Source organism: Polynucleobacter sp. Adler-ghost (genome assembly GCF_018688495.1).
GTDB lineage: Bacteria > Pseudomonadota > Gammaproteobacteria > Burkholderiales > Burkholderiaceae > Polynucleobacter.
On record NZ_CP061320.1, the window covers coordinates 1861455 to 1975206 of the forward strand.

Annotated in this window: 116 protein-coding genes, 1 tRNA gene and 1 other RNA gene (1 of these 118 running past the window's edge); 56 read left to right on the forward strand and 62 right to left on the reverse strand. The window is 46.0% G+C overall.

Going from position 1 to position 113752, the window contains the following annotated elements; translation table 11 throughout:
• On the reverse strand, nt 1-264 hold the 5' portion of the coding sequence (locus ICV89_RS09645) for a hypothetical protein (protein WP_215308436.1). It extends 147 nt beyond the left edge of the window; only the first 264 of its 411 coding nucleotides appear in the window; its start codon is at nt 262-264; its stop codon lies beyond the left edge, outside the window.
• Between the two features lie 41 nt (nt 265-305).
• On the opposite strand from ICV89_RS09645, the gene ICV89_RS09650 reads away from it, so the two are divergent.
• Nucleotides 306-917, forward strand: coding sequence for an MOSC domain-containing protein (locus ICV89_RS09650; RefSeq protein ID WP_215308437.1), 612 nt, complete (start codon nt 306-308; stop codon nt 915-917).
• A gap of 80 nt (nt 918-997) precedes the next feature.
• On the opposite strand, the gene ICV89_RS09655 is transcribed toward ICV89_RS09650, so the two are convergent.
• On the reverse strand, nt 998-2668 hold the full coding sequence (locus ICV89_RS09655) for an MFS transporter (protein WP_215308438.1): 1671 nt from the start codon (nt 2666-2668) through the stop codon (nt 998-1000).
• 304 nt (nt 2669-2972) lie between these two features.
• On the opposite strand from ICV89_RS09655, the gene ICV89_RS09660 reads away from it, so the two are divergent.
• From ICV89_RS09660 to ICV89_RS09675, 4 genes are read left to right on the forward strand one after another with little or no spacing between them, the layout of a single operon-like run.
• Entirely contained in the window at nt 2973-4058 is a 1086-nt protein-coding gene (locus ICV89_RS09660) for a TRAP transporter substrate-binding protein (RefSeq protein ID WP_215308439.1), read from the forward strand.
• Nucleotides 4059-4078: 20 nt separating this feature from the next.
• A complete protein-coding gene (locus ICV89_RS09665) occupies nt 4079-4621 on the forward strand; it encodes a TRAP transporter small permease subunit (protein WP_215308440.1) in 543 nt (180 codons plus the stop codon).
• Nucleotides 4618-6063, forward strand: a complete 1446-nt coding sequence (locus tag ICV89_RS09670; RefSeq protein WP_215308441.1) for a TRAP transporter large permease subunit — start codon at nt 4618-4620, stop codon at nt 6061-6063. The genes ICV89_RS09665 and ICV89_RS09670 overlap by 4 nt, the downstream gene beginning before the upstream one ends.
• Before the next feature lie 37 nt (nt 6064-6100).
• Nucleotides 6101-7699 (forward strand): gamma-glutamyltransferase family protein, encoded by a 1599-nt coding sequence (locus tag ICV89_RS09675; protein ID WP_215308442.1) that lies wholly within the window; start codon nt 6101-6103, stop codon nt 7697-7699.
• Here the strand turns inward: ICV89_RS09675 and ICV89_RS09680 are convergent.
• Complete coding sequence (locus ICV89_RS09680) at nt 7686-8315, reverse strand: trimeric intracellular cation channel family protein (RefSeq protein ID WP_215308443.1); 630 nt, start codon at nt 8313-8315, stop codon at nt 7686-7688. The genes ICV89_RS09675 and ICV89_RS09680 overlap by 14 nt on opposite strands.
• Before the next feature lie 81 nt (nt 8316-8396).
• Here ICV89_RS09680 and maiA point away from each other — a divergent pair, with 81 nt between their 5' ends.
• Nucleotides 8397-9077, forward strand: coding sequence for a maleylacetoacetate isomerase (gene maiA / locus ICV89_RS09685; RefSeq protein ID WP_215308444.1), 681 nt, complete (start codon nt 8397-8399; stop codon nt 9075-9077).
• Here the strand turns inward: maiA and ICV89_RS09690 are convergent.
• Genes ICV89_RS09690 through ICV89_RS09700 form a run of 3 tightly spaced genes read right to left on the reverse strand, consistent with a single transcriptional unit; the run spans nt 9048 to nt 11760 of the window.
• On the reverse strand, nt 9048-9977 hold the full coding sequence (locus ICV89_RS09690) for an AEC family transporter (RefSeq protein WP_215308445.1): 930 nt from the start codon (nt 9975-9977) through the stop codon (nt 9048-9050). The two genes, maiA and ICV89_RS09690, sit on opposite strands and share 30 nt — an antisense overlap.
• Nucleotides 9978-9997: 20 nt before the next feature.
• Nucleotides 9998-10522, reverse strand: coding sequence for a gamma carbonic anhydrase family protein (locus ICV89_RS09695; protein WP_215308446.1), 525 nt, complete (start codon nt 10520-10522; stop codon nt 9998-10000).
• 35 nt (nt 10523-10557) lie between these two features.
• A complete protein-coding gene (locus tag ICV89_RS09700) occupies nt 10558-11760 on the reverse strand; it encodes an ammonium transporter (protein WP_215308447.1) in 1203 nt (400 codons plus the stop codon).
• 138 nt (nt 11761-11898) lie between these two features.
• On the opposite strand from ICV89_RS09700, the gene ICV89_RS09705 reads away from it, so the two are divergent.
• Nucleotides 11899-12261 (forward strand): Rap1a/Tai family immunity protein, encoded by a 363-nt coding sequence (locus ICV89_RS09705; RefSeq protein ID WP_215308448.1) that lies wholly within the window; start codon nt 11899-11901, stop codon nt 12259-12261.
• 47 nt (nt 12262-12308) lie between these two features.
• The gene (locus ICV89_RS09710) at nt 12309-12596 is read left to right on the forward strand and encodes a glycine zipper domain-containing protein (protein WP_215308449.1); all 288 of its coding nucleotides are present in this window, start codon (nt 12309-12311) and stop codon (nt 12594-12596) included.
• Between the two features lie 85 nt (nt 12597-12681).
• On the opposite strand, the gene htpG is transcribed toward ICV89_RS09710, so the two are convergent.
• Nucleotides 12682-14583, reverse strand: coding sequence for a molecular chaperone HtpG (gene htpG / locus ICV89_RS09715; protein ID WP_215308450.1), 1902 nt, complete (start codon nt 14581-14583; stop codon nt 12682-12684).
• A gap of 90 nt (nt 14584-14673) precedes the next feature.
• On the reverse strand, nt 14674-15084 hold the full coding sequence (locus tag ICV89_RS09720) for a rhodanese-like domain-containing protein (protein WP_215308451.1): 411 nt from the start codon (nt 15082-15084) through the stop codon (nt 14674-14676).
• An 81-nt stretch (nt 15085-15165) separates the two neighbouring features.
• Between ICV89_RS09720 and ICV89_RS09725 the strand changes: the two genes are divergently transcribed.
• Genes ICV89_RS09725 through ICV89_RS09765 form a run of 9 tightly spaced genes read left to right on the forward strand, consistent with a single transcriptional unit; the run spans nt 15166 to nt 25161 of the window.
• The gene (locus ICV89_RS09725; protein WP_215308452.1) at nt 15166-16428 is read left to right on the forward strand and encodes a putative Na+/H+ antiporter; all 1263 of its coding nucleotides are present in this window, start codon (nt 15166-15168) and stop codon (nt 16426-16428) included.
• Nucleotides 16429-16485: 57 nt separating this feature from the next.
• Nucleotides 16486-17844, forward strand: coding sequence for a tRNA (N6-isopentenyl adenosine(37)-C2)-methylthiotransferase MiaB (gene miaB / locus ICV89_RS09730; protein WP_215308453.1), 1359 nt, complete (start codon nt 16486-16488; stop codon nt 17842-17844).
• Between the two features lies 1 nt (nt 17845).
• Nucleotides 17846-18322: an rRNA maturation RNase YbeY gene (gene ybeY / locus ICV89_RS09735; protein ID WP_215308454.1), complete on the forward strand. Its 477-nt coding sequence runs from the start codon at nt 17846-17848 to the stop codon at nt 18320-18322.
• Nucleotides 18323-18378: 56 nt separating this feature from the next.
• The gene (locus ICV89_RS09740; protein ID WP_215308455.1) at nt 18379-19218 is read left to right on the forward strand and encodes an HlyC/CorC family transporter; all 840 of its coding nucleotides are present in this window, start codon (nt 18379-18381) and stop codon (nt 19216-19218) included.
• A gap of 8 nt (nt 19219-19226) precedes the next feature.
• Nucleotides 19227-20750, forward strand: coding sequence for an apolipoprotein N-acyltransferase (gene lnt / locus ICV89_RS09745; RefSeq protein ID WP_251370835.1), 1524 nt, complete (start codon nt 19227-19229; stop codon nt 20748-20750).
• 60 nt (nt 20751-20810) lie between these two features.
• The gene (gene glyQ / locus ICV89_RS09750) at nt 20811-21695 is read left to right on the forward strand and encodes a glycine--tRNA ligase subunit alpha (RefSeq protein WP_215308456.1); all 885 of its coding nucleotides are present in this window, start codon (nt 20811-20813) and stop codon (nt 21693-21695) included.
• Between the two features lie 16 nt (nt 21696-21711).
• Nucleotides 21712-23850 (forward strand): glycine--tRNA ligase subunit beta, encoded by a 2139-nt coding sequence (gene glyS, locus ICV89_RS09755; protein WP_215308457.1) that lies wholly within the window; start codon nt 21712-21714, stop codon nt 23848-23850.
• Nucleotides 23847-24419, forward strand: a complete 573-nt coding sequence (gmhB, locus tag ICV89_RS09760) for a D-glycero-beta-D-manno-heptose 1,7-bisphosphate 7-phosphatase (protein WP_215308458.1) — start codon at nt 23847-23849, stop codon at nt 24417-24419. The genes glyS and gmhB overlap by 4 nt, the downstream gene beginning before the upstream one ends.
• A 7-nt stretch (nt 24420-24426) precedes the next feature.
• Complete coding sequence (locus tag ICV89_RS09765) at nt 24427-25161, forward strand: 1-acyl-sn-glycerol-3-phosphate acyltransferase (RefSeq protein ID WP_215308459.1); 735 nt, start codon at nt 24427-24429, stop codon at nt 25159-25161.
• A gap of 10 nt (nt 25162-25171) precedes the next feature.
• Here the strand turns inward: ICV89_RS09765 and rsmA are convergent, their stop codons facing one another.
• From rsmA to ICV89_RS09785, 4 genes are read right to left on the reverse strand one after another with little or no spacing between them, the layout of a single operon-like run.
• Nucleotides 25172-25951: a 16S rRNA (adenine(1518)-N(6)/adenine(1519)-N(6))-dimethyltransferase RsmA gene (gene rsmA / locus ICV89_RS09770; RefSeq protein WP_215308460.1), complete on the reverse strand. Its 780-nt coding sequence runs from the start codon at nt 25949-25951 to the stop codon at nt 25172-25174.
• Entirely contained in the window at nt 25948-26976 is a 1029-nt protein-coding gene (gene pdxA, locus ICV89_RS09775) for a 4-hydroxythreonine-4-phosphate dehydrogenase PdxA (protein ID WP_215310393.1), read from the reverse strand. Before pdxA ends, rsmA begins: the two co-directional genes overlap by 4 nt.
• Nucleotides 26951-28405, reverse strand: coding sequence for a peptidylprolyl isomerase (locus tag ICV89_RS09780; protein ID WP_215308461.1), 1455 nt, complete (start codon nt 28403-28405; stop codon nt 26951-26953). Before ICV89_RS09780 ends, pdxA begins: the two co-directional genes overlap by 26 nt.
• Nucleotides 28402-30936 carry an LPS-assembly protein LptD gene (locus ICV89_RS09785; protein WP_215308462.1) on the reverse strand — a complete coding sequence of 845 codons (2535 nt, stop codon included), beginning with the start codon at nt 30934-30936 and terminating at the stop codon, nt 28402-28404. The genes ICV89_RS09780 and ICV89_RS09785 overlap by 4 nt, the downstream gene beginning before the upstream one ends.
• Before the next feature lie 33 nt (nt 30937-30969).
• Between ICV89_RS09785 and ICV89_RS09790 the strand changes: the two genes are divergently transcribed.
• The 10 genes from ICV89_RS09790 (at nt 30970) to ruvB (ending at nt 40552) form a co-directional block, all read left to right on the forward strand.
• A complete protein-coding gene (locus ICV89_RS09790) occupies nt 30970-31974 on the forward strand; it encodes an aminoglycoside phosphotransferase family protein (protein ID WP_215308463.1) in 1005 nt (334 codons plus the stop codon).
• A gap of 9 nt (nt 31975-31983) precedes the next feature.
• Entirely contained in the window at nt 31984-32700 is a 717-nt protein-coding gene (murU, locus tag ICV89_RS09795; RefSeq protein ID WP_215308464.1) for an N-acetylmuramate alpha-1-phosphate uridylyltransferase MurU, read from the forward strand.
• Nucleotides 32693-34063: an aminopeptidase P N-terminal domain-containing protein gene (locus ICV89_RS09800; protein WP_371817893.1), complete on the forward strand. Its 1371-nt coding sequence runs from the start codon at nt 32693-32695 to the stop codon at nt 34061-34063. The genes murU and ICV89_RS09800 overlap by 8 nt, the downstream gene beginning before the upstream one ends.
• 31 nt (nt 34064-34094) lie before the next feature.
• A complete protein-coding gene (locus ICV89_RS09805) occupies nt 34095-35252 on the forward strand; it encodes an FAD-dependent monooxygenase (protein ID WP_215308466.1) in 1158 nt (385 codons plus the stop codon).
• 151 nt (nt 35253-35403) lie between these two features.
• Nucleotides 35404-36420: a tRNA dihydrouridine synthase DusB gene (gene dusB / locus ICV89_RS09810; protein ID WP_215308467.1), complete on the forward strand. Its 1017-nt coding sequence runs from the start codon at nt 35404-35406 to the stop codon at nt 36418-36420.
• Nucleotides 36421-36445: 25 nt separating this feature from the next.
• Nucleotides 36446-36685: a helix-turn-helix domain-containing protein gene (locus tag ICV89_RS09815; RefSeq protein WP_215308468.1), complete on the forward strand. Its 240-nt coding sequence runs from the start codon at nt 36446-36448 to the stop codon at nt 36683-36685.
• 48 nt (nt 36686-36733) lie between these two features.
• Nucleotides 36734-38314, forward strand: a complete 1581-nt coding sequence (gene purH / locus ICV89_RS09820; RefSeq protein WP_215308469.1) for a bifunctional phosphoribosylaminoimidazolecarboxamide formyltransferase/IMP cyclohydrolase — start codon at nt 36734-36736, stop codon at nt 38312-38314.
• A 6-nt stretch (nt 38315-38320) separates the two neighbouring features.
• Nucleotides 38321-38842 carry a crossover junction endodeoxyribonuclease RuvC gene (gene ruvC / locus ICV89_RS09825; protein ID WP_215308470.1) on the forward strand — a complete coding sequence of 174 codons (522 nt, stop codon included), beginning with the start codon at nt 38321-38323 and terminating at the stop codon, nt 38840-38842.
• A 26-nt stretch (nt 38843-38868) separates the two neighbouring features.
• The gene (ruvA, locus tag ICV89_RS09830) at nt 38869-39453 is read left to right on the forward strand and encodes a Holliday junction branch migration protein RuvA (protein WP_215308471.1); all 585 of its coding nucleotides are present in this window, start codon (nt 38869-38871) and stop codon (nt 39451-39453) included.
• Nucleotides 39454-39484: 31 nt separating this feature from the next.
• Nucleotides 39485-40552, forward strand: a complete 1068-nt coding sequence (ruvB, locus tag ICV89_RS09835) for a Holliday junction branch migration DNA helicase RuvB (protein WP_215308472.1) — start codon at nt 39485-39487, stop codon at nt 40550-40552.
• A 29-nt stretch (nt 40553-40581) separates the two neighbouring features.
• On the opposite strand, the gene ICV89_RS09840 is transcribed toward ruvB, so the two are convergent.
• Nucleotides 40582-41121, reverse strand: a complete 540-nt coding sequence (locus ICV89_RS09840) for an HPP family protein (RefSeq protein ID WP_215308473.1) — start codon at nt 41119-41121, stop codon at nt 40582-40584.
• Between the two features lie 67 nt (nt 41122-41188).
• Entirely contained in the window at nt 41189-42424 is a 1236-nt protein-coding gene (gene tyrS, locus ICV89_RS09845) for a tyrosine--tRNA ligase (protein WP_215308474.1), read from the reverse strand.
• Nucleotides 42425-42513: 89 nt separating this feature from the next.
• Here tyrS and ICV89_RS09850 point away from each other — a divergent pair, with 89 nt between their 5' ends.
• Nucleotides 42514-43644 (forward strand): anhydro-N-acetylmuramic acid kinase, encoded by a 1131-nt coding sequence (locus ICV89_RS09850; RefSeq protein ID WP_215308475.1) that lies wholly within the window; start codon nt 42514-42516, stop codon nt 43642-43644.
• A 16-nt stretch (nt 43645-43660) separates the two neighbouring features.
• Here the strand turns inward: ICV89_RS09850 and erpA are convergent, their stop codons facing one another.
• From erpA to rplM, 4 genes are all read right to left on the reverse strand, one after another.
• Nucleotides 43661-44047, reverse strand: coding sequence for an iron-sulfur cluster insertion protein ErpA (gene erpA / locus ICV89_RS09855; RefSeq protein WP_215308476.1), 387 nt, complete (start codon nt 44045-44047; stop codon nt 43661-43663).
• An 83-nt stretch (nt 44048-44130) separates the two neighbouring features.
• Nucleotides 44131-45189: an N-acetyl-gamma-glutamyl-phosphate reductase gene (gene argC, locus ICV89_RS09860; protein ID WP_215308477.1), complete on the reverse strand. Its 1059-nt coding sequence runs from the start codon at nt 45187-45189 to the stop codon at nt 44131-44133.
• Between the two features lie 112 nt (nt 45190-45301).
• Nucleotides 45302-45703, reverse strand: coding sequence for a 30S ribosomal protein S9 (rpsI, locus tag ICV89_RS09865; protein ID WP_015422033.1), 402 nt, complete (start codon nt 45701-45703; stop codon nt 45302-45304).
• Between the two features lie 9 nt (nt 45704-45712).
• Nucleotides 45713-46141: a 50S ribosomal protein L13 gene (gene rplM, locus ICV89_RS09870; RefSeq protein WP_015422034.1), complete on the reverse strand. Its 429-nt coding sequence runs from the start codon at nt 46139-46141 to the stop codon at nt 45713-45715.
• Nucleotides 46142-46557: 416 nt separating this feature from the next.
• Between rplM and ICV89_RS09875 the strand changes: the two genes are divergently transcribed.
• Nucleotides 46558-46983: an OsmC family protein gene (locus ICV89_RS09875; RefSeq protein ID WP_215308478.1), complete on the forward strand. Its 426-nt coding sequence runs from the start codon at nt 46558-46560 to the stop codon at nt 46981-46983.
• A gap of 11 nt (nt 46984-46994) precedes the next feature.
• Here the strand turns inward: ICV89_RS09875 and rnpB are convergent.
• The 13 genes from rnpB to ICV89_RS09940 form a co-directional block, all read right to left on the reverse strand.
• Nucleotides 46995-47301, reverse strand: an RNA gene (rnpB, locus tag ICV89_RS09880) — RNase P RNA component class A.
• 66 nt (nt 47302-47367) lie between these two features.
• Entirely contained in the window at nt 47368-48426 is a 1059-nt protein-coding gene (pyrC, locus tag ICV89_RS09885; protein WP_215308479.1) for a dihydroorotase, read from the reverse strand.
• Nucleotides 48427-48428: 2 nt separating this feature from the next.
• Nucleotides 48429-49751 carry a glycerate kinase gene (locus ICV89_RS09890; protein WP_215308480.1) on the reverse strand — a complete coding sequence of 441 codons (1323 nt, stop codon included), beginning with the start codon at nt 49749-49751 and terminating at the stop codon, nt 48429-48431.
• 9 nt (nt 49752-49760) lie between these two features.
• Nucleotides 49761-51584 carry an ABC transporter ATP-binding protein/permease gene (locus ICV89_RS09895; RefSeq protein ID WP_215308481.1) on the reverse strand — a complete coding sequence of 608 codons (1824 nt, stop codon included), beginning with the start codon at nt 51582-51584 and terminating at the stop codon, nt 49761-49763.
• Between the two features lie 9 nt (nt 51585-51593).
• The gene (gene nudB / locus ICV89_RS09900; RefSeq protein WP_215310394.1) at nt 51594-52058 is read right to left on the reverse strand and encodes a dihydroneopterin triphosphate diphosphatase; all 465 of its coding nucleotides are present in this window, start codon (nt 52056-52058) and stop codon (nt 51594-51596) included.
• A 16-nt stretch (nt 52059-52074) separates the two neighbouring features.
• A complete protein-coding gene (gene aspS / locus ICV89_RS09905) occupies nt 52075-53874 on the reverse strand; it encodes an aspartate--tRNA ligase (protein ID WP_215308482.1) in 1800 nt (599 codons plus the stop codon).
• Between the two features lie 16 nt (nt 53875-53890).
• Nucleotides 53891-54544, reverse strand: coding sequence for a DUF502 domain-containing protein (locus ICV89_RS09910; RefSeq protein ID WP_215308483.1), 654 nt, complete (start codon nt 54542-54544; stop codon nt 53891-53893).
• 64 nt (nt 54545-54608) lie between these two features.
• Nucleotides 54609-56195, reverse strand: coding sequence for a ubiquinone biosynthesis regulatory protein kinase UbiB (gene ubiB / locus ICV89_RS09915; RefSeq protein WP_215308484.1), 1587 nt, complete (start codon nt 56193-56195; stop codon nt 54609-54611).
• Nucleotides 56196-56201: 6 nt separating this feature from the next.
• Nucleotides 56202-56819 carry an SCP2 domain-containing protein gene (locus ICV89_RS09920; RefSeq protein ID WP_215308485.1) on the reverse strand — a complete coding sequence of 206 codons (618 nt, stop codon included), beginning with the start codon at nt 56817-56819 and terminating at the stop codon, nt 56202-56204.
• A 52-nt stretch (nt 56820-56871) separates the two neighbouring features.
• On the reverse strand, nt 56872-57783 hold the full coding sequence (locus ICV89_RS09925) for a Tim44 domain-containing protein (protein WP_215308486.1): 912 nt from the start codon (nt 57781-57783) through the stop codon (nt 56872-56874).
• Nucleotides 57784-57839: 56 nt separating this feature from the next.
• The gene (ubiE, locus tag ICV89_RS09930; protein ID WP_215308487.1) at nt 57840-58583 is read right to left on the reverse strand and encodes a bifunctional demethylmenaquinone methyltransferase/2-methoxy-6-polyprenyl-1,4-benzoquinol methylase UbiE; all 744 of its coding nucleotides are present in this window, start codon (nt 58581-58583) and stop codon (nt 57840-57842) included.
• A 28-nt stretch (nt 58584-58611) separates the two neighbouring features.
• Entirely contained in the window at nt 58612-59001 is a 390-nt protein-coding gene (locus ICV89_RS09935) for a gamma-butyrobetaine hydroxylase-like domain-containing protein (RefSeq protein WP_215308488.1), read from the reverse strand.
• Nucleotides 59001-62840 (reverse strand): FAD/FMN-binding oxidoreductase, encoded by a 3840-nt coding sequence (locus ICV89_RS09940; RefSeq protein WP_215308489.1) that lies wholly within the window; start codon nt 62838-62840, stop codon nt 59001-59003. The genes ICV89_RS09935 and ICV89_RS09940 overlap by 1 nt, the downstream gene beginning before the upstream one ends.
• 135 nt (nt 62841-62975) lie before the next feature.
• On the opposite strand from ICV89_RS09940, the gene ilvA reads away from it, so the two are divergent.
• The 3 genes from ilvA to queF are packed head-to-tail and all read left to right on the forward strand — an operon-like array spanning nt 62976 to nt 66245.
• Nucleotides 62976-64496, forward strand: a complete 1521-nt coding sequence (ilvA, locus tag ICV89_RS09945; RefSeq protein ID WP_215308490.1) for a threonine ammonia-lyase, biosynthetic — start codon at nt 62976-62978, stop codon at nt 64494-64496.
• A gap of 13 nt (nt 64497-64509) precedes the next feature.
• Nucleotides 64510-65418 carry a 5'-nucleotidase gene (locus ICV89_RS09950; protein WP_215308491.1) on the forward strand — a complete coding sequence of 303 codons (909 nt, stop codon included), beginning with the start codon at nt 64510-64512 and terminating at the stop codon, nt 65416-65418.
• Nucleotides 65418-66245, forward strand: a complete 828-nt coding sequence (gene queF, locus ICV89_RS09955; RefSeq protein ID WP_215308492.1) for an NADPH-dependent 7-cyano-7-deazaguanine reductase QueF — start codon at nt 65418-65420, stop codon at nt 66243-66245. Before ICV89_RS09950 ends, queF begins: the two co-directional genes overlap by 1 nt.
• 67 nt (nt 66246-66312) lie before the next feature.
• On the opposite strand, the gene ssb is transcribed toward queF, so the two are convergent.
• Together ssb and ICV89_RS09965 are read right to left on the reverse strand one after the other, a co-directional pair.
• Nucleotides 66313-66768: a single-stranded DNA-binding protein gene (gene ssb / locus ICV89_RS09960; RefSeq protein ID WP_046330869.1), complete on the reverse strand. Its 456-nt coding sequence runs from the start codon at nt 66766-66768 to the stop codon at nt 66313-66315.
• Nucleotides 66769-66849: 81 nt separating this feature from the next.
• Entirely contained in the window at nt 66850-68034 is a 1185-nt protein-coding gene (locus ICV89_RS09965) for an MFS transporter (RefSeq protein ID WP_215308493.1), read from the reverse strand.
• Between the two features lie 37 nt (nt 68035-68071).
• Between ICV89_RS09965 and uvrA the strand changes: the two genes are divergently transcribed.
• Nucleotides 68072-70960, forward strand: coding sequence for an excinuclease ABC subunit UvrA (gene uvrA / locus ICV89_RS09970; RefSeq protein WP_215308494.1), 2889 nt, complete (start codon nt 68072-68074; stop codon nt 70958-70960).
• Nucleotides 70961-70984: 24 nt separating this feature from the next.
• Here the strand turns inward: uvrA and ICV89_RS09975 are convergent, their stop codons facing one another.
• Nucleotides 70985-72967: a monovalent cation:proton antiporter family protein gene (locus ICV89_RS09975; RefSeq protein ID WP_215308495.1), complete on the reverse strand. Its 1983-nt coding sequence runs from the start codon at nt 72965-72967 to the stop codon at nt 70985-70987.
• A gap of 11 nt (nt 72968-72978) precedes the next feature.
• Between ICV89_RS09975 and ICV89_RS09980 the strand changes: the two genes are divergently transcribed.
• From ICV89_RS09980 to rapZ, 9 genes are all read left to right on the forward strand, one after another.
• Complete coding sequence (locus tag ICV89_RS09980) at nt 72979-73971, forward strand: SIS domain-containing protein (RefSeq protein ID WP_215308496.1); 993 nt, start codon at nt 72979-72981, stop codon at nt 73969-73971.
• 36 nt (nt 73972-74007) lie between these two features.
• The gene (locus ICV89_RS09985; RefSeq protein WP_215308497.1) at nt 74008-74580 is read left to right on the forward strand and encodes an HAD family hydrolase; all 573 of its coding nucleotides are present in this window, start codon (nt 74008-74010) and stop codon (nt 74578-74580) included.
• A gap of 12 nt (nt 74581-74592) precedes the next feature.
• Entirely contained in the window at nt 74593-75237 is a 645-nt protein-coding gene (gene lptC / locus ICV89_RS09990; protein WP_215308498.1) for an LPS export ABC transporter periplasmic protein LptC, read from the forward strand.
• A complete protein-coding gene (gene lptA, locus ICV89_RS09995; RefSeq protein ID WP_215308499.1) occupies nt 75234-75785 on the forward strand; it encodes a lipopolysaccharide transport periplasmic protein LptA in 552 nt (183 codons plus the stop codon). Before lptC ends, lptA begins: the two co-directional genes overlap by 4 nt.
• Nucleotides 75782-76549, forward strand: a complete 768-nt coding sequence (gene lptB, locus ICV89_RS10000; RefSeq protein WP_215308500.1) for an LPS export ABC transporter ATP-binding protein — start codon at nt 75782-75784, stop codon at nt 76547-76549. Before lptA ends, lptB begins: the two co-directional genes overlap by 4 nt.
• A 192-nt stretch (nt 76550-76741) precedes the next feature.
• On the forward strand, nt 76742-77065 hold the full coding sequence (gene hpf, locus ICV89_RS10005; RefSeq protein ID WP_215308501.1) for a ribosome hibernation-promoting factor, HPF/YfiA family: 324 nt from the start codon (nt 76742-76744) through the stop codon (nt 77063-77065).
• Between the two features lie 33 nt (nt 77066-77098).
• Nucleotides 77099-77557 (forward strand): PTS sugar transporter subunit IIA, encoded by a 459-nt coding sequence (locus tag ICV89_RS10010; RefSeq protein ID WP_215308502.1) that lies wholly within the window; start codon nt 77099-77101, stop codon nt 77555-77557.
• Nucleotides 77554-78543, forward strand: a complete 990-nt coding sequence (gene hprK / locus ICV89_RS10015; RefSeq protein ID WP_215308503.1) for an HPr(Ser) kinase/phosphatase — start codon at nt 77554-77556, stop codon at nt 78541-78543. Before ICV89_RS10010 ends, hprK begins: the two co-directional genes overlap by 4 nt.
• A 1-nt stretch (nt 78544) precedes the next feature.
• Nucleotides 78545-79435 (forward strand): RNase adapter RapZ, encoded by an 891-nt coding sequence (rapZ, locus tag ICV89_RS10020; RefSeq protein WP_215308504.1) that lies wholly within the window; start codon nt 78545-78547, stop codon nt 79433-79435.
• Here the strand turns inward: rapZ and mutY are convergent.
• Both mutY and mutM read right to left on the reverse strand, forming a co-directional pair.
• Entirely contained in the window at nt 79380-80537 is a 1158-nt protein-coding gene (mutY, locus tag ICV89_RS10025; protein ID WP_215308505.1) for an A/G-specific adenine glycosylase, read from the reverse strand. The two genes, rapZ and mutY, sit on opposite strands and share 56 nt — an antisense overlap.
• Entirely contained in the window at nt 80522-81358 is an 837-nt protein-coding gene (gene mutM, locus ICV89_RS10030) for a bifunctional DNA-formamidopyrimidine glycosylase/DNA-(apurinic or apyrimidinic site) lyase (protein WP_215308506.1), read from the reverse strand. Before mutM ends, mutY begins: the two co-directional genes overlap by 16 nt.
• 35 nt (nt 81359-81393) lie before the next feature.
• Between mutM and ICV89_RS10035 the strand changes: the two genes are divergently transcribed.
• The 6 genes from ICV89_RS10035 (at nt 81394) to pth (ending at nt 86341) form a co-directional block, all read left to right on the forward strand.
• Entirely contained in the window at nt 81394-82881 is a 1488-nt protein-coding gene (locus tag ICV89_RS10035) for a lipoprotein insertase outer membrane protein LolB (protein ID WP_215308507.1), read from the forward strand.
• 10 nt (nt 82882-82891) lie between these two features.
• The gene (gene ispE, locus ICV89_RS10040) at nt 82892-83764 is read left to right on the forward strand and encodes a 4-(cytidine 5'-diphospho)-2-C-methyl-D-erythritol kinase (protein WP_215308508.1); all 873 of its coding nucleotides are present in this window, start codon (nt 82892-82894) and stop codon (nt 83762-83764) included.
• Between the two features lie 5 nt (nt 83765-83769).
• Nucleotides 83770-83846 (forward strand) — tRNA-Gln (locus tag ICV89_RS10045).
• A 73-nt stretch (nt 83847-83919) separates the two neighbouring features.
• Complete coding sequence (locus ICV89_RS10050) at nt 83920-84876, forward strand: ribose-phosphate pyrophosphokinase (RefSeq protein WP_215308509.1); 957 nt, start codon at nt 83920-83922, stop codon at nt 84874-84876.
• 136 nt (nt 84877-85012) lie between these two features.
• Entirely contained in the window at nt 85013-85654 is a 642-nt protein-coding gene (locus ICV89_RS10055) for a 50S ribosomal protein L25/general stress protein Ctc (RefSeq protein ID WP_215308510.1), read from the forward strand.
• Between the two features lie 90 nt (nt 85655-85744).
• Nucleotides 85745-86341 carry an aminoacyl-tRNA hydrolase gene (gene pth / locus ICV89_RS10060; protein ID WP_215308511.1) on the forward strand — a complete coding sequence of 199 codons (597 nt, stop codon included), beginning with the start codon at nt 85745-85747 and terminating at the stop codon, nt 86339-86341.
• Between the two features lie 14 nt (nt 86342-86355).
• Here pth and ICV89_RS10065 read toward each other — a convergent pair whose 3' ends face one another.
• From ICV89_RS10065 to ICV89_RS10085, 5 genes are read right to left on the reverse strand one after another with little or no spacing between them, the layout of a single operon-like run.
• Nucleotides 86356-86622 (reverse strand): YfhL family 4Fe-4S dicluster ferredoxin, encoded by a 267-nt coding sequence (locus ICV89_RS10065; protein ID WP_215308512.1) that lies wholly within the window; start codon nt 86620-86622, stop codon nt 86356-86358.
• A gap of 17 nt (nt 86623-86639) precedes the next feature.
• Nucleotides 86640-87134 (reverse strand): pantetheine-phosphate adenylyltransferase, encoded by a 495-nt coding sequence (gene coaD / locus ICV89_RS10070; RefSeq protein WP_215308513.1) that lies wholly within the window; start codon nt 87132-87134, stop codon nt 86640-86642.
• Between the two features lie 36 nt (nt 87135-87170).
• Nucleotides 87171-87800 (reverse strand): 16S rRNA (guanine(966)-N(2))-methyltransferase RsmD, encoded by a 630-nt coding sequence (gene rsmD, locus ICV89_RS10075; protein WP_370624508.1) that lies wholly within the window; start codon nt 87798-87800, stop codon nt 87171-87173.
• A complete protein-coding gene (locus tag ICV89_RS10080) occupies nt 87793-89136 on the reverse strand; it encodes a pitrilysin family protein (RefSeq protein WP_215308514.1) in 1344 nt (447 codons plus the stop codon). The genes rsmD and ICV89_RS10080 overlap by 8 nt, the downstream gene beginning before the upstream one ends.
• Nucleotides 89126-90511, reverse strand: coding sequence for a pitrilysin family protein (locus ICV89_RS10085; RefSeq protein WP_215308515.1), 1386 nt, complete (start codon nt 90509-90511; stop codon nt 89126-89128). Before ICV89_RS10085 ends, ICV89_RS10080 begins: the two co-directional genes overlap by 11 nt.
• A 62-nt stretch (nt 90512-90573) precedes the next feature.
• On the opposite strand from ICV89_RS10085, the gene ftsY reads away from it, so the two are divergent.
• Both ftsY and rpoH read left to right on the forward strand, forming a co-directional pair.
• Complete coding sequence (gene ftsY, locus ICV89_RS10090) at nt 90574-91464, forward strand: signal recognition particle-docking protein FtsY (protein ID WP_215308516.1); 891 nt, start codon at nt 90574-90576, stop codon at nt 91462-91464.
• 90 nt (nt 91465-91554) lie between these two features.
• Nucleotides 91555-92505, forward strand: coding sequence for an RNA polymerase sigma factor RpoH (rpoH, locus tag ICV89_RS10095; RefSeq protein ID WP_215308517.1), 951 nt, complete (start codon nt 91555-91557; stop codon nt 92503-92505).
• A gap of 21 nt (nt 92506-92526) precedes the next feature.
• On the opposite strand, the gene ICV89_RS10100 is transcribed toward rpoH, so the two are convergent.
• Genes ICV89_RS10100 through ICV89_RS10120 form a run of 5 tightly spaced genes read right to left on the reverse strand, consistent with a single transcriptional unit; the run spans nt 92527 to nt 96595 of the window.
• Complete coding sequence (locus ICV89_RS10100) at nt 92527-93090, reverse strand: SCO family protein (protein ID WP_371817894.1); 564 nt, start codon at nt 93088-93090, stop codon at nt 92527-92529.
• 49 nt (nt 93091-93139) lie between these two features.
• Nucleotides 93140-94033: a heme o synthase gene (gene cyoE / locus ICV89_RS10105; RefSeq protein WP_215308519.1), complete on the reverse strand. Its 894-nt coding sequence runs from the start codon at nt 94031-94033 to the stop codon at nt 93140-93142.
• Nucleotides 94030-95160, reverse strand: a complete 1131-nt coding sequence (locus ICV89_RS10110) for a heme A synthase (protein WP_215308520.1) — start codon at nt 95158-95160, stop codon at nt 94030-94032. The genes cyoE and ICV89_RS10110 overlap by 4 nt, the downstream gene beginning before the upstream one ends.
• On the reverse strand, nt 95157-95816 hold the full coding sequence (locus tag ICV89_RS10115) for a hypothetical protein (RefSeq protein ID WP_215308521.1): 660 nt from the start codon (nt 95814-95816) through the stop codon (nt 95157-95159). Before ICV89_RS10115 ends, ICV89_RS10110 begins: the two co-directional genes overlap by 4 nt.
• Entirely contained in the window at nt 95813-96595 is a 783-nt protein-coding gene (locus ICV89_RS10120) for an SURF1 family protein (protein WP_251370836.1), read from the reverse strand. The genes ICV89_RS10115 and ICV89_RS10120 overlap by 4 nt, the downstream gene beginning before the upstream one ends.
• 14 nt (nt 96596-96609) lie before the next feature.
• Between ICV89_RS10120 and ICV89_RS10125 the strand changes: the two genes are divergently transcribed.
• Nucleotides 96610-96822 carry a twin transmembrane helix small protein gene (locus ICV89_RS10125; protein WP_215308522.1) on the forward strand — a complete coding sequence of 71 codons (213 nt, stop codon included), beginning with the start codon at nt 96610-96612 and terminating at the stop codon, nt 96820-96822.
• 63 nt (nt 96823-96885) lie between these two features.
• Here ICV89_RS10125 and ICV89_RS10130 read toward each other — a convergent pair whose 3' ends face one another.
• The 7 genes from ICV89_RS10130 to ICV89_RS10160 all read right to left on the reverse strand — a co-directional run bounded on the left by ICV89_RS10130 (nt 96886) and on the right by ICV89_RS10160 (nt 102490).
• Nucleotides 96886-97740 (reverse strand): cytochrome c oxidase subunit 3, encoded by an 855-nt coding sequence (locus ICV89_RS10130; protein ID WP_215308523.1) that lies wholly within the window; start codon nt 97738-97740, stop codon nt 96886-96888.
• A gap of 29 nt (nt 97741-97769) precedes the next feature.
• Nucleotides 97770-97964, reverse strand: a complete 195-nt coding sequence (locus tag ICV89_RS10135; protein WP_215308524.1) for a DUF2970 domain-containing protein — start codon at nt 97962-97964, stop codon at nt 97770-97772.
• A complete protein-coding gene (locus ICV89_RS10140) occupies nt 97961-98554 on the reverse strand; it encodes a cytochrome c oxidase assembly protein (RefSeq protein WP_215308525.1) in 594 nt (197 codons plus the stop codon). The genes ICV89_RS10135 and ICV89_RS10140 overlap by 4 nt, the downstream gene beginning before the upstream one ends.
• 16 nt (nt 98555-98570) lie before the next feature.
• Entirely contained in the window at nt 98571-98702 is a 132-nt protein-coding gene (locus ICV89_RS10145) for a cytochrome oxidase small assembly protein (protein ID WP_215308526.1), read from the reverse strand.
• The gene (ctaD, locus tag ICV89_RS10150; protein ID WP_215308527.1) at nt 98686-100305 is read right to left on the reverse strand and encodes a cytochrome c oxidase subunit I; all 1620 of its coding nucleotides are present in this window, start codon (nt 100303-100305) and stop codon (nt 98686-98688) included. The genes ICV89_RS10145 and ctaD overlap by 17 nt, the downstream gene beginning before the upstream one ends.
• A 44-nt stretch (nt 100306-100349) precedes the next feature.
• Nucleotides 100350-101507, reverse strand: coding sequence for a cytochrome c oxidase subunit II (gene coxB, locus ICV89_RS10155; RefSeq protein ID WP_215308528.1), 1158 nt, complete (start codon nt 101505-101507; stop codon nt 100350-100352).
• Nucleotides 101508-101686: 179 nt separating this feature from the next.
• On the reverse strand, nt 101687-102490 hold the full coding sequence (locus ICV89_RS10160; RefSeq protein WP_251370837.1) for a class I SAM-dependent methyltransferase: 804 nt from the start codon (nt 102488-102490) through the stop codon (nt 101687-101689).
• Between ICV89_RS10160 and ICV89_RS10165 the strand changes: the two genes are divergently transcribed.
• Both ICV89_RS10165 and trmL read left to right on the forward strand, forming a co-directional pair.
• Nucleotides 102490-103266, forward strand: a complete 777-nt coding sequence (locus ICV89_RS10165) for a ComF family protein (RefSeq protein ID WP_251370838.1) — start codon at nt 102490-102492, stop codon at nt 103264-103266. The two genes, ICV89_RS10160 and ICV89_RS10165, sit on opposite strands and share 1 nt — an antisense overlap.
• A gap of 15 nt (nt 103267-103281) precedes the next feature.
• A complete protein-coding gene (trmL, locus tag ICV89_RS10170) occupies nt 103282-103752 on the forward strand; it encodes a tRNA (uridine(34)/cytosine(34)/5-carboxymethylaminomethyluridine(34)-2'-O)-methyltransferase TrmL (RefSeq protein ID WP_215308529.1) in 471 nt (156 codons plus the stop codon).
• A gap of 4 nt (nt 103753-103756) precedes the next feature.
• On the opposite strand, the gene ICV89_RS10175 is transcribed toward trmL, so the two are convergent.
• Genes ICV89_RS10175 through ICV89_RS10190 form a run of 4 tightly spaced genes read right to left on the reverse strand, consistent with a single transcriptional unit; the run spans nt 103757 to nt 106032 of the window.
• Entirely contained in the window at nt 103757-104779 is a 1023-nt protein-coding gene (locus tag ICV89_RS10175; RefSeq protein WP_215308530.1) for an NAD(P)H-dependent glycerol-3-phosphate dehydrogenase, read from the reverse strand.
• Nucleotides 104780-104803: 24 nt separating this feature from the next.
• A complete protein-coding gene (gene secB / locus ICV89_RS10180) occupies nt 104804-105325 on the reverse strand; it encodes a protein-export chaperone SecB (protein WP_215308531.1) in 522 nt (173 codons plus the stop codon).
• A 21-nt stretch (nt 105326-105346) separates the two neighbouring features.
• Nucleotides 105347-105601, reverse strand: coding sequence for a glutaredoxin 3 (gene grxC / locus ICV89_RS10185; protein ID WP_215308532.1), 255 nt, complete (start codon nt 105599-105601; stop codon nt 105347-105349).
• Nucleotides 105602-105618: 17 nt separating this feature from the next.
• Entirely contained in the window at nt 105619-106032 is a 414-nt protein-coding gene (locus ICV89_RS10190) for a rhodanese-like domain-containing protein (RefSeq protein ID WP_215308533.1), read from the reverse strand.
• Nucleotides 106033-106054: 22 nt separating this feature from the next.
• Here ICV89_RS10190 and gpmA point away from each other — a divergent pair, with 22 nt between their 5' ends.
• From gpmA to ICV89_RS10205, 3 genes are read left to right on the forward strand one after another with little or no spacing between them, the layout of a single operon-like run.
• Nucleotides 106055-106744: a 2,3-diphosphoglycerate-dependent phosphoglycerate mutase gene (gene gpmA / locus ICV89_RS10195; protein ID WP_215308534.1), complete on the forward strand. Its 690-nt coding sequence runs from the start codon at nt 106055-106057 to the stop codon at nt 106742-106744.
• Between the two features lie 14 nt (nt 106745-106758).
• On the forward strand, nt 106759-108192 hold the full coding sequence (locus ICV89_RS10200; RefSeq protein WP_215308535.1) for a S41 family peptidase: 1434 nt from the start codon (nt 106759-106761) through the stop codon (nt 108190-108192).
• 21 nt (nt 108193-108213) lie between these two features.
• The gene (locus ICV89_RS10205; protein WP_215308536.1) at nt 108214-108966 is read left to right on the forward strand and encodes a molybdopterin-synthase adenylyltransferase MoeB; all 753 of its coding nucleotides are present in this window, start codon (nt 108214-108216) and stop codon (nt 108964-108966) included.
• Between the two features lie 4 nt (nt 108967-108970).
• Here ICV89_RS10205 and ptsP read toward each other — a convergent pair whose 3' ends face one another.
• Genes ptsP through gshA form a run of 5 tightly spaced genes read right to left on the reverse strand, consistent with a single transcriptional unit; the run spans nt 108971 to nt 113697 of the window.
• Nucleotides 108971-110722, reverse strand: a complete 1752-nt coding sequence (gene ptsP / locus ICV89_RS10210; RefSeq protein ID WP_215308537.1) for a phosphoenolpyruvate--protein phosphotransferase — start codon at nt 110720-110722, stop codon at nt 108971-108973.
• Nucleotides 110723-110724: 2 nt separating this feature from the next.
• A complete protein-coding gene (locus ICV89_RS10215) occupies nt 110725-110994 on the reverse strand; it encodes an HPr family phosphocarrier protein (RefSeq protein WP_015422104.1) in 270 nt (89 codons plus the stop codon).
• Between the two features lie 8 nt (nt 110995-111002).
• Nucleotides 111003-111437 carry a PTS sugar transporter subunit IIA gene (locus ICV89_RS10220; protein ID WP_215308538.1) on the reverse strand — a complete coding sequence of 145 codons (435 nt, stop codon included), beginning with the start codon at nt 111435-111437 and terminating at the stop codon, nt 111003-111005.
• Nucleotides 111438-111439: 2 nt separating this feature from the next.
• Nucleotides 111440-112381 (reverse strand): glutathione synthase, encoded by a 942-nt coding sequence (gshB, locus tag ICV89_RS10225; RefSeq protein ID WP_215308539.1) that lies wholly within the window; start codon nt 112379-112381, stop codon nt 111440-111442.
• A 17-nt stretch (nt 112382-112398) separates the two neighbouring features.
• Nucleotides 112399-113697, reverse strand: a complete 1299-nt coding sequence (gshA, locus tag ICV89_RS10230; protein WP_215308540.1) for a glutamate--cysteine ligase — start codon at nt 113695-113697, stop codon at nt 112399-112401.
• Nucleotides 113698-113752: the final 55 nt, after the last annotated feature.

Consider the following 113752-nt stretch of genomic DNA (forward strand, 5'->3'; position numbering starts at 1 on the left):
GCTCATTACCTCAATGGATTGCCCATCCACTTTGATCAGTCGAATAGTGCGCTTATATAGGCGGTCAGGCTGAATAAAAATCAGGCGCTTGACATACTTATCTAAGACCAGCTTTTGCCCCAGGTCATTTATCTTGTAATAGTAGACCAATTCATCTTTGCCATTAGTGGTGACATCCCACTCCTCATCCCACTTAGCGAGTGCTATCTGGCTGGTAAGCACCCAAAGAATTGCTACTATGAATAATCTATACAAAGGCATCATTTACTTTCTGAGTTCATTTCATCTTATCAGCCAAAACACTTATGCGACTTCTCTCTATATCCACCGGCAAAGTGCTGCCGCTCTTTGCGTCTCATCACCCAAATTACTCCACCGTAGCCTCGGCTATCGAAAAAAAATCGATCAGTAATATCGTCTCCCCTGCCCCTATAGAAATTACTCGACTTGGTGTTGTGGGCGATGAGCAAGCCGATCCATCAGTGCACGGCGGCATTGAAAAAGCAATTTACGTTTATCCAATGGAGCACTATGCCTTTTGGAACGAACTACTTTCCCACGAAACTAAAAAATCAGTCAATCTCCCCCTGGGTGCTTTGGGTGAAAACTTCACGATTGAAGGCTTGCTAGAAAACGAGATATTTGTTGGGGATCAAATGTACATTGGCACCCTTCAATTTACTGTAGTCAAGCTACGCGAACCCTGCTTTAAGTTCAACGCGAAGATGAAATATAAGGGCGCTGCCAAAGCCATGTTGCAATCGGGCTTTAGTGGATGGTATCTACGCGTCAATCAAACTGGCGTACTGGCAGCTGGTGCCGAGATTACGGTCCTGCCAGGTCAAAGACTGACATCCATTGCGGATCAAAATCAAGCCCTCTTTAATCGGGGCAATCAAAAAAATCTTTGGGATTAATCGCCGTGATTGATTTTTGGCAATAAAAAAACCCGACCACAGCGTGGTCGGGTTTAGTTTTTGAGACGGACTAATAAAACTTAGTCTTTGGCGTAAATATCTACGTCTTTAGTTTCTTTAACAAACAGAACACCAATTACCAATGTCATCGCGGCGATGATGATTGGGTACCAGAGACCGTAGTAAATATTACCGTTTTGCGCAACCAAGGCAAAGGAGATCGTTGGCAATAAGCCGCCGAACCAACCGTTACCAATATGGTATGGCAAAGACATTGAGGTGTAACGAATGCGGGTTGGGAACATCTCAACCAACATCGCTGCGATTGGACCATATACCATGGTTACCAAAATCACCAAGATCACCAAGAGTCCAAGAATTGCAGGAAGATTCATGGCAGCAGGATCAGCTTTTGCAGGGTAACCAGCCGCGTTCAATGCCTCACGAATGGCTTTCTTGAACTCAGCATCTTTTGCTTTCGCATCGGCTGGAGCCATACCTTTGGCAGAATAGCCTTGAATCTCTACCTCGCCAATCTTCACAACAGCGATACCACCGGCTGGACCAGGGATAGTTGTGTAGCTTGCAGAGTTAGAAGCCATCACCTGCTTTGCAATGTCGCAAGAACTCGTGAACTTCGCAGTACCTGTTGGGTTGAACTGGAAAGTACATTCGTTCACATCAGCAGTAATGCTTGCTGGTGCAGTCACCATTGCCTTTTCTAATGCTGGGTTAGCAAAGTGGGTTAAGCCGTTAAACAAGGAAACCGGTGTGTTCGGGATGTACAGAATGATGGCGAGTAACAAACCACCCATGATGATGACCTTACGGCCAATCTTGTCTGACAAGCTACCGAAAACCACAAAGAATGGTGTACCGATTACCAATGAAGCAGCAATCAATAAGTTTGCAGTCTTAGGATCTACCTTCAATACTTGAGTGAGGTAGAACAAAGCATAGAACTGACCTGTGTACCAAACTACCGCTTGACCTGCAACCAGACCAAACAATGCCAAGATCACAATCTTTAAGTTCTTCCATTGACCGAATGATTCTGTCAAAGGTGCTTTAGACAACTTGCCTTCATCTTTCATCTTCTTGAAAGCTGGTGATTCGTTCATCGACAAACGAATGTAAACAGAAACAGCCAACAATGCGATAGAAGCGATGAAAGGAATACGCCAACCCCAGACATCAAAGTCTGCGCCAGTAAATTCACGTGTGAACAAAATCACTAACAAGGACAGGAACAAGCCAAGAGTAGCTGTTGTTTGGATCCAAGATGTGTATGCGCCACGTTTACCGTGAGGAGCATGCTCCGCCACATAAGTGGCAGCACCGCCGTACTCACCACCCAAAGCCAAACCTTGCAGCATGCGCAATGCGATCAAGATCACAGGAGCAGCAACGCCGATAGATGCGTAGTTAGGCAAAATACCCACGATGAAGGTTGCACCACCCATCAATAGAATCGTTACTAAGAAGGTGTACTTACGACCAATCAAATCGCCTAAACGACCGAATACCAGCGCGCCGAATGGGCGAACGATAAAGCCGGCAGCAAAAGCTAACAAAGCAAAAATGAAGGCCGAGCCAGCATCTAAGCCAGAGAAGAATTGCTTGGCAATAACAGCAGCCAATGAACCGTAAAGATAAAAGTCGTACCACTCAAAAACCGTACCTAAAGAGGAAGCAAAAATAACTTTGCGTTCTTCAGCGGTCATTGGGGCTGCTTTAGTTGATGTTGACATCAGTAGCTCCTAACTATTTTTATTAAATAAAAAACAACTAGGCGATTATGCTTTGAAAAAAATCAAAGAAATCCACTACTTAGGGTAATTCCCCATCAAATTGGATCGGGGTTTTCCCCATAAATGTGGATTTGTTGCAACGCATTCGATGCATTCTCTAAGCAGGTGTTTGCACCAAGATATTGCAAGCCGCCCAATTTAGGTGCAAATGTAAATGAGCACCTAAGGGTATCCCGATTTAATGGCATTAGCGGTCAGTATCTGGCAGCGCACTAAAAAGATAACTAATTAAGGAGCTATACAAATGAAAAGACGTGACTTTTTAAGCAAAACTGCAATGGGCGCAGCTGCTGGTGTACTAGCAGCTCCTGCAATTGCGCAGTCCATGCCTGAAGTGAAATGGCGCTGCGCCTCTAGCTTTCCAAAAAGCTTAGATACGATTTACGGTGGTGGCGAATATATTTCCAAGCGCGTTGCCGCACTGACTGATGGTAAGTTTCAAATCCGTATTTTTGGTGCCGGCGAGATTGTTCCCGCATTTGGTACGGTAGATGCGGTTCAGCAAGGTACTGTTGAGTGCACTCATACGGCTGGCTATTACTTCGTTGGAAAAAATAAAACCTTTGCGTTTGATACCACCGTACCTTTCGGCATGAACCAACGTCAGCAAAATGCCTGGATGTATTGGGGTGGAGGCTTAAAGCTCCAACGTGAATTCTTGCGTGATTACAACATCGTCTCCTTCCCTGCAGGAAATACCGGGACACAAATGGGTGGCTGGTTCAAGAAACCCGTCAAAACAGTTGCTGACCTCAAAGGTCTAAAAATGCGTATTGCAGGCTTAGGTGGTGAAGTCATGTCACGTCTAGGCGCAATCCCTCAGCAAATCGCTGGCGGCGATATTTACCCCGCCCTAGAAAAAGGTGTTATCGATGCGGCTGAGTGGGTTGGTCCGTATGACGATGAGAAATTAGGCTTTTACAAAATTGCGCCTTACTACTACTACCCAGGATGGTGGGAAGCTTGCTCAATGTATTCCATGTACGTCAATATTAAGGAATGGGAAAAATTGCCTAAGCAATATCAAGAGGCATTTACCTCCGCATGTGCAGAATGCAATATCGACATGATGGCTGAATACGATTACAAAAATCCGATCGCCTTGCAAAGCCTCATCAAGAATGGAGTCAAGCTCCAGTCTTACTCAACTGAGATCATGAAAGCAGCCTCTACTGCTGCGTTCGAGATGTATGAAGAAGAGGCTGCCAAAAATCCATCGTTCAAGAAAATTTATGAGCCATGGAAGAAGTTCCGTAACGACCAAATGCTGTGGAATAAGGTTGCAGAGCAAACGCTCATGAGCTTCATGCTAAGCAACCCAGTCAAATAAGAACCTACCGATAAGTTGATATGCCAAAACAATTATTAGTTTTTTCAAGTTTCGTTGATCGCCTAAATGACCGTTTTGGTGTCTTTGCGAGTTGGTTGGTATTAATTGCCGTACTGGTCAGCACCGCAAATGCGCTGATCCGGTACGGCTTTAATGTCAGTTCGAATGGCTGGCTAGAAGCGCAGTGGTATTTGTTTGCTGGAATGGTGATGTTTGGTGCCGCCACTACGTTTCGATTAAATGAACATGTTCGGGTAGATGTGCTCTATGCGCTCTATCCCAACAGAGTTCGTCTTTGGTTAGATTTCTGGGGCGGCATTATTTTCTTCCTACCAGTGACCATCATCATTGGCTACTACTCCTGGGAATTTTTCATCACATCCATTATTCAGAATGAAACCTCAAGCAATCCTGGCGGCCTGATTCGCTGGCCAGTCCGAGGTGCCATTACTCTGGGCTTCTTCTTGCTGACCCTTCAGGGTCTCTCTGAAATTATCAAACGATACGCAGCCATTATTGGCGTGATCAAAATCGATCCTAAGTACGAAAGACCTTTGCAATGATTAGTCATGATCTGATGGCCCCCATTATGTTTGGGGGCTTAATTATATTTTTATTGATTGGGTATCCAGCAGCCTTTTCACTTGGCGCAGTTGGCTTATTCTTTTCTTTTATCGGCATTGAGATGGGCATGTTCCAGCCCACCTTTTTGCAAGCACTGCCAGACAGGGTCTTTGGAATTCTTTCAAATGATCTATTGCTCTCGATCCCCTTCTTCACCTTTATGGGAGCCATTCTTGAAAAGTGTGGTTTAGCAGAAGATATGCTTGAGGGCTTGGGGCAATTATTTGGTCCGATCCGTGGCGGTCTTGCATATGCAGTGATTATTGTTGGCGCAATTTTGGGTGCTATTACTGGCACAGTGGCAGCGTCCGTCATTGCCATGGGATTAATCTCATTACCAGTAATGTTGCGTTACGGCTATAACCCACGAGTAGCAACTGGTGTGATCGCAGCCTCTGGCACGATCACCCAATTGATTCCTCCATCATTGGTATTGATCGTGCTGGCAGACCAATTGGGTAAGTCTGTTGGTGATATGTATGCCGGTGCTATCGGCCCATCTATCATCCAAGTAACGCTCTTTTGCTTGTTCATTTTCTTTTTATCGATCTTTAGACCGCAAGATGTACCAGCACTACCACTAGAAGCTCGTCCGAAAATTGATTGGAAGTTACTCAAGAAAATTCTCTGGGGAATTGTCCCGTCGATTGCCCTGATCTTTTTAGTGCTTGGAACTATTTTGATGGGTCTAGCTACACCGACTGAAGGTGGCGCAATGGGCTCAGTTGGCGCCTTAATTCTGGCAGCGATGAATAAGCGTCTGCAAAAAGCACTGGTTTGGGAAGCAATGACTTCCACTATGCGCATCAATGCCATGGTGATCTTTATCTTGATTGGCTCAACCGTATTTGGACTTGCATTTAGAGGAGTGGATGGTGATCTATGGATTGAGAACCTGCTATCTGGCCTACCAGGTGGTCAAGTTGGCTTCCTAATTGCGGTGAACTTATTTGTATTCTTCTTAGCCTTCTTCCTAGATTACTTTGAGATTGCCTTCATCATCATCCCTTTATTGGCACCAGTTGCCGAAAAGCTTGGCATTGATCTGATTTGGTTCGGCGTTCTACTGGGCGCTAATATGCAAACTTCGTTCATGCATCCGCCATTTGGTTTTGCATTGTTCTATTTGCGTGGGGTTGCACCCAAATCTCTCAAAAGTTCGGATATCTACTATGGGGCGCTACCTTGGGTTGGCTTACAACTCATATTGGTTGCCATCATTATCTTTATCCCAGAAACTGTGACCTATTTTGTTGATAAACCTGCTGCTGTCTTTGATGCTAGCGGTCCATCGGTTGATCCATTAGCTGGTGTAGAGCAAAATGAGATTACGGTAGACTCCAGCTCTGACATTGAACGTCAGCTACGAGAGAATAAATAACAATACTTATTGAGACAGCAGTCAAAGGGATTTGGTAATGCAACAAAAATGGGGAATTCGAGGGATGGCGGTAGCGCCACACTCACTAGCATCTGAATCGGCATTAGCGGTACTACGTGAAGGTGGTAATGCATTAGAGGCAATGATTGCAGCAGCAGCGACCATTGCCGTTGTTTACCCCCACATGAACTCCATTGGTGGTGACTCTTTCTGGGTAGTTCACTCTCCCGGTAAAGCGATGGGTGGCATTGATGCTTGTGGTGCAGCCGCTGGTCTAGCGACTAAACAGTGGTATGCGGAGCGTGGAATCACCAAGGCCATTCCTTTTAGAGGTGCCATTGCAGCCAATACAGTTGCAGGCACCATCTCTGGTTGGGGCGCCGCTCAGAAACTATCACAACAAGGTTTAGGTGGAAGACTTCCACTCTCCCGCTTGCTGGCAGATGCTATTCACTATGCTGAAGCTGGAGTCCCGGTCACTCACAGTCAGTCAAGTTTGACCGAGAAAAAGAGGGTGGAGTTAAGTCCCATTCCCGGATTTGCAGAGACATTTTTAGTGAATGGCAAAGCCCCTGAAGTGGGCAGCATCTTTAAACAAGAACGTCTTGCAAGAACCCTGCGGCAAATCTCTCGCAAGGGAACAGAAGATTACTATCGTGGCGATTTAGCTGAATTACTCGCAAAAGAGCTTACAGAGATTGGTAGCCCTCTCAGACTATCTGACCTTCATCGCCATCAAGCGAAACTGATTGACCCGCTTGAGCTCAAGCACAGCACAGGCAATGTATACAACATGACGCCGCCAACCCAAGGCGTTGTATCTTTGATGATCATTGGCATCTTGGATCAACTCAATCTCAAACGATTCAAAGTCGATAGTCCTGAGTATGTTCATCACTGTGTTGAGGCTACCAAACAGGCGTTTAAGGTACGCGATCAATTTGTCACCGATCCAGCGTATATGATAAAAAATGCGCAGTCATTCTTAGCTCCTGCATTCTTGAAGAAATTGGCAAAAAATATTGATCCTGAACAGGCATTGCCTTGGGGTCAGGGTAAAGGACCAGCCGATACAATTTGGATGGGCGTGGTTGATGGCAATGGAAATTGCGTTTCCTTTATTCAAAGTATTTATCACGAGTTTGGTGCTGGCATCGTATTGCCCAAGTCTGGTGTGAACTGGCAGAACCGCGGATGCAGCTTTTCTCTGGATCCAAAAACACTCAATCACCTTGAACCCTATCGCAAACCATTCCATACATTGAACCCGGCGATGGCTTTATTCAAGGATGGTCGATCGATGGTCTACGGCACTATGGGTGGCGATGGTCAACCACAGACTCAGTGTGCCGTTTTCACTCGCACCGCAACTTATGGACTTGATCCTCAGGACGCTATCAGTCGCCCACGCTGGTTACTCGGTAGAACCTGGGGACAAACTAGTGATAGCTTGAAATTAGAATCGCGCTTTAGTCCATGGGTTGCTAAAGAACTGCATGCCCTGGGACACGAGATTGAAATGCTCGATGCCTTTGATGAAACCGTTGGCCACGCTGGTTGTATCATTCGCGATCCTTCTGGTACCTTGCATGGCGGTTGGGATCCCCGCAGTGATGGCGCCGTTAGCGCGTTTTAGTAATAAATAATTTGGGTACGCGCAGATCCCAGTAGATGGCAGCTGCGCGTAATCCAAAAATAGCGAGCATGCAAAGCACCGATCCTTCGAGTGTGTATTCGGGGGAAAAATTCAGAATCAGAACATAAATGAAGCAACCTAAAGTGACGGGGATTGCATATAGCTCATGCGACATGAGTAAAGTTTTTCTACCGGCCAAAATATCCCGCAACAAGCCACCACCGATAGCCGTCACTACACCTAAGATCACCGGGGCAACTGGTAAACCAAACCCTAAGTTCCAAGCCTTATCAGCACCCTGAATACCAAACAAAGCAGCACCCAGGCCGTCGATATAGAGCATCCAGCGATAAATCTGCGGCTGCGTAAAAAAAGATTCCGCTATAAAAGTCACGACGCACGCTCCCAAGGCTACCCAGATGTAAATTTGCGCAATCGACCAAAATGAAGGGACATCCAAAATGATGTCGCGGAGAGTTCCGCCACCAATGGCAGTAATCACACCCAATACCATGACGCCAAAAAGATCAACGCCCCGATCAGCAATGACGAGTACACCAGTGACTGCAAAAGCCACCGTAGCAATGATGCCAATCCAGAAATTAATTTGATCCATAGCATCTAGTCTAAATCACCGATAGCACCCAATCAATGAAGTCCTCAATATACTCAGGGGAATGTCATTAAGGAAACTGTTATGAAAACTCAGCTTTATAGTTTTTGGCGTAGCTCGGCAGCCTTTCGGGTGCGCATTGCACTCAATTTAAAGGGTCTAGATTATGAGGTGATTCCAATTCATATTGTTCAAAGTGGAGGCGCCCAAACTGCTGGTGAGTATGCAAAAAAAAATCCCAATCGCTTAGTGCCCCTTTATACCAATGGTTCTCACACCATTCACCAATCACTTGCCATCATTGAATATCTAGAAGAGGTTCGATCAAATCCTCCGCTACTACCTCAAACTGCAATCGATCGAGCGTGGGTGCGTTCAGTAGCCATGGATATCGCCATGGAAATTCATCCACTAAATAATGTCAGGGTATTGCGCTATCTTATGAAAACCATGGGCGTGAGTACAGAGGCAAAAGATACCTGGAGTCATCATTGGATGATTTTGGGGTTAGAAAGCCTGGAAAAGCAATTAAGCGTAGATACGAGAGTGGGTCGTTTTGCTTGTGGAGATCAGCCTGGCTTGATTGATATTTGCCTAGTGCCGCAAATTTTTAATGCACTCAGTGCAAAGATCGATATGACGAGTTACCCAACACTCATGAAAATATTTCATCAATGTATGACACTACCTGCATTTATTGATGCATCTTGGGAAAAGCAAATCGATGCTGAGGGATTAAACCCCTTTACTCCACCACAGGAATAAAGACAGTGTTAACAAAGATCCCACTGTAGTTAAAAGCACTACTCGAGAAATAATTCGACCATCTGCGTTGTAATATTGAGCCAACATAAATGGGCCGGTACCAGTAGGAAGTGCGGCTAGTATCACTACAGCACTCACCCATAAGTCCGATAAACCTAAGATTGGCCCGGCAATCAACCAAGCGACTAGCGGCTGAATAATGAGTTTTGCGACGCTAATACCCCACACCTGCTGTGACGCTGACTTTTCTTTTTGTATCAAAAACAGCCCAATAGAAACTAATGCGCAAGGCGTTGCAGCCGCAGCTAAGAAAGCGATGACTTGCGCTAATGGGTCATATAGAACCAAATCTGTAGATGACCATAGTAAACCTGCCACTGGGGCAATCAATAGTGGATTAGTGCAAAGCGACTGCAGTACATTCCAAATAATTTCATGGGATTTTTTATGGGACTGTATGCCAACCTCAATGAGTACTGTGGCTATAGCAAACATCACAAAGACAATAAAGGTCGCAATAATTGCTGGCGCCAAACCATCTTGACCAAGCGCCAAAACACAGAGCGGAATACCCATGTATCCCGTGTTGGAGTAAGACGCACTTAAACCTGAAAAACTAGCTGCTGCCAAATCTCGCTTGCGAACCCAGCTAACTAACATTACCAAAGTAAATACTAGCAAGCAACTTAGAAAGAAAGCTGTAATAAAGCCAGGCTGCCATAGTGTTTGCCAACCACTACTCGATGCGAAATTAAATAACTGCGCAGGCAACGCAAGCCAAACGACAAAGCGATTTAACTCGATGGATGCACTCTCACCTAATTTGCCTGAACGTCCACAAGCATAGCCAATCAAAATAAGGGCAAATACCGGAAAGACAACATTAAAAACGTAGAACAATTTTGATGGACTTTTTTAGATCAGGAAATTTTCTTCAGAGTCTGCTGATATCGCTGCGCATTTTTGACATAACGACCAGCAATATCTTCAATACCCGCAATCTGCTCTGGGGTTAGTGACTTCACTGCCTTAGCGGGTGAGCCCAAAATCATCGAGCCATCAGGAAATTCTTTGCCTTCAGTGACTAATGCGCCGGCACCCACCAAACAGTTCTTGCCAATTTTGGCTCCGTTCAAAATGACTGCGCCAATGCCCACCAAGCTACCATCGCCTATTTGGCAACCATGGAGCATTACTTGATGTCCAACAGTAACGTACTTTCCGAGGATGAGGGGATAGCCAGGATCAGTATGCAAGATAGAAGCATCTTGAACATTACTGCCCTCACCTATTTGGATCAGATCGTTATCGCCACGGATCACGACCTTGGGCCACACACTCGCATTTTTGTGAAGCTCGACTCTACCAATCACTTCTGCGCTCTCGGCAACCCAAGCTCCGTCGTCTAAGCGAGGAGCATTTCCATCTAGTTCAAATATAGCCATGACCCATTATAGGTAATGGCTATATTTATGACAGCCTACCAGTTAGGCTCACGATCAGGAGTAGAAGAAATCCGGTGAATACTTAAATCGGCACCTTCGTACTCTTCCTCCTGTGACATGCGGATACCTAAAGCAACTTTTAGCAATCCATAAACTACAAAACCACTAATAAGGGCAATTGCAACCCCCAAGCCAGTTCCAATCAACTGCCCTAAGAAAGTCACTCCGCCAAGACCGCCCAGTGCTTTTGTCCCAAAAATACCCGCAGCCAAGCCACCCCATAAACCGCATAAACCATGAAGTGGCCAGACGCCCAACACATCGTCGATCTTCCAGCGATTTTGCACCAAAGTAAACATATATACAAAGAGAGCACCAGCAATTAAACCAACTACTAAGGCGCCCATTGGATGCATTAGATCTGAGCCAGCACAAACCGCTACCAAGCCAGCTAGCGGCCCGTTATAAGTAAAGCCTGGGTCATTGCGACCGATTACCCATGCAGCCAAAGTACCGCCAACCATCGCCATGAGGGAATTCATGGCCACCAAGCCACTGACTTTATCTATAGTCTGCGCACTCATGACGTTAAATCCAAACCAACCTACCGCCAAAATCCAGGCACCTAATGCCAAGAATGGAATACTAGATGGTGGATGCGCTGCAACGTTGCCATCCTTGGTGTAGCGACCGCGACGAGCACCCAAGAGAATGACTGCTGGCAATGCGATCCAACCACCGACCGCATGCACCACAACCGATCCCGCAAAGTCATGAAACTCCTCACCGGTCAGCGTCTTAATCCACGCTTGAATACCGTAATGCTGATTCCAGGCAATACCTTCAAAGAAGGGGTAGATGAAACCCACCAGAATAAAAGTAGCTATCAGCTGGGGATTGAACTTTGCACGCTCCGCAATACCGCCAGAGATAATTGCCGGAATAGCAGCAGCAAAAGTCAGTAAGAAAAAGAATTTAACTAGTTCATAGCCATTTTTATCGGCCAAGATTTCAGCGCCTGAGAAAAAATCAACGCCGTAAGCAATGCTATACCCAATAAAGAAATAGGCAATGGTTGATACTGCAAAGTCCACTAGGATTTTGACCAAAGCATTAACTTGGTTTTTTTTGCGCACAGTGCCGAGCTCAAGAAATGCAAATCCTGCATGCATAGCCAAAACCATGATGGCGCCGAGCAAAATAAATAAGACATCAATGCCTGATTTCAAAGTTTCCACCGAAATAACTCCCCATATTTTTTGCATCATTATGGGGAATATCAAGACCGAATTTCGATATTAATGCACTTATTTAGTGCAATTTAAGGCCTTGAATATGGTTTATTATCAAATTCACATACACCCAAGGGAGAACCCATGAAAAAAGTTTTAGTTCTATTAGCTGCCTTAGGGGCATTTTCTGGCTCAGCCCAGGCTCAAGAAAAAATTCAGGTCCTGAGCACACAAGAGCTTGTTAACGTCTGTAAATTGCCAGCAAGTCCTGAATCCCGCAGCTTTTGCGTAGGCTATACAACCGCCATTTACGATACCTATTTGGCTACACGCCATCCACAGCGCGCAAAACCCTATATTTGTGTAAAGCAACCAGCGCCGTCACGTGATGAAGTAATTGGTGAATTTGTAAAATTTGGGCAAGCCAACCAACAAACTGCTGACAAACCAGCAGCAGGTGTTTTCTTGGGCTTCTTGGCATCACGCTTCCCTTGTGCCAAAAAATAATCCAAATTATTTAGCCAATTCAATCTATAGACTAAGGAACAGTTGATATGAAAAAAATGATCGCTATTACTGCCGCAACTCTAGCAATCGCAGGTTGCTCCAATATGAGCAATACAGAACAACGTACTTTATCTGGCGCCAGTATCGGTGCAGCTGCTGGTGCAGTTGGTACAGCTATTTTCCACGGCAACCCAATCTGGGGTGCAGTCGGTGGCGCAGCAGTTGGTGCAGCTTCTGGTTACGTATACGATGCCTACAAAAAAGAGCAGGCTTCTGAGTACAACTCTGGATATAACGCTGGAAAAAATAATCAACCAGCTAAAGCTCCTCAGTAATACTGAATATTTCTAGTAGCAAGAAAATCAAAAAAAACCCGACCTGCGTAATGCAAGTCGGGTTTTTCTTTAAGACTTCAGTCATTTAAGACAGTAGCAACTGATTAATACGCTTTACATAAGCGGCCGGATCATTCAATTGGCCACCTTCTGCCAAAAGAGCTTGATCAAACAAAACCTGAGTCCATTCATCAAAGTGCTGATCATCTGACTTCAACTTGAGGAGCAAAGGATGCTCTGGATTGATCTCTAAAATAGGTTTAGTGTCTGGCGCTTGCTGGCCCGCCGCTTTAAGCATGCGCAATAAATTTCCAGAAAGCTCGTTCTCATCAGAGACTAAACAAGCTGGAGAATCAGTCAAGCGGAAGGTCACACGCACATCTTTCGCCTTGTCTTCTAATACGGCTTTCATGCGATCGAGTAAGTCCTTGAAATTCTTCTCAGTTTCCTCATGCTCCTTCTTTTCTTTCTCGTCACTTAAGTTACCGAGATCAAGACCACCCTTGGCTACTGAGGTCATCTGCTTGCCATCAAACTCAGCAAAGAAAGAAAGCATCCATTCGTCCACTCGATCAGTAAGCAGCAACACTTCGACGCCCTTCTTGCGGAAGATTTCTAAATGCGGACTATTTTTAGCAGCATTAAAAGTATCGCCAGTCACGTAATAAATCTTGTCCTGACCTTCCTTCATACGTGAAATATATTCAGCCAAGGAAACAGTTTGATCCGCAGAATCCATCTGTGTACTTGCAAAACGCAAGAGCTTTAGGATGCGCTCTTGATTTGGCTGATCTTCACCAACACCTTCTTTGAGCACTTGTCCAAACTGAGTCCAGAAGGTGCGGTACTTTTCTTTCTTAGCTTCATCATCGCTATTGGCCAGATCCTCTAACATGCTGAGTACACGCTTGGTAGAGCTTTCGCGAATGATTTTGACATCACGTGATTCCTGGAGAATCTCACGGGAAACGTTTAAAGGCAGATCAGTTGAATCAATCACACCAGTGACAAAGCGCAGATACATCGGCATTAATTGCTCGGCATCATCCATGATGAATACCCGCTTCACATACAACTTAATACCACCACGCTTATTACGATCCCATAAATCAAATGGTGCGCGTGCAGGGACATATAGTAGTTGTGTAAATTCACTACGGCCTTCAACCCGATTTAGGGAATAGCACAATGGATTTTCGTAGTCGTGAGACAAGTGCTTATAAAATTCGTCATACTGCTCTTGAGTAATCTCCGCCTTAGAGCGCGCCCATAGAGCACTTGACTGGTTAATACTTTCAAGCTCATCTTTAATCACTTGCTCTTTTTTATCCGCATCCCACTCTTCTTTATTCATCTGAATCGGCAAAGAGATGTGATCAGAGTATTTACGTATGATCGACTTGAGCTTATGGGTAGAAAGGAAATCGTCCTCACCTTCACGTAAATGCATCGTGATCGATGTTCCACGTTGAGGGCGATCAATACTTTCAACCGTAAATTCGCCAGAACCATCAGACTCCCAACGAACCCCATCGGTCGCCGGCAGACCAGCACGACGCGTCTCTACAGTAATGCGGTCGGCCACAATAAATGCTGAATAAAAACCTACGCCAAACTGGCCAATTAATGCGGCATCTTTTTGTTGATCGCCGGATAGCTTGGAGAAAAATTCTTTCGTACCCGAGCGGGCAATGGTGCCCAAGTTTGCAATGGCTTCATCGCGGCTCATACCGATGCCATTATCAGCAATAGTCACGGTTCTGGCAGCCTGATCAAAACTGACTTTGATCTTCAAATCAGGATCATCGCCATACCACTCGGGATGCTCAATCCCTTCAAAGCGCAGCTTATCTGAAGCATCAGATGCATTCGAGATCAACTCACGTAGGAAAATTTCCTTATTGGAATATAAGGAATGGATCATCAGTTGTAAAAGTTGTTTTACCTCGGCCTGAAAGCCTAAAGTTTCTTTGCTAGCTACAGTCATGCGTATTCCCTCTTCCCTCTTAATCAATGAACATCACCTCACATAAGTGGGGCTTATTTAATCTATTTCAAGATCCCTAGCTCTAGAAATTTAGACGGAGGGTGGCTTTGAATGTTTCTCAGCTACAGGCAAGTCAGCCTTTTTCCAGGCGCTAAAACCGCCTTCGAGATGACAAACACCGGGCACTCCCATTTTTTGAAGGGTTTCTGTTGCCAGGGCAGAGCGCCATGCGGATGCGCAATAGAGCACTAAACGCTTGCCCTCACCAAAAACCGGCTTGAAATAAGGACTGTCTGGGTCAACCCAAAATTCCAACATGCCGCGCGGCGCATGAATTGCATTCGGAATCATCCCATCACGTTCTAACTCCCTCACGTCCCGAATATCTACAAATACCGTGCTCTGATCATCCAGCAATTGCTGGGCTTGCTCCAATGGAACGGTCTCAATTTGTGACATCGCATTGGCAATTAATTCTTGATAGCCTAATTTCAATTTCATGAAAATCTCCTAAATTACTAATACTTTTATTTGGTCGTTATGAAGAGCGTGATATCGACTCTGCCCTGATAATATGTACTTATGAACTTTACCCCTACCGAGCTTGGTGCCAGCCTTATTTTTGCCATTGCAGTACTCCATACCTTTTGTACTTCGTATTTTGAAGCGCTTGCAAAAAAATCCCCAAAGCACGCTGGCTTATGGCATCTCCTTGGCGAAGTAGAAATCGTTTTTGGATTTTGGGCGGCCATCCTCATTATTTTTATGTGGCTTGCTAATGATCTAGCCATAGCAAAAGAGTACGCCAACAAACGCAACTTCACCGAGCCGCTATTTGTTTTTGCCATCATGGTGGTCGCTGGTAGCAAGCCAATTCTGCATTTTGCCACTCAGCTGCTACACAAACTCGGCAAGCTAATTCAACTCCTCTTGCGCACTAAGCAAGCTCCTACACTATATTTCTTGACCCTCAGCATCACACCGTTGTTAGGCTCGCTAATCACTGAACCTGCAGCAATGACACTGGCAGCATTCTTATTACGTGACCTAGTCTATCGCCATAAATGCTCAACCCCACTACTGTTCGGCACTCTAGGTGTGCTGTTCGTCAATATTTCAATCGGTGGCACGCTAACTAATTTTGCAGCACCACCGGTGCTTATGGTGGCATCCACTTGGGGCTGGAGTAGCGCTTTTATGTTTGCCAACTTTGGCCTTGAAGCGATGATCGCCATTTTTATTAATGCAACAATCGTAACGCTGCTCTTTCACAAGCAATTAATTGAGCCCATCAGCAAAGCAGATCAGACTCGTATTCCACTCACCATTACAGTCATTCATCTATTTTTTTTACTGGGTATCGTCGCTTTTGCACATGACCCAGTAATTTTCATGTGGTTACTACTCTTTTTCATTGGCTACACCACGGCTTATCCAAAACATCAAAACCCACTGATTTTGCGCGAGGCTTTATTGGTTGGCTTTTTCTTGGCCGGACTCGTAGTGCTCGGCGGACTGCAAGGTTGGTGGCTACAGCCAATTCTGGAAAACATGAGCCCAACGGCCGTTTTCTATGGCAGCCTGGCATTAACTGCGATTACCGATAATGCAGCACTCACGTACTTAGGCTCACTAGTGCAGGGTACTTCCCCAGAATTCAAGTTAGCTTTAGTTGGCGGCGCAGTAGCAGGCGGCGGCCTCACAGTCATCGCCAATGCTCCTAACCCTGCTGGACTGGCTATTTTGCGTAGTTACTTCCCAAATGCAGCTGTTTCGGCAGGCTTACTACTCATAGCCGCTATTCCACCAACCATTGTTGCGATTCTGGCTCTACGCCTGCTCTAGGCGATTTATCCCGTAAAATCTCAGCTTCGCCCCCAGCTATAAACCTGAGAACGGCATATGAAAAAGCTCTATATCAAAACCTTTGGCTGCCAAATGAACGAGTACGACTCGGGCAAGATGGCTGACCTCCTACATGCCAATGAAGGCATGGTCATGACTAATACCCCCGAAGATGCAGACGTGGTTCTATTGAACACTTGCTCGATTCGTGAAAAAGCGGAAGACAAGGTATTTTCTGACTTAGGACGCCTGCGTGAGCTCAAGAAAAGCAAACCCGATTTATTGATTGGTGTTGGCGGTTGTGTTGCCAGTCAAGAAGGTCAACAAATTATTAATAGAGCTCCTTATGTAGATGTGGTTTTCGGTCCACAAACACTGCATCGCTTATCTGATCTCATTACACAACGTCGCGAAACCGGCAGACCTCAAGTTGACATCTCTTTTCCAGAAATAGAAAAGTTTGATCATCTACCCGCCTCTCGTCAAACTCGCGGCTCAGCCTACGTCTCTATTATGGAAGGCTGCTCAAAGTACTGTAGCTACTGCGTGGTTCCTTACACTCGTGGCGAAGAAGTTTCGCGTCCCTTTGATGACGTATTAACAGAAGTGGCCGGCCTTGCATCACAAGGCGTGAAAGAAATTGTTTTACTCGGTCAAAACGTCAATGCTTATCTTGGCAAAATGGGTAATACGGAAGAGATTGCAGATTTTGCACTACTGATTGAATACATCGCAGAAATACCAGGCGTTGAAAGAATTCGCTTTACCACTAGCCACCCAAAGGAATTTACTCAGCGCTTGATTGATGTCTACGCAAAAGTTCCTAAGCTGGTGAGTCACCTACATCTTCCAGTGCAACATGCATCAGACTCCGTTTTATCTGCAATGAAACGTGGCTATACCGCCCTTGAGTACAAAAGTATTATTCGCAAGATGCGCGCTGTGAGGCCCGACCTGACGCTCTCTAGTGACTTCATTGTGGGCTTTCCTGGCGAAACCGATGAAGACTTTGCAAAACTGCTCAAAATGGTTGAAGAACTCAATTTTGATAATAGCTTTTGCTTTATCTTCAGCGCACGTCCAGGCACACCGGCAGCTAATCTCAGTGATGAGACCCCTTATGAGGTCAAACTCAAGCGACTGCAAACCTTACTGGCACTAGTTGAATCTCAAGCAAATCAAATTAGCAAAAACATGTTGGGTAGCGCTGAACGGGTTCTTGTTGAAGGCTTAGCAAAGGATGGTGTAAATCTGCAAGGTCGTGCTGCAAATAACCGGGTAATTCACTTTACTGCGCCAGATACAGATATTGAATTACTCATCGGTCAGATGGTGGACATCCGCATCACTGAAGTACTCAATTACACGCTGCGAGGTGATCTCATCAGTGAGTTCACTGCTCCGCCAGTCTATTAAGATGTCTACCAAGCAATCATCCCCCTCTAAATTAGAGATAGATATTCAGTTTGCCAGTGCAGCAATTGAAGAAAAAGTTTTTGCGTTAGCCTCTTCAGCAGCAATCAAAAAATGGGTAAAAGCAACGGTTCATTTAAATGGTCTGATCACCTTACGATTTGTTAATTTAGCTGAAGGGAAAAAACTGAATTTTGCCTTTCGTAGTAAAGACTACGCAACTAATGTCCTCACTTTTTCCTACGAGCTCAGCAAGAAGACTGTGACTGCCGACATTATTTTTTGCCTCCCCGTGATTCAAAAAGAGGCATTAGAGCAAAGTAAGCCTATGAGGGCGCACTTAGCCCATCTAGTGATACATGGCTGCTTACACGCCCAAGGTCTTGACCATGAGCGCGACAAAGAAGCAAAGAAAATGGAAGACAAAGAAATCGTCCTCCTAACATCCTTGGGCTTTACTAATCCCTACGCACCCATTTAAGGCGTCCCTAATGCCTCCTTCATTGAATTTACTTATTTCTGCGATATTCTTGCTATATGCCTGACCCCAATAAATCCCTTTTAGAACGCTTGGCTGATTTTTTAACGCCACAGCCAAGCAGCCCAGCTGAACGTCGTCAAGAACTGATTGATACCCTCAGAGAAGCCCAGACAGAGGGCTTAATTGATGCAGATGCCCTCTCCATGATTGAGGGTGTATTCCAAGTAGGGCAATTATGTGCTCGCGATATTTTGATTCCCAGAGCGCAGATTGACTGGATTGACATTAGCCAGCCTTTGTCGGAAATCATCAAAAGTGTGATTACTGCCGCTCATTCACGCTTCCCTGTATTTGAAGGTACTCGTGACAATGTGGTTGGCATACTGCTGGCAAAAGATTTATTGCGTCACTCCACTGAAAAAGATTTTCAGGTGCGTGATTGGCTCCGTCCTGCCGTATTTATTCCTGAATCTAAGCGCTTAAGCGTGTTGCTACGAGACTTTAAAGATAACCGTAATCACTTAGCCATTGTCGTCGATGAATACAGCAGCGTCGCTGGCGTTATTACAATTGAAGACGTCCTTGAGCAAATTGTTGGCGACATTGAAGATGAGCACGATATTGATGAAGAGGCAGATAACCTGATCTCTTTAGACAATGGTGATATTCGCGTGAAAGGAATTACTGAGCTCGAGCAATTTAACGAGACCCTCGGTACGCAATTTGAAGTTGAAGGTATTGAAACGGTTGCCGGTTTAGTCATTCAGCATCTTGGTCGAGTGCCGAAGATGGGTGAACTGATTGAAATTGACGGGGTTGAATTTGAGGTTCAGCGTGCTGATCCGAGACAGATTCATATTCTGCTTGCGCGACAACTCCCGAAACAACCCTCCTGAGAATCATCTTGATTGATTTGCAATCAACAAGGCTTCGTAATAGTTCCAATGCATTGCTGTTATTTTTTCTTGGAGTCTTACTAGCCGCTGTAGCAGAACTACCTCTTGGAGGCTGGATACAGATCCCCATCTTGAGTTTAATTTGGTGGCGAATGGATCAGCAGTTAAGCCCTTCGATTAAAAATCAATTTTTTTTAGGTATGTTATTTGGACTAGGCTACTTTGTTCTGGGTCTGTGGTGGATCTACATTAGCCTGCATGACATAGGCAGAATGCATGCTGTTCTTTCTTGCACAGCGGTATTTTTATTGGCTGCTGGAATGGCTTTATTTTTCTCCGGCGCCTCTTTCTCCCTCTGCCTAACAAGACATCGGCGCCTGACGGGTTTGGTACTAGCGGCCTCTTGGGCAATGATTGAATATCTGCGCAGCATAGTGTTAACTGGCTTTCCTTGGATGGGATTTGCTGAGGCGCAATTCAATGGCCCCTTCGCACCAATAGCGCCATTCTTCGGCGGTCTGGCATGCACATTTTTAGTGGTGTGGGTCTCCTGGGAAATCAGCCAACTAAAGAAAAATATCTTATTTAGTAGTGCCTGCATTATTGCTGCCATTACCCTTGCGCAACTTGCTAGCCTCTGGACTTTCACAAAACCAATTGGCGAACCACTCAGTGTTCGTTTAATTCAAGGTAATTTTGAGCAGAGCCTCAAATTCAACCCCAAAGCCATTGAAGAGCAATTTAGTTTTTATACCAATGCCATTGAGAGTCAATCAGCCGATCTCATCATCACTCCAGAGACTGCTTATCCTTGGCCCCAAAGCAATTTGCCTGCTGGCTTATTGGGATCACTCCAACAGTTTTCTTCTAATACCTCTAGCAATGTCTTACTTGGCCTAATTGGAGAGGCGGGTAATTCTGCTGGAGTGCAGTACACCAACCGTGCGCTTGGACTCTCTCCCAAGGTAGCAAGCTATCAATATGACAAATCACACTTAGTGCCTTTTGGAGAATTTATTCCGCCCGGCTTTCATTGGTTTGTAAATGCTTTTAACGTACCTATGAGCGACTTCGCACGAGGCAAGCTAGACCAAGCTCCTTTCAGCATTATTCGCTCTGGAAAAGATGTGATTCATGCAGCCATTACGATTTGCTATGAGGATGTCTTTGGCGGTGAATTAGCCTCCCGCATTCATCACAGCAGTCAACCCGTCAACCTATTAATCAACATGACCAATCTAGCCTGGTTTGGGGATTCTCAAGCACCAGCTCAGCAGTTGCGGTTATCCCAGTTACGATCCTTAGAGACTGGCCTTCCAGCCTTACGTGCCACTAATACAGGCATCACGGCAGCGCTCGGGCCAGATGGCAAAGTACTGTCACAACTCGATGAATTTACACAAGGAGTGCTCAGCCTGAAGATCCAAGCCTACTCAGGCACAACTCCTTACGTATTTTGGGGAAATCTACCTATTCTGAGTCTTTCATGCCTCTTGCTTCTCTTGGGCCTCATTCGCCAAAAACGCATCTAATCGCAATTTCCTAGTTGGCTTGCTTAGCCATGTAAAATCAAAGACTTAGCCAGGTAAATCATGCTTACTTTTCAGCAAATTATTCTCAAACTCCAAGATTACTGGGACCAACAAGGTTGCGCCCTATTGCAACCTATTGACCTTGAGGTCGGTGCCGGTACATCTCATACAGCTACTTTCTTGAGAGCCATTGGCCCTGAGCCATGGAAAGCAGCTTACGTCCAACCCTCACGTAGACCCAAGGATGGTCGCTACGGAGAAAATCCGAATCGCCTGCAGCACTACTACCAGTACCAGGTAGTACTGAAACCCGCACCAGAAAATATCCTTGAGCTCTACTTAGGTTCGCTTGCTGCCTTGGGTCTTGATCTTCAACAAAACGATGTGCGTTTTGTTGAAGATGATTGGGAAAATCCAACTTTAGGTGCTTGGGGCTTAGGCTGGGAAGTCTGGCTCAACGGCATGGAAGTGACGCAGTTCACCTATTTCCAGCAAGTGGGCGGCATTGACTGCAAACCTGTTTTAGGCGAAATCACCTACGGTATTGAACGCTTGGCAATGTATATCCAAAATTGCTCTAACGTTTACGACCTCGTTTGGGCAGATGGCATCTCTTATGGTGATGTGTACCACCAGAATGAAGTGGAGCAGTCTTGCTATAACTTTGAACACTCCAACACCGATCTCTTGTTTGCAAACTTCACTAACTATGAAAGTGAAGCCAAACGTTTGATGGAAGTGCCATTAGCCTTACCCGCTTATGAAATGGTACTGAAGGCTGGACATACTTTTAACTTACTGGATGCCCGTGGCGCTATTTCGGTTACCGAGCGTGCAGCCTATATCGGACGCATTCGCAATCTCTCGCGCGCAGTAGCGCAGGCTTACTTTGAGTCTCGTGAGAAATTGGGATTCCCGATGTGCCAACGTCAATCTAAAGCCTAAGCAACTCGATCTAATTATGAGTACACCGAATTCCCTCTCTCAAGCAAACAACCTTCTGCTTGAATTGTTTACTGAAGAGCTTCCACCAAAATCATTACGCCGCTTAGGAGATGCTTTTAGTGAAGGTATTTATTCACATCTAAAGGCCGCAGGTCTTTTGGGCGATCACTCTGTTACTACTAGCTACGCTACACCGCGTCGCCTTGCTGTTCAAATTACCAATGTCTTAAGCCAAGCTCCAGACTATCCAGTACGTGAAAAATTACTGCCAACCAGCATTGCTTTTGATGTTGATGGGAAGCCAACTGCACCACTACAAAAGAAATTAGCTTCCCTGGGTTACCCTGATATCGACCTCTCCACCTTAGAAAAATCCGGTGAAGGAAAAAATGAAGCGCTCTATCTCAATGTCATTGCCAAAGGTGCCGCATTAGAAAAAACTGCGCAGCAAGCCCTCGAGCTAACACTGGGTAAGTTACCCATTGCCAAAATGATGCACTACCAAGTACTACAGAAAAATGGTGAATTAGCTGACGTTGAGTTTGCACGTCCGGCGCACCGCATCATTGCTCTTCACGGCAAACAAACATTGCACATCAGTGCATTAGGCATTGACGCAGGCAACCAAACAGAAGGCCACCGCTTCCTAGCTCCAGGCGTCATTACTATTGCCTCTGCAGATCAGTATGAATCAGATCTCACCACTAAAGCAAAAGTGTTACCCAGCTTTGAAAAACGTCGTGAATTTATCGAATCTGCATTATTAAAAGCTGCTGGGACTGATTTAGCGCTGATGCCAGATAGTCTGTTAGACGAAGTGACGGCCTTAGTAGAGTGGCCAGCAATTTACGAGTGTCACTTTGATCAAGAGTTCTTAGAGGTTCCACAAGAATGTTTGATTTTGACAATGCAGACCAATCAAAAATACTTTGCTCTGACTGATCAGCAAGGTAAGTTACGGAATCGCTTCTTAATCGTTTCTAATATTCAGACCGATAAACCCGAAGCAATTATTTCTGGCAATGAACGTGTAGTACGTCCACGACTTTCCGATGCACGCTTCTTTTTCCAGCAAGATCAAAAGCGCCCACTGGCATCTCGCGTAGCTGATCTAGGAAAAGTGGTTTATCACAATCAGCTTGGTAATCAATTAGATCGCACCAAGCGTGTTCAAGGTATTGCTTCTGGTATTGCAAAAACTTTATCGGCTGATGAGACACTTGCTAGCCGTGCTGCTGAGATTGCTAAAACGGATTTATTAACCGATATGGTTGGCGAGTTCCCAGAGCTCCAAGGTATTATGGGCCGTTACTACGCCACGCATGATGGTGAAAATTCTGAAGTAGCCTCTGCTTGTAGCGAGCATTACATGCCTCGCTTTGCTGGTGACGCATTACCCCAAACTCAAACTGGGACCATCTTAGCGATTGCCGACAAGCTAGAAACTCTTGTTGGTATCTGGGGTGTTGGCCTTGCGCCAACTGGTGATAAAGACCCCTACGCCCTGCGTCGACATGCTCTTGGAATCTGCCGGCTCTTGCTAGAGAAGAATCTCAGCCTTAGCCTACCTAAGCTCATTGAACTGGCACGCAAACAATTTCCCCAGAAAGACGTTCAAGAGAAAGCGAAGGCTGAAGATATTTACGCCTTCATTATCGATCGTCTACGTGCTTACTTGCGTGATCAGGCCGTTGCTGGCAAGTCATTCACTACCGAAGAGATTGATGCGGTGTTAAGTCAATCACCTGCCCAATTAAATGACTTAATTGATCGCTTAACTGCATTGCGTGAATTTAACGCCTTGGCAGAAGCTGCTCAGTTAGCCGCTGCAAACAAGCGTATCAGTAATATTCTGAAGAAGAATGCCGCTACTATTCCGGGAGCCTGCTCAAGCAAGCTCTTACAAGTTCCTGCTGAAATCGCCCTATACGAAGCGCTTAAGAAGCTCACCCCAACACTGACCACTGCTTATGAGCAACGTCAGTTTGTGGATCTATTAAAAGCTCTCGTAGCTTTAAGCGCTCCAATCGATCAATTCTTTGCCGATGTCATGGTGATGGACCCCAATCCAGAGCTGCGCGATAACCGCCTAGCTCTCCTGCAACAACTTCACCAGAAAATGAATCTTATTGCCGACCTCGGCAAATTAGCATGAGCAACAACTCTTCCAAACTAATCATTCTTGATCGCGATGGCGTGATCAATGAAGACCGAGATGATTATGTCAAGTCGAGTGATGAGTGGGTTCCCTTGCCAGGCAGTCTTGAAGCCATTGCACTACTGAATCAAGCTGGCTATCAAATCGCTGTAGCAACCAATCAATCTGGTTTGGCGCGAGGCTATTTCAATATCAATGACCTGCATGCAATGCATAGCAAGATGGATAAACTCCTCAAACCCTTGGGCGGTCATATCGATAGTATTTTCTTTTGCCCCCATACTGATGCCAATGCATGCGATTGCCGCAAGCCCCTACCGGGGATGATGAAAGAGATAGCACTGCGCTACAAGAAAAATCAGAGTGTCACGCCTTTATTGGGAGTGCCGATTGTGGGCGACTCCTTGCGTGACTTGCAGGCAGGAATTGCATTGGGCGCTAGTCCGCATTTAGTATTAACCGGCAAGGGTAGTAAAACCCTAGATAAAGGTGGTCTACCAGAGGGAACGCAGATTCATATAGATTTGATGGCATTTGCTACTGCACTGCTACAAGATCAGGTTTAATGCCAATATGACTTTTATCCGCTCAGCCCTATTCACCCTTTTTTTGCTGATATTCACGCCGATTTGGTCGGTGCTGTGTATCCTAGTTTTTCCCTTCCTCAATCCTGAGAATCGTTATCGCTTTATTGGGCTTTGGAATAAAGCCGTCATCTGGATTTTGCAGCCTCTTTGTGGAATTCGTTACGAAATTCGTGGGATGGAAAACATGATGGCGGTTTTGGATAAGCCTGTTGTCGTTCTAAGTAAGCATCAATCTGCTTACGAAACTATTTTTTATATCGCCCTGCTTCCTAAGCAGGTTTGCTTTGTTTTCAAAAGGGAATTGCTTTGGATCCCTTTCTTTGGTTGGGCTTTGGCTTTACTCAAGATGATTCATATCAATCGCAATAGTAAAGAAACGGCTGCCATCTCGGTTGTTGGCCAAGGGAAAAAACGCTTGGCTGAAGGTAAATGGATTTTGTTATTTCCAGAGGGAACTAGAACGCCCACTGGATCTCACAAGCCGTACAGCAAAGGTGGAGCAAGACTAGCGAGCGCTACTGAAGCTTTAGTGATTCCGATTGCCCATAATGCCGGCCGTTGCTGGCCTAAAAATAGTTTTCTAAAGCAAGCAGGTACAGTGATCTTCTCAATAGGCCCTGCCATTAGCTCTACTGGAAAAACAGGAGGCCAACTTCATCAAGAAGTAGAGAAGTGGATTGAAGCTGAAATGCGAGTGATTGATCCTGCTGCTTACCAGTAAAACCAGATGCTTAATGGGCTAAAGTTTTAGCCCATTCAATGTAGCGTTCTACGGGAATATCCTGAGCACGCGCTTTTAATTCAGATTCAGATAGAGACAGTCGATCAGCAAAGGCCGATAAGTTCGTACGAAGCATTTTTCTTCTTTGAGAGAATGCTGCGGCCACTAATTTTTCTAAAGCATGCCACTGCGCATCACTCAAGTTGAAATCTCTGCGCGGAATCATACGCACTACAGCAGAATTGACTTTAGGCTGAGGATCAAATGCTTCAGGGGGAACCTCTAAGACTTGCTCCATATCGTAGCGCGCTTGCAACATAACGGAAAGCCGACTAAATTCAGATCCACCAGCTTTAGAGACCATACGCTCAACCACTTCAGCTTGCAGCATGAATACCTGCTCATCAATTGCGTGGGCGGCAGAAACAAGATGAAAGAGTAATGGGGAGGAGATGTTGTAAGGCAAGTTACCAACCACCTTACACAGACCACTATTAGCCGGCCGGGCATTTGCCCATTCCAGGAAATCAAACTTGAGGGCATCTCCCTCAATTACATTCAGACCCTTGAGATTCTCTTGATTCCAGTAGGCCACTAAATCTCGGTCAATCTCTAAAAGATCTAGGTGCTCTAGATTACTTAATAAAGGTCTTGTTAATGCACCAAGGCCGGGGCCAATCTCAATCACATGCATATTTTCACTAGGATTAATTGCCGCAACTATGGAATAGATTACTCCGGAGTCCTGCAAAAAGTTCTGACCAAATCGTTTACGAGCTTGATGGGTCATATTGATAGATTCTTTGTGTTCTTTACATTTACCGCTAATTGATAGGCGAGTCGCAAAGCCTCTAACATGCTGCCTGGATCTGCGATACCTTGTCCAGCAATATCTAGTGCAGTACCATGATCCACTGAAGTACGAATAATCGGTAGGCCTAGGGTAACATTCACGCCACCACCAAAGCTGACAAATTTGAATGGCGCTAGACCTTGATCGTGATACGTCGCAATAAATGTATCCACGCCATCTAAAGCCTTGGCATCAAACATCGTATCTCCTGGATAAGGTCCACTGACTTGAATACCCAAATCTTTCGCAGCCTCGATAGCAGGAAGAATGACATCAATCTCTTCGCGCCCTAGATAACCAGCTTCACCCGCATGTGGATTGAGCCCCGCCATCCGAATAATAGGTTTAGCAATACCAAATTTTGCCCGCAGATCTCGATCGACAATTTGAATGGTTTCCAGAACATACTGTTGGTTGAGCGCACCAGAAACCTCCTTCAAAGGTAGGTGAGTTGTGACCAAAGCCACCCGAAGGTCACAGCTTTTATGCAAGCCCAAGAAGCCGGCTGGTAATGTCGCGCACAACATCATGACAACATGATCTTGATGGCAAAGCTTTGCTAGATATTCCGTATGTCCGGTAAATACATCATCATTTAAAGTATGGCCTTGGTTGATCACGCTCTTTTGTATTGGCGCAGTCACCATGGCATCAAAACGACCATCAAGGCAGCCCTTAACCGCAGCGTCCAGAAGACTCAGAACATATTGCGCGTTAGCAGGATTTAATTGACCCGCAGTAACTGGAGAAGCTAGCGCAATAGATTCAAGCTTCAAACGATTAGAAAGTTCTTTAGGGATATCAGTGGCTGAAAATAAGCTGTAATCGCCAAGCAAAGTAATCGAGCTTGAAGGCTGCTCTTCCAAGAAGGCCAATGCAGCCGCAATAGAGACCTCTGGACCAACCCCTGCAGGCTCTCCAGAGCTAATGACGAGATTAACGGGGACTGGCTGCTGGATCATCTGCATTAATGATCTTTACCGTAGCGGTGTCGCGTAATTCACGTAGCCAATCTTGATAAGCCTGCTCAAACTTGCGTTCACGAATGGCTGCGCGGGCGAATTGGCGCTGCTTCTCTAAAGTCAACTGCGCTTCACGGCGCTCGAGAACCTGAATTAAATGCCAACCAAATTCAGTCTTCACTGGATTACTAACTTCACCTATTTGCAAGCGATTCATTGCCTGATCAAATTCGGGAACTAAATCACCGGGTCCCATCCAACCTAAGTTGCCTCCATTAGCAGCAGATCCATCTTCAGAATATTTTTTAGCTAAATCACCAAAATCAGCAGTTTTTGCACGAACCTGATCACGGTAACCTGCGAGGCGTCTTTCAGCATCTTGGTCTGTCAAGCCTGCACGACTACGCAACAAAATATGACGAGACAAAGTCTGCGTCACCATAATATTTTGTGGAGTGGTAGAAGTTTCTTGAGGGGCAGCTTGCTGAGGCTCGGGAGCACCAGCAACTAGCGCACGACGGTCTAAAACTTTCAAAACATGATAACCAGCTGGGCTCCTCACTACGGCGTTAGCAACTTGCCCACTGCCTGTATTTCTGACGGCCTCATAAAACAATTGTGGCAGGCGATCTGGGGTACGGTAACCCAAATCTTGAAACTTAATTTTTGGATTGTCTTTCGCAGCCATTGCACCTAACTGCAAGAAATCGACATCACCACGCGCTTCACGTAAAAGGACTTCTGCCTTCTTCTTTGCCTCAGCCTGAGCACCAGCACCGGCATTAGCATTAGCATCTGCAGGAATAAAAATCTGCGCAACGTCAATCTCTTCTGGCTCACCTTTTACAGCAGGGCTTGAGCGTACGGGCTTTCCTCCACCAGCTGCCTCACGATTACGATCAGAAATAAAGTTATCCACCTCCGCATCAGAAATCTTGATCTTGCCCTCAACCTCCCGCTCACGGTAACGACTAATAATCACATCATCGCGTAGCATTTGACTATAGCGCTCATAAGTACTACCAGTAGCGGCAATTTTTACTTTTAACTCTGCAAGTGTTAATTTATTCTTGGCAGCAATATCACCAATAATCTTATCTAACTCTTTGTTACTAACCGCAATACCCTCTTGCTCTGCATTTTGTAATTGAATTTTTTCAAGGATGAGGCGCTCCATCACCGTCTTGCGCAACGCAGCAGCATCAGGAAGCTTACCTCCCTGCTTTTGTAGGGCAACAATTCGATCATCAATTTCTTTACGCGTCACATAGCCTGTATTCACCACTGCCGCAACACCATCAATATTGCGAATTTTGCTATCAGCTGAAATCTTTGAGCTATCTTGCGCAAACGCGAACTGAGGCAGCAAAGCAAGGCCAGCCAAAATGATGGCCGCAAGTGCTTGGTTAAATTGATTCCTACGCATCATTGATAGTTCTCATAAATTGAAGGTGGTATAGGCTTGGAAGTAGGCATATATCCAGGAACATTTAGCTTCATGATATCAACTGGATTACTACCAGCGCTACCAAAGCCCCTAAATTCTATTTGGAATAAAACCTGAGTAGTGGTGATTTGTGAGGTGTTGAGCATCTGAGAGTAGGCACCACGTAAGGTCCAACAATCACGCATCCACTCTAAAGCTACTAGCGTATTGAGCGTTTTGGTCGTTAAAGCATCGTAACCCCAGCGACCCAAGACAGATACTTCACGCGTAATAGGCCATTGGCCTGAAATATTGTATTGATCAGTAGTGGTTGCTGAAGGGACAAAAGCCTGGTTATTCTGAACGGATGCTTGCGTTGGTGGAGTCCAAACATTTCGATAGCCAAAATTCAAGCTTCTTCCAGGTGTAGGTCGCCAACTACCGCCTACTGTTGTTTGGACTAAGCGATTCAATTGCGTGTTGTACTGCCCAAACACATCTGTACTGAAGTTACCAAGCAGGCGAACTGAAGCGGAGCCCAATGTGTCCGAATAAGTTGTAGGATTTGCAATGGTGCCATTGAGACCCACTTTCTGCCCCGTAAAGGCTTGACGTTGCGCCAAGGTTACATTGGCTCGTTCTGCGCCTGTATTGGCCTCAATCATGCGACTGGTAATACCGCCGGTTAACTTATTGTTATCTGCAATACGGTCATTACCAACAAAAGTATTTTCACTAAAAATTTGACTTACGCCAAAACCGGCATCCGCCGTATCAAACAAAGGAGTTTGAGCCTGGCTCTCAAATGGCGTGTAAACATAAAAAGCTCTTGGCTCCATTGTGAGCAACATATCGCGTCCAAAGAAGCCTTTTAACTCAGCGGCATCTCTTTCAAACGCCAGCCCTGAATCCAGACTAAAGGTCGGAATAGTGAAGCCTTGAGCGGCTGGCGCACCCACAGGGTTGTACGGTGTTACGTTATAGGTATTAGACTGAAAACTCACTTTCGGAGTGATGTAGTAACCAGGCGTAATTTGGGGAAGAGCCATGGCACCCTTGATCACTGTTCGATCAGCTTGGCTATAAGCACCCGGAGCAGTTGCTGCTAAGTTACCACCAATATTGTAGGCAAAGCGCGTGAAATCGGTTGAAAAAGTGGTTGCAGGGCCCGAGGGTAAGGTGATGTATTTCCCACTGGTATCAGCAACTGCAGGTGTTAAACGATTATTGTAAGCAGCTGTGACATTCGGCAAAATATTGTATGGAGACTGAACGGTTACCGTTGGATCCGGCTGCAAGGTCTGGAACGTCATCGCCCTGGCTCCCACAGTCCAATTACTTAAGCTACCAGTCAAGTTCTTGGAGGTGCCAACCTCTTGTCGGAACTGGCTAGTAATTGCACCAGCCATGCTTTGCGAAAAGTCAGTTGGATATAAGTTATCCGAAACCCGCGCCACATTGGCATAACCAGTCCAAGCACCAGCAATGGGGAGCCCACCCATACCCAACAAGTCGCCACTAAAGTTTTGCCTCTGCTGCCAGTCATAGCGCCAACGATCCGTACCAGTCTTGCGATCGTAAGGAAGATAATCGCCCATCAAATTACCAGAGTACTGCTTATCCAGAAACTGGTACTTAGCACCCAATTGAACTCCACGTTGGCCCATAACGCGAGGCAGTAAAAGTAAATCACGATTAGGTGCAATATTAAGGTAGTAAGGTTGCGTTACATCAATACCATTATTAGAGTTGTAGCCAGCTACCGGTGCCAAGATTCCAGAACGACGTTGATTAGAGGTGGGTGCAGTGAAGTAGGGCGTGTAAGCAATAGGCACATCAAAGAATCGCATCACGCCGTGCCTACCAACCATTTCTTTTTGCTCGTTATCAATCTCCAGCGTAGTTGCTGTGAAATACCAATCTAAATTTTCGGGGGTACAGGTAGTGTAGGTGGCATTATCAAACACAAATACATCAGCAGTTTCGATCGTCAGTTTTTTTGCATTACCACTCGCTCGGTTATCTCGCAGTTCGTAATTAGGGGTTTCCATTTCCCCTTCACGTGCATCAACTCTAAAGCGTGCTTTAGGTCCCTTGAAGGATGCGTTACCTTTTGAAAATTCGGTATTACCAGATAAATTAGCTATATCAGAATCGGGGTCGTATTTAATTTCATCCGCTTTGATGACTGCGCCATTGCGACGAATTTGTGCGCGCCCTTTCAAGCGCATTTCTCGATCAACGATTCCATCAATCGAGTCACTAGAGGTAAATGTTAAAGCTTGCCCATCATTGATTGGTTTACCAACCCGTAATTGATCATCCAACTTCAAGACAGTGACATCGCCACGATCAGGAATTAAAACGGAGTTGGCAGAGCTCCCTAAAGACTGTGCAGAAGGAGGTAAAGGTGCGGGTGCCTGGGCCTGACTTGCAAGTGCAAATTGCGACAATACAACCCCCATCATTAAGCGCAGGGTAACAGCTACAAAAAGAGGGGCGCAAAGGCCGGCACGACGGCGATAATGACTCATAGATCCAGACCCGCCTTATTATACGAATCGACCATGACTGACTCTCGCTTAGACACCCTCCATAACTGGCTAAAAGGCCTTGAACCTAGCTGGCAATTAGATCTCCCCACTTTGGCCCCCGCCTCGGCAGATGCCAGCTTTAGGCGGTATTTCAGGATTGCGTCCAAAAACCCGGATTTTCCGACTTTGATCGTGATGGATGCCCCACCCCAACACGAGCCCTTAGATAGCTTTATTCAAGTTGATTTATTACTCGAAAGTGCCGGTTTAAATGTTCCGAAAATCCTAGAAAAGAATGTGGCTGAGGGCTTTCTTTTACTCAACGATTTAGGCACTAAAACCTACCTTGCGGAACTCAATTCAGAGAGTGCTGACTATCTCTATAAAGATGCGACACACGCCCTGGTACAAATGCAATTAGCAAGTAAACCAAATGTGCTACCAAACTATGATGAGGCATTACTAAAACGTGAGCTAGACTTATTTCCTGAATGGTATTTAGGGAAACATCTGCACATCGAATTAAGCAAACTTCAGAATTTACAGATTAAGCAAGCATTTGAACTGATTATTCAAAACAATCTTACGCAGGCAAAAGTCTATGTTCATCGTGACTACCATTCACGTAATCTGATGGTCACTGAAAAAAATAATCCTGGCGTAATTGATTTTCAAGACGCAGTCTATGGCCCCATCACTTACGACGCATCTTCACTCTGGCGTGATGCGTACATTTCATGGCCTGAAGAACGTGTGATTGATTGGGTGATTAAATTTTGGGAAGAAGGTCGTCAAGTAGGCTTGCCAATGCCAAACGATTTTGGTCAGTTCTATCGTGACTTTGAATGGATGGGTTTACAAAGACATCTGAAGATCTTGGGTATTTTTGCAAGGCTATTTCATCGCGATGGCAAAGATGGCTATCTCAAAGATATTCCTTTGGTACTCGAGTATGCGATTGCCACTGCGAATCGTTATATCGAATTAAAGCCCTTGGCACGCATTTTAGAATCAACGCGTGCTACTCAGGATGAATAGTCACTCATCATGAATAAGCCCAATCTCATTCCATGCTTTTTACTAGCAGCAGGTCGAGGCGAGCGCATGCGCCCCCTGACAGATGAACTACCTAAACCACTCCTGACTATCAACAATAAATCCTTACTTGCCTGGCATTTGGAGGCATTGAGTGCGGCAGGTATTCAAGATGTGGTGATTAATCATGCCTGGCTTGGCAAGAAGATTGAGGAAGCGCTAGGAAACGGCAGCCAATTTGGACTCAACATTAGCTACTCCCCAGAAACCAGCGCACTAGAAACTGCTGGCGGTATTCGCAAAGCCTTGCCTTTACTAAACCCAAGCGATTATTTCCTAGTCATCAATGGAGATATTTTTAGCCCAAATCTGCCAATCCAGCAGCTCTTAAACCGAGTTTCTGACTTACGCAGCATGCCAAGCAGACCTCTGGCACACCTTTTGATGGTTCCCAACCCAGTTCAGCATCCTGAGGGTGACTTTTATATCAGGGACTCGCAAGTTGCCAATGAACCACTAGATGGCGCTGAAAAACTCACCTTTTCTGGTATTGGGCTCTACCACCGAGATCTTTTTAAGGACTTGGAATTCAGTGTGCCCAATAAGCTAGCTCCAATTTTGAGGGAGGCAATGACTCAAAATAGAGTGTCCGGTGAAAAATATACCGGACCGTGGCACGATGTAGGTACACCCCAACGATTACAAGAACTCAATGCAGCAAATGAATAAATCCATCATTTACCAACAACGCCGAGTTGAACTCGCCAAACGGATCTGCGCCAAAACTGGTGGTGGCGTTGCCATCATCACTACAGCGCCTGAGACAGCGCGTAATCGAGATAGTGAGTTTCCCTATCGTCACGACAGTGATTTTTTCTACCTCACTGGCTTTGAAGAGCCAGGTGCAACCCTCGTACTGAAGATTGCTGGATCAACATCACAGCCCCAACTAGAGTCACACCTTTTTTGCAGACCTAAAGATCCAGAACGTGAAATTTGGGATGGCATTCGTTTAGGGCCAGACGCTGCACCTGCCGCCTTGGGAGTGGAATATGCCCATAGCAATCATGAGTTAGATAAAAAACTAGGTGAGTTATTAGCAGATCAGGATGCTGTCTATATTCGTCTTTCAGAAAGTGCCGAAATAGATCGTCGCTTACGCCATTGGATGAAACAAGTGCGAGCTCAGGCGCGTGCTGGCGTCAATCCTCCTTCAGAATTTCATGATGTAGAAAGTTTGATTCATGAAATGCGTCTTTTTAAAGATGTCCATGAGATTGAGATCATGCGTCGTGCGGCCGCGATTTCTGCGCGCGCTCATATTCGTGCTATGCAAGCCTGCAAACCTGGAATACGTGAATATCACCTTGAAGCAGAGCTACTTCACGAGTTCCGCTACAGTGGCGCACAAAGCGTTGCATATAACAGCATTGTTGCGGGCGGCGCTAACTCCTGCATCCTACATTACCGTGCTGGTGATACCGAACTACGTGGCGGAGATCTGTGCCTCATTGATGCAGGTTGCGAGCTAGATAGTTATGCTTCAGATATCACTCGTACATTCCCGGTGAATGGGAAGTTCACAGGTCCACAACGCGCACTGTATGACATTACGCTTGCATCGCAGGAAGCCGCTATCGTAATGACTAAGCCTGGTAATACATTCATGCAGCCCCATGAGGCAGCCCTAAAAGTACTCACACAAGGATTACTTGATGAGAATCTGCTTAAGCTGGCGGAATTAGGCTCTTTGGATAATGCACTGGAGACAGCAGCCTATCGTCGCTTTTATATGCACCGTACCTCACATTGGCTGGGCATGGATGTGCATGACGTTGGCTCCTATCGCGAACCACTTGACACTTCACCAAGTTCCTCCGAAAAGCCATGGCGCGTTCTTAAGCCAGGTATGGCACTCACTATCGAGCCAGGTTTATACATCCGCCCTGCTGATGATGTAGATGAGCGCTTTTGGAATATCGGTATCCGTATTGAGGATGATGCTGTAGTGAACGATTCTGGATGTGAATTGATTTCTCGCGGTGTGCCAGTTAAAGCCGATGAAATCGAAGCACTTATGAAAAATAATTAGAGCACTGCCAATAAAAGATATATTGCCAAGCATGTCAGTTAAGAACTTCGATATCGTGATTCAAGGTGGTGGTCCGGTGGGCTTAGCCTGTGCAGCATGGTGCTTGCAAAAATTTCCTGAAGCAAAGCTTGCTCTACTAGATCGCAATCCTGTAAATGATGCTGATTTAACTGCTGCAGATACCCGGGGAGTCGCCCTATCTCACGGCAGCAAGCTATTGTTAGATACTATCAATGCATGGCCTACTGAGTGCGCCGATATTCATCGGGTACATGTCTCTCAAGCGGGTCGCTTTGGTCGTGCTCTGATGACTCGCGAAGAACTAGGTCAAAAAGCCTTAGGCCACATCATTCGTTATCGCGATATTCACCTCACGCTGCGCAAAGCCTTAAAAGTCATTCAAGCCAATAGCCCCCATTTTGTTTGGAAACATATCGATACCAACACCGATATTGAAAACATTCAAGCCAAGTGCGTAGTTCATGCTGAAGGTGGTTTATTTAAAACCCAAGACTGGGTGGAGTCTGGCAGAGACTATGAACAATCAGCTTTAGTTGGTTTAGTGGAGGTTGAGAATGCGCCACCCTTCCAAGCGTGGGAGCGCTTTACTTCTGAAGGACCTTTGGCTGTGCTACCTAGTCACTATGGTCCCAATATTCTGAATCTGATTTGGTGTGGAACCCCAAGCTCATCAAAAGCACGACTAGCTTTAAGTGACGCCGATTTTCTGAAAAGCTTGCAAGTGGAGTTTGGCTCACGCATTGGACAATTTTTTAAAATCCAGGACCGCCGACTTTACGAGCTTGGACTCAATTACCGTAAAGAAATTACTCAGGCTAACGAAGTTTGGATTGGCAATGCCGCTCAGACCTTGCATCCCGTTGCGGGACAAGGTCTAAACCTCGGATTACGGGATGCCTATCTCTTGGCAGAAAAACTTAGCATCCTCTTCTCCAAGTCAGAGGATCAAAAAACTCCTCTAGCCATCGAAACTACCTTGCAGGAATATGCCCAAAGTCGCAAGCTCGATCGGTCGGCCACGATAGGCCTTACAGACTTCATGGCCAGAATCTTCACCTCCAATCTATTTCCTGTTGTAATTGGCCGTGGATTGGCTTTATCAGCCCTCCAATGGCTTCCTCCCATCAAAACAGCCTTAGCCCGCCAGATGATGTTTGGTAGGCGCTAAGAGGCTGAAATACCCTCCAAAATAAAAGTATTCCCTGTTTGACCTAAGTCATGGAGTGTGCCTATTTTTTAGGCAAATATAAGCTAATTTGTGCTAAAGTGTCACCCTTTCCCCCAGCCCTAAAAGCACCCTAGAACCCAGCCTGAAACACATGAAGATTGGCCCGCACCTCCTTGCAAATAGATTATTTGTTGCCCCAATGGCCGGGGTAACGGATCGTCCGTTTCGCCAGCTCTGCAAAAAGCTCGGCGCTGGTTATGCCGTATCTGAAATGATCGCCTCCAATGCCTTGCTATGGAAGAGTGAGAAAACCCAACGTCGCGCTAACCACCAAGGTGAATTCAAGCCTATTGCCGTCCAAATTGCTGGCGCTGATCCGCAGATGATGGCTGCTGCTGCCAAACTTAATGTCGATCATGGCGCCCAGATCATTGATATCAATATGGGTTGCCCAGCCAAAAAGGTTTGTAATGTTGCAGCTGGCTCTGCACTATTAAGAGACGAGCCTTTAGTGCAACAAATTTTAGAAGCCGTAGTTCAAGCTGTCGGCGTAGGACCTGATGCAGTGCCTGTAACTTTAAAGATTCGGACAGGCTGGGATCGCGAGCATAAAAACGCAATGGATATTGCACGCCTCGCCGAAAAATCTGGCATCTCTATGTTGACAGTTCATGGCCGCACGAGAGCCGACCTCTATCATGGCGAAGCTGAGTACGAAACAATTAGTGCAGTAAAAAATAGCGTTGCCATCCCTGTGGTTGCCAATGGTGATATCACCACTCCAGAAAAAGCAGAATTTGTTTTGAAAGAAACTGGTGCCGATGCCATCATGATTGGTCGCACCGCTCAGGGACGCCCTTGGATCTTTCGTGAAATTAATCACTTTCTAGAAACTGGCGGTAAGTTACCGACACCACAGATTAATGAGATTCAAGAGATCATGAATGCTCATCTCATTGATCATTATGATTTCTATGGCGAATATGTTGGTTTACGCACAGCGCGTAAGCATATCGGCTGGTACTGCAAGGGCTTGCGTGACTCCCATGCCTTTCGCCAAAGAATGAACACTGCCGATGATTGCAAAACCCAATTGCAAATGGTGAATGATTTTTTCAATGAAATGAAATCCCATTCAGATCGTTTGTTATTTTTAGAAGCAGCCTAAGTTTAGTTTTTTATTTAATTTATCCATGACTAATAAGCACCCCATTTCCGAATGTATTGAGACCCAACTCCAAGCTTATTTGGACGATCTCAAAGGAACGCCTCCATCTGACTTGTACCAAATGGTTCTCGCAGTAGTTGAAAAGCCGATGCTCGAATTGGTAATGCAGCACGCAAAACAGAATCAATCTTTGGCGGCGCAATACCTTGGCATCAACCGAAATACACTTCACAAAAAGTTAGTTGAGCACCAGCTCCTGAAATAAGACAGACCCCATTCGCAAATTCTCAATTAATACAACTTTCTGAACAATATGATCCGCACAGCCTTACTCTCTGTTTCCGATAAAAATGGCATTGTGCCGTTCGCTAGAGCCCTCCATGAGCAAGGCGTCAAGCTGATTTCAACTGGTGGCACTGCAAAACTTTTAGCTGAAAATAATCTACCCGTAGTGGAAGTATCTTCGCTGACTAAGTTCCCAGAGATGCTCGATGGTCGCGTGAAAACCTTGCATCCGATGGTGCATGGTGGCTTGTTAGCCCGTCGAGATTTTCCTGAACATATGGCTGCATTGAAAGAGCATGGTATCGATACGATCGACATGCTAGTGATTAACCTCTATCCATTTAACGAAACAGTCGCTAAAGCGGATTGTTCATTTGAAGATGCAGTTGAGAATATTGATATTGGCGGTCCAGCAATGTTGCGTGCTGCCGCCAAGAACCATCAAGATGTGACTGTATTGATTTCTCCAAAAGATTACGCTCCTGTTCTTGCAGAGATGAAAACTAATCAGAACCTAGTTTCTTATAAGACCAATTTGAGTCTGGCTAAAAAAGTATTTGCTCACACCGCTCAATATGACGGTGCCATTGCTAACTATCTCTCAGCACTAGGTGATGACTTAGATCACAAGACACGTTCTGCCTATCCAGAAACCCTACACCTTGCCTTTGAAAAGGTGCAAGAAATGCGCTACGGTGAGAACCCACATCAATCAGCCGCTTTCTATAAGGATATTGATCCCGTCGATGGTGCGCTTGCTAATTACAAACAATTACAAGGTAAGGAGCTTTCCTACAACAACATCGCTGATGCCGACTCTGCTTGGGAATGCGTTAAGAGCTTTACTGGGAATGCTGGCGGTGCCGCTGCCTGTGTCATCATCAAACATGCCAACCCCTGTGGCGTAGCTGTTGCTGCCAATGCTTTTGAGGCATATCAAAAGGCATTCAAGACTGATCCAAGCTCAGCCTTTGGTGGAATTATTGCCTTCAACGTGCCATGTGATGGTGTAGCAGCTGAAGCGATTTCTAAGCAGTTTGTGGAAGTATTGATTGCCCCAAGCTTTAGCGCTGAAGCTAAGGCCATCTTTGCTGCTAAACAAAATGTTCGCTTATTAGAGATTCCTCTTGGTACTGCATTTAATACTTTTGACTTTAAACGCGTGGGCGGTGGCTTACTAGTGCAATCCCCCGATGCGAAAAATGTTCTTGAGAACGAAATGCGCGTTGTCAGCAAACGCCTGCCAACTCCAAGTGAAATGCACGACATGATGTTTGCTTGGCGCGTTGCAAAGTTTGTGAAGTCTAATGCGATTGTGTATTGCGCTAACGGCATGACTCTCGGTATTGGTGCTGGACAAATGAGCCGCGTCGACTCTGCTCGTATGGCCAGTATTAAGGCTGAGAATGCAGGCTTAAGTCTTAAAGGCTCTGCAGTAGCAAGTGATGCCTTCTTCCCATTTCGCGATGGCCTAGATGTGGTTGTGAATGGTGGTGCCAGCTGTGCCATTCAACCTGGTGGCAGTATGCGTGATGATGAAATCATCGCAGCAGCTGATGAGCATGGCATTGCCATGATCTTTACTGGCACACGTCACTTCCGTCACTAATCGCTTATGCGCTGGATAGGAATCGACCCAGGTTTACGTACTACCGGTTTTGGTGTCATTGATGTTGATGGCCAAAAGCTTAGCTATGTAGCCTCAGGGACGATTGAAAGTGGTGATCCAGCACAAGGGCTTCCTGAGCGCCTGGGAATCTTGTACGCGGGCATTAAGGAGGTTTTAGAGACCTACCACCCAGAACAAGCCGCTATTGAAGAAGTATTTCTGAACGTCAATCCTCGCTCCACCCTCATGCTTGGTCAAGCACGAGGTGCAGTAATTGCCGCCTTGGTATCCGACAAACTCCCTGTTGCTGAGTACAGCGCGCTGAGAGTGAAGCAGTCCATTGTGGGAACCGGGAGAGCTACTAAGCCACAAGTTCAAGAAATGGTGAAACGTTTACTGCGCCTCAGTCGCGCTCCAGGAACGGATGCAGCAGATGCTTTAGGGGTGGCGATTTGTGCCGCTCACCATGCCCAAATCCCAAAAGCAATTACTACTGCCCTTGTACCCAAAAAGAGTAGCAAGAAATAACAACCTAAACAGGTTAAGATCTTGACATGATTGGTCGCATTCAAGGAATTCTCGTTTCAGTTCATCCACCTCGCCTCTTGGTCGATTGCCAAGGTGTTGGTTATGAGATTGATGTACCTATGAGTACCCTGTACCAATTGCCAGAGACCAATCAAAAAATTACATTACTTACCCACTTCCAAGTCCGAGAAGATGCGCAGCAGTTGTTTGGATTTGCCACTGAAACTGAGCGTGAAGCATTTAGACAACTGATCAAGATCAGCGGCGTTGGTTCACGCACAGCACTTGCGGTACTTTCTGGCATGAGCGTCAATGAATTGGCGCAAGCGATTGCGATGCAAGAGGCAGGGCGCCTAACTCAAGTGCCTGGTATTGGTAAAAAGACTGCTGAGCGTCTTTGCCTAGAGCTTAAAGGGAAGCTGGCTCCGGATTTAGGAATTATTGGCGGTCAGCCTCAGACAGTTGAAGCAAGTAGCGAGATATTGCAAGCCCTCTTGGCGCTGGGTTATTCAGAAAAAGAGGCTCAGCTCGCCCTCAAACAAATCCCTTCGGATACCACCGTATCAGATGGTATCCGCATGGGTCTTAAATACCTCTCGAAGTCTTCATAACCAGTCGCCCAAACACCACTACACTTGCAGTATGGCAATCCACACAGAAGACCTCAGCTCAATCCCCGAAGATTTACCAGAAGGCAATGACCGCATCGTTAGCGGTGCAGCAGGTAATTCTGAAGCTGTTTTTGAAAGGGCCTTGCGCCCAAAGCAGCTTGATGAGTATGTAGGTCAAACTAAAGCACGCGCCCAATTAGAGATTTTTATTACTGCGACTAGAGCAAGGCAAGAAGCCCTAGATCACGTCCTCTTGTTTGGCCCTCCTGGATTAGGCAAAACTACCTTAGCCCACATCATCGCCAGAGAGCTTGGCGTGAACTTACGCCAAACCAGTGGCCCGGTTCTAGACAGGCCCGGTGACCTTGCAGCATTGCTAACCAACTTAGAAGCAAATGATGTGCTCTTTATTGATGAGATTCATCGTCTCTCTCCGGTAGTTGAAGAAATTCTCTATCCCGCTCTTGAGGATTACAGCTTAGACATCATGATTGGTGAAGGTCCTGCAGCGCGCAGCGTCAAGATTGATCTCAAGCCCTTTACTCTGATCGGCGCTACAACCCGTGCCGGAATGCTCACCAACCCACTGCGCGATCGCTTTGGCATTGTGGCAAGACTCGAGTTCTACACTACTGATGAGCTCACCAAAATTATTACGCGCTCCGCTAGCTTACTCAAAGCCAATATTGATCCCGAGGGGTCAATTGAGATTGCACGGCGCGCTAGAGGCACTCCACGTATTGCGAATCGCCTATTACGTCGGGTACGGGATTATGCCGAAGTCAAAGGTACAGGTACCATCACTAAAGACATGGCTGATGCCGCATTAAAGATGCTTGACGTAGACCCAAGCGGCTTTGATGTGATGGATCGTAAATTGCTTGAAGCTATCTTGCATAAGTTTGATGGTGGCCCCGTTGGTATTGATAACTTAGCGGCGGCTATTGGTGAAGAGCGTGACACTATTGAGGATGTCTTAGAGCCTTACCTGATTCAACAAGGCTACCTGCAAAGAACATCCCGTGGAAGAGTGGCTACGCGTCAGGCGTATGAGCATTTTGGCTTAACGCCACCTAGCGATCAAGATCTCTTGAAATAATTCAGATCAGCTGAGGAAAATTGCCCATTTTAGTTTGGTCTATTGGGATAAGTTTTACCAGTTAAATTGCTGTAGGCCGCCCCAACCAAAACCAGCAATATAGAATCTATCATTATCGGAAAAATTGCATACCGAACATGCATGACGTTACCAAGCACCACAATTAAAGCAATTGCAGCGGCCGGGGGGTGCAAGCAGCGCAAAATAAACATCCCCAAAATAGATAAGCTAGCTGCAAATGACATTGCCATCAGTGGATCGCTCACAAAATGAATTACCGAAATACCGACTAAAGCAGATAAGGTATTGCCTGCAATGACTGCCCAGGGTTGGGCCATAGGGCTCTGTGGAAGCACGAAAACTAATAAAGCACTTGCACCCAAAGAAGCCATAAGCCATTCATTAACGCCACTTAGATCTCCAAGATACTTTGAGATAGTGAGCACCAGTAAAAGGCCCGTAAATACTCCAAACACCGATCGAAAGCGCTCTAACCAAGAGACGTATGGCTGATCTCCGCCAAAATAAAAAGTATATTTCTTTAAAAGATGGTTAAGCGAATGTCTCATCGTGATTCATATTTTTTCTCTCAAATAGCAAAGTGATGCATTAAGTGGTACGTCTATTTCTTGGCTACTATTTAATTAGCGTCACCTTAGCAAACTTGCGCTTACCTACCTGTACAACATAGATACCAGTCTCAACCTTTAATTGCTTATCAGCAACTGTTACACCATCAATCTTCACACCGTTTTGCTCGATATTGCGTATAGCTTCTGATGTCGATGGGGCAAGACCTGCAGCCTTGAGAAGGCTAGCAATCCCCAGCGGGGCACCTGAAATATTGACTTCAGGAATATCATCTGGCACACCGCCTTTGGCTCGATGATGAAAATCTTCTAAAGCTTTTTCAGCAGCAGCTTGCGAATGGAAACGAGCGACGATTTCCTGTGCGAGCAATACTTTGCAATCTTTAGGATTTCTTCCGCTAGCGACTTCTTGCTTCATTAAATCAATTTCAGCCATAGGGCGGAATGATAGTAATGTGTAGTAATCCCACATCAATTCATCGGAGATGCTCAAGAGCTTGCCAAACATCTCGCCAGCAGGCTCACTGATGCCAATGTAATTACCTTTGGACTTACTCATCTTATCCACGCCATCCAAACCAACGAGGAGCGGCATTGTCAAAATACATTGTGGTTCTTGTCCATATTCACGTTGGAGTTCACGCCCGACTAAGAGATTAAATTTCTGATCAGTACCGCCAAGCTCTAAGTCACTCTTCAAAGCAACAGAGTCATAGCCCTGCATCAATGGATACAAAAACTCATGCACAGAAATGGGAACACCACTGCGGTAGCGCTTAGTAAAGTCATCGCGCTCCAACATTTGCGCCACGGTATATCTGGCAGCCAACTGAATCATACCGCGTGCGCCTAGTGGATCACACCACTCGCTGTTATAGCGAACTTCAGTTTTAGCGGGGTCCAGCACCATGCTCGCTTGACGATAGTAAGTCTGGGCATTGACAGCAATTTCTTCAGCAGTCAGCGGCGGGCGTGTTGCATTCCGTCCAGAGGGATCACCAATCATGCTCGTGAAATCACCAATCAAGAAAATCACGGTATGACCCAAATCTTGGAGCTGACGTAATTTATTCAGTACAACGGTATGACCCAAATGAATATCAGGCGCAGTAGGATCTAAACCCAACTTAATCCGCAAGGGAATGCCTGTTGCCTGGCTCTTAGCTAGCTTTTGAATCCAATCCGCCTCAACTAATAACTCATCACAACCCCTTTTGCTTACTTCAAGGGCTGCAAAAACTTCGGGGGTAAGTGGGTATTTTTGTTCTGGTTTAGCCGTCATGCTGTATTGGTGAACTGATTCGGTTAAATTAGTATTTAGATTGCTAAAGCATAATTGTCGCATTCCTGAGAATAAAGCCCTGATACCGCATGAATAAGCCCCACACCCTCTACATTGGCCTGATGTCTGGTACCAGCCTAGATGGGATAGATGCTGTACTGGCAAAGATTGGGGCGGCTGGTGATACCAGCCTTTTAGGGTCCATGAGCACTGCATTTACCCCCGAATTGCGTAAAGCCCTTCTGGACTTACAGAGTCCCGGACCAAACGAGATTCACCGAGAAAATCAGGCTGCCAACGCCCTCGCGATAGCCTATGCAGATGCCGTTAAGCATTTGCTTGCCGAGAATGATCTTTCTCCTGCAGATATTAATGCGATTGGCGCCCATGGCCAGACCATTCGCCACCAAGCCGATCTTACTCATCATCTGGCTTATACGCACCAGACTCTCAACCCAGCACTTCTTGCAGAGTTGACTAGAATTGATGTCATCGCAGACTTTAGAAGTCGAGATCTTGCCGCTGGTGGTCATGGTGCCCCCTTAGTGCCAGCCTTTCATGCGCAACAGTTTGCTACAGATAAAAATATCGCCGTATTAAACCTCGGCGGTATTGCCAATCTCACTCTCCTGCCAAGTAAGGGGGAGGTAAAAGGATTTGATTGTGGTCCTGGCAATATGTTGATGGACGGCTGGATTGCGGAACAGCAAGGTCATACATTTGATGAGAATGGCACTTGGGCAGCCCAAGGCACAGTCAATCAAGCACTACTTTCAAGAATGATGGCCGATGCATTTTTTGCAAAAGCTCCGCCAAAAAGTACAGGCCGTGACGACTTTCATTTGGAGTGGCTACAAAAGCACATTGGTTCAGAAAATATCCACTCGGAAGATGTGCAAGCCACCTTATTACAACTGACTGTGGATTCGTCACTCCAAGCAGTGCTGCGTTATGCGCCGCAAACCCAGATTCTTATTGTCTGTGGTGGTGGTGCCCGCAATACCGCATTACTAGATGCATTTAAAACCAAAGCTAAAGAAGTATTTAATAACCCACTCGATATTATGACCAGCGATGCACTTGGCATTGATCCTCAACTAGTAGAAGGTCTTGCATTCGCATGGTTAGCGTGGGCTCATAAAGAAAAACGGCCAGCAAATTTGCCAGCCGTTACGGGAGCGAAAGGTCCTAGAATTCTAGGCGCCTACTATCCAGCCTAAGTTATTAAGCCTGTTCTTATGCAGAGAAAGAAGATCCGCAGCCACAAGTAGTTTGGGCGTTCGGATTTTTAATCACAAACTGTGATCCATTGATATCTTCTTTGTAATCAATCTCAGCACCAACTAAATATTGGAAGCTCATTGAATCAACCAGTAAGGTCACGCCATTCTTCTCAAATAGGGTGTCATCTTCGTTCACGGCATCATCAAATGTGAAGCCATATTGAAATCCTGAGCAACCGCCACCTTGAACAAACACGCGCAACTTCAATTCTGGATTACCTTCTTCAGCAATCAAGTCAGCCACTTTTGCAGCGGCGCTATCCGTAAACACCAATGGAGTTGGTGGCTCGGCGAAGTCTTGTGCTGGTTGCGTAGTTTCTTGCGTAGCTAATTGGGTCATGATTTACTCCTAATTCAAAAGGCGATGGTTTATTTTAGGCTTTTAATTCCAAGTGTGCTGAAGGGTCTTTCCAATTGATCCTATTATGGTGAAACCGCAATCTGTGTCAATCCAGTGGTCTCAGGCAAGCCAAACATCAGGTTCATACACTGAACCCCTTGGCCTGAAGCACCCTTCACTAGGTTATCCTCAACCACCAAAATCACTAAAGTATCGCCATCACCAGGGCGGTGAATAGCAATCCGCAAACCATTACTACCCCTCACTGAGCGTGTTTCTGGATGACTACCCGCCGGCATCACATCGACAAAAGGCTCGCTTTTATAGAAATCTTCATAGAGCTTTTGGAAATCCACCTTCATTCCAGCCTCAGTCAAACGCACATACAAGGTTGAATGAATGCCCCTAATCATAGGCGTTAAGTGCGGTACAAAGATCAGACCTATCTGATCATGGCCAGCGATGGCCTTCAAGCCTTGGACAATTTCTGGAAGATGGCGATGACCTTTAACAGCATAAGCTTTGAAGTTATCACCAGATTCTGATAATAAAGTCCCAATTTCTGCCTTGCGTCCAGCACCTGAAGTGCCTGACTTAGAGTCAGAAATAATATGCGTGCCATCAATGAGCTGTTTGCCACCAGTAGACTTTGGTGAAAGTAATGGGGCAAGCCCAAGCTGAACAGAAGTGGGATAGCAACCAGCCAATCCGACGACGCGGGCTTTTTTAATTTCTTCACGATTAATTTCTGCCAAGCCATAAACTGCCTCAGCCAAAATTTCTGGGCAGCCATGTTCCATGCCATACCACTTAGCAAATTCTTTGACATCTTTTAAACGGAAGTCGGCAGCCAAATCCAAAATCTTCACATTGTTAGCAAGCAATTCTTTTGCCTGTGCCATTGCTACGCCATGTGGCGTTGCAAAGAACACAACATCGCACTCAGTTAATTTGGCTTCATCCGGTGTGGTGAACTTGAGATCAATGCGACCACGTAAAGATGGAAACATCTCGGCTACTGGCGTGCCAGCTTCAGTGCGAGAGGTAATGGCCTGAATCCTCACTTCGGGGTGCTGCGCCAATAAGCGCAGTAATTCCACTCCTGTATATCCAGTGCCACCTACAATGCCAACTTTAATCATGCCATTCTCCAAAATACCGACAGATGAATTTTATCTCTCTAATGCCTAGATTGTAGAAACAAAAAGGGCCGCTTGCGCGACCCTTTCGATAAAACTGAAGCGACTGAAAGAATTAGCGCTTGCTGAACTGCTTACGACGACGCGCGCCATGCAGACCAACTTTTTTACGCTCAACTTCACGAGCATCACGAGTCACCAAGCCTGCTTTAGACAGAGTTGGCTTCAAAGCGTTGTCGTAGTCGATCAATGCACGAGTAACGCCATGACGAACTGCACCAGCTTGGCCAGTTTCACCACCACCGCTAACGTTTACTTTGATATCAAAGGTTGTTAGGTGAGCTGTGAGAGCCAAAGGCTGACGAGCGATCATGCGTGATGTTTCGCGCGCAAAGTAAGCATCGATAGGTTTACCGTTAACAGTAATCTCACCTTTGCCAGATTTAATGAATACACGTGCTACAGAGCTCTTGCGACGACCTGTACCGTAATTCCAATTTCCGTAATTAATAGCCATTTGGTTTCCTTAAATCTCTAACGCTTTTGGCTGTTGAGCCGCATGCGGATGACTGGCGTCGCCATAGACTTTTAATTTCTTAATCATGGCATAACCTAGTGGGCCTTTTGGCAACATACCCTTCACAGCCTTCTCTAATGCGCGACCTGGGAAACGATCTTGCATCTTGTCGAAGTTAGTAGAGCTAATACCACCTGGGTATCCGCTGTGACGGTAATAAATTTTGTTCAAGCCTTTTGTGCCTGTAACACGTAGCTTAGAAGAGTTGATGACAACAATGAAGTCGCCAGTATCAACGTGTGGGGTGTATTCAGGCTTGTGCTTGCCGCGTAGACGGAGTGCCACTTCACTGGCGACACGACCGAGGACTTTGTCCGTAGCGTCAATCACGAACCATTCATGCACTACCTCATGGGATTTTGCAGAAAAAGTTTTCATGATTTCTCAAATTGTTATAGTCAAAAAATTACTCCAATCAAACTACGTCCACCTTGGCCCTGCTTATGTTTGCAAGCTCGCAGATTCTGTAATTCACTTGGTAAAACAATTACCGCTGACTGGTTCGGTAATTCAGTAAAGCCTTGAATTGTAACCCAAAAAAAACCCAGGAACGAGTCCTGGGCTGGAATCCACCTATGTTTAAGTGGAGGAGACACTGGGAGGTAAATCAATCTCTTATATAAGACTGGCTACCAATGTGGTTATTGTATCGAGAAATATGGTGCAACGCAAGAATATTGACCAAAATCAATTTTCTGCTGCTTTTTGGCAAAAAACAGCTAGCCACTACAAGCGGTAATTATTGGTAAACTATTGATAATATTGATTAATTTTTTAAATTAGGGGTCGCTAACATGGAATGTCAAGTAAGTTGGTTGGGTAATGGCGGCATGGCGTTTTCGGCAAAAACAGGTAGTGGCCACCAACTCACCATGGATGGACCACCTGAAGCTGGCGGCAAAAATAGTGCCCCAAGGCCTATGGAGCTGATTTTGGTAGGAACTGGCGGCTGCGCTGCCTTTGATGTGGTTTTAATCCTACAAAAGGCGCGCCAAGAGATTAGTACTTGCGATGTCCAGCTGGCAGCCGAGCGGGCAGAGACTGAGCCCAAAGTATTTACCAAAATTAATCTGCATTTCACAGTTAAGGGTAAAAACCTCGATTCATCTAAGGTTGAGCGGGCAGTAAAGCTTTCTCATGACAAGTATTGCTCCGCGACAACCATGCTCGCTAAAACGGCAGAAATTACTTATTCCATCGACGTCCTGAATGACGAATAAGTGTTGAGAAAGTGCAGAGTCAATCGATAAGCCGGATTCTGTCGCCCAGATTTACATCTAGGGGCAATCATTCCTCTAGGCCGGCAGTTACCTGACGGCTCAAGCTCCCTACCCGCAGACTCAGCGGGACGCCTCATCGCCTGCTTACTTGGGATTGCTCCAGGTGGAGGTTACCGCGTTTCACCGTAACCAAATACGCTCGTCTCTGTGGCCCTATTCCTCACGTCACCGTGGATGGCCGTTAGCCATCACCCTTCCCTATGGAGTCCGGACTTTCCTCCCCCTCAATAAAGAGGCGGCGATTGCCCAATTGACTCTGCGCCTGCAGTCTAACGCAGTCGCAGAAATTTATCCTAAAAATGAATAGAAAAAGTCTTAACTGGCTTAAGCCAAGGTCCAAGCAATAGTTTCACCTGCACGAAGCGGCACAATCGTGTCACCACCCAAAGGAAGCTCTGCAGGAATATTTTGCGCCTGCTTCACTAAAGTTACTTTCTGAGTATTGCGTGGCAATAAATAAAAATCTGGGCCAAAGAAACTAGCGAAGCCCTCAAGTTTGTCCAACCTGCCAACACTCTCAAATGCCTCAGCATACAAACCTAAGGCATTGAAAGCGCTGTAACAGCCAGCACAACCGCAAGCAGCCTCTTTAGCGCCCTTGGCGTGGGGCGCACTATCTGTACCCAAGAAAAATCTAGGGCTGCCACTTGTTGCTGCCTCTAGCAAGGCAATACGGTGCTCTTCACGTTTAAGTACTGGCAAGCAGTAGTTATGTGGACGAATACCACCAGCAAAAATCGCATTGCGATTCATTAATAAATGTTGCGGAGTAATCGTGGCAGCGATATTGTTTTTTCCAGCAGTTTGCGCATCACGCACGTAGTGCGCAGCTTGTTTAGTAGTAATGTGTTCAAACACAATCTTGAGCTCAGGAAAATCTTTACGCAAAGGTTCGAGTACTTGATCAATGAACACCGCCTCACGATCAAAGATGTCAATATGCGCACTAGTCACTTCACCATGCACTAACAAGGGCATACCGACAGCCTGCATTGCTTCAAGTGCAGCATAACATCGCTTGATATCACTCACACCTGCATCACTGTTAGTTGTCGCTCCTGCAGGGTAAAGCTTAAATCCAGCAATTCCAGCATCCTTTGCTTTACGCACTTCATCAGCAGTAGTGTTGTCCGTGAGATACAAGGTCATTAATGGTGTGAAGCTAGTCACGCCTAAGGATTGAAGGTTAGCTTCAATGCGACCACGATACGCATTTGCCAACTCAACCGTAGTCACTGGAGGTTTCAAATTTGGCATGATGATGGCACGGGCAAATTGGCGTGCGGTATCCGCCAATACATCTCGCATCACTTCACCATCACGAATATGCAAATGCCAGTCATCTGGCTGAATCAGTTGAATTTGTATTGGGCTATTGGACATAATTATTTATCTAGCAAGATGATGCGGAAATCATTCACGTTTGTCAGTGTGGGGCCAGTTTCCACCAAAGCATCTAATTGCGCAAAAAAACCATAGCAATCGTGCTGATCTAGATACTGTGCAGGGATCAAGCCTTGTTTATTAGCGGTCTGGCGGATCTCAGGGGTAAACCATGCACCGGCATTCTTTTCACTACCATCGATACCATCGGTATCTGCAGCCAAAGCAGAGACATTCGCAAGATCGCTTGTTGCGGCGAAGAATGAAAGTAGGTATTCACTACAGCGACCACCGCGGCCTTTAATTCCATTGGGGATAGTTACTGTGCACTCACCACCCGAAATGAGCGCGATTGGCTTATCAGCCTTCATCATTAAGTGTTGATGCACCAAAGAGGCTTGCTCTATCCCTACAGTTTGCGCCTCGCCCGTAATGGTGTCGCCCAAAATCACTGGCTCATAACCTTGTGTGCGAACGTAGTCTGCTGCAGCCTCAAGACTCTTATAGGCCGTAGCAATTACATGATTACTTACCGTCGCATTTTGTAGATCTGCTTCTTTTAGGGTCTCTGGAACTTCCCCAGCAACACCACGCTGCAAATGGGATGAAACAGACTCTGGAATAGAGTTAGAACTTAAGTGATATTTAGCCAAAATATCCAATGCATCTTGGTAGGTCGAATAATCTGGCGCGCAAGGGCCACTGGCAATGTCTGCAGGAGAATCTCCAGTCACATCGGAAATCAGCAACGCTTCCACTCGAGCACCACGTGCAATAGCCAGTCTTGCCAAATTACCACCCTGAATCGCTGACAAATGTTTACGAACGACATTCATCTCTTCAATTGGCGCACCAGAGCGTAATAGCGCTTCGGTAGTCTTGCGCATATCTTCGATACTGATGCCAGCTTGAGGCAAAGTGAGCAAGCTTGAACCGCCGCCGGAAATTAAGGCAATTAAAACATCGCCAGCTTGTAATTCACCAACCAAGCGATAGATTTCTTTAGCGCCGTCCATACCCGCTTGATCGGGTACGGGATGACCTGCTTCAATAATTTGGATATGACTAGTAGGGGAGTTGTGTCCATAGCGGGTCAATACCACCCCCTCAATAGTGGCATTAGGCCAACAGCTCTGAGCATGTAATTCTAGTGCGCTTGCCATTGACGCACTGGCTTTGCCTGCGCCCACCACTAAACATCTTCCCTTGGGCTCAAAGCCTTGAGGAAAGATCTTGCCGAGGTATTCAGGAACGATTTTGTTTGGGTCAGCAACTGCTAAAGCTGCGGCAAAGGCATTTTTGAGAATAGTTTCTTGCTGGCTCATGTAGGCATTCTAATCAAGAACAATGCGCTCTTGCATTTGCCACATTTCAGCATATCGGCCATCAGCAGACAATAGCTCTACGTGCGTTCCACGCTCCACTATCTGGCCATGTTCCATTACCAAAATTTGGTCAGCATGAATAATGGTAGAAAGCCTATGGGCAATAATTAAAGTCGTACGGTTTTTAGCCAAGCCAAGGAGCTCCTCCTGAAACGCCCGCTCAGTTTTAGAGTCCAGCGCCGATGTTGCCTCATCAAAAATTAACATGGCTGGCTTTTTGAGTAAGGTGCGCGCAATCGCAACACGCTGCTTCTCGCCGCCAGATAATTTCAAACCACGCTCGCCTACTTGGGTATCGTAGCCATCTGGGAGATGCTTAATGAAACGATCAATCTGCGCTGCCCTGGCAGCCTCATGAACCTCTTCAATCGAAGCGCTGGGATTGCCATAAGCAATGTTGTATCCAATGGTGTCATTAAACAAAACGGTGTCTTGAGGAACGATGCCAATCGCTTTGCGTAAGCTCGATTGAGTGACATCCACAATGTTTTGCTCATCAATGAGAATTTTGCCGGACTGAACATCATAAAAACGAAATAGTAAGCGGGCTAAGGTACTCTTACCAGCACCGCTTTGGCCTACGACAGCAGTAATAGTTCCCGCTGGAATATTAAAGCTAACATCCTTCAGAATCTCACGTTTAGCCTCGTAATGAAAAGAGACATTCTCAAAACGAACATCCGGGCCGCGACCTTGATTACTGATGTGTAAAGGCTGAGCATTAGGCACATCCGCAATCTCCTTCTCTGTATTGAGAAGTGAAAACATACGATCCATGTCTGTCAGCGCCTGCTTAATCTCACGATAGATCACGCCTAAGAAATTTAGTGGGATATACAACTGAATCATCAAGGTATTAACCAATACCAAATCCCCCAAGGTCATAGATCCATCAATCACACCCTGAGTTGCTCGCCACAAAATTAAGACTAATCCAACGGCAATAATTGCTTGCTGCCCAAGATTGAGTACGGCTAAAGATTTTTGAGACTTCACTGCAGCTGTTTGGTAGCGGATCAGATTTTGATCGTAACGACTAGCCTCAAAGGCTTCATTACCAAAGTACTTCACCGTCTCAAAATTCAATAATGAATCAATTGCCTTCTGATTCGCCTTGGAATCCATGTCATTCATAGTGCGGCGGAAATGCGTTCGCCATTCTGTCACCACTACCGTAAAGACAATATAGAGTACCAAAGCAACTAAGGTAATAATGGCAAACCACATATCGTATGCGTAAGCCAGGTAGCCAAGCACCAAGCAGAACTCAATCAGGGTTGGTAGGATGCTATATAAGGAATAAGAAATCAGCGACTGAATACCGCGAGTACCACGCTCAATATCTCGACTGACTCCCCCAGTTTGACGAGCCAGATGAAAGCTGAGGGCCAAAGAGTGTAAATGCTCGAAAACCTGCAAAGCCACTTTACGCACTGCATTTTGAGTAACGCGAGCAAAGAGGGATTCGCGTAACTCAGTAAATAATGAGGCAGATATTCTTAATAGGCCATAGGCCAATATCAATCCGGCTGGTACTACTAATAAAACTTGAGGAGAGTCCGCTTTGATATTGAGCTCATCAATCAATTGCTTCATCAAAATCGGAATGCCAAGATTGGTAACCTTAGCAGCAACCAAGCATGTCAGAGCGATCGCTACCCTAAACTTGTATTCCAATAGATAGGGAAGTAAGTCACGAATAACCTTCCAGTCACTACCCTGTGATGGCTTCGAACCTGTTGCTGAATGATGATGCCCTGATGAATGTCTCATCACTCTATCTTAGTCAGTTACGCTCTGACGTGCAGAAAATAACTTGAGAATTGCCGCACCATTGCTGGGAGAAAAACATAGATTCACTGCTTCAGCGTGAGGCAGCCATTGATAAGCAACGTGCTCTCTTGGCGCCAATTTGACTGAGACCTCATCTGGAACCAGTAAGGAGAACCAATGCTCGGTATTTCTGGTCACTCCAGGGGCGTAGCGGTGACGCCATTGAGGATAAATCTCATACTCAATCTGATGATGCATATCCTGCAAGGAGTTCGCTGGCAGAGATTGCACATCAATTCCGGTCTCTTCAAAGACTTCGCGTGCGGCGGCAACACTAAGATCCTCATCAAGGAAATCAACGCTACCGGTGACGGATTGCCAAAAATTGACTTTATCGGCCCGCTCGATTAGCAAGACCTCCCCATTTGATTTGTAAATAACAACTAAAACCGAAATGGGGATTTTCAAGGTGATTTAAATACTGTCTTACTTAAGCGACAGGGGTAGCTTGGCGCAAACGAATATGAAGCTCTTTTAGCTGACGCTCATCTACTGGGCTAGGAGCCTGAGTAAGTAAGCACTGTGCACGCTGTGTTTTCGGGAAGGCGATCACATCACGAATAGATTCAGCACCTGTCATCATCGTCACAATACGGTCCAAACCAAATGCGATACCGCCGTGTGGAGGCGCACCATACTGCAAGGCATCTAATAAGAATCCAAACTTCGCTTGAGCCTCTTCAGCACCAATCTTCAAGGCACGGAATACCTGGCTTTGCACTGCCTCTTGATGAATACGGACAGATCCACCACCAATCTCGCTACCGTTCAGAACCATGTCGTAGGCTTTAGCTAAGCACTTTCCTGGGCTGGACTCGAGATACTGCATATGCTCATCCTTAGGGCTAGTAAATGGATGGTGACATGCAACCCAACGGGCATTGTCTTCATCATATTCAAACATGGGGAAATCAACCACCCACAATGGTTTCCAACCTTCGGTAGATAGGCCATGCTCTTTACCCCAAGCAGAGTGACCAATCTTCAGACGCAAACCACCGATAGCATCATTCACTACTTTTTCTTTATCAGCACCGAAGAAAATAATATCGCCATCTTTGGCGCCAGTGCGCTTCAAGATGCCATCGATAGCAGCATCATGCAAGTTCTTAACAATTGGAGATTGCAAGCCATTACGACCTTCTGCAACGGAGTTTACTTTGATCCATGCCAAACCTTTGGCGCCATAGATCGCTACAAATTGCGTGTAGTCGTCAATCTCACTACGACTAATCTCAGCACCGCCAGGTACGCACAAACCAACTACGCGTCCGCCCTCTTGATTTGCTGCACCAGAAAATACTTTGAAATCGACATCCTTCATTAAGTCAGTCAATTCAGTAAATTCAAAATTCACACGTAGATCTGGCTTATCTGAACCAAAGCGCGCCATACCTTCTGAGTAAGGCATGGTTGGGAATGGATTAGGCAACTCTACGTTCATGGTGATTTTGAAAATATGGCGAATCATGTTTTCAAATAACTCACGGATTTCTAGCTCATCCAAGAAAGCGGTTTCACAATCGATCTGAGTAAATTCAGGCTGACGATCAGCACGCAAATCTTCGTCACGGAAGCACTTAGTAATTTGGTAGTAACGATCAAAACCAGCCACCATCAACAACTGCTTAAATAACTGGGGAGACTGTGGCAAAGCAAAGAACTGACCATCATGCACCCTTGAAGGTACCAAATAGTCACGTGCACCTTCAGGAGTGCTCTTCGTTAACATCGGTGTTTCGATATCGATAAAACCTGCAGCATCGAGATAACGACGGCATTCCATAGCGACGTTATAACGTAAACGTAAATTCTTTTGCATTTGTGGACGACGCAAATCCAAAACACGGTGAGTTAAGCGAGTAGTCTCAGATAAGTTCTCGTCTTCCAATTGGAATGGAGGAGTAATGGACGCATTCAAAATAACTAGCTTGTGACAAAGCACTTCAATTTTGCCGCTAACTAAATCATTATTCTCAGTTCCGGCAGGACGCGCACGCACTAAACCTTTAATCTGAACACAAAATTCATTGCGAACCTGCTCAGCCAATGCAAACATCTCAGGGCGATCTGGATCGCAAACAACTTGCACAAAACCTTGATGATCACGCAGGTCAATAAAGATCACGCCACCATGGTCGCGGCGACGATTAACCCAACCAGAAAGGGTAATCTCTTGACCAATGAGTGATTCAGTTACCTGACCGCAGGTATGGCTTCGCATCGACATAACAATTTCCTATAAATCAAAGATGGGGGTTTGACTGGCTAGCAGTCAAACCAGTTGAACTGGTGGGGGGAACTGAGCCCATTGAAACAATATGTTTGAGCGCCTCTTCGACACTCATCTCTAATGCAATGGTGTGAGCACGTGGGACGATCATAAAAAATCCAGAGGTTGGATTTGGAGTCGTCGGTAGGAAAACATTCACGTAATCCTCGCCCAACTTAGCAGCAACTTCTTTTGCTGGCATACCAGTCTGAAACGCAATCGCCCAAGAATCTGCATGGGGATAGCGAATTAATAATGCCTTGCTAAACGCCTGGCCACTGCCAGAAAACAAAGTGGAAGATACTTGCTGAACACTGGAATAAATCGATCGCACAATCGGAATGCGATTCATCAAGCGATTCCATACCTTCATCCACCACTGCCCCGCAAAACTAATTGCAAGCAACCCAGTGATCATGATGACTGAAATCACAATCAGGATGCCCACACCTGGTAATTCACGGAAATGTTGTAAATCACCGGCAAACTGATTGGGGAACACGGCAATAATGGCATGCATTACAGAACCAAAAACACCATCGAGCAGACCCAATCCCCATGCAATCACCCAAATGGTGATTGACATCGGTGCCCACACCAGAATGCCTGCGATAAAGTATTTTTTCATTTGCCCACGCTTACGCTTTGCCTAACCTGGCATTTTAGCGGTTTAAGCGGCAGCCGGCGACAGTCTAGTAAAGACCAAGGCCGATTATCAGAATCCCAGCCAAAAAGCCGCCCGCAAACAGCAATGCCCCCACTAAAAGGCGATGGGTCCGTCTTTCCTGCAGTAAAAGGCCTTTTAAGACCTCTAATTCAGCATTTTGGTCTCTTTGCGGGCCGCGCCCTTGTGCCAAACTCTCCGCAATCAGGCGGGGCAAGGTTGGCAGTATTTTTGCCCAAGAAGGGGCTTCACTTTTCAGCCCCTCAAGCAATCCACGCCAACCCAACTGCCTGCTGATCCATTTTTCCAGAATCGGCTTTGCAGTCTGCCAAAGATCGAGATCGGGGTCTAATTCACGTGCCAGACCTTCCACATTTAACAATGTCTTTGATAGCAGGGACAGTTGCGGCTGTACTTCGACCTTAAAACGACGAGATGTTTGGAACAAGCGCACTAGAACAATGCCTAAAGAAATATCTTTTAGAGGTCGATCAAAGTAAGGTTCGCAAACGGAGCGTACCGCACCTTCTAATTCTTCCACACGGGTATCTGCAGGTACCCAACCGGATTCCACGTGTAATTCTGCTACACGCCGATAATCTCGATTAAAGAAGGCTAAAAAGTTGAGTGCCAAGTAGTTTTTATCGGTTTCACTTAATGCACCAACAATTCCAAAATCCAGAGAAATGAATCGCCCAAAGCTACCTGGCTCTAGGCTAATCATGATATTTCCAGGGTGCATATCTGCATGGAAAAAACCATGTTCGAATACTTGAGTAAAAAATATCTCTACACCTTCTGCTGCTAATTTTTTGAAATCTACTCCAGCGGCCCGCAATTCATCAAAACGACCGATAGATATACCGTTCATTTTTTCCATGACAATCACATTGGTGTGACATAAATCCCAGTACATTTCTGGAATCATGAGCTTGTCGGAATCAACAAAATACCTTCTCAACTGACTGGCATTAGCAGCCTCACGCATGAGATCGAGCTCATCATGCAGATGCCTATCAAACTCAGCAACGTTTTCAGTTGGCTTTAAACGACGACCGTCAGAAGATAATTTTTCAATAATTTTTGCCAGGTCGTACATTAAAGCAATATCGCTCTCAATGACGGGGAGGATGCCTGGACGTAGGACCTTGATCGCAACCTCTCGACCATCCCACTCTGGATGCCTCTCAGTGGCACGTAAAGTTCCAAAATGTACTTGAGCAACAGACGCACTAGCTACCGGTGTTGCATCAAAACTAATAAAGATTTCTTCAATCGGTAAACCAAGCGCCTTCTCAATTAAGAGTCGTGATTCTGCATTGGAAAATGGTGGTACTTGATCTTGCAACTTTGCCAATTCGTTGGCAATATCTTCTGACAATAAATCACGTCTAGTAGAAAGCACTTGTCCAAATTTAACGAAGATCGGACCGAGTGCTTCTAAGGTTAGGCGGATGCGCTCACCCCTTGGTAGAGATTGTCCTGGTGATATCCAGCAAAGAATACTTAATAGACCACGGGAAATCCCAGGCTTCAGAATATCGCGCAGTAGTGGCAATAAGCCATAACGCCATGCGGTAAAGAAAATGAAATAGAGACGGGCTAAACGACGCACAATGAATTAACCTTTTCGGTCTAAAAGTTGGATGCGCTTTTCTAAACGATCAACCGCATCACGCAACACATTTAATTCATTCTTACGAATTAAAAAATCTCGTTTATTCAAGAGGACTTTTCTTTCTTCACTGACATATTCAATTACATTTTCTATTAGATCGGTCGCTGCAGATTTCCCAGCAGCAATGAATTTTTTACCTTGACGTACAGCAAAGTTTGCAGGCGCATCGCCAATGAAACGCGCTAGGTCTTCCTCATACTCCCACCGAATTTGGCCTGCTAAGCGGCCCAATAGCTGTGCCAAGTCAGCATCGCCAGTAATCTTCACTGACTTCATGGCTTGCTCCCGCAAGTTGCCAGGTCCGCCAGCTAAAGCGCTCAATGCTTCAGAGGAAACCTCTAACTCTAATGACGGGGTATCCGCATGAGTCAATGCAACGAGGGAGCCCTCGGCCGCTATCTCAAAAAAGAGCTGCCCAATCGGCAAGCCCAGCAAAATGACTTTGCCAGCATGGCGAGCCAACTCCGCCATAGCCCATGGCTCTGCCTTGAGGACATGGTTTATGCCTCGGCAAGCGGCAGACGCTGCAATATGGTGGGTAGTGGGAGATACGGTGTTCATCAGTGTAAAAAACCCGCACAAGTGCGGGCTTTCAGTGGAAAGTACTACAAGCTTAAACTAACTGAGAGATACCCGCTAGTACCCAGCCTCCAGGACCGCTTACTGGCTTGCTGAGGTTCCAAATTTCAGAGAAGCTATTTGCCTGTGCACCCACTTGCTCACGAATCATGCCAGTGAACTGCACGCTACAGTAGTACGTATTGTCAGCTGTTTCAATTCCGAGTAACTGCGCATTGAGTGTCACTACATCGGTTTGATTAGCGCTGTCAGCACGTCCAGCTAGATCTTGCTCAATTGTGGCAAACATCTCTGGGGTGGTGTACTCACGTAATGCAGCCAAATCGCCCTGATCCCACGCCTTTTGTAAGCCCGAGAAAAACTGTTTAGCATTATCCAAAAATGCGTATTCATCAAACCCTGGCGGAAGCGTTGATTGGAAAGGCGCAGGCTCAGCAGCAACGCCACTAAATGCACTAGCAGCCGGTGTGAAAGCCGGCTCTTGTCTTGGCGCCTGGTCTAGATTGCTACGCTGCATACCTTGTGAAGTCATTTGAGGACTTTTATTGGCGCCGGATAAAGCGGGCATCATTTTTCTCATAATGAACATGATGGCAAAGCCTGCTAGAGCTGCAATCAGTAATCCAGTAATCAAAGAAGATGCACCCTCACCTAAGCCAAAATGGGATAAGAGGAAGCCAATACCAAGACCTGCGGCTAAGCCACCCAAGATGCCACCCATACCACCAAAGCGACTTGGTGCTGGCGCTTGAGGAGCCGCAGCTGGTGCAGCCGGTTGTGCTTGTTGAGTTGGCTTTTGTGCGGGAGTGGCTTGTTTTTGCATTGGCGCACTTGGTGCCTTACCAATACTTTTACCGCTGCCTAAACGGGCAGCATTGGCATGACCAACAGTAGCAAATATTAAGCTGACACTTAACAAAACTGCTTTGAAAAAATGCTTATTCATATTTTGATCCCCTATAGAACTACTTTAATTCTTGACTAGCAAAAACTACAAATTCACTAGTATTTAATACCAATATGCAGTGCAACGATACCCCCAGTCATTCTATGGGTATCTACCTCGTCAAAACCCACTCCCAGCATGATGTCTTTAAGGGCCTCAGCATCTGGGTGCATCCGAATAGATTCGGCCAAGTAGCGATAGCTCTCAGAATCTTGAGCAATCTTTTCTCCCAGCCAAGGCAACACCTTAAATGAATAGGTGTCGTAAATCGGCCCTAAAAAAGCGTCCGGTTTCGAGAACTCCAGCACCAATACTCGACCACCAGGCTTAATTACTCTGAGCATTTCTGCCAAAGCAACATCTTTATGAGTCATGTTTCGCAAGCCAAACGCTACTGTCACCACATCAAAGTGATTCGCCGGGAAAGGAATTTTTTCCGCATCGAACTGAACGCAGGGTAAAGCCATTCCCTGATCGAGAAGACGATCCCGGCCAACTCCCAGCATGGATGCATTGATGTCACTTAACCACACTTGCGCTTCAGGGTTATGACCCCAGCCTGCTGCACGCGCAAAGGCAGCAGCTAGGTCACCCGTACCACCAGCAATATCCAATACTTTTTGACCGGGGCGCACTTGAGCACGAGCAATCGTGACTTTTTTCCATAAGCGATGTAGTCCGAATGACATTAAATCATTCATCACATCATATTTACTCGCTACAGAATGAAATACCTCGGCGACTTTACCCGCTTTTTCAGCTTCATCAACGCTTTGGTATCCAAAATGGGTCTTGCTCATATTCTTCTTTGCTTAATTGAAATGACGGTTAATGACTGCCACAGGATTTACCACCGGCAACACTCATCGGCGCATCACGATCTAGACCAGCAGCGGCGAGTTTATCCAAGTGCTCTTTCCATAATGCATCTTGGTTCTCGCATAAAAATTGTAGGTAATCCCAAGAATACAAACCAGAATCATGTCCATCCGAAAACGAAGGCTTCAGAGCGTAGTGGCCTACTGGCTCAATATTCGCTATCAGCACTTCACGCTTACCAGTTTGCAGAGTCTCCTGCCCAGGACCATGGCCTTGGACTTCAGCCGAAGGAGACACCACCCTTAAAAATTCAAAAGGTAGGCGAAAGGTATTGCCATTCTCATAAGTGAGCTCAAGTACTTTTGACTGCTGATGTACTACAACATTAGTTGGAATCATTAAACCAATACCCTCTCAATACCACCTTGATTTGCCTTAGCAACGTAATCTTGCATCCAATCAGGGCCTAATAATTTTTGCGCCATTTCAACTACGATGTAATCGGCGGTGGTCTCACTATCCGCATCAAAGCGAGTGAGGCCTTGTAAACAAGATGGGCAGCTAGTGAGGACTTTGACATCACCAGTAAAGTCATCTTTGCGTAATTCGTTGGCAGCCTTCTCCATTTCAATCTGCTTACGAAAACGCACCTGAGTTGAAATATCTGGACGTGTTACCGCAAGAGTTCCAGATTCACCGCAGCATCGATCATTCTTCTGAATAGCTTTGCCATCCTCTGACTGAATTAACTCATTCACAGTCTTGAGGGGATCTTGCAATTTCATTGGTGAGTGACATGGATCGTGATACATATACTTCACACCGGTCACATTCGACAGCTTGACACCCTTCTCCAGTAAATACTCATGAATATCAATAATGCGGCAACCAGGGAAGATCTGTTCAAACTGATAACCCGCTAACTGGTCATAACAAGTGCCACATGACACCACAACAGTCTTGATATCTAAGTAATTTAGGGTATTGGCTACACGATGAAAGAGAACGCGGTTGTCCGTAATCATCTTTTCCGCTTTATCAAAATCGCCATTGCCACGCTGTGGATAGCCGCAGCAGAGGTAGCCCGGAGGTAATACTGTTTGCACGCCCACATTCCAAAGCATTGCTTGCGTCGCTAAACCTACCTGCGAGAACAATCGTTCAGAACCACAACCCGGAAAATAGAACACTGCCTCAGTATCCGCGGACGTTGTTTTTGGATCTCGAATAATCGGAACGTAATTCGCATCTTCAATATCTAAGAGTGCACGAGCAGTTTTCTTCGGCAGATTGCCAGGCATTTTCTTATTTACAAAGAAAATGACCTGCTCTTTAATATTCGGCTTCGTAACCGTGGCGGGTGGGTGAGCAGTTTGTTTACGCGCGAACTTACGGAACACATCATTACCCAAACGCTGGAGCTTATAACCCCATCCAATCATAGTCTTACGAACTAGATTAATAGTATCTGGATCGGTAGCATTTAAGAACAGCATCGATGCCGCCGTTCCCGGATTAAAGCGTTGCTGCCCCATCTTGCGCAACAAGTTACGCATGTTCATCGAGACCTCACCAAAATCAATATTGACAGGGCAAGGCGTTAAACACTTATGGCATACAGTGCAATGTGCTGCAACGTCATCAAACATTTCCCAATGACGAATCGATACGCCACGACGCGTTTGCTCTTCATACAAGAAGGCTTCGATTAAAGAGGAGGTTGCCAAAATTTTGTCACGTGGGCTATACAGTAAATTAGCACGTGGTACATGTGTGGAGCAGACTGGCTTGCACTTACCACAACGAAGACAATCTTTGACGCTATCAGCAATTGCGCCAATATCGCTTTGCTGCATGATGATGGATTCATGACCCATCAAACCAAAGCTTGGAGTATAGGCAATGCTAAGATCCGCATGCGGCATTAACTTGCCCTTGTTAAAGCGACCCTCAGGATCCACACGCTTTTTGTAGGCGCGGAAATCCTTAAGCTCAGCCTCAGTCAGATACTCAAGCTTAGTGATACCAATACCATGCTCACCAGAAATCACACCGTCTAATGAGCGAGCTAATTTCATAATCCGATCGACAGCGCGATGAGCATCTTGCAACATCTCATAGTCATCCGAATTCACCGGTATGTTGGTATGCACATTACCATCACCAGCGTGCATGTGTAGCGCTACAAATACACGCTTACGTAAAATATTTTTATGAATAGATTCCAGTTCATTGAGGATAGGCTCAAATGCTAGGCCGCCAAAAATGATTCTGAGTTCAGCGCGCACTTCTGTTTTCCATGAAGCCCGCAAACTGTAATTCTGTAGGTCTGGGAAATAAACATCCATCTGCGTCAGCCAATCTGACCAACGCGCCCGTACCTTCTCAATCAGTTCAAGAGCTTGCTGTACGCGGTCACCCAAAATTTCAGCGCTGGGAATTTCATAGTCTTCATCATTTTTGCCAAGTGGCAGGGCACTCTTTTTAAGGAAAGCTTTGAGGCCATCTAAAACTTGTAGCTTATTTTTGAGGGAGAGCTCAATGTTGATACGCTCAATACCGTTGGTGTACTCCCCCATGCGTGGCAATGGAATCACGACATCTTCATTAATCTTAAAAGCATTGGTGTGGCGAGCAATCGCTGCAGTACGCGCACGATCTAACCAAAACTTTTTACGCGACTCAGCGCTAACCGCCACAAAACCTTCACCCACACGATTATTAGCCATACGCACAACTTCGCTAGTCGCAGCTGCTACAGCCTCTTCATCGTCACCAGCAATATCACCAATCAATACCATCTTAGGCATTGCATTGCGCTTGGATTTAGTGGAATAACCGACCGCTCTCAGATACCGATCATCCAAGTGCTCTAAACCGGCCAAAATTGGACCACCATTCTTACTCAAGCCATCGAGATAGGCTTTGATTTCTACAATACTTGGAATAGCTTCTTGCGCCTGACCAAAAAACTCCAAGCAAACAGTCCGCATGAATTTAGGCATGCGATGCAAAATCCAAGTAGCACTCGTAATTAATCCATCGCAACCTTCTTTTTGAACACCGGGCAGACCTGATAAAAACTTATCAGTGACATCCTTACCTAAGCCCTCTTTACGAAAGCGCTTACCCTCTACCTCTAGCGTTTCTGTTTTGAGAACATGTTTACCTGGCTCACCCGCACCATCAGACCAAGTCAGCTTAAAGCGTACTTTTTCTGCTACGTGAATTTTTCCTAAATTGTGATCAAGGCGCTCAATGTCCAGCCAATTACCTTCTGGATCCACCATGCGCCAGCTGGCCAAGTTATCTAATGCAGTACCCCATAAGACCGCCTTCTTACCACCGGCATTCATGGCAATGTTGCCACCAATACAACTTGCATCGGCAGAGGTAGGATCAACCGCAAACACTAGACCAGAGCGCTCTGCAGCATCTGCAACTCTTCGTGTAACTACACCGGCACCAGTAAAGATAGTTGAAACTTCATGATCTACACCTGGCAAACGCTTTGCCTTGACGCCATCAATTTGCTCAAGCTTTTCAGTATTAATCACTGCCGACATAGCGTAGAGAGGAATAGCGCCACCGGTATAACCAGTACCACCTCCACGCGGAATAATGGTTAAACCCAAGGCAATACAAGCTTTCACAAGGCCAGGGATCTCAGACTCGTAATCAGGTTTAAGAACAACCAATGGAAACTCAACGCGCCAATCAGTCGCATCAGTCACATGCGCTGCACGTGAGACACCATCAAAACAAATATTATCTGTAGCAGTGATACGACCAAGCTCTTTCCGAGCACGCTTGCGAATCTCCGCCACCTCTTTAAAGCCCTGCTCAAAACTCTCAACTGCGCGATGTGCAGCATTCAGTAAAACCTGAACTTGCTCCACCGATTCACCACTAGATCTTTTTTTGACTTCGCCAAGGCGATGCCATAAAGCGTCAATTAATAACTGACGGCGATTGGCGTTATCCAATAAATCATCTTGCAAGAAAGGGTTACGTTGAACTACCCAGATATCACCCAACACCTCGAACAACATGCGAGCTGAGCGACCAGTGCGGCGAATCCCACGCAAATCATTCAGAACGCGCCATGACTCCTCGCCCAGTAAGCGAATAACGATTTCACGATCGGAAAAGGAGGTGTAGTTATAGGGAATTTCGCGGAGGCGGGGTGAGCCCGCTTCGGCATCCAACAACTGGTTCAAAGCTAATGGGGCGTTCATAGCGTCATATTTGGTAAATATGCATTTTAATTGAGGGACATTGATATTGGCAGGAAACCAATAAAGATGTTGGCTTGGGGCGATAAACCCCTTCAAATCTAAGGGCTTAGAGCCCGTTCATGGTACGCTCATCGCATGGCAACGAACTATTTAAAGAAAATTTTATCGGCTCGAGTCTACGATGTAGCTAGGGAAACAGAGCTCCAAGTAGCGCCCGAACTCACAAAGCGCTTAGGCAATCAAGTATTGCTCAAAAGGGAGGATAACCAGCCGGTTTTCTCATTTAAATTACGTGGCGCCTATAACAAAATGGCCCACTTACCCTCAGAAGCCCTAAAAAGGGGAGTAATTGCCGCTTCAGCAGGCAATCATGCCCAAGGCGTTGCTCTAGCGGCAGCCAAAATGAAGTGCAAAGCAGTCATCGTGATGCCACTCACCACACCCAGCCTCAAAATTGATGCCGTCAAAGCTCGCGGGGGCTCTTGGGTAGAAGTGATTTTGCATGGTGAATCCTATAGTGATGCCTTTAAATACTCTGAGCTTTTAGAGAAAAAACGAGGGCTAACCTTTGTTCACCCTTTTGATGACCCTGATGTGATTGCAGGGCAAGGTACGATTGCCTTGGAAATCTTTCAGCAACATCAAGAGCCAATTGATGCCATTTTTGTAGCTATTGGTGGTGGCGGTTTAATCGCTGGCATTGGGGAATATGTCAAAGCGGTCAGCCCCAAGACTAAAGTGATCGGCGTTCAATCCGTTGACTCGGATGCGATGAGAAGGTCACTTGAAGCCAACAAACGCGTCGAGATGAAAGATGTAGGTCTTTTCTCAGACGGTACGGCAGTAAAGTTGGTTGGCAAAGAAACTTTCCGTATTTGTAAACGCGTAGTTGATGACATCGTCACCGTAAATACCGATGAAATCTGCGCTGCGATCAATGATGTCTTTACAGATACCCGCAGCATTCTAGAGCCTGCTGGCGCTTTAGCTATTGCAGGTATGAAAAAGTATGTAGACAAGCATCGCCTAAAGAAGAAAACATTGGTAGCGATTGCTTGCGGTGCCAATATGAATTTCAGTCGCCTGCGCTTTGTCGCAGAGCGTGCCGATGTTGGTGAATTCCGCGAAGCTGTTTTTGCTGTAACTATTCCTGAGGAGCGAGGCTCATTTCGGCGCTTCTGTGAATTACTCGGCAATCGCAATGTCACTGAATTTAACTATCGCATTGCTGATCAAAGTGAAGCTCATATTTTTGTCGGCATCGGAACACAAAAGGCGAGTGATAGCGGCACGATTGCAAAGCATTTCCGTAAAGCAAAGTTTGCAACAATTGATCTGACTCATGATGAGCTAGCAAAGTCTCACTTACGCCACATGGTGGGTGGTCGCTCAACCCTCGCCCAAGATGAGTTGCTTTACCGCTTTGAATTTCCGGAGCGCCCAGGTGCACTCATGAAGTTCCTCACGAGTATGGCGCCAAACTGGAATATCAGCCTGTTCCATTACCGCAATCATGGTGCAGACTATGGCCGCATCCTTGTTGGTTTACAAGTGCCTAAAAATGAGCAAAAGAAATTTCAAAGTTTTTTAGCATCGCTTGGCTATCCGCATTGGAATGAAACCGATAACCCGGCTTATCGCCTGTTTCTCAAATAAGATGTAATTCGCAATGTCATACACACTTACCGGAAAACTCGTTGTGGCGATTTCATCGCGAGCACTATTTGATTTTGAGGAAGAGAATCGCATCTTCGAATCCACCGATGACAGCGCCTATATGAAGCTGCAATTAGAGCGCCTATCTAAAGCTGCTCAAACAGGCGTTGCTTTTCCATTGGTAAAAAAGTTGCTAGCCTTTAATGAGGAGGGTGAGCAACGTGTCGAGGTGGTGATTCTCTCTCGCAATGACCCGGTTAGTGGCTTACGCGTATTCCGCTCAGCCGAACATCATGGTCTTCATTTAGAGCGCGGTGTATTTACCAGAGGGCGTCCACCTTATCACTACTTGCGCTCTTTACATGCCAACCTATTTCTCTCTGCAAATGAAGATGATGTACGTGCCACAATTGATGCAGGCTTTCCTGCAGCTCGCGTCTATCCAGAATCTAGCAAAACTGCAGAATCACACCCCAATGAAATCCGTATTGCATTTGACGGAGATGCCGTTCTCTTTTCTGATGAAGCTGAACAAGTCTTTCAGAGTGAAGGCTTGGTAGCCTTTGTAGATCATGAAAGCAAAAAAGCTGCGATCCCTCTGCCGCCGGGCCCATTTAAACCTTTGTTAGAGGCACTCCATCGATTGCAGCGCACCACTAGCGAGAAAGGGATGCGCATTCGTACTGCTTTAGTAACCGCTCGCTCTGCACCTGCACATGAGCGCGCTATTCGCACACTGATGGCCTGGGGTGTTGATGTTGATGAAGCCATGTTCCTTGGCGGACTTTCCAAAAGCGAATTCCTCCGTGAGTTCGAGCCAGACTTTTTCTTCGATGATCAAACGGGTCACTGCCAATCTGCTGCTTCAGTAGCGCCGACTGGTCATGTGGTATCTGGCGTATCCAATAAGCCTAAAAACTAATGTCCACACTTTCGCTTGGTCAAGCAACACCCTACCCTGATCAATATGATCCAAGCTTACTATTCCCGATTGCCCGTTCCGAGAATCGCCTTAAGCTCGATATCAAACCAAATCAAGCCTTGCCTTTTGTAGGCGTCGATATTTGGAACGCCTTTGAACTGAGCTGGCTAAATAAAAAAGGCAAGCCTCAGATTGCCTTAGCAGAATTTCAGGTTCCAGCCGATTCGCCGAACATGATTGAATCTAAATCATTTAAGCTCTACCTCAATAGCTTTAATAGCGCTCGCTTTGAAGATGAAGCGGAAGTTCGAGAACGATTGATCACTGATTTATCCGCAGTGGCGGGCAGCAAGATTGCTACCCGAATTAATCCAACTGAAGCAGTTGCCAAAAAAGGAATGCAGGAGATGAGTGGCGTTCTGATGGACCGCCTGGATATCGAGATAGATCCAAACTTATCTGCAGACCCCACCTTGCTTGAAGTTAATGAATCTTTTGGACCAATCGAGCAATGCCTGGTTTCCCATTTGCTCAAATCCAATTGCCCGGTAACCGGTCAACCAGATTGGGCTAGTGTGCAAATTCGTTATCAAGGCCGTCCGATTTTGGAAGAAGGCTTACTGCGCTATCTCATCGGCTTTCGGCAATTGGGTGAGTTTCACGAACATTGTGTTGAAACTATCTTCACCGATATCAAACGCCAGTGCAAACCAGAAAAGCTCTCTGTCTACGCGCGCTACACCCGACGTGGTGGGCTCGATATCAATCCCTTCCGCACTGATCATAATTCGCCTTGGCCGGAAAATATTCGCCATGCAAGGCAGTAACAAAAACAGCAGTAAAACAAAAAGCCCTTCTTGAAGGGCTTTTTATCTTAGGCAAAAAACGCAATCCTTAAAACGGAATATCGTCATCCATTGCGCCAAGGGATGCCGCATTAGACGATGCTGGCGCAGAATTCTCAACCGGCTTTGAGCGACTGTAACTTTCACCACCATCACCGCTGCCACCGACTGGCTTGCCACCCAGCATTTGCATTGTTTCTGCAACGATCTCAGTGGAGTATTTTTCTTGGCCACTAGCATCAGTCCACTTACGTGTACGTAAACGACCTTCTACATAAACCTGTGAACCTTTTTTGAGATATTGACCAGCGATCTCTGCAAGTTTTCCAAAGAATGCAACACGGTGCCATTCTGTGGTTTCTTTCATTTCGCCAGACTGCTTATCTTTATAACGATCTGATGTCGCTACTGAAATATTAGTTACTGCGTCGCCACTTGGCATATAACGCGTTTCTGGATCACGTCCTACATTACCTACGATGATGACCTTATTTACCGAAGCCATGCTGTCTCCCGAAGAAAAATAATACGATTAATTAAATCTGAAATGTAGCTAAAAAAATAAATGGAATCAGTAAAGCTACAACTATGCCTTTGCAGTTAAATCCTTTGAATCCACTACTTTTGCAGGTAATTCGCGCATCGACCAAGCAATTATAAGCCAGCACAAAAGCAATGCTGCACCCATGACAAAGACCGATAAATTACCATGGGCATCCATTAACCAACCCCCAATAGCGGCACCTGTAAAGAGGCCTATCGACTGGGTAGTGTTGTAAACGCCCAGAGCAGTTCCCTTGGATTCTTTTGCATAACGAGTTACTAATGAGGGTTGCAGCGCCTCCAGGAGGTTAAAGCCTACAAAGTAAACCAGCAGTGCCACTGCAATCAGCATCACGGATGAGGCTTGTGTAAAGATGATTTCAGCAATAATCAGAAGAACGATCGCTATTAATAAAACAATTCGTATACGTTGTTTTTTCTCACCGTATATCAAGAGTGGAACCATAAACACAAAAGAGAGTAAGACGACTGAAAGATAAACTTGCCAGTGTGCACTCAGCGGAAATCCCGCTTGCTCTAATAGGCGCGGCACTACTAAAAACATAGCCACTTGGGTGGCGTTTAAAACAAACACGCCCAGATTGAGGCGCATGAGCTCTGGGCGCAGAAATACCTGCTTCAGTGAATCTTGTTGTGCATACACTTCAGGCTTGTTATTTGGCAATACAAAATAAGCTACTAACATCGCTATGGCGCCTAAGATTGCCAATACTAAAAACATCCCGCTTAAGCTAATCATGCGATAAAGCGGGGCAGCAACAACCAGCGAAACAGCAAACGATAATGAAATACTTACGCCGACCAAGGCCATGGCTTGACTGCGCACTTGCTCCCGAGTGAGGTCAGCAACCCAAGCAGAGACTGCTGCAGAAATTGCTCCAGCGCCCATGATGCCCCTCCCAATGGCGATCCAAAGCAAATCGTCCTTTGCTGCGCAAATCAATGCTCCGGCAACAAATAAGGACAGACCCCATAAAACGACTTTTTTTCGACCGATTCGATCAGAAAGCCTACCTAAAGGAATATGGAAGCAGGCCTGAACAATATTGAAAATGCCCAGTGTTAACCCTATTAGGAACGCTTGGTCGCCTCCAGGCAAGTCTTTGGCATGGATGCTAAAGACAGGCAAAAGCAGAAAAAGGCCTAGCATTCGGAGGCCAAAGATGCCTGCCAAGGCTAAAGCGGAGCGAAGTTCAGAAGGATTCATGGGAAAGAGCTATATTAACAAGTTACGCTAAAAAATCATGAATAACGAAATCAAGATCCGCGGTGCCCGCACCCATAACCTCAAAAACATCAATCTAGATATCCCTAGAGAGAAATTGGTCGTTTTGACCGGCCTATCTGGCTCAGGCAAAAGCTCGTTGGCTTTTGACACTCTGTATGCCGAGGGTCAGCGTCGCTATGTAGAGTCCTTATCTGCTTATGCCCGCCAATTTTTACAGCTGATGGAAAAGCCTGATGTTGATACGATTGAAGGGCTATCCCCAGCGATCTCAATTGAGCAAAAAGCGACTAGCCATAATCCGCGTTCGACCGTGGGTACGGTCACAGAAATTCATGATTACTTGCGTTTGTTATTCGCACGCGCCGGAACCCCGCATTGCCCAGATCACGATCTTCCATTAGAAGCGCAAAGCGTCTCTCAGATGGTCGATACCGTTTTAGCTATGCCAGAAGACACTAAGCTCATGATCTTAGCTCCCGTGGTTAGCGAGCGTAAAGGTGAGTTCGTGGACTTATTCCAAGACCTTCAGGCGCAAGGTTTTGTCCGCTTTCGTGTGCGCTCTGGTGGAGGAACAACCAATACAGCCAAGGCAGAGATCTTTGAAGTAGATCAATTGCCGGCATTAAAGAAGAATGACAAGCACTCAATTGAAGTGGTCGTAGATCGCATTAAAGTGCGTCCAGATATTCAGCAGCGTGTAGCAGAATCTTTTGAAACTGCTCTACGTCTTGCTGACGGCAAAGCCATGATCGTCAATATGGATACCGGCAAGGAGATGATTTTCTCTAGTAAGTTTGCTTGCCCAATTTGCTCCTATTCATTACAAGAGCTTGAGCCGCGCCTCTTCTCTTTTAATAATCCGATGGGCGCATGTCCTACTTGTGATGGCTTAGGTCATCAATCCTTCTTTGATCCGAAGCGCATTGTTGCTCACCCTGATCTATCGCTAGCCTCTGGCGCAATTAAAGGTTGGGATCGTCGTAATCAGTTTTACTTCAAGCTCTTACAAACACTCGCCAAGCATGGCGGGTTTGATGTCGAGAAACCCTTCGAGACCCTCAGCAAGAAACAACAAGATTTGATTTTGTTTGGTTCTGGTGATGTCACCATTCCATTCGAATACATCAATGAACGTGGCAAAAATAGCGTTCGTCAACATGCCTTTGAAGGCATTGTTGCTAATTTTGAGCGCCGCTATCGCGAGACGGACTCGGCAACCGTTCGAGAAGAATTATCACGTTATCAAAATGTACAGACCTGCCCATCATGCAGTGGCAGTCGTTTGCGTAAAGAAGCGCGTTTTGTCAAAGTGGGTGATGGTAAGCAATCACGCGCAATTTATGAAATCAGCGCACTCCCCTTGAAAGAAGCCAAAGAATATTTTGAATCCTTAGAACTCAAAGGTGCTAAACGAGAAATCGCCGATAAGATTGTGAAAGAAATTGGTTCACGTCTACGATTCCTAAACGATGTCGGCTTAGACTACCTCTCACTAGAGCGCAGTGCAGATACCCTCTCTGGTGGTGAAGCTCAGCGTATTCGCCTGGCATCACAGATTGGCTCTGGCCTGACTGGTGTCATGTATGTATTGGATGAACCCTCCATTGGATTGCATCAGCGTGATAACGATAGACTCATCGGTACTCTGAAGCATTTACGTGACTTGGGTAATAGCGTTCTGGTGGTTGAGCATGATGAAGATATGATCCGCGCCTCTGACTATGTGATTGATATTGGTCCTGGTGCTGGAGTGCACGGCGGTGAAGTGGTAGCTGAAGGCACTCCTGCAGAAGTCGAAGCTAATCCAAAGTCTTTAACAGGCGCCTATTTATCAGGTCGGGAGTGGATCGCCGTTCCTGAAAAACGCATTCCAGTAAATGACAAGTTTTTAGAAATTATTGGCGCACGGGGCAACAACTTACAATCCGTTCACGCCAAGATTCCTGTCGGTTTATTAACCTGTGTCACTGGCGTATCTGGCTCTGGAAAATCGACACTGATTAACGACACATTGCACCATGCGGTTGCGCAACACATCTATGGTTCAAATGCCGAACCAGCAGCGCATGATGCGATTAAGGGCCTGGAAAATTTTGACAAGGTCATTAGCGTAGATCAATCTCCGATTGGTAGAACCCCACGCTCAAACCCAGCTACTTACACTGGATTATTCACACCGATCAGAGAACTCTTTTGTGGTGTGCCTGCTGCACGCGAGCGTGGCTATGAAGCAGGACGCTTTTCTTTCAATGTGAAAGGTGGTCGTTGTGATGCCTGCGAAGGTGATGGCGTTATTAAAGTAGAAATGCATTTCTTACCGGACGTATACGTTCCTTGCGATGTCTGTCACGGCAAACGCTACAACCGCGAAACTTTAGACATTCGTTACAAAGGCAAGAATATCCATGAGGTGCTGTCGATGACCATCGAACAAGCCCATGAATTCTTTGAAGCCGTTCCAATCGTCAAGCGAAAACTTAAAACCTTGCTCGATGTTGGATTAGGATATGTGAAGTTAGGCCAAAGTGCCACGACTTTGTCTGGTGGCGAGGCGCAACGCGTCAAACTTTCTTTAGAGCTTTCCAAACGCGATACCGGCAGGACACTCTACATCTTAGATGAGCCAACTACGGGCTTACATTTTCATGACATTCAGTTGTTACTGACTGTTCTTCAAACCCTCAAGAAACAAGGCAATACGATTGTCATTATTGAGCACAACTTAGATGTGATCAAGACGGCAGATTGGATTATTGACTTAGGCCCTAAGGGCGGTGCAGGTGGTGGGCAGATTATTGCTACTGGTACACCCGAAGAGGTTGCGAAGAATGAGGCTAGCTTTACCGGCCACTACTTGGCACCACTGCTAATTCGCAAACCAGCGCCTACTAAAAAGAAAAAGTAATTCTACTGAGTCAGCTGAATGACGTCATCCGAGCAATTTAGATTCGGCTAAATCAGTCGCCTCTGAATTGCCTGACAGCACCAAAATATCGTTGGCTTGCAAACGCAAGTCTGGGGTGAGTGCCAATTTGACGTAGTCAGAGCCATCCACTTTTCGTCTGACTGCCTGGACGCTTACACCTTCATTGTCAAGATGCAACTCTTCAAGCGTTTGTCCAATACTGGCTGACTCAGGCAATAAAGTAACTGAGTGCAAGCGCCATGATTCCTTGGTGTCCACCTCATCATTAACGCCGCGGAAGTAGCCGCGCAAAAGGCTGTAACGAGCTTCACGCGCGCCAGTAATGCGACGCACCACCTTACGCATAGGCACACCCATGATCAGTAAGACGTGGGATGCCATCATCAAGCTACCTTCAATCAACTCTGGCACCACCTCGGTCGCCCCAGCTGCTTGTAACTTGGCCAAATCTGCATCATCTTTAGTGCGCACCAATACCGTCATACCAGGACGTAAGTGCTCGACTTGATGCAGTACTTTGAAGCTAGCTGGTGTATCTGCATAAGTAATTACTACTGCCTTGGCTCTCGCCAACCCTGCTGCAACTAAATAATTTTCTCGACTAGCATCACCATAGACCACGTTATCTCCAGCAGCGGCAGCTTCCTTTACGCGATCAGGATCCATATCTAATGCAATGTAAGGAATTTTTTCTTGATCGAGCATGCGGGCTAAGCTTTGGCCTGAACGACCAAAGCCACAAATGACCACATGATTTTCTGTGCGGACACTTTTTGCCGCAACACGTGTCAGTGCCAGCGATTGTAATAACCACTCATTGCTAGAAAAACGCATCGCGATACGATCGCTATATTGAATTAAGAAAGGCGCACCAAACATCGACAGCAACATTGCCGCCAATACTGCCTGACTCAAAGCGGGATCAATTAAATCCAAACCATCAATTTGATTTAAGAGTACGAAACCGAATTCACCAGCCTGCGCCAAACATAGACCCGTCCGAATAGAAATGCCAGGACTTGAACCGAAAGCACGGGACAATAAAGCAATTAAGCCAAACTTAAAAATCAATGGGCCAATTAATAAGAGTGAAACCAGCATCCATTGTTGATAAATCACTTCAAAATCTAATAGCATGCCAACGGTAATAAAGAAAAGACCCAAGAGCACATCTTTGAATGGCTTAACGTCCTCCTCCACTTGATGGCGGTAGGGTGTTTCGGCAATTAACATCCCGGCCAAGAAAGCCCCTAAGGCTAGCGATAAGCCAAAGTGTTCAGTCAGTCCCGCCATCCCCAAAACAATCAATAGGAGGTTGAGCATGAACAATTCTTGAGACCGCAATTTGGCAACCAAACCGAACCAACGACTCATCAAGGTTTGGCCAATAACAAAAATAAGTACCAGAGCTACCGTGATCTTGATTGATGCTGCAGTCAGGGCTAAAAATAGGTCTCCAGGATTCTTGCCAAGCGAGGGCAACAAAATCAACAGGAAAACTACCGCCAAGTCCTGAAAGAGCAAAATGCCGATGATGTTGCGCCCATGTTCTGTTTCAATTTCAGAGCGATCAGAAATGAGCTTGGTAACGATAGCTGTAGAGGACATCGCTAAGGCACCCCCCAGTGCAATAGCAGCCTGCCAAGAAATAGGGTAAATCCAGTTCATCAGCAAACTGGCTGGGACCGCTAGGAGCATGGTCAAAATGACCTGGCTGCCGCCTAAGCCAAATACGATAGTCCGCATGGCTCGAAGCTTATGGAGGTTGAATTCCAGGCCAATTGAGAACATCAAGAAAACCACGCCAAATTCAGCTAAATACTTGACTGTGGCGGAATCATTGGCCAAACCAAGGGCATGTGGCCCAATAAGGACGCCAATGGCTAGATAGCCCAAAATAGGGGGTAGCCCAAAATAGCGGAAAATAACCACTCCGGCCACTGCGGAGGCCAGCAAGATGAGAGTTAACTGAAGGACTGACGGCATATACTCACCCCATGATAGCTAAGACTCGTGACCGAACCCTAAAGCTTGCACGCGACACCCTCACAATCGAGGCTGCAGCACTGCACACAATGCGCGATCGCCTTGAAGGTGCAGACGCTGATGCCCTTGTATTGGCAGTTGATCTGCTCCATTCTTGCAAAGGCCGCATCGTTGTCTCTGGAATTGGTAAATCAGGGCATATCGCTCGCAAGATTGCCGCCACATTTGCCTCTACAGGTTCCCCCGCTTTTTTTGTTCACCCCGCGGAAGCTAGTCATGGTGATCTAGGGATGGTGACTCGTGATGACGTCTTTGTTGCCCTCTCTAATTCCGGTGAGACTGATGAGCTACTGACTATCGTGCCGATAGTCAAGCGCACTGGAGCAAAACTCATTGCGCTAACTGGCGCACCAAACTCCTCTCTGGCAAAGCTAGCGGATGCCCATTTAGATACCAGTGTTGAGAAGGAAGCTTGCCCGCTTAATCTTGCCCCAACCACCAGCACAACTGCAGCCCTCGCTATGGGTGATGCCCTTGCTGTTGCCCTTCTGGATGCTCGTGGCTTTCAGGCTGAAGATTTTCAGCGCTCACACCCAGGCGGCCGCTTGGGTCGCAAACAGCTCATGCATGTCAGCGAAGTCATGCGTAGCTTTGATGAGACTCCTAAGATTGCAATCTCCGCTTCCTTACAAGATGCCTTACTCGAGATGACTGCCAAGCGTATGGGTATGGTGGTTACTCTAGATAAAGCAAATAAAGTTGCCGGCATCTTTACAGATGGTGACTTACGTCGCTTGCTTGAGAAAAGCACCAATTTAGATGGTCTCACTTTAGAAAAAGCAATTACTTCGGCGCCGCGCACAATTCCGCCCGAGTTATTAGCAGAAGAGGCTATCGAGATGATGGAAAAGCATCGCATCAATCATTTAGTTGTAACTGATACTGCAGGAGCATTACTTGGGGCACTCAACCTCCATGATTTATTTGCTGCCAAAGTCATTTAAGCCTTCCACTTTTTTATTCATGATTGACCCACTCACATGCCAACCGCCTTTCACGCTCACAACACCAATCCTTTGAGTCAATATCCACAGGCCTGGGATCGTGCTGGGACGGTCAAGCTTCTCGTCCTAGATGTTGATGGTGTTTTGACCAATGGCCAAGTTTTTATTGGTGAAAATGGCAAAGAGTCCCTGAAGGCTTTTGATATTCAGGATGGCTTGGGAATCAAGTTATTAGAAAAAATAGCTATCCCGACAGCGATCATTACGGGACGTAGCTCCAAAATGGTTTTGGCTCGTTGCGATGAGCTCGGCATCAAGCACGTACACATGGGCGTTGAAAATAAAGCTGCAGCCCTAGAAAAGATTTTGCAATCACTTGGACTGAAGTCATCCGACTGCGCTGTTATGGGTGATGACTGGCCTGATTTTCAAATGATGAAGGCTGCAGGCTTCAAGATATGCCCAGCACAAGGGCATGACGCTGTGAAAGAAATAGCTCACTTTGTCACCACTCGATCTGGTGGTAGTGGCGCGGTACGTGAAGTCTGTGATCTGATCTTGAAGGCGCAAAATCGTTATGAGGAATTACTCGCTCAGGCGCGCGCTTAAGGTCAACTTGCAATGGAACTGAATACCCAAAAAATCAAACTGAGCATCTGGCGTACATCCTTACGTCTTATGCCTTTACTTCTGATGGGCACGCTCACTCTCGTCACGTTCTGGTTAGTTAAGAAAAATGCACCGGCAGAAAAATCGGCAATTGAACGTGTGCGCCTTCATGAGCCTGACTACACTATTAGCAATGGCGCCTTATCTGCCCTCAATGAATCCGGTGATACTAAATATCGTGTGCTAGGCAAGAAAGTGATTCACTACGATGATGATGCTTCAATCGATATTGAGACACCGCGTATACGCCTGTTCCCGCCTGAAAAGTCACCGGTGACCGTCAAAGCAGACAAGGGCCATTTAGATGGCGACCTAACAATTTTGGACCTGATTGATAACGCCGAAATATTTCGACCGCAACAAGCTGCTTCGGCAAGTGAGCCTGCAAGACCGCGGATGCTGGCGCGCTCTTCTTATTTCAAAGTACTCATTAATGATGACATTATCAAAACGGATAAACCCATTACGCTGGAACAAGGGGTTTCTGTGATGCACTCAACCGATGGCGGCGTATTTAATAACATCGAACAAAGTATGGTTTTATCTGGGCAGGTAAGAGGTCGTATCGAACGTGTGCAACCTGGGGCGCAGCAATGAAACTATTGCAAAAATTGCTCATGGCGTTTGCGCTAGTGGGAACTTGTCTTACTACTCATGCTGAAAAAGCAGATCAAGACAAACCCATCGTCTTGGAGGCGGAAAAAGTTTCTGTGAACGACGTACAACAGTTTTATGAGCTTGATGGTGAAGTACTCTTAATCAAAGGCAGTATTTTAATTACTGGCGCTAAGGGTAATATCAAAGTCGACCCCGAGGGTTATGAATACGTTGATGTTCAGGGTAACTCGGAATCTACCGCCAGCTTTAGACAAAGACGCGAAGGACCAGCTAATGAATTTATGCAAGGTCGGGGCAAAACGGTTACCTACAATGCAAAAACTGAGCTACTCACATTGACTGGTGATGCCAGCTTGAAGCGTCTTCATAATATGCAAATGCTAGATCAATTACATGGCTGGAAAATTGACTACGATGATGTTCAGCAGCGCTATCAAGTCTCGCCGCCTGCTAATGCCAAAGCAGAAGACTTGCCACTAGCTAGAGCCATCCTTTCACCAAGAAGAAAAGCTACACTAGAGAAATGACCACGAATTCCAGTAGCACTGAAAAACCAGCAACCTTAAGCGCCCAACACCTTCAAAAGCGCTATGGATCTCGCACAGTAGTTCGAGATGTATCGGTAGAGGTGAAATGCGGAGAAGTAGTAGGACTCTTAGGACCAAACGGGGCTGGCAAAACAACCTCTTTCTACATGATTGTTGGCCTGGTTCCTTTGGATGGTGGAGGCATTGTTTTAGACGGCACTGATATTACGCGCCTACCCATTCATGAACGAGCTCGTATGGGCCTATCCTACCTCCCACAAGAGGCTTCTGTTTTTAGAAAGCTGAATGTGGCTGAAAATATTCAAGCCGTATTAGAGTTGCAAGTGCAAGGTGGAAAACCGTTAAGTAAGGCCGATATAGCGCATCGCTTAGATGAGCTCTTGGGTGAGCTCCAAATCAGCCATCTGCGCGATAACCCCGCTCTCTCCCTATCTGGTGGGGAGCGTCGTCGCGTTGAGATTGCTAGAGCACTAGCCTCCCAGCCTAAGTTTATTTTGCTAGATGAGCCATTTGCTGGCGTTGACCCAATTGCGGTTGGAGAGATCCAGCGGATTGTGCGCTTCTTAAGAGACCGCCAAATTGGCGTACTCATCACTGACCATAACGTTCGAGAAACTTTGGGGATTTGTGACCACGCCTACATCATCAGCGAAGGTAGCGTTCTGGCGGAAGGCAAGCCAGACCAAATTATCGAGAATGATGCCGTCAGAAGAGTCTATCTAGGCGAAAACTTCCGCATGTAAATATTCTGAGATTTTTGAGTATTTATTAAATAAACATGATCTGCCCCCTTGGTTTTCAGCAAAATCGCTGATACGCTGGAGGTTCATGAAGTTCATTTCCGTATAAACAAGTACAACATTACAGGGGTCTACTGCGCGCCCCGAGTAATTATTTGCGCACGCATTTTGTTTTACTATGAATAGGAGCAGCTGATGAATTTGAAAATTAATAGCCGACATGTTGAAGTTACTCCAGCCATGCGTTCCCACCTTGAGGCTGGTTTAGAAAAAATTCGCAAGCACTTTGACCACGTTTTAGATGCCACTGCATTTTTGATTGTCGATAACGCTAAAGAAAAAGATCTTCGTCAAGCAGCCGAGATCACCATTCATCTCAAAGGTAAGGAACTCTTCGCCGAGGCTCATAACGCTGACCTCTACCACGCTATGGATGCAGTAGTAGATAAACTTGAGCGTCAAGTTGTAAAGCACAAAGAAAAAATTCAAGATCATCACCACGAAAAACATTTTGAGTAATCTCTAGCATCAGGACACCTATAATCAAGTGATATGAATGCCCTGACCGATCTTTTCGCTTTAGACCGTATTGCCTTAAATAGTCCTTCTAAAAATAGGACTGAGGCATTTGCGGCCGTAGGGCAGTTATTCTCCAAACAAGCAGGTCTTGAAGCGGAGGCTATTGTTGGTTTTTTAAATGCACGCGAGGACTTGGGCTCTACCGCACTAGGCGCCGGTGTTGCCATCCCGCACGGTCGCGTAAGGGGCCTAAAACAACCGATCGCCGCATTCGTCAAACTACAAGAGCCGATTGAATTTGCCGCACCTGATGGAGAGGCTGTATCTATCCTCATTTTTTTACTTGTTCCTGAAAAAGCAACTCAGCAACATTTAGAAATTTTGTCCTCGATTGCACAGCTCCTATCGGATCAGGATACCCGTAAGCTACTTGCGTCGGAGGGCAGTCCAGAGAAGGTGTGTGAAATCCTACAAACGTGGGGCTCAACTTGACCACTCAGCCTCTACTCCTAGAAGGGGTTACCGCTCAGCAGATCTTTGATGACAATGTCTCAGAACTAAAGCTATCTTGGATTGGTGGACTAGAAGGTGCAGACAGACGATTTCCGCCAGAGGCTGTTAAAGCTGCAGCAGCCAGCTCAGACCTAGTGGGCCACTTAAATCTCATTCATCCAAGTCGTATTCAGATTTTTGGTGAGCAGGAGATTAACTACCATGCTCAACTTGAAACGCAGCAGCGAGAAGGGCAAATCTTCGACCTCATTTCTAAAATGCCGCCTTGCGTTATTGTGGCCGACGGTAAAGCAGCTGATGCCGCTCTACAACTGTTCTGCCAACGATCCTCTACTCCACTCTTTACAACAGCCATATCAGCTGCTGAGGTGATTGATCACCTTCGTACCTACCTCACTAAGATTGGCGCACCCCAGATTACGATGCACGGCGTCTTTATGGATATTCTGGGCTTAGGAGTGTTGATCATGGGTGAGTCCGGCTTAGGCAAAAGCGAATTAGGCTTAGAGCTGATTTCTCGTGGCCATGGTTTGGTAGCTGATGATGCGGTAGACTTTGCTCGACTCGGACCAGACTATATCGAGGGTCGCTGCCCTGTGATCCTGCGCAATCTCTTGGAAGTTCGTGGACTGGGCTTATTGGATATCCGCACAATCTTTGGTGAAACGGCCGTACGTCGGAAATTAAAATTGCGCCTAATAGTCCAATTGGTTCGCCGCAATGATGGTGAGTTTGAACGCCTGCCTTTAGAAACCCAACATATTGATGTATTAGGTGTCGCCATTAGAACTGTCAAAATTCAGGTGGCCGCAGGTCGCAACTTGGCCGTTCTCGTAGAAGCTGCTGTGCGCAACACCATTTTGCAGCTACGAGGTATCGATACTCTAAAAGAGTTTATGGAACGTCAGCGTTCGCAAATGAATGCTGAAGCAGAGTCTTCAAAATCTCAAGGTCGCCTCATTTAATATGCAGATTAATCTGATTACCGGCATCTCTGGCTCAGGTAAATCAGTTGCGCTGAGAGCCTTTGAGGATGCAGGTTATGACTGCGTTGATAACCTTCCAGTCACCCTTCTAGAAAACCTCATCACTACATTAGAGGGTGAAAAAAGTGAACGTGTTGCAGTAGCTATTGATGCACGTCGCGGTCAGTCGATTGCAGAGCTTCCTCAGATTTTAGAAAATCTGAGGCGCAACCATCAGGTGCGAATTGTTTTCCTCAATGCTGATACCAATACGCTGATCCAGCGTTTCTCCGAAACTCGCAGACGCCATCCACTCTCTGGAAAAACTCAACAAACCCAAGCTGCCACCCTGATCGAGGCTATTGATAAAGAGCGTAATCTCTTAGAACCTCTGCGCAATCAAGCACACAGTATTGATACCAGCAATCTACCTGCTCATGCCCTACGCTCCTGGATTCAGGATCTTCTGAAAGACAAGCCTCAAGGACTCACCGTTATTTTTGAATCTTTTGGATTTAAAAAAGGCTTACCCAGTGAAGCTGATCTCGTGTTTGATGTTCGCTGCTTGCCTAATCCGCACTATGACAAAGTCTTACGCCCGATGTCTGGCAAAGATCAGCCAGTTCGCGAATTCTTGGAAAAAATTCCTGAAGTAGTCAGTATGGAAAATGACATTATTCAATTTATTGAAAAATGGTTGCCTCACTACATTGCAGATGGTCGCAGCTATCTTACTGTCGCTATCGGCTGTACTGGTGGACAGCATCGCTCGGTTTATCTTGTAAGCCGCATCATTGCGCATTTTCTGCCACAAAAAGATTTGGCAGCACTCCAAATTAATTTCTTAAGTCGTCACCGCGAGCTAGACTCAATCCCTGCAACAGTAATTTGATCGGTTGAGGTAAGCCATATTTTCCTAGCTGACGCAAAGGCACCCACTTCAAGTTATCGCTAGCGAATTTCACAGTAAAGTCTGAAGTCACATGCCAGATCTGCATCCATAAACGACGATGCGTGAAGACATGTTTAATTTCAAGTCCCCGCTCAATTGAATGACAACCCTTTAAGGCGCCAGAGATCTTTTCATCTGGCAGCACAAGCGTGAATAATTCCTTCGCAGTCAAATGGACTGCATTATCCAAAGATTGAGAGTTTTTTTCTTTGGCCCTCCAAATAGATTCAGGTAAGGACCAAAGTCCGCCCCAGATAGCTTTTTCAGGGCGCCTTTGTAGCAATACTGAATCACCTTGGCGGAGTAACAGCATATCGCAATTAAATTCAGGGGATTTTGCTTTGATGACTTTGCGAGGCAAGAGTAAAACCTGATCACTAAGATTGGCCTGGCATTCTTTTTCAAACGGGCATTTTCTTGCCTCACTCAAACATACAGGCTTACGAGAGGTGCACCAGGTAGCCCCAAAATCCATCAAAGCCTGTGTATATACCGGCATATCTAAAGTATTTTTAGGGAGTAATGTTTTAGACAGCTGCCATAAATCGTTGTTTACTGCTTTTTCTTGGATGGCGCCATCTACACCAAACAATCGTGCCAATATTCGCTTAACGTTTGCATCCAAAATTGGTGCCCGCTCATGAAATGCAAATGCAGCTATAGCGCCTGCTGTAGATCTACCAATACCCTTAAGCTGCTCGAGTAAGACTGGGTCATTGGGAAACTTGCCCCCAAACTCTTCCATCACTTGCTTGGCACAAGCGTGGAGATTACGAGCACGCGTGTAATAGCCGAGCCCCGCCCATTCTGCCAAGACATTATCTAGTGGTGCAGCAGCCAATTCCCTTACTGTCGGAAAACGTTTCATAAAGCGTGGGTAGCGCTCTAGAACCGTAGCTACCTGAGTTTGTTGCAACATGATTTCAGAAACCCATACCGCATAGGGATCTCGAATACTTTGCCATGGCAAGCCTTGGCGTCCGTCCTTGCCATGCCAAGCTATTAGCTTAGTAGCAAAGTGCTTGATCAGCGCTTCTGACATTGGGGGCAAAAGTATGTCGAGCGCTGGCCTTGCACTATTTGTTTAATCGGCGTCTTGCACACCTTGCATGGCTGATCTTTACGATCATAGACTTTGGTTTGCACCATGAAATGCCCTGGGTCACCTTCGCTGTTCACAAAGTCTTTTAAAGAACTACCGCCTGCAGCAATCGCTTTTTTCAAAATCAATCTCACCGCAGTCGCCAACCTAGAGCATTGTGGACGCGTGAGTTTTCCAGCAGCTTTTGCCGGATGAATACCTGCCTCAAATAAACTTTCAGAACAATAGATATTGCCCACACCCACTACTGCTTGCCCTGCCAGTAAAAATTGCTTCACGGCAACACTACGTTTACGTGAACACTGATAAAGAACCTCAGTACCAAGCTCACCCGCAAACTCGGATGAAAAAGGCTCAACTCCCAATTTTTGTAAAAGTGCATTACCTTCAATCGGTCCCTTGGATTTGGGGTGCCATAAAACAGCACCAAACTTTCGGGGGTCATGCAAACGCAAACTCAGCCTGCCAAACTCGAAAGTCACCCGATCATGCAATTTGAGGGGATCGCTACCAGGCAGGGCCCGCAACGTTCCAGTCATGCCCAGGTGAAGCAATAGGTAACCCGCATTAAACTCTATTAATAGATATTTACCGCGGCGCTCTATTCCCAAAACTTTCTGACCAGAAAGCAAGGTATTCAAATTACTCGGTACCGGCCAACGCAAGCGGCCATCAATAATGTTGACTGCGCTAACCCTCAGCCCCTCTATGTGGGGCTGGATACCCAATCGGGTAACTTCGACTTCTGGGAGTTCTGGCATAAATGAATTGTAGATTCGCGGATTAGAATGTGCTTATGACCAAATTTTCATTAAAGCTCTCCTTAAGAGCCCTACTGCTTGCGGCTGGACTTGGCTTTAGCCTGTCTTCTAGCTATGCCATCGCTAAATCTAGCAGTCTAGATAACGGTCAAGCTGTATTTGAGGTCCTAGCCTCTGAAATCGCCCTTCAGCGTGGTGAAGCTGGTCTGGCATATACAACTTATTTGGAGCTAGCTCGCCAGCTTAATGACCCACGTTTGGCCCAAAGGGCCATGGAGATCGCGATTACAGCAGGCGCACCCGACCTTGCACTCCAAGCGGCGCAAACTTGGGATGGTTTGGCTGGACCGAAACAAACTAGACCTAAGGAAGTATTAGTCACCCTCTTAATTTTGAATCAACGCTGGTCGGATGCAGTCAAACCCGCCATCTCTCTCTTGAGCCAACAAACACCGGCGCAACGAGAAAATACTTTGCTACAGATTCAGGCGCTACTGGCTAAAGCGACTGATGAATCAGAGGCCCTAAGGTCTTTCTATGAAATCGCCTCAACATTGAAGCCAGAGCCAAAAGATCCGGGACTGCTATACACCTACGCCATGTCTGCTGAAAAATCGGGGCACATCGATGTGATGGAGAAAACTCTGCGCGAAATCTTGCGAAAGAATCCGAATGATGTGAATAGCCTGAATGCGCTTGGTTACTCACTAGCTGATCGCAATCAGAAGCTACCAGAAGCATTTAAGCTGATTAGTAAAGCACATCAACTCTCGCCTAAAGATGGTTTTATATTAGATAGTCTAGGCTGGGTGAACTTTCGAATGGGTAAAAATGATCTCGCCTTAGAGCAACTGCAACAAGCATTTAGCATGAAACCTGAAGCAGATATTGCTGCACATATTGGCGAAGTCCTGTGGGTAATGAATCGCCCAGCGCAAGCAGAAGATATGTGGCGCAAAGGGCAGCAATTAGATGCCAATAACCCGACTCTCAAAGAAACTTTGAAGCGCTTGAAACCTGATTGGTCGCTAGCAGATACCGCCCTCAAAGGCATATGGGATGGTCGTTTTGCGGTAAAGATTACTGGACTCACTGAAAGTAAAAATCAAGGTGGCTCAGGTGGATTTACATTGACTCAAGATGCCTTGATCGACGTATTAGAAATTCGTAATCCGGTAGGTGGATCCATTGCAAAAATTACGATTAAGCCTGGTGAGGCTATCCTTGAGCGCGATGGCCAATTAACCACGGCTATCGATGCTGATACTCTGATACAAAATACATTAGGACTCCCACTACCTGCTCGCGGTCTCTCAGACTGGTTGCGTGGGAAAACTCGTCCTGGTGGTAATGCCAGTGTTGAGCGAAATGCAAAAGGGCAAGTCAGAAAAATCACGCAAGATGGTTGGACCTTAAATTACCACTGGAACAATGCGCAGCGTTTAGAAAAACTCATGATGACTCGCAGCTCTAACATTGGATCGATAGATATCCGCTTGGTGTTTGATAATCCAAATGAGTGAAGTGTGAATAATGAGTAAGGCTTTAGAAATTCACTGCCCCGCAAAGCTCAATCTATTTCTACATATTGTTGGGCGTCGCGAAGATGGCTACCACCTACTCCAATCTGTTTTCCAGTTGATTGATTGGTGTGATGTCCTCACCTTAAAGTCTATTTCTGAAAATGAGATTCGTCGTATTGACCCTATTCCAGGTGTTCCTCCAGAACAGGATTTAGTGGTCCGCGCCGCCCAAGTATTAAAAGATTTTTGCAAGACCAATCAGGGCGTTGAGATTGCCCTAAAAAAAATGATTCCGATGGGTGCAGGTCTAGGTGGAGGGTCGTCCGATGCTGCATCTACCCTCATTGGTCTAAACACCCTTTGGGATCTCCATCTTGATACAGCTACGCTTTGTCAGTTGGGCCTCAAACTAGGGGCAGATGTGCCATTTTTCATCTTTGGTCAGAATGCATTTGTTGAGGGTATTGGGGAGAAATTACAGGCCATTTCCTTGGAAACCCAAGACTTTGTGGTGATCTTCCCTAACCAGGGAATTGCCACAGCTCAGATTTTTCAAGACCCTCAATTGACCCGCGATCATGCTCCGATTACAATAGATCGCTTTCTTGCATCGCCAAGCTCATATCAATCGAATGATTGCCAAACAGTAGCGGTGCAGAAATGTCCTGAAGTGAAGCAAGCTTTAGATTGGATTTACAAGGCAGTGCCAAACTCGGCGCCTTGCATGTCCGGCTCTGGAAGTAGCGTTTTTGCCGCCTTAGACCCTAAGACGGACACCGCAAATCTGGAAAATCTTCTGCAAAATCTTCCAAAAGGATGGATAGGTCGAATTGTTCGGGGGCTAAATAAAAATCCCGCTTACAATTTGATTTCTTCAGATTGACCTGTAGGGGAATCGCCAAGCTGGTTAAGGCACTGGATTTTGATTCCAGCATGCGAAGGTTCGAATCCTTCTTCCCCTGCCAAACTCTGTAGATACGACCTTAAGACATCCATTCGACCCCTACCAAAACTCCAAAATCACCTATGTCCGCCCCAATGAACGCAGATTTACTGACTCTTTTCACAGGCAACGCAAATCCGGTTTTGGCTCATGCGGTAGCAAAAGAGCTCAACCTTCCCATGGGAAAAGCATTTGTGGGTCGATTCTCTGATGGTGAAATCCAGGTAGAAATTCAAGAAAACGTCCGCGGCAAGAACGTGGTTGTTATCCAATCGACTTGCGCTCCAACGAACGACAGTTTGATGGAACTCATGATCATGATTGATGCCCTTAAACGAGCTTCAGCAAGCCGCATAACCGCAGTGATCCCTTACTTCGGTTACGCCAGACAAGATCGTCGTCCACGCTCTGCGCGGGTTGCCATCTCCGCCAGAATCGTAGCAAACATGCTTCAATCTGTTGCCGGCATCGAGCGTGTTTTGACCATGGATCTTCATGCCGACCAAATTCAAGGCTTCTTTGATATCCCAGTAGATAACATTTACGCCTCTCCTGTTCTCTTGGCAGATTTAGAGGCTCAGAAAACTAAAAAAGATCTCATCATTGTTTCGCCAGATATTGGCGGCGTTGTTCGCGCCCGTGCAATGGCTAAACAATTAGGTACAGATTTGGCGATTATTGATAAACGCCGCCCTAAGGCTAACGTATCAGAAGTGATGCACTTAATCGGCGAAGTAGAAGGTCGCCACTGCGTCATCATGGATGACATTATTGATACCGGTGGAACCCTTTGCAAAGCTGCTGAGGCACTCAAAGAGCGTGGCGCCAAGGGTGTGACTGCCTACTGTACTCATGCAGTACTCTCAGGTGGCGCTGTAGCGCGTATTGCCGCCTCTGAGTTAGACGAATTGGTGGTTACTGACACCATTCCATTAACTAGTGAAGCCCTGAAAGTGGGCAAAATCCGTCAATTGAGCGTTGCCCCCATCTTGGCTGAAACCCTTTCCCGTATTAGCAAGGGTGACTCAGTGATGTCGATGTTCGCTGAATAAGCCAAAAATAGCGTTTACGCCCCCGTTTTTGGCAATTTTGAGCCTTTTCTAGGCAAAAAGTACGATTCCCAAGATATAATCAAAGGCTTTTCTGTTTGGTCGCGAACGGAAATTAACCTTAAATTAGGAAATGAACATGAAAGTAGTAGCCTTTGAAAGAAGCGTACAGGGAACGGGTGCGAGCCGCCGTCTGCGCAACTCCGGTAAAACTCCGGGCATCATCTATGGCGGTAAAGACGCCGCAACTGTCATTGAGTTGGATCACAACGCACTGTTCCATGCTCTCCGCAAGGAAGCATTCCACTCATCCATCCTTGATCTCGAAATCGGCGGCAAAGCACAAAAAGTGTTGTTACGCGATTATCAGATGCATCCATTTAAGCCTTTGGTTCTGCATATCGACTTCCAGCGCGTTTCTGCGACTGAGAAAGTTCACATGCGCGTTCCATTGCATTTCATTAATGCTGACACTTCAGCCGCAGTGAAGTTACAAGGCGCTGTCATCAGCCATATCTCTACTGAATTGGAAATCTCTTGCTTGCCAGCAGACTTGCCAGAGTTCATTGAAGTGGACTTAAGCAAGATTGAAGTTGGTCATGGCATTCATGCTAAAGATATCGCATTGCCAAAAGGCGTTACCTTGGTATTGCATATTGAGCAAGAAAACCCAGTGCTTGCTAACGCACGTATTCCAGCAGTGAAATCTGCCGATACAGAAGCGGCGGCTCCTGCAGCAACTGCGGCTCCTGCTGCTGAAGCCCCAAAGGATAAAGCTTAATCATTTAAGCACTATCTTTGCGACAGAGGAAGCCCGCTTACAAGCGGGTTTTCTTTTTTGCAGAAAAGCTTTTATCCTTAAGTACTCATCATGACTAAATTAATTATTGGCCTAGGCAATCCAGGTGAAGAACATACTGAAGATCGGCACAATGCTGGCTTCTGGTTTGTAGACGCACTCGCTCAACAATTAAACATCCGCTTTGAAACTGAAAAGCGTTTTCTTGGAAAAGTAGCTAAGGCTAAGTGGGAAGATGAAGACCTCTTCTTACTCAAGCCAAATACTTATATGAATCTGAGCGGTCAGGCTGTCGGAGCTTTATGCCGCTTTCATAAAATTACCCCCAAAGATGTGTTGGTGGTGCAGGACGAGTTAGATCTCAAGCCTGGCACGGCACGTATTAAGCTTGGTGGTGGCACTGGTGGACACAACGGCTTAAAAGATATCCAGGCTCACTTAGGAACTCCCGATTACTGGCGCTTGCGCCTAGGTATTGGACACCCACGCGATCTTGCCCCAGAGGGTGCACGAGTAATGGACGTCGCTGACTTCGTGTTGAGAAGGCCATTACAACTAGAACAAAAGCAGATTGATGCAAGTATTGAAAATGGCTTACAAATTCTGCCTTTATTCCTACGGGGTGACACTCAAGCAGCCATGCTCGAATTGCACTCTAAAACCAATTAAATAGTACTAATTGCTTATTTAGCGAGTGCCTTTTTGGCAGCAGTTAAGGCCTGATACTTTGCCATTAACTGCGTTTGATTTTCAGAAAAAGAAGGGTTCATCGGTATGCAATCTACTGGGCAGACTTGCTGACACTGAGGCGCATCGTAATGACCTACACATTCAGTACATTTATTGGGATCAATCTCGTAGATCTCTAGACCCATGTAGATTGCATCGTTTGGGCATTCAGGCTCACACACATCGCAATTGATGCATTCGTCTGTAATCATTAAAGCCATATTTGCGCCTAGAAGTCTTACCCTTTACTCTTATTAGCTTCAATCTTTTTGATCAACCACTTTTCTACCGATGGGAATACAAACTTACTCACATCGCCACCCATAGAAGCAATCTCACGCACAAAGGTGCCAGAAATAAATTGATACTGGTCTGATGGGGTCAGAAATAGTGTTTCAACATCAGGTAATAAATAGCGGTTCATACCAGCCATCTGAAACTCGTATTCAAAATCAGATACTGCGCGCAAGCCACGCACAATGACACGCGCATTATGTTCGCGAGCAAAATCTTTTAATAGACCCGTAAATCCAACAATCTTCACATTGGAGTAGTGGCCAAGGACTTCTTTGGCAATCTCAATGCGCTCATCGAGCGTAAAGAAAGGGCGTTTGCTACGACTATCAGCAACACCTACAATGAGTTCGCCAAAAATGCTTGAGGCGCGACGCACTAGGTCCTCGTGACCACGAGTGAAGGGATCAAATGTTCCAGGGTATACAGCAACAGTCATAAGGCTCCTAAGGCTTTTTCAGCTACAGGCAAGAGTTTAGTCCCTCTTGGAGCGAAATAGACAAGCTTTTACTTGTCCAGCCTCTAAGTATTTTCCACAATGCCAATCAGGTACTAAAGCCTCAATCTGCTCACGGGGGCGACTAGCAGGAAACTCTACGTAAATGCCCCCGCCGGCACTGTCATCACAAACGCGAGCAGCCTCTATAAGCGCTTGATTTAATAGACCCTCTTCCTGAAAGGGTGGATCTATAAAGATCAGATTACTGGAGCGGTCAGCTGCTTGCTTTAAGAACTCCAAACTATCCCTATGAAGAATCTGGACTACGCCAGGCGCAGGAGATGACTCTAGCAAAACAAAATTTGCCAAAAGCTTGGCATAGGCGCGCTTGTCTTTTTCTAATAGGATTACTGAATTGGCATGTCGTGACGCAGCCTCAAAACCTAATGCGCCAGTACCAGCAAACAAATCTAAACAACGCAAACCAAGCAAATCCTGCCCGAGCCAATTAAATAGAGTCTCACGAACGCGATCAGTACTAGGACGAAGACCAGGTAAATCCAATACGCTGAGCAAACGACTGCGCCAAATCCCACCAATAATGCGAATTTTCTGTGGGGGCTCAGAACGTATGCCTAATGAAGCTGACTTGACTGGCTTATTTATTTTTCGCTCCTAAGACCACAATTTTCATGCGGTCCATGGCTAAGTATTTTTGGAACGCCGCCTTGACTTGCTCAAGGCTAACCGCTTCCACTTGCTTAGTCCAAATCTCCATCGTATCGAGAGGCAAATTATTCCAAGCAATAGATGACACATTATCAAGTAACTTACGGTTGTTATCAATTCTTAAAGGATAGCCATTGATTAAGTTTGCTTTGGCTGCATCGAGCTCCGTTTGCGTTGGGCCATCAGCAATAAATTGCGCAATAGTCGAACTCATTACCTCTAGCGCCAAAGTCGCTTGATCATTCTTGGTTTGTACACCTGCCTGGAATATCCCCGCATCCTTACCAGGGGCAAAGTAACTAAACACGCTATAAGCAAGGCCACGTTTCTCGCGCACCTCTGACATGAGGCGGGATACAAAGCCACCGCCACCCAAAATATAGTTACCCACTAGTAATGGGAAGTAATCCGGATTACTACGGGTTACTGCAGTCATTCCCATGGCGATATGTGCCTGCTGCGAATCAAATGGAATAGCAACTTCGCGTTGACTTAAAGGTTCGACTGGTGAGCGCTCAAATTCTGGCAACTTAGCAACAGGAGATCCAGACTGAGGAACTCTTTGCAATAAACTCTGAACAATTTCAGCAGCCTCGGCTTTGCTCACATCACCCACAATGCTGACAATCATTCGATCGCCACGATAAAACTGTTTATGAAACTGCTGCAGGTCGTTTGCGCCGATATTGGCAACACTTTTCACTGTTGGTGAATTGGCCAGTGGATAGTCTCCGTAAACGGATTTTCTAAAGCGACGATCCAGCACTGACTCTGGCTTCGTCTCCGACTCTAGCAATGCCGTAGTCATCCTTTGCTTCTCACGCGCCAAGATCTTTGCATCATAGGTAGGTGCACTCAACATTGCAGAGGCCAATTGAACGGCGCGATCACGTAAATCTTTACGACTCAAAGTTCTAATGCGCATCACAGCGCGCTCACCGCCAACAGAGATACCAAGGTTTGCACCAAGGTCTGCAATCTCATCCGCAATCTGTGCCTCATTTAGCAGACCCTTATCCGATTTGGCGCCATAGTTCATTAGCCGCCCAGCCATAGTAGCTAAGCCACTCTTCACTCCTGGATCATAACGGTCACCTGCATCAATACTGATCTCGATATCCACCATCGGCAGCGCTTTGGTTTGTACTAAATAGGCTTGCGCACCCTTGAAGGAGTCTAGTTTTTCTATAGGCAATATTGCGTATGCAGATGTACTTACTCCGACTATCAGCGCGATTGCAAGACTGCCTTTCGAGATGAGTTTATTTAGCATCACGGTTGCCTCCTTGCTTGCTCTCACCCGACTGGCGTGCTTGCGGGTCTAGGACTGCTATGGTGAGCCCCTCATCTACTAAATATTTTTTTGCAACGGCTTGTACTTGTGTGGGAGTAATGGTTTGCATCTTTTCTAACATCACATCAATATCTTTCCATGAGAATCCAGCCATCTCTGTGCTACCTATTTCCATCGCCTGACCAAAAATTGAATCTCGCTTATAAATTTGATCAGACAGAATGCGCACCTTCACCCGCTTAAGTTCTGACTCTAAGATTCCTTTATCAATAACCTCTTTCAAGGCTTTACGAATACTGCTCTCCGCCTGCTCCACTGTCTTGCCTTTAGCCATGCTGCTGCTAATGAAAAATAGTTCAGGTCCTCTAGAGATCATGTCATAACCGACGCTAACATCATTTACTACGCGCTCTTGCTTTACCAGGGTACGATTTAAGCGTGCGTTGTCATAACCATCCAGTACAGCAGACAACAGCTCTAACGCATAAGGCTCATCATCATCCAATCTCCCTACCTCTAATTTGGGAACTTTCCAAGCCATTGCTAGTTGTGCGCTATCAGCAGGCGCTTTTACCTGCACTCGCTTAGTACCTTTTTGCACAGGCTCAATCTGGGGCTTACGTTCCGGTAACTCTCTAGCTAAAGCAGCTCCGTAATATTTTTCCACTGCTCTTAGAATGGCTCTAGGATCAACATCGCCTGCAATGACTACAGTTGCGTTATTTGGTTTGTACCAGCTGCGATACCAATCGCGAGCATCTATGGCTTTCATATTGACTAAATCATTCATCCAACCAACTACCGGATGTCGATAAGGAGAGCTCATATATGCGGTGGCAGTGAGCGATTCATTGAGCAAGCTACTGGGATTATCTTCCGTACGCAGACGACGCTCTTCCATTACCACCTGAATTTCTTTCAGAAATTCTGCATCATCAAAATTGAGGTTGGACATACGATCAGCCTCCAATCTCATCACCTCATCTAGCTTAGACTTTTCAACTTGTTGAAAGTAAGCTGTGTAATCACGAGAGGTAAAAGCATTTTCTCGACCACCAACTGCCGCAACTAAGCGGGAGAACTCACCTGACTTTACTTTATGGGTACCCTTAAACATCATGTGCTCCAACACATGAGCTACCCCAGTCTTACCATTCACCTCATCCATAGAGCCAGCGCGATACCAAACCATATGCGCAACCGTAGGTGCGCGATGATCTTCACGCACAATTAACTTAAGGCCATTAGAGAGTTGAAATTCGTGGGTATTTGCAAGGCCCACTTCTTGGGCTGCTAAAACACTAGAACAGCCGAGCACTAAACAGAGAGAAAAGCTTAATAAAGTGGAACGCATCTGTAAGATCACCTATCCCGAGAATTTAATTGATAAGATGCAAGGATTAAATTGTATCGATTATGTTCGGCCTACGTAAAACTCTCGGATCCCTATTCCAATCCAGTCAGACTGATGAAGCCTGGTTTGATGCCTTAGAAGAATCTCTCATTCTGAGCGATGTGGGTCTGCCCACGACTGAACAATTGATTAGTAAGCTCCGGAAGGCCGCCAAATCAGAAAGGGCTAGTAGTTCTGAAGAACTCAAGCAACTACTGATTGAAGAAGTGGCGATGCTCCTGAAATCTGTTGAGCCTAACCCCAATCCCTTGTATGTCCATGAACAAAAGACCACACCAGAGGTGTGGCTAGTAATTGGCGTCAATGGCGCCGGTAAGACTACGACGATCGGCAAACTCTGCAAACTTTTTCAATCTCAAGGTAAGTCCGTCTTGCTGGCAGCCGGCGACACATTCCGAGCTGCGGCTCGCAACCAGCTGCTTGAATGGGGTAGTCGCAATCAGGTCGATGTCATCATGCAAGAAAGCGGTGATGCAGCGGCAGTAGCACACGATGCTATTCATGCGGCGATTTCTCGCAAAAGCGATATTCTGATTATTGATACCGCCGGCAGACTAGCCACTCAAGACCACCTGATGGAAGAATTAAAGAAGGTTAAAAGAGTCATCGGTAAGGCCCTTCCTGGGGCGCCTCACCAGACTTTGCTCATTCTTGATGGCAATACCGGTCAAAACGGTTTAAGCCAAGTCAGGGCCTTTCATGCTGCTTTAGGACTTTCTGCCTTAATTGTGACTAAATTGGATGGCACCGCTAAAGGTGGAGTGATTTGTGCGCTCGCCCACACCCTCCATGATGAGCCAAAACCAGCAGTTTTAGCACTAGGTAAAGGTGAGGGAATTGATGATTTAGCCCCCTTCACAGCCGCACAATATTCGACTGAATTATTCAATTAAATCATAGACTTATAGGATTAAAAAACCATTAGCACTCTCTTGACAAGAGTGCTAAAATAGAATTCTATTAATACCTAAAATATAAACAAAATGGTTCCAAAGAAAGCATACAAACCGCAATTGCAAGCAAGGCAAACACTGCCAGCAGCGCAGACTGCTGCGGCTTCGCTTGCCTTTCCGATGTTGCCTTCCCTAGGGGTTGGCACACTCGACTCTTACATCTCCTATGTGAATCGTGTACCGATGCTCAGCGCGGCAGAGGAACTACACCTCGCGCAAGAATTTCGTCGCACTGAAAATGTCGATGCTGCGAAGACTTTAGTTCTCTCGCACCTCCGTTTAGTGGTCTCTGTTGCTCGTCAATACTTAGGCTATGGAATTCCCCATGCTGATTTAATTCAGGAAGGTAATATTGGTTTGATGAAGGCTGTCAAACGCTATGACCCTAACCAAGGCGCACGCTTAGTCTCCTATGCTATCCATTGGATTAAGGCAGAGATTCATGAGTACATTCTCAAAAATTGGCGCTTGGTCAAAGTTGCAACAACAAAAGCACAGCGTAAATTGTTCTTCAATCTGCGTAGTAACAAGCCTACTCTAGCCGCCCTGACACCAAATGAGGTTGAGGCTTTAGCGAAAGCGCTGGATGTCAAAGGCTCTGACGTAAAAGAAATGGAAATGCGCCTTGCTGGTGGCGATGTTGCCCTGGAAGGCGATGACACCGATGATGAATCAGCCTATGCACCAATTCAATGGTTGGCTGATAGCAGTCAAGAGCCTACTGAAATGATGGCTGCTACTGCGACTGATGCATTACATGGGCCTCAGCTAGATCAAGCACTCATGGCGCTAGATGAGCGAAGCCGCAATATTGTGCAATCACGTTGGTTAGCAATGGATGCAGATGGCAATGGAACAAAGACATTGCATGATCTCGCCAGCGAATACGGCATTTCTGCAGAGCGTGTTCGTCAGATTGAAACTGCTGCGCTCAAAAAAATGCGCAGTCTCTTGCAAACCGAGGCTGCTGAAGCAGCTTAAGCAGCCTTCCCTTCGAAGCTTTTACTTCAGAAGTTCCTTCAAGTCTTGCGCCAAGGTCTCAGCACCTTGCGCATGCTTGATATATAGACGTAAACGCCCTTCCGGATCAAAGGCATAACTTCCTGCCATATGATCCATGGTGTATGACCCAGAACTTGTGCCAGGCACCTTCTGGTAGTAAACCTTAAAGTCCTTAGTCACTTTTTCTAAAGCTGCTTCATCAGCCGGCCGCAAGCCCAAGAAGCGCGAATCAAATGCCGGTACATATTGTTTTAAGATGGCCGCAGTGTCTCTTTCTGGATCCACAGTTACAAACAGAACTTGCACCTTATCTGCCTGAGGCCCCAATAAAGTCATCACCTGTTGCATCTCAGTGAGCGTCGTAGGGCAAACATCAGGACACTGCGTATAACCAAAGAACATTAAAACAGCCTTGCCTTTAAAGTCAGCAAGCGTTCTCACCCTTCCGTCAGGGTCGAGCAAACTGAAGTCAGTACCAAAGGCCTTACTCCCCGTAATATCGACGTTCTTAAAGCTTTGCTGAGGACTGCAAGCTAGCAGAGATACACCGATCAGCGACAACATCAATAGGCGTGCAATAGAAAAGTAAATTTTTTGTAATTGCATCTGCATCTCAAACAAAATAATGATCAATTAATAGCGCTGCAAAAAGTAAAGATAAATACGTAATTGAAAAACGGAAGGTCTTCTTCGCTAGCGCGTCGCTGTAAGACACAAACAAGGCAATGACATATGCCAGAAATATCAAGCCCAAAATGATTGCTGAAATCAAATAGAGCAGGCCACTCATGCCATAAATATATGGCAGTAAAGTAGCTGCAATCAAAATCAATGTGTATAGCAAAATATTGAGCAAAGTAAAACGCTCTCCGTGTGTCACTGGCAGCATTGGTAAACCACTTTGCACATAATCATCGCGACGATATAGAGCAAGAGCCCAAAAGTGCGGGGGAGTCCAAACGAAAATGATCAATACCAAGAGCCAAGCTTCTGCTGACACAGTATTGGTAACTGCCGCCCAACCTAAGGCAGGCGGCATAGCACCCGAGAGACCGCCAATGACAATATTTTGTGGTGTAGCAGGCTTGAGCAACCAGGTATAAATCACCGCGTAACCAACAAAAGTGGCCACAGTAAGCCACATGGTTAATGGATTACAGAAGATCCACAAGATGACCATTCCCAAACCACCAAGAATAATTGAGAAAACGGTAATATGAAAAGGCGTCACTTCACCAGTTGCGGACGGCCTCCAAGCAGTTCTCTTCATCTTGGCATCGACGGCTTGCTCGATTAAACAATTCATTGCAAAAGCGGCTCCTGCCAACAACCAAATCCCAACAATGCCGCCAATCAGAACTGAATAAGGCACCATGCCCGGGGTAGCCAAGAACATACCAATAACTGCACAGAATACTGCCAACTGCGTGACGCGGGGCTTGGTGAGAACCCAATATTGACGCCAACGTGGCATCGCTACAGGATTGGGGGAAGTTGGACTACTCATAATGATGTAGACATCTTAATGTGAATGGGGGCAGTCCAAGAGGACCATTGGGCTAAACGCACTAAACAGAACACCAATGCAGCAGAACCTGCGGTATGCATTAAGGCAGCGAGGAGAGGCCACTGAAAGACCACATTAGAAATACCAGTCAGAGCCTGAAGAATGAGTAAGCCTAACAATAGTTTAGCAATCCTACCCATTCCTAATGATTTGGCATCACCTAGGCTGAGGGCACTCATTCCTAAAGCACCAAGAACTATCACAGCAACCATAGCAAAAACACGATGCGCCCAATGGATGGTTTGCAAAGCGACAGGTGTAATAGATTCGCCTTGAGCATTCAAGCCTAAGCCACGCCACAGGGCAAATCCTTCTTGCCAAGCCGTTTCTGGCCAAAGACGATCCATGCAAGTCGGAAAATCAGGGCAGGCTAGCACAGCGTAATTAGTGCTCACCCATGCACCTAAAAAGATTTGCATACATAAGATGATTGCTGCAAGTAACAGTAACTTCGCAGAGAGGGGCTTGCTCTGTAGGCGATCAGCTGAAGAAGATGTACCCATCCACTCTTGTTGTGCATAAGTCGTTAAACAGGCCAGCAAAACCAAAGCCAGCATCAAGTGAATCGTCACAATAATAGGCTGCAATTTCAGCGTCACTGTCCAGGCACCAAATGCGCCTTGGATGCATACCAAAATCAGCAAACCTAGACTGCCCAATAATGGTTTCTTACCTAGACTGCGAAGCTTGCTCCAGGCAACTGCTACCTGAATCAAAATCAGTGCTCCAACTGTCATTGCTAAATAGCGATGAATCATTTCAATCCAAGCTTTGATGACAGTCACTGGGCCCGTAGGCATGTTAGCTTCAGCTTGCTGGATCTCACCAATCGCATGCCATGGATTTGATGTGCCATAACAACCAGGCCAATCAGGGCATCCCAGACCAGAGTCTGTTAAACGAGTAAAAGCGCCAAACACAATCAAGTCAAAGGTCATGAAAACCAAGACCCAATTTAGCTTTTGGAAAAAGTTATAAGCTGGCCTAGTCCAGAGATAGGTCAAAGGCAGGCCTGCAAAGACAATTGCGATTGCAGCCAACTCTGCGAGCAATAGCACGCTACTCATTGCAATTTTTCACCCTTACGATTGAGGCGCAAGAGCTTCTCAAGATCTTTTTTAATGCTGCCAAATTCTTTTGGTGAATTCGTCACCGGAAAAATCATCATTTTGGCTGGACTTGGATCAATCAGCTGAATCTTCTGACCAGCTCCATCACGATTAAGCCATGCATTAAATTCTGCTCTTAATTTAGGATCTACTGGTAAATCTACAATCTGAAACCCCGCCGTCTTTTGATCGTATGCCAGTAATACTTCCGGATCTACTGCTTTGCCATCAGTATTGACCCAAACGAGCTGAACTCGACTACTTTCACGACCAACAGCAATACGTAGTTGACGCATTAAAAATAGAGCCTCGAGACAAGATTCATTTTTAATGGTGCATTCCCCAGCTGGCCTTGCCACAAGCAAAGTCCACTTTCCATTGAAGGGAATATCAAACCATGCGGGATTCATATCTTGCACAGGCTGAACCAGGGCCCCAAAGTTAGTCTTTCCACCCTCTGGCTTAAAAACGTAGTACGCCAAATAGGAGGCGATTACTGGTGCCGCACAGGCAAGCAACAATAGCAGCATCTGAATACGCCCACGTCGAGTTTGCGTGTTAATTGCAGACGCATCTGTTTGTGATGCTGGAATCAATAATTCTTTATCACTCACCCTCTATCTCCATTCACAGCAAGCTCTCGCCGATATTTCACGAGCCCATTAATGAGCCAAAATAAAAATCCAGTCAGTGCCAAAGCAAACCACTGGAATGCATAAGCATAATGGCGATCGACTCCGTTTGTCGGGGAGGGCCAATTTCTTAGTAAACCATCCTCTTTCGAAGAACTAGACTCTCGAACAATGAACGGAAGTTGCTTCCATTCATGGCTTTGAGCCTCAAGCCCCAAATCAAAGTTTTGCTCAATCCGAGGGCTTGTTTGCGTAGCATCCTTTTTTCCCAACTCATAAACCCTTCCGGGGTGAGGGAAAGCAACACCCTCAACAGTCACCACTTCACTGACCGTTTTAACTGGGGGTAAGTCAATACGATTTTCGTTGTTACGAGGAGCCCAACCTCGGTTCACCCAAAGTACAAGCTCTTGGCCATCTAATTTCAAAGGCATCATCACATAAAAGCCGGATTGTCCTGCAACGCCAGTAGCGCCCTCGGGAATGGGGCGAGGACGGTTATCCAGCCAAATTGCCGCATCTTGAATAAAACGTCCACGAGCTAGAATGCGGCGCTCTGTAGCCTGCTCTAGGGTCAAGCTAGCGGCATTAGCATTCAGAATGGGCATTTGCAGTCTGGCAATTAAAGATTCACCCAAGCGAATCTTTTGCTCTGCTCGGTTTAACTGCCAAATACCAGCACCGCAGCCAATTACAATCACCACAAGGGCTGATAATGTAGCAACTTTACGACTAGTAATTAAGCTAGAAAAAATATTCACAAAGGTACTTTGAGATGAAATGGGTTATTCCGATTGCACTGCTAATCATTGTTGGAAGCTTAGGCTCAGCACTCTATTTCATGATGAAAGATAAGGGTCGGAGCTCCAGAATGGTTCAGTCGCTGATGTTACGTATTGGACTGTCAATCGTACTCTTCTTGGGAATATTGATTGCCCACTACTTTGGGTATATCGAAGCTACCGGCGTTCGAGTAGGAACAAACTAAGCGCCCGCACCAAGACTCAGGACTGAAAATAAATCGGGGCTTAACGCCCCGATTTTTATTTCCCTACATCCAGTAAACAGCGATGTACAGACCAAGCCAAACTACGTCAACAAAGTGCCAATACCAAGCAGCACCCTCAAACGCAAAATGATTTTCAGCGGTAAAGTCACCGCGCATCATGCGACGGAGAACAATCGCCAACATCAAGCCACCAAGGAATACGTGGAAGCCATGGAAACCAGTCAACATAAAGAAGGTTGAGCCATAAATGCCTGAAGTTAACTTCAAGTTCAAGGCATGGTATGCATGGTAGTACTCGTACATCTGAAAGCCCAAGAAGATAATGCCAAGACCAACGGTAGCGGCCAAGCCATTGATCGCTTTCTTCATGTGGTTTTCACGAATGGCATGATGAGCGTAAGTTACTGTCACACCAGAAGACAAGAGCAATAAAGTATTAATAGTTGGAATGGGCCATGGACCCATAGTGGTAAATTTCTCTACTAAACCAGCAGGGCCATCATTAGGCCAAACAGCCTGAAAATCAGGCCAGAGTAATTTACTTTCTACATCACCCATCCAAGGCATCGCAATATTACGCGCGTAGAACAATGCAGAAAAGAATGCACCGAAGAACATAATCTCAGAGAAGATGAACCAAGCCATGGACCAACGATAAGAAATATCGACGTTTACGCCATTCTTACCTGAGTTGGATTCGGCAATGGTGTCTCCAAACCAGTTGTAAAGAACAAATAACACCCAAAGCACACCAACTGCAGTTACTGGGCCGCCCCAAGCTGCGTGGTTTACCCAGCCAGACATACCGGCAGCAAAAGCAAGCAAACCTAGCGCTGCCGCAGCTGGATGACTAGATAGTCCAGGAACAAAATAGTAAGGGGTTGAATTGGATGACATCTTATTCTCTCTATTCAATCAAAAAATAATCAATGGGACACAACTGCTTTAACTATCAAAAGGAGTATGGCCATAAAAATCAAGGCGCCTAAAACTCCCGCAATAATAATGTGGACAAAACTTAATGAAGCAACATCTTCCTGCAAACCTGATTTTTTACGCACACCTAAAAAAGCCCACAAAACCGCGATCATAGATTGCATAAATGAACTTTTCTTACTCATGATGCTAATTTTGATTTAGGTGTTGTTGAGCCAGCTGGTTGCTGACCAACCCCCAATTCAAAGAAGGTATATGACAAAGTAATTGTTTTGACATCAGCAGGTAGACCTGCGTCAATTACAAATACCACCGGCATCTTCTTCATTTCATGGGCAGTCATAGTTTGCTGCTGAAAACAAAAACACTCTAGTTTGGTGAAGAACTCCATGGCACTTTTCGGCGCATAACTTGGAATTGCTTGAGCTTCAACAGAGCGGTTTAAATTATTAGTGACCTCATAAACGATCTCTGTCATTTCGCCTGGATGTACTTCGAGGTAGTTCTTCACTGGGCGAAATGTAAAAGGACCACGGCTATTAGAGTCAAACTCAATAGTCACCTTACGAGAATAGTCAACCTGAGTATTGCCAACCTTATTTGCACTGTAGGCTCGAATGCCATAGTCATTCTTACTGGTGACCACATTAATGCCGGTCACCTCACACAAAGCTTTATACATTGGTACTAGTGCGTAACCAAAACCAAACATCATGACTGAAGCTATCAAAAGCTTGAGCAAGATTTGGCGGTTAACGGAGGCAATAGTAGACATGAGTATTCGGAGGGCTTTAAGCTAATAAGCCTCGTTTAATCAGGATGCCTAAAAAGAATACTAGAACAACACTGAAAAGAATAAAGCCCAATCTGCGATTACTGGCAGACTGGGATTTGTGTGCGGCTAGTTTAGATTCCTGCAGCATTTAACTCTGCAGTGCTTGGAGGCGTTTCAAATGTGTGGTGTGGTGCTGGTGATGGCACTGTCCATTCCAAACCTTTGGCACCATCCCATGGCTTCATTGAAGCTTTTACACCCTTGCCGCTATAAGCAGGCAGAACCACAAACAGCAAGAAGTAAACCTGAGACAAACCAAATCCGAGTGCGCCAATCGATGCGATCGTATTAAAGTCAGCAAACTGTGTTGGGTAGTCAGCATAACGACGTGGCATACCTGCTAAGCCCAGGAAGTGCATTGGGAAGAAAGTGACGTTAAAGAAAACCATGGAAGTCCAGAAATGGATCTTGCCACGAGTCTCATTAGCCATGTAGCCAGTCCACTTTGGACACCAGTAGTAGAAACCAGCGAACATTGCAAACAAGGAACCGGCTACTAAGACATAGTGGAAGTGAGCAACAACGTAATACGTATCTTGCAAGCCAATATCAATTGGGGCCATTGCCAAAATCAAACCGGTAAAACCACCCATAGTAAATACAAATATAAATCCAACTGACCACAACATCGGGGTTTCAAAGGTCATGGAACCTTTCCACATAGTTGCAACCCAGTTGAAAATCTTTACGCCTGTTGGAACAGCAATCAACATCGTGGCATACATAAAGAACAACTGACCAGTTACCGGCATACCAGTTGCAAACATATGGTGCGCCCAAACAATGAATGACAAGATCGCAATGGATGCGGTTGCATAAACCATTGAGCTATAACCAAACAATGTTTTTCTTGAGAATGCTGGAATGATTTCGCTCACGATTCCGAATGCTGGAAGAATCATGATGTAAACCTCTGGATGACCAAAGAACCAGAAAATATGCTGGAACATAATTGGATCACCACCGCCAACTGCAGAGAAGAAAGAAGTGCCAAAGTGGCGATCTGTCAAAACCATAGTGATCGCGCCTGCCAACACTGGCATAACAGCAATCAACAAGTAAGCAGTAATCAACCATGTCCAGCAGAACATTGGCATCTTCATTAAAGTCAAACCAGGAGCGCGCATGTTCAAAATAGTCACGATGATGTTGATCGAGCCCATGATTGAAGAAGCACCTAACAAGTGAAGTGCAAAGATGGCCATATCTAAACCTGGGCCCATCTGTGATGTGAGTGGAGCGTACAAAGTCCAACCACCAGCAGGAGCACCACCAGGAGCCAAGAATGAACCAAATAACAAGCAAGCAGCCACTGGCAAAATCCAGAAGCTAAAGTTGTTCATACGAGCGAACGCCATGTCAGATGCGCCGATTTGCAAAGGAATCATCCAGTTCGCAAATCCAACAAAGGCCGGCATGATGGCGCCGAACACCATCACCAGACCATGCATAGTGGTTAACTGGTTGAAAAACTCTGGGCGTAAAAACTGCAGGCCTGGCTGGAACAACTCCAAACGAATACCCAAAGCCATTACACCACCAGCTAGCAAGCTGATAAACGAGAAGATCAGGTACATCGTACCAATATCTTTATGGTTAGTTGCAAACAACCAACGGCGCCAGCCATGTGGCGTATGGTCATCATGCGCATGGTCGTGTGCGTGATCGTGGGTAGTTGAAATGGTGCTCATGGATTACTCCGGTTTAGTTTGATCTGTATAAATTCTTAAAATAATTACTTGCCAGCACGTGCAGAAACAATATCCTGGGTCTGAATCACTTCACCCGTTTTGTTGCTCCATGCATTACGGGTATAAGTCATCACTGCAGCAATATCGCCATCAGAAATCACGCCAGCCCACTTAGGCATTGCACCTTTGCCATTAATTAGGATGTTGTATTGAGCTGCTTTTGGCCCAAGCACCATCTTGCTGCCATCTAATGCTGGGAAGGCACCGGCACCTTTGCCGTTTGGCTGGTGGCATGCTGCGCAGTTAGCTGCGTAAACCTTGGCGCCACGCTCTTTCTGCTCATCCAAGGTGTAAACCTTAGATGGATCATCCGAAGCGGAACCCATTTCTTTTTTCTTCTCATCTACCCATTTGGTGTAGTCCTCTTGGGAGACGACTTTCACTACGATCGGCATAAAAGCATGTTGTGCGCCGCATAGCTCTGAACATTGACCACGGTAAGTGCCAATTTTTTCTGCACGAAACCAAGTGTCACGAACGAAACCAGGAATTGCATCCTGCTTCACGCCAAATGCTGGCACTGCCCAAGCATGGATCACATCATTCGCCGTTGTAATGATGCGAATCTTTTTACCCACTGGCACAACCATCTCGTTGTCCACCTCCATCAAATAGGTATTTGATTTCGGGGCAAGATTGTTAATGGACTCACGGGAAGTAGCCAAAGTAGACAAGAAACTAATTCCTTCGCCTTCACCTTTAATGTAGTCGTAACCCCATTTCCACTGATAACCAGTAGTCTTAATAGTGATATCAGAATTAGTGGTGTCTTTCATTGCCACAACTGTCTTGGTTGCTGGCAAAGCCATGCCAATCACGATCAGCAATGGAATCACTGTCCAAATAATCTCAACAGTGGTGCTCTCGTGAAATGACGCAGATTTGGCGCCCAATGATTTACGGTGCTTCAAGATTGAATAAAACATGACGCCGAAAACGCCAATAAATATCAAAGCGCAAATGACCAACATCATCCAATGCAACCAATGAATCTCTGCCATGATTTTTGTGGCTGGGGCAGTGAAATTCAGCTGATTTACTGCTGGACCACCCTGCATATCTTCAGCCGCACGTGCAAATGCAGTGCCAAAGGCTGCTACAAAATAGAGCGAAGCCCTAGTGACTTTTCCAAATAAATTCATCTTATTCTCTGTTTATTGTCGTGAGCTTCTGCAGAAATACGCCTCAGAAAGCCCAAAAAAACGGTATCAAGCAATTCAACTAGCGCTAATTATAGGGTTAATTAGGCCCAAGAACAAACCGGACTAACTATGCCACTCTCAATCTTGATAATGGTTTAAAAGATAGTGAACACTTACACTTAAGCAGAATCATTCCTAGTCTTGCGCCCGATTTGATTTAAACCAATATAAGCGACATCATCTTGTGCCTTGGCGAGGTTCTTACCCAAAGCCCAGGCATGCCCATAAACCACCTCTAAAGTCAGTTTTTGAGGCAATTGAGTAGCTATAGCGCTATTTTGGTAGTTGGCATCAAGCAAATTGAGAGCAATTGCGTCTGACAGAAGGACGCTGTCAGAGTTGTATTCCAATCCCAAGAACTCCATATCCATCACTGGGTCAGAAAAACGCTCACCCAGTAGGGCATCTCCCATATCGTGCATATCCCATGGGCTAGCCAATTTTTGAATGGGTAATTGTTGCGCCAAGAGTTCGGATCTGAGCTCTTTGGCAGTATCTGGGCCCAGGTAGCTAAATGTCAGTAATCCACCCTCTTTGAGTACTCGCCGGCACTCCTGCAAAAAATGCTTAGGGTCAACTAAATCTTGAATCAAGAGAACGCTCGCTACTAAATCTACGGAATTACTAGGAAGATTAATACGACCTGTTTTCTTGTAGTCATCGAGGGACACAACAGACGCTGACTTCATTCTTGAATTCCAAAAACGAGCCACTCTCAATTTAAATAAATTAAAACCCGATAGCTCCCATTCTGGGGCACTGTGAAATCGAACTCCTGGAAAGCGTTTTGTCAGAAACGAACTATGTACCCCAAGGAAATCTGGAATCAGCAAAATATCTTTTGGTTCTAATTTCACGATGTCTAATTTTTGCAACATGCGTGTTGCAATTTCATCCTGAAGCCATCTGATTGATTGGGTCATTGGCTCAGTATACTCAGCGACTCATGCATCCAATAGAGAATATTTTCCAAGTAATTTTTTCTCACCTATTACCAAGCGCATGCATTGTTTGCGGAGCATTTCAGCGACTCAATCTCTGCGTTAATTGCTTGGCCCAATTGGAAGCAGATCAGTTATCCAATTACGAATGCTGTCAGCAATGCGGCATTACTCTTGAAGTGAGTGAGCTGACAAAAAAACGTTGCCGAGAGTGCATCACCAATCCACCCTACTTTGATGAAACTCACTGTCTTGATCGCTACGAAGGTAAATTGCAGTCTGCCTTGCACCTGTTCAAATATCAGCGACGTCTTGCTTGCGGACATGGACTGACATCAGCATGGAATCAACTGATGGTTCAGGTCTTGAATGATTTACGGGCAGACTATTTACTACCAGTGCCATTGAGTCCAGAGAAATTGTGTGCTCGCGGCTTTAATCAAAGCTGGGAGTTGGCTAGGCGGATTGATTGTGACAAAGATATCCATAAAAACCCACACATCTTAAGACGACATCACCATACCCGGAATCAGGCTAAGGAAAATCGCACTAATCGTCAAATTGCTATTCAAGATATGTTTTATATCAACCCTCGATTTCAAGGGCAACTAGAATCCGCTACAGTCATTGTGTTTGACGATGTCATGACTAGTGGTGCAACCTTAAATGAAATCGCTCGCGTATTGAAGGACAATGGGGCATCTCATGTTACTAATTGGGTTCTTCTACGAACGCTGTATCCAGTCTCAAGAAGTTAATATAAAGCTAAACACATGTTTAATATCGTTTTGTTCGAACCAGAAATTCCACCCAACACGGGCAACATCATTCGCCTATGTGCAAACACAGGCGCAAAGCTTCATCTCATCGAGCCACTTGGCTTTCCGATGGAAGATGCAAAACTACGCAGAGCTGGCCTGGACTACCATGAGTTTGCTAAAGTCAAAGTGCATCAAAACTGGTTACGATTTCTAGCTGATGAACAGCCACAGCCTGAGCGTCTTTTTGCCTTAAGCACCAAGGGTTCCGGCAAGTTTCATGATGGCACGTATTTGCCTGGGGATTATTTTGTTTTTGGTTCAGAAACCAAAGGCATCACTGAAGAAGTCAGGGACTCAATTCCAAGCCCCAACCAAATGCGCTTAGCAATGCAAGATAGTAGTCGTAGCTTAAATCTCTCGAATACGGTGGCGATTGTGGTGTATGAGGCTTGGCGCCAAAACGGATTACTTGGCGGAAGTTAAAAAACTAAACTTCAAGCTTGGGATCGCGCCCCATCAGTTTTTTAACTGCTTCCTGTGGTGAAAGTTTTCCAGATAAGACTTCGCCCATCATGGTGGTAATTGGCATCTCAACACCCAAACGCGTAGCGAGATTCCCAACAGCTGAGGCGCATAAGACACCCTCAGCAACATGTCCTAAGTTATCCAAAATTTCAGGCAAGGGTTTTCCTGCTGCTAGTGCTAAACCAACACGGCGATTACGGGAGAGGTCTCCCGTAGCCGTCAAAATCAAATCGCCCACGCCAGTTAATCCCATACAGGTCTCTGGTCTGCCGCCGGCCACTTTTACTAAGCGCATCATTTCTGCAAGGCCGCGAGTTAATACTGCGGCACGTGCGTTTAAGCCAAGGTCTAAGCCATCGCCAATACCAGCCGCAATCGCTAAAACGTTTTTAATGGCGCCGCCTAGCTCGACACCAATCAAATCATCGCTGGCATAGATGCGCATATTGCCATGGTGGAAGGCACCCTGAACAATGTCACACAAGGTATTGGATTGACTAGCAACGGTTAATGCGCAAGGCATACCATTAGCAACTTCTTGGGCAAAACTAGGTCCTGATAGAGCGCCATAAGAATGACGTATGCCATGGCTGTGTAGTTGATCTTCGCGTTCCACTACTTGGTGTGGCAATAAGGTAGTACTGGGCTCCAGGCCCTTGCACAACCAAACAATATTGAGGGGATGTTTTGCAAGGCGCAATACCTGCGCCACTGTTTCTGATAAACCGGACATCGGGGTAGCAATTATCAAAAGATCATTTTCAGAAAGGCGTTCGATGGCCCGCTCAAAACTCACCTCCAATTGCAAACCCTTAGGCAAGACGACACTAGGTAAATAGGCCGTGTTTGCGCCTGAGTGCTGCATATCTTCAATTTGCTCAACGCTTCGAGACCATAGACAAACATCGCCCGGCTGAAGATATCGTGCAGCTTGCGCTGCCATAGCTGTGCCCCATGAGCCAGCTCCAAGCAGCGTCACTTTCATGATCTGTGGACTTTAAAAGCCAGCTTAGTGAGGAAGAATGATTTTGCTTTCATCGGCTGAGCTACTCTCCGTTGCAGCTCCTTGGGCAGCCTGCATCATGCGATGCTCGTACATACCGTGGAAATTAATCTCATTCAAATGGATTGGCTGGAAACCTGCACGACTGATGGTGTCGGCAATATTTGAGCGCAAATAAGGATACAAAATTGTTGGGCAAGCAATACCTAACATGGGATCAATTTGCTCTACAGGAATATTACTAAATTCAAAAATACCCGCTTGTTTTGCTTCAACTAAGAAGAGCGCTTTGCCCTCTACCTTAGCAGTGACCGTTGCAATTAATGCAACCTCAAAAATTTCATCGCCCAAGCGAGTAACTGCAACATCGACTTCAACCTCAACTTGAGGCTCGGCTGCAACTAATAAAATTTGCGGTGCGTGCGGTTGTTCGAGAGATAGATCCTTGAGGTAGATTCGTTGAATACGAAAGCCAGGCTCTTTTGAATTATCAGTAGTATCTGGGGTGGAAGTAGTTTGTTCAGTCATGGAAACTTTCTGAGTAAATTTTTAAGCTAGTAGCGGATCAAGTTGGCCAGCGCGATCTAAAGCAACTAGGTCGTCATAACCGCCAACATGAGTCTCACCAATATAAATCTGTGGCACTGTACGACGACCAGTGCGGGTCATCATGATCTCGCGCTGCGCAGGATCCCGATCAATCAGAATCTTCTCTAAATTGGCAACACCCTTCTTATGCAGAAGCTTCTCTGCCATAACGCAATATGGACACACTTGGGTGCTGTACATCGTGACTGGTGGCATATCTGAGACTCGCTAAATTATTTAACCAATGGCAAAGCTGCAGCTTGCCAGCCTTGAACCCCGCCATCTAGGACTGCAACTTCTGGGAACCCCAGCTTATTAAGCTCTGGGACCAGCTTGCGAGCGTTCGCACCAGACTCACAGACCAAAATGATGGGATTGTTACGATCTAGCTTGAGCTTGTCTATTCCAGATGGAATTTGCTCAGCCAAAATATGCTTTGATCCTGGTAAATGGCCAATCTTAAAATCGGATGCTGGACGCAAGTCCAAAACGACTGCTTTGCGACGATTGATCCAGATAGTCGCTTCGGTAGGCGATAAGCCTTTTCCGCTAATAAGCGTAGATAATGTAGGTAGGAAGAGCGCTGCGCCCGTAACTAGTAGGAGGGCAATAAGCGCTAAATTATCAATTTGTGTGAGAAAGTTCATCACCGGATTATAGAATGGCTCTATGAAACAACTTGTCCTTATTCGTCATGGCGAATCCGCCTGGAACCTTGAAAACCGATTTACTGGCTGGGCGGACGTTGACTTAACCCCCAAGGGGACTGAACAGGCCCTTGCTGCAGGTGAAAACCTCCGTAAAGCTGGCTATGAATTTGATGTGGCTTACACCTCAGTACTCAGAAGAGCCATTCGCACCCTATGGCATGTTCAAGACACCATGGACCTCATGTGGTTGCCAGTGGTACACAGTTGGAGACTGAACGAGCGTCACTATGGCGCCCTCACAGGTCTAAATAAAGCCGAAACTGCCCAACAGTACGGAGATGCGCAAGTTCATATTTGGCGTCGCTCCTATGATGTTCGCCCACCGCTCCTAGAAAAGGATGATGAGCGCAATCCTCAAAATGATCCACGTTACGCAAAACTGAGTAATTCCGACATTCCCTTGGGGGAGTGTCTTAAAGACAACGTCGAGCGTGTATTACCCCTTTGGAATGAATCAATCGCACCCGCCCTCAAAGCAGGTAAGCGCGTATTACTTGTCGCACACGGTAATAGCATTCGCTCTTTAATTAAGTATCTCGACCAGGTTTCTGATCAGGACATCATGGAAATCAATGTCCCTAATGGCATCCCGCTTGTTTACGAGCTTGATGACAATCTCAAACCTATTCAGCATTTTTATTTGGATTAAGGTAAAACAGAAATATGCGCGTATTTTTCAAGAACTTTGCCCTAGTCTCTGTCGGCCTCATCGCCGGGGTTGCAGCCACTATCCAGCTTTCAGCTACAGCTCAACAGGGCGCTACGCTCCCTTTGGATGAGTTGCGCACACTATCGAATGTCTTTGCGCAAATCAAGCGTGAGTATGTTGAACCAATCGAAGATAAACAACTGCTAACCGATGCAGTCAAGGGTATGGTGAGCAGCCTTGATCCTCACTCCACCTATCTTGATAAAAAAGACTTCTCTGAAATGCAAGAGCAAACCAGCGGTAAGTTTGCTGGACTTGGTATTGAAATCACCTCAGAAGATGGCGTTGTTAAAGTACTCAATCCAATTGAAGATAGTCCTGCAGCACGCGCTGGGCTCCAAGCTGGCGACCTCATTACTCGCTTGGACGATAAACCGGTTCGTGGCATGTCCTTAGATAAAGCAGTGCGCACCATGCGCGGCACACCTGGCACAAAAATTACTTTGACCGTCTTCCGTAAAAGTGAAGAGCGTAGCTTTCCGGTAACCATTACCCGTGCTGAAATTAAAGTGCAATCAGTCAAAGCCAAAATTTTGGATAACAGCATTGCCTGGGTCAGAGTAACGAGCTTTCAAGAACGTACCATTCCTGATCTTGCTAAGAAGTTAACTGAACTTGCAAATCAAGATCCTAAAATGAAGGGGATTATTCTTGATCTCAGAAACAATGGTGGTGGCTTACTACAGGGTGCAGTCGGTGTTGCTGCTGCTTTCTTGCCAGCGGATGCTGTCATCGTTTCCACCAAAGGGCAGACAGCTGACTCTAAGCAGGTCTTTAATGCGACACCAGCAATGTATCGCCTCAGTGAGCCTGGTGATCCTTTAGCTGGTGTACCAGCGATGTATAAAAAATTACCAATGGTAGTTTTAGTAAATGCTTATTCAGCATCAGCCTCTGAAATTGTGGCTGGCGCATTACAAGATTACAAACGTGCAACCATTATTGGTAAAACGACTTTCGGTAAAGGCTCGGTACAAACAGTCCGCCCCCTCACTAATGACTCAGCTTTGAAAATCACTACGGCGTATTACTACACACCAAGTGGCAAATCCATTCAAGCGTATGGCATCAAACCTGATATTGCAGTTGATCAAAATAAAGATGGCGATCCTGACGATGTATTGATCACTCGCGAGATCGACAGCGAGAAGCATTTGCGTAATAAGCAATCTTCGGAGGAAAAGCTAGCCTCCGAGCGAGAAAAACGTCGCTTAGAAGAGTTACAACGTATTGAAGAAAAAAATGCCAAGAAGACTCCAGAAGAGAAAGAAAAAGAAAAGTCTAAGAAGCCTGTCGAGCTTGGCAGTGCAGATGATTTTATGCTGACTCAGGCAGTCGCATTTATTAATGGTGAGCCTGTAAAACGCTCAGCCTCTAAGCTAGAGTAAGTTTTAGCATTAGGTCAATACATGAACGATGAGCAGCTGCTTCGCTACTCGAGGCATTTATTACTAGAAGAAATTGATGTTGCTGGCCAAGAAAAGTTGCTTGGCTCGCACATACTCATCATTGGTGCTGGTGGACTAGGTAGCGCAGCCGCACCTTATCTAGCTGCTGCTGGCGTAGGAGAGATAACGCTAGTTGATCACGACCAAGTCGAGCTCACTAATTTGCAGCGACAAATCATGCATACCCAGAACTCGATAGGTAAGACTAAGGTGGAATCTGGGAAACAATTTTTACAAAGTCTGAATCCCGCCCTCACGATCAATGCAATCTCAGAAAAGACTTCAGAAGATTTACTAAATACACTCTTGCCAGCAGTTCATCTCGTTTTAGATTGCACGGATAACTTTGCTACTCGCCAGCTGATCAATCAAGCCTGCTTTATCCATAAGACTCCACTCGTCTCTGGTTCTGCCCTCAAATTTGATGGTCAACTCAATGTCTTTGATTTTCGCAGTGAGGCATCCCCCTGCTACGCCTGCCTTTTCTCTCCGGAAGAACAGTTTGAAGAAGTCAGCTGCGCTAGTATGGGCATCTTTTCCCCTCTCGTTGGCATTATTGGCGCAATGCAAGCGGCCCAAGCTCTTCAGGTATTGATTGGCTTTGGTCAGACTCTCGTTGGAAGAATGTTGCTGTGGAATGCCATGAATACTCAGATTGATGAGATTCGCATTGCTCGTAATCCCGCCTGTAAAGTGTGCGGCTCCCAACACTAAGGAATTAAGAGAGCAAATACTCCAATGCTTTAGTCTGCTCTTCAGGCTCATAAGCACGAAGTACCCTAGGGGCACGCGCTTTTAATAGACCTACATTTGCTTTTAATATCTCACGCTTGACTAACAATAGTTGACTGAAATGCATAGAGAAATCAGTCAGCCCGAGGGCAAGTAATAGTTTTGTTAATGTAGGGTCGCCAGCCATCTCCCCGCAAACGGCAACCGGCACATCAGCGCGCTTGGCTTGATCGATGATGCTAGACAGCAAATTCAGAATTGCAGGGTGTAAAGGGTCGTATAAGTGTGCGACTGCATGATCTGCGCGATCAATTGCCAAAGTGTACTGAATTAAATCATTCGTACCAATAGAAAGAAAATCAAATCGATTGATAAACAACGGTAGCATCAGGGCGGCTGCCGGAATTTCAATCATTGCGCCAACTTGAATATTGGGATTGAATGCCTGACCACGCTGATGTAATTGTTGCTTTGCTTTTTCAATTAACCTCAATGTTTCATCGATTTCTTTGGCATGAGCCAGCATCGGAATCATGATGCGTGCCTGACCATGAGCCGATGCGCGCAAAATTGCCCTGAGTTGCGTCAAAAAGATTTCAGGCTCTGTCAAAGACCAGCGAATCGCTCGTAACCCAAGCGGTGATGCACCAGTTTGAGAAATATCACCACCTCCACCTAGGGCCTTATCGGCGCCAACATCAATGGTTCTAATATTGACGGGTAATCCATGCATTAAATCGACTACGCGACGATATTCTTCGTACTGCCGCTCTTCGTCAGGCAAGGCTTGCTTGCGATCCATAAATAAAAATTCAGAGCGGAATAAACCAACACCTACAGCACCCAACTTTACCGCCTGAATGGCATCTTCGGGCAATTCAATATTGGCAAATAACTCAATCTCGACACGATCAGTTGTTTCTGTCTTAGAATGTTTTAACTGCCTTAGCTTGCGGGCCTCTTTTAATGCTTGGGCTTGTAGCTTGCGATACTCGGCAAGGAGTTGTTCATCGGGCGCAACAACGACAACCCCATGCTCTCCATCTAATATCAACCAATCGCCATGCCGAATCATTTCACTAGCATGTCGCACACCGACTACAGCCGGAATTTCCATACTACGCGCAACAATAGCGGTATGAGAGGTTTTACCGCCAAGGTCAGTTACAAATCCTGTAAAGGCATGGTCTTTGAAACGCAACATGTCATGAGGAGCGATATCGTGAGCAACAATAATGGACTCAACGCCAATATCGGTCGCAGGCAAAAAATCAGCATCACGTAGAGAGTTCTTTTTCTGGGCATTCAAAGCCTTGACTACACGCTCTGCTACCTGACGAATATCGTTGGCACGCTCTTTTAAATAGGCATCCTCAATATCTGCAAACTGCTCTAAAAGATCATTCAGTTCGGTTGTTAAAGCCCAAGCAGCATTTAACCTCTGAGTGCGAATTAATTTAATAGGCTTCTGCGCTAAAGCTGGATCTGCCAGAATCATGCTGTGGACATCTAAGAATGCAGCCATTTCTTGTGGCGCGTCTTTAGGCAAGCCTTGACGCAATTGCTCCAATTCTTGGCGCACCTGCTCAAAAGCATCTAATAATTTTTGAGCCTCATCCTCTTCTTTACCTGCTTCAACTAAGTAATGACTAACCTCTAATGCAGCACGTGATATCAGTACAGCCTTCCCAATAGCAATTCCCTTGGAGACTGCAATTCCGTGCAAAGCAAAAGTCATCCTTATTCGCCCTCACCAAATCGATCATTGATCAATGCAGTTAAAGCCTGCATTGCCTCATCTTCTTTTTCCCCAACAGTTTCTAGAGTGACCGTACTTCCAATCCCAGCGGCCAGCATCATGACACCCATAATGCTCTTGGCGTTGATTTGACGACCATTGCGAGATAAGAAGATTTCACAAGGAAACTCAGCAGCAAGCTGGGATAACTTGGCTGATGCTCGAGCATGTAAGCCCAACTTATTAATTATTTCGATTTCAGCAACAGGCATCGGGAATCCTATTTCTCTGTAGTGGCTTGAGGGGCTTTAGAACCTAAACGCAGAATGCCATTTTGACCGCCCTGAAGCGCTTTATGGGCCAACTCTTCTAAGCCCTCGCCGCGATGAGAAATACACCGCATCAGCATAGGCAAATTGAGTCCCGCTAAAACAATTACGGGGGCATTCAGGCCCGACAGCGGGCCTAGGGCTTCAAGCTTAGATGCCACATTGGCCGGAGTGGCACCCATCACATCAGTCAAAATTAAAACGCCCTGACCCGTATTAACTCCATAGGCTGCTTTTAAGACCCGGTCGAAACTGACTTTGATATCTTCGTAGGGTGGAACGTCGACAGCCCTCACTCTCTCCGGCATCACACCGAAAGCATGCTCAGCAAATCCAAGCATCGCACTTGCTACTGGGGTGTGGGCAACTATGACGATTCCAACCATGTTTATGCCAATGCCTTTTCAAGCGCGGTTAACCAAAATTTTGGGACATCAAATCCACTTTGCTCAGTAATTTCTACAAAACAAGTTGGGCTTGTCACATTAATTTCTGTGACATATGCACCAATTAAATCTAATCCTACCAAGAATAAGCCACGGGCATTCAAAATGGGGGCCAAACGCTCCGCAACTTTTCTCTCAGCATCCGTCAGAGGCATTGATACGCCCTTACCCCCAGCAGCCAAATTACCTCGGATTTCACTACCCTGTGGGATGCGAGCTAGAGAAAATGGCACCACCTCACCACCGATTAGTAATACCCGTTTATCACCTTGCATAATCTCCGGCAAAAATCTTTGTACCATCAAAGTACGTGCGCCATTCTCGCCAAGGGTCTCAACAATACTTGCCAGATTGAGGCCATCTGGCCCAACACGAAACACACCCATACCACCCATGCCATCAAGGGGCTTAATCACAATATCTTGATACTCTTGATGAAACACTTCAATCGCACTGAGTTCGCGCGTTACTAAAGTTGGCGGAATGAGTTCCGGAAACTCAGTGATCGATATCTTTTCGGAATGATCCCGAATAGCAGTTGGGTTATTAAATACTTTCGCACCCTGACGAACAGCAGCAGACAGTAGCCAGGTGGTATTAAGATATTCAATATCAAATGGCGGGTCAGTGCGCATCATGACTGCGTTAAAGGTATTTAGTGGGCGCTCTTCTACAGCGCCTAATTCAAACCATGTTGTACCGCTTGGTTTGATATCGAGAGAGGAGCAATCTGCCACTACAAAATCATTTCTCCAGAGGATATTGCGACTTTCGCAAAACCAAAGTTGATGCCCTGCTTCTTGCGCAACTCGCATCATTGCTAAGGTGGAATCTTTACTAACCTTAAAAGACTCCAAAGGATCCGCTATGAAAAGCAGGTTCATGTCAACATCCGAATAGATTAAGCAGATTCAGCATTCGGATCAGAGCGCTCTAACTCTAGAGAGGCCGCCAGCAGGGCTAGACGAGCGACGACGCCATATAGATAAAAACGATTTGGCGGTGCACTGCCAGGCTTTGCGCCCAGATCTGGGATAGAGTTTTGCTCAAATGCTAAAGGTACAAAATGCATCCCTGGAGCATTCAAATTTTCATCAGGGCCGCGGTCAGTATGCACTCGATAGAAGCCACCAATCACATAGCGATCAATCATGTACACCACCGGCTCTGCAACAGCTTCATTGACCTTCTCAAAGGTATAGACACCTTCCTGAATCAATACATCACTTACCTCAAGACCTTCTTTTACAACACTCATCTTATTGCGGTCTTTGCGGTTCAGGTCTTTGAGCTGGGCCGGATCATTTACCACCATCACACCCATGCCATATGTACCAGCATCTGCTTTGACAACTACGTATGGTTTTTCTTTAATCCCGTACTCACGGTACTTCTTGGCAGTCTTCTTAAGAACTTTCTCGACAGCAGTCTGCAATTCTTCTTCACTCTTACGCTCATGGAAGTTCACATCAGAGCAGCTTGCAAAATAAGGATTGATCATCCAGGGATCAATATCAACTACCTTTGCAAACTTTTTAGCGACCTCATCGTAAGCAGCAAAGTGTTTCGACTTACGGCGGACGTGCCAGCCAGCATGCAGACCCGGCAAGAGATACTGCTCATGCAGATTTTCTAAGATCGGAGGAATGCCTGCTGATAAATCATTGTTCAGCAAAATTGAGCAAGGATCGAAATCCTTTAACCCAAGGCGTTGCTTCTTCAGACCCAAACGAGATAAAGGCTCCATCAAGAGACGATTGCCATCAGGCAGATCAATCCAAGTTGGCTTTTTAATTTCATCAGACAAGGTGCCTAGGCGGACATTAAGTCCAGCTTGACGCAGGATCGAAGATAAACGCGCAATATTCTGTAAGTAGAAAGTATTGCGAGTGTGTCGCTCAGGTATCAATAGTAAATTTTTTGCCTCAGGGCAAATCTTCTCGATTGCCGCCATTGCCGCCTGCACCGCTAAAGGCAACATTTGGGGTGATAGGTTGTTAAAACCACCCGGGAAGAGGTTGGTATCAACTGGTGCAAGCTTAAAGCCGGCGTTACGTAAGTCAACTGAGCAGTAAAACGGCGGGGTGTGCTCTTGCCACTCAAGCCTAAACCAGCGCTCAATCGTTGGGGTTGCTTCTAATACCTTTGACTCAAGATCGAGAAGGGGGCCGCTTAGGGCAGTGATGAGATGTGGAACCATTTCACCATTGTAAGATTTTTTAAAAGAAAGACGCGGAATCCGAGGATCCCGCGCT

What these genes read in the sequence shown, in the direction of transcription:
- ICV89_RS10220 (WP_215308538.1), bottom strand. Translation starts at nt 111,437, where the DNA reads ATGGTTGGAATCGTCATAGTTGCCCACACCCCAGTAGCAAGTGCGATG.
- ICV89_RS10140 (WP_215308525.1), bottom strand. Translation starts at nt 98,554, where the DNA reads ATGTCTACTATTGCCTCCGTTAACCGCCAAATCTTGCTCAAGCTTTTG.
- ICV89_RS10175 (WP_215308530.1), bottom strand. Translation starts at nt 104,779, where the DNA reads ATGAAAGTGACGCTGCTTGGAGCTGGCTCATGGGGCACAGCTATGGCA.
- trmL (WP_215308529.1), top strand. Translation starts at nt 103,282, where the DNA reads ATGTTTAATATCGTTTTGTTCGAACCAGAAATTCCACCCAACACGGGC.
- rpoH (WP_215308517.1), top strand. Translation starts at nt 91,555, where the DNA reads ATGGTTCCAAAGAAAGCATACAAACCGCAATTGCAAGCAAGGCAAACA.
- maiA (WP_215308444.1), top strand. Translation starts at nt 8,397, where the DNA reads ATGAAAACTCAGCTTTATAGTTTTTGGCGTAGCTCGGCAGCCTTTCGG.
- lptC (WP_215308498.1), top strand. Translation starts at nt 74,593, where the DNA reads ATGGAACTGAATACCCAAAAAATCAAACTGAGCATCTGGCGTACATCC.
- ICV89_RS09675 (WP_215308442.1), top strand. Translation starts at nt 6,101, where the DNA reads ATGCAACAAAAATGGGGAATTCGAGGGATGGCGGTAGCGCCACACTCA.
- mutM (WP_215308506.1), bottom strand. Translation starts at nt 81,358, where the DNA reads ATGCCAGAACTCCCAGAAGTCGAAGTTACCCGATTGGGTATCCAGCCC.
- ICV89_RS09840 (WP_215308473.1), bottom strand. Translation starts at nt 41,121, where the DNA reads ATGAGACATTCGCTTAACCATCTTTTAAAGAAATATACTTTTTATTTT.
- rapZ (WP_215308504.1), top strand. Translation starts at nt 78,545, where the DNA reads ATGCAGATTAATCTGATTACCGGCATCTCTGGCTCAGGTAAATCAGTT.
- ICV89_RS09705 (WP_215308448.1), top strand. Translation starts at nt 11,899, where the DNA reads ATGAAAAAAGTTTTAGTTCTATTAGCTGCCTTAGGGGCATTTTCTGGC.
- rpsI (WP_015422033.1), bottom strand. Translation starts at nt 45,703, where the DNA reads ATGGCTATTAATTACGGAAATTGGAATTACGGTACAGGTCGTCGCAAG.
- ICV89_RS09800 (WP_371817893.1), top strand. Translation starts at nt 32,693, where the DNA reads ATGAATAAATCCATCATTTACCAACAACGCCGAGTTGAACTCGCCAAA.
- ctaD (WP_215308527.1), bottom strand. Translation starts at nt 100,305, where the DNA reads ATGAGCACCATTTCAACTACCCACGATCACGCACACGACCATGCGCAT.
- ubiE (WP_215308487.1), bottom strand. Translation starts at nt 58,583, where the DNA reads ATGAGCAAGACCCATTTTGGATACCAAAGCGTTGATGAAGCTGAAAAA.
- dusB (WP_215308467.1), top strand. Translation starts at nt 35,404, where the DNA reads ATGAAGATTGGCCCGCACCTCCTTGCAAATAGATTATTTGTTGCCCCA.
- ICV89_RS09815 (WP_215308468.1), top strand. Translation starts at nt 36,446, where the DNA reads ATGACTAATAAGCACCCCATTTCCGAATGTATTGAGACCCAACTCCAA.
- ICV89_RS09925 (WP_215308486.1), bottom strand. Translation starts at nt 57,783, where the DNA reads ATGAATAAGCATTTTTTCAAAGCAGTTTTGTTAAGTGTCAGCTTAATA.
- ICV89_RS10125 (WP_215308522.1), top strand. Translation starts at nt 96,610, where the DNA reads ATGAAATGGGTTATTCCGATTGCACTGCTAATCATTGTTGGAAGCTTA.
- lptB (WP_215308500.1), top strand. Translation starts at nt 75,782, where the DNA reads ATGACCACGAATTCCAGTAGCACTGAAAAACCAGCAACCTTAAGCGCC.
- rsmA (WP_215308460.1), bottom strand. Translation starts at nt 25,951, where the DNA reads ATGACCCATCAAGCTCGTAAACGATTTGGTCAGAACTTTTTGCAGGAC.
- ICV89_RS09980 (WP_215308496.1), top strand. Translation starts at nt 72,979, where the DNA reads ATGATAGCTAAGACTCGTGACCGAACCCTAAAGCTTGCACGCGACACC.
- glyS (WP_215308457.1), top strand. Translation starts at nt 21,712, where the DNA reads ATGAGTACACCGAATTCCCTCTCTCAAGCAAACAACCTTCTGCTTGAA.
- ICV89_RS10160 (WP_251370837.1), bottom strand. Translation starts at nt 102,490, where the DNA reads ATGACCCAATCAATCAGATGGCTTCAGGATGAAATTGCAACACGCATG.
- ICV89_RS09660 (WP_215308439.1), top strand. Translation starts at nt 2,973, where the DNA reads ATGAAAAGACGTGACTTTTTAAGCAAAACTGCAATGGGCGCAGCTGCT.
- miaB (WP_215308453.1), top strand. Translation starts at nt 16,486, where the DNA reads ATGAAAAAGCTCTATATCAAAACCTTTGGCTGCCAAATGAACGAGTAC.
- tyrS (WP_215308474.1), bottom strand. Translation starts at nt 42,424, where the DNA reads ATGACGGCTAAACCAGAACAAAAATACCCACTTACCCCCGAAGTTTTT.
- ilvA (WP_215308490.1), top strand. Translation starts at nt 62,976, where the DNA reads ATGGCAACGAACTATTTAAAGAAAATTTTATCGGCTCGAGTCTACGAT.
- ICV89_RS10055 (WP_215308510.1), top strand. Translation starts at nt 85,013, where the DNA reads ATGAAAGTAGTAGCCTTTGAAAGAAGCGTACAGGGAACGGGTGCGAGC.
- ICV89_RS09935 (WP_215308488.1), bottom strand. Translation starts at nt 59,001, where the DNA reads ATGATTCCAACTAATGTTGTAGTACATCAGCAGTCAAAAGTACTTGAG.
- ICV89_RS10010 (WP_215308502.1), top strand. Translation starts at nt 77,099, where the DNA reads ATGAATGCCCTGACCGATCTTTTCGCTTTAGACCGTATTGCCTTAAAT.
- erpA (WP_215308476.1), bottom strand. Translation starts at nt 44,047, where the DNA reads ATGACCCAATTAGCTACGCAAGAAACTACGCAACCAGCACAAGACTTC.
- ftsY (WP_215308516.1), top strand. Translation starts at nt 90,574, where the DNA reads ATGTTCGGCCTACGTAAAACTCTCGGATCCCTATTCCAATCCAGTCAG.
- ICV89_RS10205 (WP_215308536.1), top strand. Translation starts at nt 108,214, where the DNA reads ATGAACGATGAGCAGCTGCTTCGCTACTCGAGGCATTTATTACTAGAA.
- ICV89_RS09920 (WP_215308485.1), bottom strand. Translation starts at nt 56,819, where the DNA reads ATGAACACCGTATCTCCCACTACCCACCATATTGCAGCGTCTGCCGCT.
- ruvC (WP_215308470.1), top strand. Translation starts at nt 38,321, where the DNA reads ATGCGCTGGATAGGAATCGACCCAGGTTTACGTACTACCGGTTTTGGT.
- queF (WP_215308492.1), top strand. Translation starts at nt 65,418, where the DNA reads ATGTCCACACTTTCGCTTGGTCAAGCAACACCCTACCCTGATCAATAT.
- ICV89_RS09910 (WP_215308483.1), bottom strand. Translation starts at nt 54,544, where the DNA reads ATGAAAAAATACTTTATCGCAGGCATTCTGGTGTGGGCACCGATGTCA.
- ICV89_RS09710 (WP_215308449.1), top strand. Translation starts at nt 12,309, where the DNA reads ATGAAAAAAATGATCGCTATTACTGCCGCAACTCTAGCAATCGCAGGT.
- ICV89_RS09765 (WP_215308459.1), top strand. Translation starts at nt 24,427, where the DNA reads ATGACTTTTATCCGCTCAGCCCTATTCACCCTTTTTTTGCTGATATTC.
- ICV89_RS09985 (WP_215308497.1), top strand. Translation starts at nt 74,008, where the DNA reads ATGCCAACCGCCTTTCACGCTCACAACACCAATCCTTTGAGTCAATAT.
- uvrA (WP_215308494.1), top strand. Translation starts at nt 68,072, where the DNA reads ATGAATAACGAAATCAAGATCCGCGGTGCCCGCACCCATAACCTCAAA.
- ispE (WP_215308508.1), top strand. Translation starts at nt 82,892, where the DNA reads ATGAGTAAGGCTTTAGAAATTCACTGCCCCGCAAAGCTCAATCTATTT.
- lptA (WP_215308499.1), top strand. Translation starts at nt 75,234, where the DNA reads ATGAAACTATTGCAAAAATTGCTCATGGCGTTTGCGCTAGTGGGAACT.
- ICV89_RS10130 (WP_215308523.1), bottom strand. Translation starts at nt 97,740, where the DNA reads ATGTCATCCAATTCAACCCCTTACTATTTTGTTCCTGGACTATCTAGT.
- purH (WP_215308469.1), top strand. Translation starts at nt 36,734, where the DNA reads ATGATCCGCACAGCCTTACTCTCTGTTTCCGATAAAAATGGCATTGTG.
- ybeY (WP_215308454.1), top strand. Translation starts at nt 17,846, where the DNA reads ATGTCTACCAAGCAATCATCCCCCTCTAAATTAGAGATAGATATTCAG.
- ICV89_RS10135 (WP_215308524.1), bottom strand. Translation starts at nt 97,964, where the DNA reads ATGAGTAAGAAAAGTTCATTTATGCAATCTATGATCGCGGTTTTGTGG.
- ICV89_RS10110 (WP_215308520.1), bottom strand. Translation starts at nt 95,160, where the DNA reads ATGAGTAGCGTGCTATTGCTCGCAGAGTTGGCTGCAATCGCAATTGTC.
- ICV89_RS10200 (WP_215308535.1), top strand. Translation starts at nt 106,759, where the DNA reads ATGCGCGTATTTTTCAAGAACTTTGCCCTAGTCTCTGTCGGCCTCATC.
- ICV89_RS10035 (WP_215308507.1), top strand. Translation starts at nt 81,394, where the DNA reads ATGACCAAATTTTCATTAAAGCTCTCCTTAAGAGCCCTACTGCTTGCG.
- ICV89_RS10190 (WP_215308533.1), bottom strand. Translation starts at nt 106,032, where the DNA reads ATGAACTTTCTCACACAAATTGATAATTTAGCGCTTATTGCCCTCCTA.
- mutY (WP_215308505.1), bottom strand. Translation starts at nt 80,537, where the DNA reads ATGTCAGAAGCGCTGATCAAGCACTTTGCTACTAAGCTAATAGCTTGG.
- ICV89_RS09725 (WP_215308452.1), top strand. Translation starts at nt 15,166, where the DNA reads ATGAACTTTACCCCTACCGAGCTTGGTGCCAGCCTTATTTTTGCCATT.
- ICV89_RS10080 (WP_215308514.1), bottom strand. Translation starts at nt 89,136, where the DNA reads ATGCTAAATAAACTCATCTCGAAAGGCAGTCTTGCAATCGCGCTGATA.
- ICV89_RS09695 (WP_215308446.1), bottom strand. Translation starts at nt 10,522, where the DNA reads ATGGCTATATTTGAACTAGATGGAAATGCTCCTCGCTTAGACGACGGA.
- ICV89_RS10065 (WP_215308512.1), bottom strand. Translation starts at nt 86,622, where the DNA reads ATGGCTTTAATGATTACAGACGAATGCATCAATTGCGATGTGTGTGAG.
- ICV89_RS09850 (WP_215308475.1), top strand. Translation starts at nt 42,514, where the DNA reads ATGAATAAGCCCCACACCCTCTACATTGGCCTGATGTCTGGTACCAGC.
- hpf (WP_215308501.1), top strand. Translation starts at nt 76,742, where the DNA reads ATGAATTTGAAAATTAATAGCCGACATGTTGAAGTTACTCCAGCCATG.
- ICV89_RS09680 (WP_215308443.1), bottom strand. Translation starts at nt 8,315, where the DNA reads ATGGATCAAATTAATTTCTGGATTGGCATCATTGCTACGGTGGCTTTT.
- ICV89_RS10145 (WP_215308526.1), bottom strand. Translation starts at nt 98,702, where the DNA reads ATGCTGCAGGAATCTAAACTAGCCGCACACAAATCCCAGTCTGCCAGT.
- ruvB (WP_215308472.1), top strand. Translation starts at nt 39,485, where the DNA reads ATGGCAATCCACACAGAAGACCTCAGCTCAATCCCCGAAGATTTACCA.
- gshB (WP_215308539.1), bottom strand. Translation starts at nt 112,381, where the DNA reads ATGAACCTGCTTTTCATAGCGGATCCTTTGGAGTCTTTTAAGGTTAGT.
- ICV89_RS09805 (WP_215308466.1), top strand. Translation starts at nt 34,095, where the DNA reads ATGTCAGTTAAGAACTTCGATATCGTGATTCAAGGTGGTGGTCCGGTG.
- ICV89_RS09740 (WP_215308455.1), top strand. Translation starts at nt 18,379, where the DNA reads ATGCCTGACCCCAATAAATCCCTTTTAGAACGCTTGGCTGATTTTTTA.
- ICV89_RS09875 (WP_215308478.1), top strand. Translation starts at nt 46,558, where the DNA reads ATGGAATGTCAAGTAAGTTGGTTGGGTAATGGCGGCATGGCGTTTTCG.
- pyrC (WP_215308479.1), bottom strand. Translation starts at nt 48,426, where the DNA reads ATGTCCAATAGCCCAATACAAATTCAACTGATTCAGCCAGATGACTGG.
- gshA (WP_215308540.1), bottom strand. Translation starts at nt 113,697, where the DNA reads ATGGTTCCACATCTCATCACTGCCCTAAGCGGCCCCCTTCTCGATCTT.
- coaD (WP_215308513.1), bottom strand. Translation starts at nt 87,134, where the DNA reads ATGACTGTTGCTGTATACCCTGGAACATTTGATCCCTTCACTCGTGGT.
- ICV89_RS10215 (WP_015422104.1), bottom strand. Translation starts at nt 110,994, where the DNA reads ATGCCTGTTGCTGAAATCGAAATAATTAATAAGTTGGGCTTACATGCT.
- ruvA (WP_215308471.1), top strand. Translation starts at nt 38,869, where the DNA reads ATGATTGGTCGCATTCAAGGAATTCTCGTTTCAGTTCATCCACCTCGC.
- htpG (WP_215308450.1), bottom strand. Translation starts at nt 14,583, where the DNA reads ATGACTGTAGCTAGCAAAGAAACTTTAGGCTTTCAGGCCGAGGTAAAA.
- aspS (WP_215308482.1), bottom strand. Translation starts at nt 53,874, where the DNA reads ATGTCGATGCGAAGCCATACCTGCGGTCAGGTAACTGAATCACTCATT.
- ICV89_RS09650 (WP_215308437.1), top strand. Translation starts at nt 306, where the DNA reads ATGCGACTTCTCTCTATATCCACCGGCAAAGTGCTGCCGCTCTTTGCG.
- cyoE (WP_215308519.1), bottom strand. Translation starts at nt 94,033, where the DNA reads ATGAGTAGTCCAACTTCCCCCAATCCTGTAGCGATGCCACGTTGGCGT.
- pdxA (WP_215310393.1), bottom strand. Translation starts at nt 26,976, where the DNA reads ATGATCCAGCAGCCAGTCCCCGTTAATCTCGTCATTAGCTCTGGAGAG.
- ICV89_RS09895 (WP_215308481.1), bottom strand. Translation starts at nt 51,584, where the DNA reads ATGAGACATTCATCAGGGCATCATCATTCAGCAACAGGTTCGAAGCCA.
- ICV89_RS09975 (WP_215308495.1), bottom strand. Translation starts at nt 72,967, where the DNA reads ATGCCGTCAGTCCTTCAGTTAACTCTCATCTTGCTGGCCTCCGCAGTG.
- ICV89_RS09790 (WP_215308463.1), top strand. Translation starts at nt 30,970, where the DNA reads ATGACTGACTCTCGCTTAGACACCCTCCATAACTGGCTAAAAGGCCTT.
- ICV89_RS09785 (WP_215308462.1), bottom strand. Translation starts at nt 30,936, where the DNA reads ATGAGTCATTATCGCCGTCGTGCCGGCCTTTGCGCCCCTCTTTTTGTA.
- coxB (WP_215308528.1), bottom strand. Translation starts at nt 101,507, where the DNA reads ATGAATTTATTTGGAAAAGTCACTAGGGCTTCGCTCTATTTTGTAGCA.
- ICV89_RS10050 (WP_215308509.1), top strand. Translation starts at nt 83,920, where the DNA reads ATGAACGCAGATTTACTGACTCTTTTCACAGGCAACGCAAATCCGGTT.
- ICV89_RS10085 (WP_215308515.1), bottom strand. Translation starts at nt 90,511, where the DNA reads ATGCGTTCCACTTTATTAAGCTTTTCTCTCTGTTTAGTGCTCGGCTGT.
- grxC (WP_215308532.1), bottom strand. Translation starts at nt 105,601, where the DNA reads ATGCCACCAGTCACGATGTACAGCACCCAAGTGTGTCCATATTGCGTT.
- gpmA (WP_215308534.1), top strand. Translation starts at nt 106,055, where the DNA reads ATGAAACAACTTGTCCTTATTCGTCATGGCGAATCCGCCTGGAACCTT.
- murU (WP_215308464.1), top strand. Translation starts at nt 31,984, where the DNA reads ATGAATAAGCCCAATCTCATTCCATGCTTTTTACTAGCAGCAGGTCGA.
- ptsP (WP_215308537.1), bottom strand. Translation starts at nt 110,722, where the DNA reads ATGACTTTTGCTTTGCACGGAATTGCAGTCTCCAAGGGAATTGCTATT.
- ICV89_RS09655 (WP_215308438.1), bottom strand. Translation starts at nt 2,668, where the DNA reads ATGTCAACATCAACTAAAGCAGCCCCAATGACCGCTGAAGAACGCAAA.
- ICV89_RS09890 (WP_215308480.1), bottom strand. Translation starts at nt 49,751, where the DNA reads ATGAGCCAGCAAGAAACTATTCTCAAAAATGCCTTTGCCGCAGCTTTA.
- argC (WP_215308477.1), bottom strand. Translation starts at nt 45,189, where the DNA reads ATGATTAAAGTTGGCATTGTAGGTGGCACTGGATATACAGGAGTGGAA.
- ICV89_RS09670 (WP_215308441.1), top strand. Translation starts at nt 4,618, where the DNA reads ATGATTAGTCATGATCTGATGGCCCCCATTATGTTTGGGGGCTTAATT.
- ICV89_RS09950 (WP_215308491.1), top strand. Translation starts at nt 64,510, where the DNA reads ATGTCATACACACTTACCGGAAAACTCGTTGTGGCGATTTCATCGCGA.
- ICV89_RS09965 (WP_215308493.1), bottom strand. Translation starts at nt 68,034, where the DNA reads ATGAATCCTTCTGAACTTCGCTCCGCTTTAGCCTTGGCAGGCATCTTT.
- ICV89_RS09665 (WP_215308440.1), top strand. Translation starts at nt 4,079, where the DNA reads ATGCCAAAACAATTATTAGTTTTTTCAAGTTTCGTTGATCGCCTAAAT.
- gmhB (WP_215308458.1), top strand. Translation starts at nt 23,847, where the DNA reads ATGAGCAACAACTCTTCCAAACTAATCATTCTTGATCGCGATGGCGTG.
- glyQ (WP_215308456.1), top strand. Translation starts at nt 20,811, where the DNA reads ATGCTTACTTTTCAGCAAATTATTCTCAAACTCCAAGATTACTGGGAC.
- ssb (WP_046330869.1), bottom strand. Translation starts at nt 66,768, where the DNA reads ATGGCTTCGGTAAATAAGGTCATCATCGTAGGTAATGTAGGACGTGAT.
- rplM (WP_015422034.1), bottom strand. Translation starts at nt 46,141, where the DNA reads ATGAAAACTTTTTCTGCAAAATCCCATGAGGTAGTGCATGAATGGTTC.
- ICV89_RS10100 (WP_371817894.1), bottom strand. Translation starts at nt 93,090, where the DNA reads ATGTTGTCGCTGATCGGTGTATCTCTGCTAGCTTGCAGTCCTCAGCAA.
- pth (WP_215308511.1), top strand. Translation starts at nt 85,745, where the DNA reads ATGACTAAATTAATTATTGGCCTAGGCAATCCAGGTGAAGAACATACT.
- ICV89_RS09940 (WP_215308489.1), bottom strand. Translation starts at nt 62,840, where the DNA reads ATGAACGCCCCATTAGCTTTGAACCAGTTGTTGGATGCCGAAGCGGGC.
- ICV89_RS09720 (WP_215308451.1), bottom strand. Translation starts at nt 15,084, where the DNA reads ATGAAATTGAAATTAGGCTATCAAGAATTAATTGCCAATGCGATGTCA.
- secB (WP_215308531.1), bottom strand. Translation starts at nt 105,325, where the DNA reads ATGACTGAACAAACTACTTCCACCCCAGATACTACTGATAATTCAAAA.
- ICV89_RS09780 (WP_215308461.1), bottom strand. Translation starts at nt 28,405, where the DNA reads ATGATGCGTAGGAATCAATTTAACCAAGCACTTGCGGCCATCATTTTG.